We start from the raw sequence: 112,909 nt of genomic DNA, 5'->3' as shown, positions 1-112,909 counted from the left end.
GCACCGCGGGCTATCGTGTCGTTCGCTTGAGCTATACATTGCTGAAAAATGCCGACCTGTTCATCGAACGCTGGATTCATGAGGCCCAGAACGACTGGGAAGATGCCGGAAGCAGCGACGAACTGGTGCTGTGGTGCCGTGCCGGCCGTGTCGAGCTTGACCGCCAGGGCGACCAGCTGAAGGTGCAGGTCGGCAACCAGGCCTACCTGATCACACCCGCCCACAGCCAGCAGCGCCTCACCGTGCAATGCACTTCGCCCTCGGCGGATTACCGCATCGCTGCAACCTTTGACTGGCCATTACGCATCGACGTGGGCGCGAGCAGCCGCAAGAGTACCCTCGACACCAGGATCCAGGGCCTGCGCATCCATGGCACCCCACAGTTTCAGAGGCGCGTGATGGACCAGCTGCAATCACTGGGTCATCAACCCGCCTTGAAGCAATTACTCGAAGACGTTCGCCTGGTATTACAGCGGGACAAAGCCAAACTGACCCTGATGCAACAGTACGTCGGCACGACCCCGTTCTTCGACTCCTGGGGATTTGGCAAGGACCGGCAAGAGGCCCTGAGGTCCGGGATGATCCTGCTCTACAACCCGTACGACAACCCGAGTGACAGCGTTGCCGAGCTGTTCACGGCATTGCAGCACGTCTATGGCTTATTGACCGGCACGGTGATACCCGCCGGTTGAGATCGGCGTTTCAGACCAGGTGATCCGCCGAAGTCGGCACAATCAGAATCCCTGCCCGCAAGCCATTCTTGACTTTCGGGTTAGGGAAGATGATGCGGGCACCCTCCTCCTCGACGACCCAGCGCGACTCGGCCAGGTCTTCGGCCAGCAGGAAGCCCTTGGACAACTCGGAGAAGTTTTCGATATCGGCCGGCAGGTGCAGGCGGAAGCTGTCGCTGTGCTTGATGATCTCGCGGGCGACGCTGAACAGTTGCAGCCCGTCCAGGCCAGAGGGTTCTTCCGGCTCGTTGCCTTCGATGATCTGTTTCAGGCGGGTTTCCAGGCGATCCAGGTTGACCTGTGCGTTCTGCCCGAAAGGCCGCGCCTTGCCCAGCTCCAGGGTGAAGGCCTCGGCATCGAGCTGCTCGTAGGTGAAGGCGGTGAAGGTGATCGACACCTTGCTTTGCAGCAACACCGCTTCCATGCCGGCGGCTTGCAGGCGTACCAGTTCACGACGCGAGTGCTGGCGACCTTCCTTGAACGGGTAGAGTGCAAACTGCTCGATCTTCGAACCACGAATAGCGGTGTGCAGGTCATAGTGCAGACGGTTGCGCCCCGGCTTGCTGAAGAAGGTCCGGGCGAACTGCTCCAGCTGGCCGGCTCGCAGGGCTTCGCTGCCGCTGGAGAGCTCATGCCTGCCGTTGAACAGCCGGTTGACGTCCTGCTCGATGTAACGCTCGCCCTTGCGAATCGCCTCGGGGTTGCCGAACAGGAACAGAATACGGGCGCGCGGCTTGATTTCACCGCGGGCAATGCCATGCAAGAGCTCGTCGAGCAATTCGATCGGCGCGGTTTCATTGCCATGGATACCCGCCGAAAGCAGCAGGTCCATGCCATTGTCACGCGCCTCTGGAGGGCTTACTTCCAGTGCGCCCTCGCCGTGCCAGCGCATGCGCACGCCTTCGACAGTCAGCTGGGTCTTCTCTGCCGGTTCACGACCGGCCAGGGTCAGGTCAAGCAGTTTGCCGAGGGCGAGCATGGGCTATTCCTTAGTGATGGTGGCCGCAATCGGGACCATGAACGTGATCATCATCGTCGCCGGCATCGGCCGGTTCCATTTCCAGCTGCAGGCTGACCAGGTTGGTGGCCAGCGGGCGCAGCAGCAGGTTGGCGTACTCGGTGTCGTCTTCTTCGACATCGACGCCGATCAGCAGCTGACCACGGCCATCCTGCTGGATCCACACCTCCTTGCCTTGCCAGACCACCGCAAAGCGGGTGCAGGAAGTTTCCAGCTGGGTGCCATCGTCATCTTCAAGGATCAGCTGCAGGGCGTCGGACATAGTCGAGTTCTCTTTCAAGGTTGGAGTTGGAACGGATAGACCGAGCCCAGTTTGAGGATCTGGGTCAGTTCATCCAGTGCCGTACGACATTCCACCAGCAATTGCGGATCGGCCAGGTCGGTTTCGCTCAGGCGATCGCGGTAATGCTTGTCGACCCATTGGGTCAGGGTGTCGTACAGCGGCGCCGTCATGATAACCCCTGGATTGACCGCTGCCAGTTCCGTTTCGTTGAGTGCCACGCGCAAACGCAGGCACGCCGGCCCGCCGCCGTTCTGCATGCTCTGCTTGAGGTCGAAGACCTTGACTTCGGTGACCGGGCCGCCCGAGGCGGTCAGGGACGACAGGTAGGTCCAGACCCGCTCGTTGTTGCGGCATTCTTCCGGCACGATCAGCAGCATCGAACCATCGGCGCGGGACAGCAACTGGCTGTTGAACAGGTAGGAACGCACTGCGTCCTCCACGGCAACAGCCGAGCGCGGTACGCAGATCGCCTTGAAATTGCCACCCCGTTTAGCCAGTTTAGCCTGCAGTTGGCCAAGCATCGCTTCGGTCTCGAGGAAGGCGTCTTCGTGGTAGAACAGCACTTCGCCGTTACCCACCGCGATCACGTCGTTGTGGAACACCCCCTGGTCGATCACTGCCGGGTTCTGCTGGGCGTAGACCACGCCCTCCTCGCTCAGGCCATGCAGGCGGGCGACGGCCTGGGAGGCTTCGAGGGTCTGGCGCGCCGGGTATTTCTGCGGCGCCGGGTAGCGGTTGTCGAAGGCGCTGCGGCCATAGACGAAGAACTCCACGCCCGCCTCGCCATAGCTGCGGCAGAAGCGGGTGTGGTTGGCCGCACCTTCGTCACCGAACTGGGCCACCGCCGGCAGTGCGGCGTGATGGGCAAAGTGCTTGCTGTCGGCGAACATCGCACCGAGCACGCGGCTGGTGGTCGGGTGCTCGATGCTGCGGTGGTATTTGCAGTTGAGGTTGGCGGCGGTGAAATGCACGCGGCCGTCCGCGGTGTCGGCGCTCGGGCTGACCGTGGCGGCGTTGGCTACCCACATGCTCGACGCCGAGCAGCTGGCGACCAGCAGCGGCATGGCATCCTTGGCGGCCTGCTGGATCACTTGCGCGTCCGTGCCAGAAAAGCCCAGGCGACGCAGCGCAGCCACGTCCGGACGTTCCTGCGGGGCCAACACGCCCTGCTGGAAGCCCATTTCCATCAGCGCCTTCATCTTCGCCAGGCCCTGACGCGCGGCTTCGCGCGGGTTGGAGGCCTGCTGGCTGTTGCTTTGCGAGGCAACGTTGCCGTAGGACAGACCGCCGTAGTTGTGCGTCGGTCCCACCAGTCCATCAAAGTTCACTTCAAACGATTTCATCGGCAAGGCTCCGTGGACCTTTTGTTATAGGGAGACGCCCGGCGTCAGGGTGGCAGGCAGGGTCAGGCTGGCGGTCTCCAGCGAGGCCACCGGGTAGGCGCAGTAGTCGGCCGCGTAGTAGGCACTGGCGCGGTGGTTGCCGCTGGCGCCAACGCCACCGAACGGTGCGCTGCTGGCGGCGCCGGTCAGTTGCTTGTTCCAGTTGACGATGCCGGCGCGGCTGTTGAGCCAGAAGTACTGGTAGCGTGCGCGGGAATCGGACAGCAGGCCGGCCGCCAGGCCGTACTGGGTGTTGTTGGCTTCGGCGATGGCTGCATCGAAATCGTTGTAGCGGATCACCTGCAGCAGCGGGCCGAAGAACTCTTCATCCACACGCTCGGCAACTGCGCTGACATCGACGATGCCCGGGGTCAGCAAGGCGGCGGTGGCATTCGGCTGGGTCATTGCCAACAGCGACACGCCACCGTTGGCGAGCAGGTGCGCCTGGGCATCGAGCAGCGCCTTGGCCGCGCCCAGGGAAATCACCGAGCCCATGAACGGTGCCGGCTGCTGGTCGAAGGCGCCGACCGAAATGTTGCTGCACACCTCGACCAGGCGCTTGAGCAGTGCATCGCCCCAGGCACCTTGCGGCACCAGCAGGCGACGGGCACAGGTGCAGCGCTGGCCGGCGGAAATGAAGGCAGACTGGATGATGGTGTAGACCGCAGCGTCCAGGTCCTTGACCTCGTCGACCACCAGCGGGTTGTTACCGCCCATCTCCAGGGCCAGGATCTTGTCCGGGCGACCGGCGAACTGCTGGTGCAACAGGTTACCGGTACGGCTGGAACCGGTGAAGAACAGACCATCGATGCCCGGATTGGCCGCCAGGGCCACGCCGGTTTCACGGGCGCCCTGGACCAGGTTCAGCACGCCTGCCGGCAGGCCGGCCTCGATCCAACATTTCACAGTGAGCTCAGCGACCTTCGGAGTCAGCTCGCTGGGTTTGAACACCACGGTGTTACCCGCCAGCAAGGCCGGAACGATGTGACCGTTTGGCAGGTGCCCGGGGAAGTTGTAAGGACCGAACACGGCCACGACACCGTGGGGCTTGTGCCGCAGCACCGCCGTGGCGTCGGCCAGCGGGCCGCTCTTTTCACCGGTACGCTCGCGGTAGCTCTGCACCGAGATGGCCACCTTGTTGACCATGCTGGTCACTTCGGTAGCGGCTTCCCACAGCGGCTTGCCGGTCTCTTCACCGATGCAGTGGGCCAGCGCGTCGGCATTGGCCTTGAGCGCGGCGGCGAAGGCTTCGAGCACACTGATGCGCGCCTCCAGCGACTGCACGGCCCAGCCGGCGAACGCCTGGCGCGCGGCCTTGACGGCGCTGTCGACCTGTTCGGCGCTAGCGCCCTGGCCTTGCCAGACAACCTTCTGGCTGACCGGGTCCAGCGATTGCAGTGCCTCGCCCTGCCCTGCCTGCCACACGCCTGCGATAAAGTGAGTCGTCATTACTTGGCCTCCCGGGCAGCGGACAGTGTTACGGCACGCACCTGGTCACCGGCGCTCAGGCGCAGGCGTTTGGCGGTCAGCGGATCGACCACCAGGGTGCCAGCCGCAAGGCGTGCAGGTGCGGCGGTGATGCGGCAGTCCTCGCGCTTGCGGTTGTGGATGATGAACGGTGTGGCGTCGTCGCCCGGCGTGCCGATGGCCAGCACCAGCGCCTGGCTATCCTGCACCGCGCGGATCTTGGCGGTTTCGCACTCCACGGCGGGGCCGGCGTCGAAAATGTCGACATAGCCCTGGTAGCTGAAGCCTTCGCTCTTGAGCATGGCCAGTGCCGGCTCGGTGTCGGTGTGCACCTTGCCGATCACACCGCGCGCGGCTTCGGACAGAAAGCACGTGTAGAGCGGGAACTTGGGCATCAACTCGGCGATGAAGGCCTTGTTGCCCACACCGGTGAGGTAGTCGGCCTGGCTGAATTCCATCTTGAAGAAGTGCCGACCCAGGCTTTCCCAGAATGGCGAACGGCCCTGCTCGTCGGACATGCCGCGCATTTCGGCAATGATCTTGTTGCCGAACAGCTCCGGGAACTCGGCGATGAACAGCATCCGTGCCTTGGCCAGCAGGCGACCGTTGAGGCCGTTACGGTGGTCGGCGCGCAGGAACAGCGAGCACAGCTCGGAGTTGCCGGTCAGGTCGTTAGCCAGGAACAACGTCGGGATTTCCCGGTAGATGTTCAGTTCCTGGGAGGCACTGACGGTCAGGCCCACCCGGTAGTTGTACCAGGGCTCGCGCAGGCCGACGGCACCGGCGATGGCGGAAATGCCGACCACCACGCCTTCGTCGTTCTCCAGCACGAACAGGTAATCGGCATCGCCCCGTTCGGCGGTGCCGTGGAAGGTTTTCTCGGCCCAGCCGACGCGGTGCGCCAGGCGCTCTTCATTGGCCGGCAAGGTGGTCAGGCCGGTGCCGGTACTGCGCGCCAGCTCGATCAGCGCGGGTAAATCGCTGCTGCGTACGGGACGAACGATCATGCTATCTCCTCGGGCGGCGGCCTGGGGCCTGCCGCAAAACTCGACCTGGGGTGCGCGGTTATCGAACCGCAGGGATCAAACCGCGACCAGGCGCACGCTGGCGCCTTCACCGACGCCCAGGGCTTCGGCGGCTTCAAGACTCAGGGTGACCGGCTTGCCAGGCACCCAGTCCAGTTCCAGCAGTACGGCGCGGTAGTCCTGCAACTGGCCGTTGCACACCAGGTACGGACGTCCGCCCTTGACCACGGTGCTGTCCAGCTTGACCGGCACCACGCGGCTCTGGGCAATCGAACGGATGCTCGAAACCCGCGCATGCAGGGTCGGGCCGCCGTCGAAAATGTCGATGTAGTGATCGGTCTCGAAGCCTTCGCGCATCAGGATGTCGAAGGTGATCTGCGCCCGCGGATGGACCTGGCCCATGGCCTCCTGCGCAGCGTCCGGCAGCAGTGGCACATAGATCGGGTAATGGGGCATCAGCTCGGCCAGGAAGGTCCGGCTCTTGAGGCCGCACAGGCGCTCGGCCTCGGCGTAGTTGAGGTCGAAGAAGTTGCGCCCGATGGCATCCCAGAACGGCGAATCGCCGCTCTCGTCGCTGTAGCCGACGATCTCGGTCACCACCGAGTCGGCGAAGCGCTCGGGGTGGGCGGCCATGAACAGCAGGCGACCACGGGAATTGAGCTCCGACCAGCCGGTACCGACCAGTTCCGGCAGCACGTAGAAGCTGGTCAGCAGGCTGTTGCCGGTCAGGTCGTGGCACTGCGAAAGCACATGGATCTTGTTGTGGATCTTCAGCTCGCGCGAGGCATGTACGAAGGTTTCGTTGCGGAAGCTGTAGAACGGCTCGGAATAGCCGGCCGAGGCGACAATCGCCGAGCAGCCGACCAGCTTGCCGGTGTCGCTGTCTTCGAGCACGAAGAAATAGCTCTCTTCGCCGTTGAAGCTGACCTCGGCCGCGAAGGAGGTTTCCGAGGCGGTGATCTTGTCGCTCAGACGACCGGCATCATCCGGCAAGGACGTGACACCAATGGGGCTGTCCGCTGCCAGACGCTGTACTTCGTCCAGATCAGCCATTTGCGCGGGGCGCATCACCAGCATGGTGTCACTCCTTTTGGGGAAACAGGCCGATCACTTCGGCGCAGGAAAAAAACAGCAGATGCCCGCAGGCACCTGCGATGGAATTCGGATTCGCCAGCCCCGCAGGGCCGGCGAAAGGACCTTGGCGCGAATCAGGCCTTGGTCAGTGCAGCGGCGGCGCGTTCGAAACGGTCCAGGCCTTCGTCGATATCGGCATCCTCGACCACCAGGCTCGGGGCAAAGCGCACAACATCGGGACCGGCCTGGAGCACCATCAGGCCTTCTTTCTCGGCGGCGTTGAACACGTCCTTGGCCTTGCCTTTCCAGGCTTCGGTCAGCACGCAGCCGATCAGCAGGCCGACACCGCGAACCTGGCTGAACAGGCCGTACTGCTGGCCAATCTTCTCCAGACGCGCCTTGAAGCGCTCGTGCTTGGCCTTGACGCCGGCCAGCACTTCAGGGGTGTTGACCACATCCAGCACGGCATTGGCCACGGCGCAGGCCAGCGGGTTGCCACCGTAGGTGGTGCCGTGGGTGCCGACGGCCAGGTGCTTGGCCAGGGCTTCGGTGGTCAGCATGGCGCCGATCGGGAAGCCGCCGCCCAGGCTCTTGGCGCTGGAAAGGATGTCCGGGGTCACGCCGTAGTGCTGGTAGGCAAACAACGAGCCGGTACGGCCAACGCCGGTCTGGACTTCGTCGAAGATCAGCAGAGCGTTGTGCTTGTCGCACAGCTCGCGGGCGCCTTGCAGGTAGGCCTTGTCGGCCGGTACCACGCCGCTCTCGCCCTGGATCGGCTCGATCACCACGGCGCAGGTCTTGTCGGAAATCTGCGCCTTGAGCGCTTCCAGGTCGTTGTACGGCACGTGGCTGATGCCGGTGATCTTGGGACCGAAGCCATCGGAGTACTTCGGCTGGCCACCGACGCTCACGGTGAACAGGGTACGGCCGTGGAAGCTGTTGACGGTGGCGATGATCTCGTGTTTTTCCGGGCCGAAACGGTCATGGGCCACGCGACGGGCCAGCTTGAAGGCGGCCTCGTTGGCTTCGGCGCCGGAGTTGCAGAAGAACGCCCGCTCGGCGAAGGTCGCGTCCACCAGTTTATGGGCCAGGCGCAGGGCCGGCTCGTTGGTGAACACGTTGGACACGTGCCACAGCTTGTTGGCCTGCTCGGTCAGGGCGCCGACCAGCGCCGGATGAGCATGCCCCAGAACGTTCACGGCAATCCCGCCCGCGAAGTCGATCAGCTCGCGGCCCGACTGATCCCAGACGCGGGAGCCCGCACCACGAACGGGGATAAAGGCCGCCGGTGCGTAATTAGGGACCATTACCTGGTCGAAATCGGCGCGTTGCACCGGTGCTTTCGGAGCGGACATCGGAGTCTCCTGAAGAGGAACGCCTGCCTGGAACTGGCGAGCGATGGGGGGATTGTAAGGACAGATCGGCGCCTGACATTGCCGCCAAGCGACAACTTCTTATAGCGCCAAACCCTGTTTTACCAAGGCTTTCGGCAATGCGACAAATAGGGTCGCAAAGGCGCAGTTTAAACGGTGCGCAGGTGCGGTGGGGAGATTCTGTACGAGCGGGGAATGGTGGCAAATTCATCGCAGGTAGCCGCTGCCGAGGTACGAGGCTGCGATCGAGCGCGAAGCGGTCGCCATCCGGCCACCGCGGCAAGTCTGATGCATGAGGGTTTGCAGGTTTTACGGCCGCGTTGCGGCCGATCGCAGCCTGGCGGCAGCGGCTACATGCGACGCGCCGGAATCAACCGCGCTCGGCAGGTACCGACGACAGTTCGAACGGGCTGCTGCTGCGTCGCTGGTTGCGATCTTCGCGCGGCGTGGCGCCGAAAAAGTTGCGGTAGGCACTGGAGAAGTGAGGCCCCGAGGAGAAGCCGCAGGACAGGCCGATCTGGATGATCGACTTGCTGGTCTGCATCAGCATCTGCCGCGCCTTGTTCAGGCGCAGTTCCAGGTAATACTGGCTGGGGACGCGATTGAGGTACTGCTTGAAGATTCGCTCCAGTTGACGCCGCGACACGCACACATGCTGGGCGATTTCGTCGGTGGTCAACGGCTCTTCGATATTCGCTTCCATCAGCAGCACAGCCTGGGTCAGCTTCGGATGACTCGAACCCAGGCGATTCTGCAGTGGAATACGCTGGCGCTCGCCGCCTTCACGGATGCGCTCGACCACCAGCTCCTCGGAGACCGCACCGGCAAGCTCCGCTCCATGGTCACGCGCCAGCACCGCCAGCAACAGGTCGATCACCGACATACCCCCGCACGCGGTCAGGCGGTCGCGATCCCAGTCGAACAGGTGGCTGGTGGCAATCGCCTTGGGGAAGCGCTCGGCAAAATCATCCTGCCAGCGCCAGTGCACCGCCGCCCGGTAGCCATCGAGCAAGCCCAGTTGCGCCAGGGGATAGACCCCGGCCGACAGGCCGCCGATCACACAACCGGCACGCGCCAGTTGCTTGAGCGCGCTGCCCAGTGCCGAGGCCACGGCCTGCGGTGGCTCATCGGCCAGCAGGAACAGCTTCTGGCAACCTTCGAGGCGCCCGGCCCAGGGCTCGCCCGGCAGGCGCCAGGCCCCTTCGGCAGCAGGCTCGGCCTGCAGGAAAGACAGCTCGTAGACCACCTCCGGATGCACCCGCTGGGCAACCCGCAGAACCTCTTCGGCCAGCGCCAGGGTCAGGGCCTTGGTGCTGGGCCAGATGAGAAAACCGATACGCTGGGTGGTCATGGAGTGCGGTTCCGAAACCTGAGAAAGGCCAAGACGTTAAGCCAGGTCATACTGCGCCGTGCAGCATGACCCATTTTGGTGCAAGACGGCAAACTTACTTCAAGCTGCCCGAGAGGAATTGCTGCAGACGCTCCGATTGCGGGTTGACCAGCACTTCGCGCGGGTTGCCGCTTTCTTCCACCAGGCCCTTGTGCAGGAACACCAGCTGGTTGGACACCTCACGGGCAAAGCCCATTTCGTGGGTGACCACCACCATGGTCCGGCCTTCCTGGGCCAGCGACTGCATCACCTTGAGCACGTCGCCCACCAGCTCCGGGTCGAGTGCCGAGGTCGGCTCGTCGAACAGCATCACCTCCGGCTCCATGGCCAGCGCCCGGGCGATGGCCACGCGCTGCTGCTCACCACCGGACATATGCCCAGGATAGGCGTCCTTGCGATGGGAAACACCGACCTTGGCCAGGTAATGCTCGGCTTTTTCCAGGGCTTCTTTCTTCGACATGCCCAGCACATGCACCGGGGCCTCGATGATGTTTTCCAGCGCGGTCATGTGCGACCACAGATTGAAGTGCTGGAACACCATCGACAGGCGCGAACGCATGCGTTGCAGCTGCTTGGGATCGGCGGCCTTGAGCGCGCCGTCCTTGTTCGCCACCAGCTTGAGCTCTTCGTTGTTGAGCAGGATCTTGCCCGCGTGCGGCTGCTCGAGCAGGTTGATGCAGCGCAGGAAGGTACTCTTGCCCGAACCACTGGAGCCGATGATGCTGATCACGTCGCCCGCCTTGGCGGCCAGGGACACGCCCTTGAGCACTTCGTGACTGCCGTAGCGTTTATGCAGATCTTGGATTTCGAGTTTGTACATGCTGTCGATTCTCACAAAGCAGTCAGTCTTGAGCTAACGCCCAGGGCAAAAAAGTTACCGCAGGCCTCAGTGCTTGCGCGGCGCCAGGTAGCCGAGCCAGCGGCGCTCGGCCAGTTTGAACAGGCGCACCAGAATGAACGTCAGGCACAGGTAGAACACGCCGGCGGTGATGTAGGCCTCGAACGGCAGGTAGAACTGGGCGTTGACCGTGCGCGCCGCGCCGGTGATGTCGATCAGGGTCACGATCGACGCCAGGCTGGTGGTCTGCAGCATCATGATCACCTCGTTGCTGTACTGCGGCAGGGCCCGGCGCAGGGCCGACGGCAGCAGGATGCGGCGGTACATCTTGATCCGCGACATGCCCACGGCCTTGGCCGCCTCGATCTCGCCATGGGGCGTGGCCTTGAGGCTGCCGGCGATGATCTCTGCAGTGTAGGCGCTGGTGTTGATGGCAAAGGCCAGGCAGGCACAGAAGGTCGCGCTCGACAGCCACGGCCAGAATATGCTTTCGCGCACCGCTTCGAACTGGGCCAGGCCGTAGTAGATCAGGAACAGCTGCACCAGCATCGGCGTGCCGCGGATCACGTAGGTGTAGAGCCAGGCGATGAGGTTGACCACAGGTTGCTTGGACACCCGCATCAGACCCAGCGGGATGGCCGTCAGCAAGCCGAAGAACAGCGACAGCGCCAGTAGCTTCAGGGTGGTCACCAGACCACCGAGGTACAGCGGCAGTGCTTCCCAGATGACGTTGTAGTCGAAAATCATAGTTCAGCCGCCTTTACGCCAACCGAGTAGCGCTTCTCGAGGTAACGCAGGGCCAGCAGCGAGACACTGGTGATCACCAGGTACAGGGCCGCGACCGCCAGGAAGAAGGTGAAAGGCTCGCGGGTGGCATCGGCCGCCTGCTTGGCCTTGAACATCATGTCCTGCAGGCCGACCACCGAAATCAGTGCCGTGGCCTTGGTCAGGACCAGCCAGTTGTTGGTGAAGCCGGGAATCGCCAGGCGAATCATCTGCGGCACCATGACCCGGAAGAAAATCTGCACGCTGCTCATGCCGTAGGCCATGCCGGCCTCGGCCTGGCCCTTGGGGATGGCCATGAAGGCGCCGCGGAAGGTTTCCGACAGATAGGCACCGAAAATGAAGCCCAGGGTGCCGATGCCCGCCATCAGCGGATTGAGGTCGATGTAATCGTCGTGCCCCAGCAGCGGCGCGATGCGGTTGAGCAGGTCCTGGCCGCCGTAGAAGATCAGCAGGATCAGTACCAGATCGGGAATCCCGCGGATCACCGTGGCATACAGGTCGCCCAGCCAGGCCAACCAGCGCACCGGCGACAGGCGCAGGGCCACGCCAATCAGGCCGAGCACAATGGCCAGGGCCATGGACGACAAGGCGAGCTGCAGCGTCAGCCACACGCCATCGAGGATGACTGCCCCGTAGCCTTTCAACATGATGAGGTCCTCGACCTTAGGGATGAAAAAATGGTGCAAACCTCAGAAGCTCTGCTGCTTGCACCATTACACAGGTGAAACGTCGACGATTTACTTGGCTTCAGGGCCGTAGATGTCGAAGTTGAAGTACTTGTCCTGGATCGCCTTGTACTTGCCATTGGCGCGGATGGCCGCGATGGCAGCGTTGAGACGGTCGAGGTTGGCCTTGTCGCCCTTGCGCACGGCAATGCCGATGCCGTCGCCGAAGTACTTGGCGTCGGTGAAGGATGGACCAACGAAGGCGAAGCCCTTGCCGGCATCAGTCTTCAGGAAACCGTCTTCGAGCAGGGTGGCATCGGCCACGGTGCCGTCCAGGCGACCGGCAGCGACGTCCAGGTAGATTTCGTTCTGGGTGCCGTAAGGAACAATGGTGGCGCCTTGTGGAGCCAGCACTTCCTTGGCGAAGCGGTCGTGGATCGAGCCACGCTGCACACCGATTTTCTTGCCCTTGAGTTCAACCAGGCTGTCGCTGACGGCAGTGCCTTCCTTCATCACCAGGCGCGCCGGGGTCAGGTAGTACTTGCCGGTGAAGTCCACGGACTTCTTGCGGTCTTCGGTGATCGACATGGACGAGAGGATGGCGTCGATCTTGCGCACTTTCAGCGCCGGGATCAGGCCGTCGAACTCTTGCTCGACCCAGGTGCACTTGACCTTCATCTCTTCGCACAGGGCGTTGCCGATGTCGTAGTCGAAGCCGACGATGCTGCCATCCGGTGCTTTCGAGGCGAACGGTGGGTAAGCGGCCTCGATACCGATTTTCAGCGGTTTCTCATCAGCCAGCGATGCCAGGGAAAACACAGACAGCGCCAAGGCGCCAAGCAGTGCGAGTTTCTTCATCTGGAACTCCATCGGTAAAGGGCAATACAAGGCAGAGCGTAGACTGCCCGATATGCGAATGGGTACAACGCGAGCTGCGCGGGGTCGACGAATCGCCTGACACGCCACGAGCGGATGATCGGCATTTTAACTACAGCTCCGGAGCCGATATTTCTTCAATGCGACAACTAGTTACAGAAGCGCAGGAACGCGGGGGTGGCGATATTGACAGCTTTCGCAGAATATGCAAAAGCAAAAAGACAAATAACCAATCAACGAAGCAATAACCGGGCCTATTATTGGCAAAGCCTTCTAATCCGGCAAGCGCAGCGTTTCACGGCTTTTCGCAGAACTGCAAAAACGCCCCGAAACGACACAGTGGCGTTTCGCTTTGCCCCGCTTGCGAGCCAAACCGGTGACAGATTGGTTACCGATGATTGTCGAAGTAACAGAATGCACAAAGCCCCGCTGGCGAGCCAGACGGGGCTTTTTTGTGGAGTGTGCGGACCTCATCGCCGGCTTCGCCAGCTCCCACAATGGGTCCGGTGCAGACCTGTGGGAGCCGGCGCAGCCGGCGATGGGTTTCAGGCCGAAGCCAGGTTCATGGCCTTGTGGGTATCGATCAGGTGCTGCACCACGCTCGGGTCGGCCAGGGTCGAGATGTCGCCCAGGGCGTCATACTCGGCGGTGGCAATCTTGCGCAGGATACGGCGCATGATCTTGCCCGAACGGGTCTTGGGCAGGCCTGGTGCCCACTGGATCACATCCGGCGAGGCGATCGGGCCGATCTCCTTGCGCACCCAGCTCTTCAACTCCAGGCGCAGCGCTTCGCTGGTTTCTTCGCCGCCATTGAGGGTGACGTAGACATAGATGCCCTGCCCCTTGATGTCGTGCGGCACACCAACCACTGCCGCTTCGGCGACTTTCGGATGGGCGACCATGGCGCTTTCGATCTCGGCGGTACCCATGCGGTGACCGGACACGTTGAGTACGTCGTCGACCCGGCCAGTGATCCAGTAGTAGCCGTCTTCGTCGCGACGGGCGCCGTCACCGGTGAAGTACATGCCACGGAAGGTCTTGAAGTAGGTGTCGACGAAACGGTCGTGATCGCCGAACAGCGAACGCGACTGACCCGGCCAGGAGTCGAGGATCACCAGGTTGCCTTCGGCCGCACCCTCGATCAGGTTGCCCAGGTTGTCCACCAGCGCCGGCACCACGCCGAAGAACGGACGGGTCGCCGAGCCTGGCTTGAGGGCGGTGGCGCCTGGCAGCGGGCTGATCAGCACACCACCGGTTTCGGTCTGCCACCAGGTATCGACGATCGGGCAACGCTCCTTGCCCACGGTTTGGTAGTACCAGTTCCAGGCCTCCGGGTTGATCGGCTCGCCCACCGAGCCGAGCAGGCGCAGGCTGGAGCCATCGGCGCCGGCCACGGCGGCCTGCCCTTCGGCCATCATCGCGCGGATGGCGGTCGGGGCGGTGTAGAGGATGTTGACCTTGTGCTTGTCGATGATCTTCGACACACGGGTGATGTCCGGGTAGTTCGGTACACCTTCGAACAACACGGTGGTCGCACCGTTGGCCAGCGGGCCATAGACGATGTAACTGTGGCCGGTGACCCAGCCGACGTCGGCGGTGCACCAGTAGACTTCGCCCGGACGGTAGTCGAACACCCGCTCGTGGGTCAGTGCGGCGTAGACCAGGTAACCGCCGGTGGTGTGCAGCACGCCCTTCGGCTTGCCGGTGGAACCGGAGGTGTAGAGGATGAACAGCGCCTCCTCGGCGCCCATTTCTTTCGGTGCGCAGTGGCTGGACGCGACCTTCATCAGGTCTTCGTACCAGATGTCGCGGTGCTGGTGCCAGGCGATGTCGCCACCGGTGCGCTTGCACACGATGATTTTCTGGACGCTGCTGGTTTCCGGGTTGGTCAGGGCCAGGTCGACGTTGGCTTTCAGCGCGGTGCGGCGACCGCCACGCAGGCCTTCGTCGGCGGTGATGACGACTTTGGACTTACAGTCGATGATGCGTCCGGCCAGCGCTTCGGGCGAGAAGCCGCCGAACACCACCGAGTGGATCGCGCCGATGCGGGCACACGCCAGCATGGCGACCACGGCTTCGGGAATCATTGGCATGTAGATGGTGACCACGTCACCGCGGTGTACATCCTGGCCACGCAGGGCGTTGGCGAACTTGCACACCTGCTCGTGCAGCTCGCGGTAGGTGATGTTGCGGTGCTCGGAAGGATCGTCGCCTTCCCAGATGATGGCGAGCTGGTCGCCACGTTCGGCCAGATGGCGGTCCAGGCAGTTGTAGGAGACGTTCAGAGTGCCGTCGGCAAACCATTTGATATCGACATGGTGATCGTCGAACGAAGTCTGCTTGACCTTGGTGAAGGGCTTGATCCAGTCCAGGCGCTGCGCCTGCTCACGCCAGAAGCCGTCCGGGTTGATCACCGACTGCTGATACATGGCCTTGTAGGTTGCCTCGTCGGTCAACGTGGTGGCCGCTACCTCGGGACGAACGGGGTACAGGGAAGCCGCACTCATCTTTATCTACCTCGGTGTAATAGTTGTTTTTGTATGACCTCGTTGTAACTGTACCAGACCGCGTGGGCCATTCGACGTTGGTAGTAACGCCCTCCCCCTTTTGCGCCCATGCACTTGACCGCAGGCTCAAGACCGGGGTCCGGCCCCGGAAAAAAATTCACCATGGCACGCTGAAGAGGATTGTTACAGTTTTTGCCAACAGTGTTTATCAAAACGTCATCTGTTTAAGGCACGCGCCCGCCCCTAGAATTCGCCTCGCCAGCAACGGCACCGAGATTAACTTCTAGTTACAGCCCCCACGAAGGCCGTTAATCCCGCGTTAACTGTGATAGTTGAACTTCAGTTGCACACGCGGCGCCACAAGCGCTGCGTGCCCCCTCTCGACCTTAGACAGGTAAAATGAAAATGAAAGCGTTACTGGTATTGGTACTTGGCAGTGTTTGCAGCGCGGCGATGGCCGGCGAAGTTGCAAATGGCGACGCCGAGCAGATTCCGGTTGAACAGTACAGTTACTCGCAGCACCTGGACATCGCCAAAGTCATCTCCATGACCGAAGTCCCGAACGTCTGCGAAGTGGTCCCGCAGCGCATGACCTATGAAGACTCGCAAGGCAAGCGGCATGTCCTCGAATACCGTGTGATGGGCAACGGTTGCTCCAACGGATAATCGCTCGATCATCGCTCGCCGCGCCCCGCCTCCCCCAACCCGGGGCGCGCGATTAAAATCAAACTTTCCACTTCGCTGTTTCGCTGTTATCGACTACGCCCGCTGACAGGCATGTTATTTAACTCCGATCATTCCGCTGTCTTGCCAACACCATGTTCACGCAACTTGTTGGCAATTGTCGTATGTGAAACACCCAGCCGCTTACCCAATGCCCGGCTACTGGGGAACTCACTCATCAATTGTTCCAGCACGGCCTTTTCGAACCGACCGACAATCTCCCCCAGGTCACCTTCCAGCGAAAATTCACCGAGTGGCTGGCGCGCGCCATAGTCCGGCAAACGAATATGTTCGCTCTTGACCACCCCGCCATCGCACAATGAGACCGCCTGGAACAACACATTCTCCAATTGGCGCACATTACCCGGCCAGTGGTATTGGCTCAGGCGCTCCATGGCCGCTGGCGCCAGGCGTGGCAACGGGCAGCCGATCTGCCGGCTGGCCTGGTCAAGAAAATGCTCGACCAGTGGCTGCAAGCCATCCAGACATTCGCGCAGCGGCGGGATGTGCAACGACAGCACATTCAAGCGGTGGTACAAGTCCTGGCGGAACTCGCCCCGGGCGCAGAGCTCGGACAGATCGACCTGGGTCGCGCAGATCACCCGCACATCCAGGTAGACCTCTTCATCGCTGCCCACCCGGCGGAAGCAGCCGTCCTGCAGGAAGCGCAACAGCTTCACCTGCAAGCGCGGACTCATCTCGCCCACGCCATCGAGGAACAGCGTACCGCCCGCCGTCAGCTCCAGCAGCCCGAGCTTGCCTTCGGCACGCGCCCCCTCGAATGCCCCTGGGCCATAGCCGAACAGCTCGGTCTCGGCCATCGACTCCGGCAGGCCGGCGCAGTTGAGCGCCATCAGCGGTGCCTGGCCGCGCGGGCTGGCCAGGTGACAGGCGCGCGCCAGCAGTTCCTTGCCGGTGCCGGTCTCGCCTTCGATCAACAAGGGCGCATCCAGCGGCGCCATGCGCCGCGCCTCACGCACAACGGCGGCCATCACCTTCGAGCTCTGGAAGATACTGTCGAAGCCGCGCAACTCCTGTTTGCGTACGTTATAGATGCGCTCGCCGATGCGATCGGCGCGGTGCAAGGTCAGCACCGCACCAGCCAGCGCTTCGCTGTCGTCATGCTCCGATTGCAGCGGCGCGATATCGGCGAGGAACACATCGCCCTTGACCTTGACCCGCAAGCCATTGATCCGCGACTTGTTGGCCCGCACCAGCTCCGGCAGGTCGAAATCCTCGGCGTAGCGCGACAGCGGGATACCCGGCACTTCATCCACCCGCACCCCGAGCAACTGCGCCGCTGCCCGGTTGGCCGCGACGATGGAGCCGCCCATGTCGATCGACAGCACCGGAAAGTCCAGGGCACCGAGCAAGGCGTTGAGCTCCATGTGTCGGCGCTCGCTGGGCATCAGCCCCACGCGCTTGACCCCGAACACCCCGGCGATCGACTCGAATTTGGGGCGCAGGGCCTGGAACTGCAAATTGATCAGGTTGGGGCAATGCAGGTAGATCGCGTTGCCGTGCTCGCCCCCCACCTCGCCGCGGGCGACGTTGATGCCGTACTCCACCAGCAGGTTGAGGATGTCCCGCAAAATACCGATGCGGTTCTGGCAATGCACTTTGATACGCATGAAATGTCCTACGAAGAGGTCTACGACGAGCGTTGGCGCCTGAATTATTTTGCAGCCACCTGGAATTGTCGTAAAGAATACGTGACAAAAAGCCGAGTACTCAACGGTAAAAACGCCCGATATTTCGGCTTCCGGTCATTTCCGTAAAATTATCGTTACACAATTGAAGCCCTCAATCACCTTCAGAGTGCCTCAGGCCGATGCAAAGTCCTGCATAGCGGGTTATCACTTAAGTAACGGCTTGATCACATAACAAAAAAGGCCCTCAGCAGGAGAGCAGCATGAAACAGACGCAATACGTGGCTCGCGAGCCCGATGCGCAAGGGTTTATCCACTACTCGCAAGAAGAACATGCGGTATGGAACACCCTGATCACCCGCCAGTTGAAAGTGATCGAGGGCCGCGCCTGCCAGGAATACCTGGACGGTATCGAGCAGCTGGGCCTGCCCCACGACCGCATTCCGCAACTGGGCGAAATCAACAAGGTGCTGGGCGCCACCACCGGCTGGCAAGTTGCCCGCGTGCCTGCGCTGATCCCCTTCCAGACCTTTTTCGAACTGCTCGCCAGCAAGCGCTTCCCGGTCGCGACCTTCATTCGCACTGTAGAAGAGCTCGATTACCTGCAGGAACCGGACATTTTCCACGAGATCTTCGGCCACTGCCCGCTGCTGACCAACCCCTGGTTTGCCGAATTCACCCACACCTACGGCAAGCTTGGCCTGAAGGCCACCAAGGAAGAGCGCGTGTACCTGGCGCGCCTGTACTGGATGACCATCGAGTTCGGCCTGGTCGACACCCCGCAAGGTCGCAAGATCTATGGCGGCGGTATCCTGTCCTCGCCCAAAGAGACGGTCTACAGCCTGTCCGGTGAACCCGAGCACCAGGCCTTCGACCCGCTCGAAGCCATGCGCACGCCCTATCGCATCGACATCCTGCAACCGCTGTACTTCGCCCTGCCGAACCTCAAGCGCCTGTTCGACCTGGCCCACGAAGACATCATGGGCATGGTCCACGCAGCGATGAAGATGGGCCTGCACGCGCCGAAATTCCCACCCAAGGTCGCCGCCTAAGCGACCTTGCAAACCAATAACAATCCACTTGCGGAAAACCTTATGAACGCCTTGAACCAAGCCCATTGCGAAGCCTGCCGTGCCGATGCCCCACAGGTCAGCGACGAAGAACTGCCAGTACTGATCAAGCAGATCCCGGACTGGAACATCGAAGTCCGTGACGGCATCATGCAGCTGGAAAAAGTCTTCCTGTTCAAGAATTTCAAACACGCCCTGGCGTTCACCAACGCCGTGGGCGAGATCTCCGAAGCCGAAGGCCATCACCCAGGCCTGCTGACCGAGTGGGGCAAGGTCACCGTGACCTGGTGGAGCCACTCGATCAAGGGCCTGCACCGTAACGACTTCATCATGGCCGCGCGTACCGACGAGGTCGCCAAAACCGCCGAAGGCCGCAAGTAATGCACTTCGGCGCGATCACGCGCGTACCGGGTGACCCGATCCTCGGGCTGATGGAGGCTTACGCCAAAGACAGCAACCCGAACAAGTTCGACCTCGGCGTCGGCGTGTTCAAGGACGCCCAGGGCCTGACGCCCATTCCGGCAGCCGTCAAGCAGGCCGAACAGCGCCTGCTCGACCGTCAGCTGAGCAAAAGCTATATCGGTGGCCATGGCGATGCCGACTTCGGTCGCCTGATCAGCGAGCTGGTGCTGGGCAGCGGTTCGGCACTGCTGGCCAGCCAGCGTGCTGGCGCCACCCAGACACCTGGCGGCACGGGCGCCCTGCGCCTGGCGGCGGAGTTCATCGAACACTGCCTGCCTGGGCGCGGTATCTGGCTGAGCGATCCGACCTGGCCGATCCACGAGACCATCTTCGCCGGCGCCGGCCTCAAGGTCAGCCACTACCCCTACGTGGGCGCAGACAACCGCCTCGATGTCGGCGGCATGCTGGCAGCCCTCGAAGCGGCGCCCAAGGGCGACGTGGTGCTGCTGCACGCCTGCTGCCACAACCCGACCGGTTTCGACCTGTCCCGGGATGACTGGCGGGCGGTGCTGGAGGTGGTGCGTCGCCGCGAGCTGCTGCCACTGATCGACTTCGCCTACCAGGGCTTTGGCGACGGGCTGGAAGAGGACGCCTGGGCGGTACGGCTGTTTGCGGCAGAATTGCCCGAGTTGCTGATTACCAGCTCCTGTTCGAAGAACTTCGGCCTCTATCGCGATCGCACCGGCGCCTTGCTGGTGTGCAGCCATGATGCCGACAAGCTCGTGGATGTGCGCAGCCAGCTGGCCTGGCTGGCTCGCAACCTGTGGTCGACACCGCCGGATCACGGTGCTGCGGTGGTCGCCCAGATCCTCGGTGATCCGGCCCTCAAGCGCCTGTGGATCGAAGAGGTCGAGGCCATGCGTCAACGCATCGCCCAGCTGCGGATCGGACTGGTCGAGGCACTCGCACCGCACGGCTTGAAAGCACGTTTTGCGCATATCGCCGAGCAACGCGGCATGTTCTCCTACACCGGCCTGTCGCCGGAGCAGGTCAAGCAACTGCGTGAGCGGCACAGTGTGTACATGGTCGGCACCGGTCGGGCAAACATCGCCGGCGCCGATGCAGCACGCCTGGAGGCACTGGCTGCGGCTATCGCCGACGTCTGTCGCTGAAAACCTATCGCGGGGCAAGTCGAGTCGGGGGGGGGGGGGGGGGGCGCGGGGGGGGGGGGGGGGGGTGTGGGGGGGTTAAAAATTTTTTCGCCCCGCCCCGCCCCCCCCCCCCCGGCCCCCCCCCCCCCCCCCCCCGGGGGGGGGGGGGGGCCCCCCCCCCCCCCCCCGACTCGACTAGCCCCGCGATTGCGTTCCAATGCCTACCATCAGGCAGGAAAACTCAAAATGTCATCCAGACTCCTGTATCCTGCCCAGGCTTTTTCGAAAGCCACGTGCGCCTTGCGCAGCCTTTCCACACACTTGCGAGGAACGACGAGATGCATGAAATCCCGAATCTTCCCTTCCCAAGCCTGAACCCAGAAGAGCAGACACCTGCCACTCACAGCGCCGAGCCAGCCCAGACTGACTACGACGGCGACGAAACCTCCAGCGCCGACCAGGAATAATCGCGCACCGATCAGACTGTGTGAAAACGGCCGATGCAGGAACCCTTTCCTCAACACGTTTTCACACTGTCAAGAACTCCCCCCCGATAAAAGTCTCCCCATGCCTGACTCACCGCGCCCCCTTGCGGTCACCCTGCAAGTTGTCTCCATCGTCCTGTTCACCTTCATCGGTTACTTGAATATCGGCATTCCGCTGGCGGTACTGCCTGGCTATGTCCATGACGACCTGGGCTTTGGTGCCGTGGTGGCGGGGCTTGTGATCAGCGTGCAGTACCTTGCCACCCTGCTCAGCCGCCCGACCGCCAGCCGCATCATCGACAACCTGGGCAGCAAGCGTGCCGTGATGTACGGTCTGGCCGGATGCGGCCTGAGCGGCGTGTTCATGCTGCTGTCCGCCAGCTTGCAGTCCGCGCCCTGGGCGAGCCTGGCCAGCCTGCTGGTCGGTCGCCTGGTGCTGGGCAGTGCCGAGAGCCTGGTGGGGTCGGGGTCCATTGGCTGGGGGATCGGGCGGGTGGGCGCCCAGCACACTGCCAAGGTGATTTCCTGGAACGGTATCGCCAGCTATGGCGCACTGGCCATCGGCGCGCCACTGGGCGTGCTGCTGGTACAACGGTTCGGTTTATGGAGCATGGGCGCCAGCATTGTGGTGCTGTGCCTGCTGGGCTTGCTGCTGGCCTGGCCGAAGACGGCCGCGCCCGTGGTGACCGGTGAGCGCCTGCCGTTTATGCATGTCCTGGGCCGGGTGTTCGGCCATGGCTCCGCGCTGGCCCTGGGCTCGATCGGTTTTGGCACCATCGCCACCTTCATCACCCTCTACTACGCCAGCCACGCCTGGAACAACGCGGCACTGTGCCTGAGCCTGTTCGGTGCCTGCTTCATCGGTGCACGCCTGTTGTTCGGCAACCTGATCAACCGCATCGGCGGTTACCGGGTAACCATCGCCTGCCTGACGGTGGAAGCCCTGGGCCTGCTGATGCTCTGGCAGGCCCCCAGCGCCGAACTGGCCCTGGCCGGCGCGGCCCTGAGCGGCTTCGGTTTCTCGCTGGTGTTTCCGGCACTGGGCGTTGAAGCGGTCAATCTGGTGCCTGCCGCCAACCGCGGCGCGGCCGTGGGTGCCTACTCACTGTTCATCGACCTGTCACTGGGGATCACCGGACCGCTGGCAGGCGCAGTCGCCGCCGGGTTCGGCTTTGCGTCGATCTTCGTCTTCGCTGCCGGCGCCGCCCTCTGTGGCTTGCTGCTGAGCCTCTACCTGTACCGCCAGGACCGCAGGTAGTCACCGCACCTCAGTAGTCGACCTTGCCGCGACCGGCCTTGATCGCGCCGCGCTTGCTCTTGGTCTCCAGCCGCCGGGTTTTCGAACCCAGGGTCGGCCGGGTCGGACGACGTGCCTTCTCGACCTTGACCGCCGCCAGGATCAATTCGCGCAGACGCTCCAGCGCATCGGCACGGTTCTGTTCCTGCGTGCGGTACTGCTGCGCCTTGATGATGATCACCCCGTCGCGGGTAATGCGACTGTCGCGCAGTGCCAACAGGCGTTCCTTGTAGAACGGCGGCAAGGACGAGGCCTGGCTGTCGAAGCGCAAGTGCACGGCACTGGAGACCTTGTTGACGTTCTGGCCCCCGGCGCCCTGGGCGCGGATCGCCGTCAGCTCGATCTCGTCGTCCGATATCTGTACGGCATTCGATAGTTGCAACATCACACACCCTTCGGGGAAAACAAGCTGGATACCCCCCAGGATACCCCGCTCGACGGCTCGGGCACCCTGGAGATCCTCCACCTGTAAATGAAAACGCCCCGAGGACCGGGGCGTTTTTTACAACCGTTGCACTCAGCGCTTGAGCGAAGCCGCTGGGTTGGCTGCAGCGGCTTTGCCGCGATTGCTCTTGAGGCTGTAGCACACGCCCATCACCAGCAGCCAGACCGGAATGGCATAGACCGACAACTGGATGCCCGGGATCTGCAGCATGATGCCCAGGATCAGCACCACGAAGGCCAGGCAGATGTAGTTGCCGTAGGGGTACCACAGTGCCTTGAACAGCGGCTTCTGGCCGGTCTTGTTCATGTACTGGCGGAACTTGAGGTGCGAGTAGCTGATCATCGCCCAGTTGATCACCAGGGCAGCCACCACCAGCGACATCAGCAGCTCCAGGGCGTGCTGCGGCACGAAGTAGTTGAGCAGCACCGCCACCAGGGTCACGGCAGCCGAGGCCAGGATCGAGCGTACCGGCACACCGCGCTTGTCGATCTTCGCCAGGCCCGCCGGGGCATCGCCCTGCTCGGCCATGCCGTAGAGCATGCGGGCGTTGCAGTAGGTGCCGCTGTTGTAGACCGACAGCGCCGCGGTCAGGACCACGAAGTTGAGGATATGCGCAGCCACATCGCTACCCAGCAGCGAGAACACCTGGACGAACGGGCTGGCGCCGTAGGTACCGCCGGCAGCGTCCAGGCTGGTCACCAGGCTGTCCCATGGGGTCAGCGACAGCAGGACCACCAGGGCACCGATGTAGAAAATCAGGATGCGGTAGATGACCTGGTTGATCGCCTTGGGGATCACGGTTTTCGGCTTGTCGGCCTCGGCTGCGGTGAAACCGAGCATTTCCAGGCCGCCGAAGGAGAACATGATGATCGCCAGGGCCATGACCAGGCCACTCACGCCATTGGGGAAGAAGCCGCCGTGTTCCCACAGGTTGCTGACCGAAGCCTGCGGGCCGCCGCTGCCGCTGACCAGCAGGTAGCTGCCCAGGGCGATCATGCCGACGATGGCCAGGACCTTGATGATCGCGAACCAGAACTCGGCCTCGCCGAATACCTTGACGTTGGCCAGGTTGATCGCGTTGATCAGGATGAAGAAGGCTGCTGCCGAGGCCCAGGTCGGGATCTCCGGCCACCAGTAGTGAACGTACTTACCGACTGCGGTCAGCTCCGACATGCCGACCAGGATGTACAGCACCCAGCAGTTCCAGCCCGACAGGAAGCCGGCGAAACCGCCCCAGTATTTGTGGGCAAAGTGACTGAAGGAACCGGCCACCGGCTCTTCGACGATCATCTCGCCGAGCTGGCGCATGATCATGAAAGCGATGAAGCCGCAGATCGCGTAGCCGAGAATCATCGACGGACCCGCCGATTTCATCACCCCGGCCGACCCCAGGAACAACCCGGTACCAATTGCGCCGCCCAGGGCGATCAACTGGATATGGCGATTTTTCAGGCCGCGTTTCAGCTCGCCTGAATGTGTGTTTTGTCCACTCATGAACGAAGTCACCTGCTTGTTTTTATCTGTGACGGAATCGGACCCACCACGCTCGTGGCGCGGCGGAATTAACAAGGTGGTTACCTTGAGGGTCTTGACCAACTGCTACCCGTCCAGGGCAGTAGCCGTGGGCGAATCAGCCGGGTGTCAGCAAGAGTGCGCGGTACGCATTGGGGTCACAGGTAAAACGCGGCGCATTGTATACCCCTGAAGACGCGCAGGGGTCAACACGTTGCGTGACTGTCTGACGACAAAACGCACCGGTCCTGAGGAAGGGATCTAGCCTGGGGGGGTAATCGGCGTACATGGCGCCTCCATTTGTTCTTATTGAATGCCCGGCTCTCCGGCCCTGGCTTTGCACACGGCAATGGCGCACATCTCACCGCTCCAGCGGCCTGCGGGCAAGCACTTGACGTGTACGGAAACAGCCCTGGCCCGGGCATTGCGGAAAGATTTGTTTACAGTCACAGCGATTGACGGAAGGCACCGGGCATCCGGGGAGCACTTGTAACGTTTTATTTACGAGGCGGTGCAAAAACCTGCCAATGCTTCCTTGGGCTCGCGTAAGGCCCGGTTTTTAAAGGTAAAAAAAAGCCAACCCGAAGGCTGGCTTTTTGTTTTACCTGCTCCCCAGGAGCGGGCTATTACGAACGAGGCTTGCCCGGACGCTTGGGTGCCGGCTTGCCACGCTTGTTCATCTCGCTTGGACGTTCAGCCACGGTACTGCGACCCCGACCGGCATCCTTGCGCGGCGCTTCGCCACGCGGCTGACGTGCGGGACGCTCGGCCTCGCCACGCGGCTGGCGGGCAGGCGCCTCGGCGGTGCCGGCGTCCTTGGCCGGACGCAGCGTGCGTACGCGCTCGCCACGGCCCAGCGGACGGGTGGACTTGCGCTGCAGGCGCTCCAGCTTGTCCTTGGACTTGTGGTTGAGCACCGGCATGGCCACCGGGGTCAGGCCCACTTCGGCCGCCAGGATGTCCACTTCCTGCTGGCTCATTTCGCGCCAGCGGCCCATTGGCAGGTCGGAGTTGAGGAACACCGGACCGAAACGCACGCGCTTCAGGCGGCTGACCACCAGGCCCTGGGATTCCCACAGACGACGTACTTCACGGTTGCGGCCTTCCATCACCACGCAGTGGTACCAGTGGTTGAAGCCTTCACCGCCCGGCGCTTCCTGAATGTCGGTGAAACGCGCAGGGCCGTCTTCGAGCACGACACCGGCCTTGAGGCGGGCGATCATGTCTTCGTCGACTTCGCCGCGCACGCGCACGGCGTACTCGCGGTCCATCTCGTAGGACGGGTGCATCAGACGGTTGGCCAGCTCACCATCGGTGGTGAACATCAGCAGGCCAGTGGTGTTGATGTCCAGGCGACCGATATTGATCCAGCGGCCTTCTTTCGGCCGTGGCAGGCGATCGAACACGGTCGGACGGCCTTCCGGGTCGTCACGGGTGCAGATCTCGCCGTCGGGCTTGTTGTACATGATCACCCGGCGCACGGTCTCGGCGGACTCTTCACGCTTGATCAGGCGACCGTCGACGGAAATCGCGTCATGCAGGTCGACACGCTGGCCGAGGGTGGCATCGACGCCATTGACCTTGATCCGGCCCTGGCTGATCCAGGCCTCGACATCGCGGCGCGAGCCCACGCCGATACGCGCGAGCACTTTTTGCAGCTTCTCGCCTGATGGCGGCAGTGGCTGGGTTTCTTGCAGGTCTTTATCACTCATCTGGGCACCTCCCGGTGTAGGAATGGAAAACTGGCTTGGCGCACACGCGCCAAAAGGGTCGCGAATCATACGCCGATCGCGACCGGAGCGCACCTGAGACTAGTCGATCTCGTCAAAATTGCCGGCACTTTCCGCCCGAAGGCCGGCGCTATTGCCGGGGTGTCTCGGGTTCGACTTCCAGCGGCTCGCTGGCGTCCTCGGCCGCAGGCTCGTCGAGCAGGTCGTCAAAATCGGTCTTGAGTCCCTCTTCCATGGCATCCAGCTCGGTCAACAGGGTGCGGAAGCTGGTTTCCTCCGGCGCGGGCTCAGGTTCGGCGCTGGCGTCGGCCAGGGCCTGCAGGTGGGCGGGTACCGGGGCATCGTCCAGGTCCAGCAGCGGTGCAGGCTCGGGCTCCATCTCACGCAACTCGGCCAGCGGTGGCAGTTCGTCGAGGTTCTTCAGGTTGAAATGGTCGAGGAACGCCTTGGTCGTGGCGAACATCGCCGGCTTGCCCGGCACTTCCCGGTAACCGACGATTCGAATCCACTCGCGTTCGAGCAGGGTCTTGATGATGTTGCTGTTGACCGCAACGCCGCGCACGTCTTCGATCTCGCCACGGGTGATGGGCTGGCGGTAGGCGATCAACGCCATGGTTTCCAGCAGGGCGCGGGAGTAACGCTGCGGGCGTTCTTCCCACAAGCGCCCGACCCAGGGCGCGTAGTCCTCGCGGATCTGCAAGCGATAGCCGGACGCCACCTCCTTGAGTTCGAAGGCGCGGCCGCTGCAGGACTTGCGCAGCACCTCCAGGGCCTTCTTGAACACCGCAGGCTCCGGGCGTTCGGCTTCCTCGAACAGTTCGAAGAGGCGTTCCAGGGACTGCGGTTTACCCGAAGCCAGCAGAAAGGCTTCGAGCAGGGGCGCCAGGTCGCGCGGGTCATTCAGGTTCATGGCGTTACTTGCTTACTCGACGCGGGCGCGGACGTGGATCGGCGCAAAGGGTTCATTTTGCACCAGTTCGATCAGGGATTCCTTCACCAGTTCGAGAATGGCCATGAAGGTCACCACGACGCCGAGCTTGCCTTCCTCGGCAGTGAACAGTTCGACGAAAGGCACGAAACCACCGCCCTTGAGGCGTTCGAGCACTTCGCTCATGCGCTCGCGGGTCGACAGTGCCTCGCGGCTGACCTGGTGGCTTTCGAACAGGTCGCCACGGCGCAGCACCTCGGCCATGGACACCAGCAGCTCTTCCAGGCAGACCTGCGGCAACAGCTTGCGCACCTTGGCCTGCGGTGCATCCAGGCGTGGCACCACGACCTCACGGCCGACCCGGCTCAGGCCATCAATGCCTTCGGCTGCGGCCTTGAAGCGTTCATATTCCTGCAGGCGGCGGATCAGCTCGGCGCGCGGGTCGCCCTCTTCTTCCTCGACCTCAGCCGAACGCGGCAGGAGCATGCGCGACTTGATCTCGGCCAGCATCGCGGCCATCACCAGGTACTCGGCGGCCAGTTCCAGGCGCACGGTTTTCATCAGCTCGACATAGCCCATGTACTGGCGGGTGATTTCCGCCACGGGGATGTCGAGAATGTCGACGTTCTGCTTGCGGATCAGGTACAGCAGCAGGTCCAGCGGGCCTTCGAAGGCCTCCAGGAACACTTCCAGGGCATCCGGCGGGATGTACAGGTCCACCGGCATCTCGGTCAGGGCCTGGCCGTAGACCAGCACCAGCGGCAGCTCCTGCTGGGCGCCTGCTTGCGGGTCGATGACCGGTTCGCTGGTCGGTGCCTGGCTCACGCTTCGACCATGAAGGGTGCAGGGTCGCCACAGCCGACGCGGATCACTTCCGGCTCGTCGCCGGTCAGGTCGATCACGGTGGACGCCTTGAGGTCGCCGAAGCCGCCATCGATGATCAGGTCGACGTGGTGTTCGAGGCGCTGGCGGATCTCATAGGGATCGGTCATCGGTTCCTCGTCCCCCGGCAGGATCAGGCTGACGCTCATCAAGGGTTCGCCGAGTTCCTCCAACAGCGCCAGCAGGATGGGGTTCTGCGGCACGCGCAGGCCGATGGTGCGGCGTTTCTCGTGCAGCAGCAGCCGCGGTACTTCGCGGGTGCCGTTGAGGATGAAGGTGTAAGGTCCCGGCACATGGGCCTTGAGCAGGCGGAACGTGGAGGTATCGATCTTGGCGAACAGTCCCATTTGCGACAGGTCGCAGCAGATCAGCGTGAAGTTGTGGCTCTTGTCCAGCTGGCGCAGGCGGCGAACCCGTTCCACCGCATTCTTGTCACCGATCTGGCAGCCCAGGGCGTAGGCCGAGTCGGTGGGATACACCACCACCCCACCCTTGCGGATGATCTCGACGGCCTGTTTGATCAGGCGCAGTTGCGGGTTCTCCGCATGAATCTGGAAAAATTGACTCACATTCTCTTCCTGGTCAGACGGCCGCGATAGGCTGCTCATGTTTGAATCGACGCCACAGCGGTGGCAGGTCCTCCGGCAATGGCCGGTAGGCACCGATCTCGCCCCAGGTGCCTGGGCCATGGAAATCACTGCCGGCGCTGGCCAGCAGACCGAACTCACGGGTGAGGATGGACATGGTCCCCACCTGCTCGGCCGGCATCATCCCGTTGACCACTTCCAGTGCCTGGCCGCCTGCTTGAATATAGTCGGCAATCAGCCGGCGGCGCTTGCTGCGTGTTAATTCATAGTGCATCGGATGGGCCAGACTGACCCAGGCATCGGCATTGCGCAGGGTCTGCACGGTGTCGTCCAGGCTCGGCCAGTGCAATTTGACATCGCCCAGCTTGCCGGCACCCAGCCACTTGCGAAACGCCTCGGCGCGGTCTCGGACGTGGCCTGCACGCACCAGGTACTCGGCGAAATGCGGGCGCGCCGGGGCATTGCCGCTGTCGCCCAGCTCCTGCTGGATGGCCCGGGCACCGTCCAGCGCGCCGGGCATGCCCTTGAGGCCCAACCGTCGGTCGATTTCTTCGGCGCGCAACCAGCGGCCACGGTGCAACGACTCGATCGCTTCCAGCAACGGGGCGGCGTCGAGGGCGAAGTTGTAGCCCAGCACATGGATGGTCGCGCCCCCCCAGGTGCACGACAACTCCACCCCGCTGACCCACTGCATGCCCAGCGCCTGGGTGGCGGCGCGGGCCTCGAGCTGGCCGTCGAGGGTGTCGTGGTCGGTCAGCGAGAGCATCCGCACGCCGTGCTCATGGGCCCGGGCGACCAGTGCCGTTGGCGTCAGGGCGCCGTCGGAGGCCGTACTGTGGCAGTGCAGGTCAACATTCATAGGTGGCGCTTTCGCTGTCTTTGATGTTTGTTATTATGCCGTCACATCCTGCTTCTGGCTGCCACTGTGAAACAATTCATCGATTTCATCCCGCTGCTCCTGTTCTTCATCGTCTACAAGCTTGAGCCCCGTGCCGTCGAATTCGCCGGCCACAGTTTCGAACTGGGCGGCATCTACAGCGCCACGGCCATGCTGATCCTCAGCTCCCTGGTGGTCTACGGCGCCCTGTTCATCCGCCAGCGCAAGCTGGAAAAGGGCCAATGGCTGACCCTGGTCGCCTGCCTGGTGTTCGGTGGCCTGACCCTGGCCTTCCACAGCGAAACCTTCCTCAAGTGGAAGGCACCGGTGGTCAACTGGTTGTTCGCCCTGGCCTTTGCCGGCAGCCATTTCGTCGGCGACCGGGTGCTGATCAAGCGCATCATGGGGCATGCCGTCAGCCTGCCCGAGATCGTCTGGAGCCGCCTGAACCTGGCCTGGATCGGCTTTTTCCTGTTCTGCGGCGCGGCCAACCTGTTCGTTGCCTTCACCTTCCAGGACATCTGGGTCGACTTCAAGGTGTTCGGCAGCCTGGGCATGACCGTACTGTTCCTGGTGGCCCAGGGCGTTTACCTGTCGCGCCACCTGCACGACACCGACGCCACCACGCCGCCCTCAACCCCGAAGCAAGAGGACTGACATGCTCTACGCCATCATCGCCAGCGACGTTGCCAACTCCCTGGAAAAACGCCTGGCCGCCCGTCCGGCGCACATCGAACGCCTGCAACAGCTCAAGGCCGAAGGTCGCGTAGTGCTGGCCGGCCCGCACCCGGCCATCGACAGCAACGACCCGGGTGAAGCCGGCTTCAGCGGCAGCCTGATCGTCGCCGAGTTCGACTCCCTGGCCGCTGCGCAGGACTGGGCCGATGCCGATCCGTACATTGCCGCCGGTGTCTACGACAAGGTCGTGGTCAAGCCGTTCAAGCAAGTCCTGCCCTGATCCGCTGCACGCGGTGCGCCACCGGGCGCACCGTTCCCGCCCTTTACCTTCGCAGTTGCTCATTATTCTCGTCTGCCAGCCGACAACCTGCTGAATCGACAAGAATCAGGAGTTCCCATGCGTCAAGGTCCGTTGTCCCTGTTGCTGTGCCTGTTGCTGCTGAGCCCACTTGCCCAGGCTGAGGAACCGACCGCCAGTACCCCACTGTCGCTCAGTGCCGGCAGCCAGATCACCGACTTGCAACAACGCCTGAAGGAAAGCGAGCGCCTGCGCGAAGCGCTGACCCAGCAATTGCACAACACCGACAGCGAACGCGAAAGCGCCCAGCTGACCCGCCTGCGCCAGGAGAACCAGCGCCTGAAGCTGGCCATCAAGGAACTGCAGGCCAGCGCCCCGACCCGACTGATCACCGACCAGCAGCAATGGTTCCTGATTGGCGGCGCAGTTGCCCTGTTGGCCGCACTCTGCGGTATCTTTGCCAGCGGCGGACACAGAAAGCGTCGGCAATGGTTGAATTGAGTGAGTCATGAGCGAGCTGTTACTGATTGATGATGACGAGGAACTCTGCGAGCTGCTGGGCAGCTGGCTGACCCAGGAAGGATTCGTGGTGCGTGCCTGTCACGATGGCCAGAGCGCGCGCAAGGCCCTGGCCACGCAGGCACCGGCCGCCGTGGTACTGGACGTGATGTTGCCCGATGGCAGCGGCCTGGAGCTGCTCAAGCAACTGCGTAGCGAGCATGCCGACCTGCCGGTGCTGATGCTCTCGGCCCGTGGCGAGCCTCTGGACCGTATCCTCGGCCTGGAACTGGGCGCCGATGATTACCTGGCCAAACCTTGCGATCCGCGCGAGCTTACCGCCCGCCTGCGCGCCGTGCTGCGCCGCAGCCACCCCAGCACCCCGCCCAGCCAGCTGGAAATCGGCGACCTGTGCTTCAGCCCGGCACGTGGCGTGGTCAGCATCGACCAGCACGAGCTGACCCTGACCCTCTCCGAAAGCCGCATCCTCGAAGCCCTGCTGCGCCAGCCGGGCGAACCACTGGACAAACAGGAACTGGCACAGCTCGCCCTGGGCCGCAAGCTGACCCTGTACGACCGCAGCCTGGACATGCACGTCAGCAACCTGCGCAAGAAAATCGGCCCGCACCCCGATGGCCGTCCGCGCATCGTCGCCCTGCGCAGCCGCGGCTATTACTACAGCCTGTAATGTCAGTAATGCGAGTAGGCATCTTTACCCAAGCTTTACGCTTGCCTGACCGCCGTTGACCTTGATCTCCCTAGACTGGGCACATCCGGTAATCACCGGCCCCTGAAAGGAGAGACACCATGCGCAAGACCCTTATCGCCCTGATGTTCGCTGCCGCACTGCCGACCGTCGCCATGGCCATGCCAGAAGACGGCTCGCGCCATGGCGATCACCACCGCGGTGGAGCGCCTTTCGCCCAGCTGGACCTGAGCCGTGAACAGCGCCAGCAGATCGGCAAGCTGATGGGCGAGCAGATGAAGAGCCGTCAGGAAATCACCCAGCGCTACCTGGAAAAACTCCCGGCAGCCGATCAGAAAGCCCTGAAGGACGAACTGCAGGCCAAGAAGGACAAGACCCAGGCCGACATCCGTGCCCTGCTCAAGCCCGACCAGCAGAAGAAGTTCGACGAACTGAAGAAAGAACAGGATGCCCGCAGCGCCGAATGGAACGAGTTCAAGGCCTGGAAAGCTGAAAAAGCCACCAAGGCCCAGTAAGCTGTCAGCCACCCGCCCGACCTGCCCCCCGGCAGGCCGGGCTTTTGCCGTTGAAGGAGCCTCCCTTGCGTTCATTGTTCTGGCGCATCCTGGCCAGTTTCTGGCTGGCCATTGCCCTGGTCGCCGGCCTGTCGATCCTGCTCGCGCACATGCTCAACCAGGATGCCTGGATCCTCAGTCGCCACCCGGGCCTCAATACCCTGGCGCAGAAGTGGACCCAGCGATACGAACAGGAAGGACCGGACGCGGCGCAGCACTTTCTTGAACGGCGCAAACGCCACTACAACATCGATGTGCAGGTGCTCAACGACAGCGGCGACGCCGTGGTCCCCGGCACCTTCCCGCGGCGCGCGGCCGTCTTCGAGGCGCGCCGCAACAACGACGAGCGTCGCCTGCCCTGGCGGCGGCTGACCGAGGAATACACCAGCCCCGAGAGCGGTGAAACCTACCTGCTGATTTATCGCATTCCGCACCCGGAGCTGGACGCCTGGCACCGCGACAGCCTGCTCTGGCCGCTGAGTGCCCTGGGGATTGCCCTGGTGGTGCTGACCCTGTTCAGCCTGATGGTGACCCTCTCCATCACCCGCCCGCTGAGCCGCCTGCGCGGCGCGGTGCACGACCTGGGCCAGACCAGTTACCAGCAGAACAGCCTGGCGCGCCTGGCCAACCGCCGCGATGAGTTTGGCGTGCTGGCCAATGACTTCAACCGCATGGGCGCACGACTGCAGAGCCTGATCGGCAGCCAGCGTCAGCTGTTGCGCGACGTGTCCCATGAATTGCGCTCGCCCCTGGCGCGCCTGCGCATTGCCCTGGCCCTGGCCGAGCGGGCCGAGCCTGAACAACGTCAGGCGTTGTGGCCACGCCTGACCCGTGAGTGCGACCGGCTCGAAGCGCTGATCAGCGAGATCCTGGTGCTGGCCCGGGTCGATGCCGAGCAGGCGCGGGCCGAGCCAGTGGACCTGGATGCCGTGCTGCAGAGCGTGCACAAGGATGCCCAGCTCAGTGCGCCGGAACAGGATATCCAGTTGCGCCACGACAGCGGCCTGAGCCTGCAGGGCTGGCCGACGCTGGTCGAGCGGGCGCTGGACAACCTGCTGCGCAACGCCCTGCGCTTCAACCCGCCAGGGCAGCCGATTGAAATCAGCGGTGTACGCGATAACGACCGTATCGTGCTCAGCGTGCGTGACCATGGCCCCGGGGTGGCCGATGAACACCTGGCCCAGCTGGGCGAACCTTTCTTCCGCGCCCCCGGCCAGAGCGCCGCGGGCCATGGCCTGGGCCTGGCGATTGCGCGCAAGGCGGCGGAGCGGCATGGGGGGAATTTGAGCCTGGCCAATCACCCTGAGGGGGGATTCGTGGCACGTCTGGAGCTGCCATTGGCCGGGCCGGGCAGTGCCTGATTTAGATGCGGGGAGCCTCTATCGCTGGCTTTGCCAGCTCCCACAAGGGCCAATGCCGGCCACCGATCTGTGGGAGCCGGCGATGAGGCCGGCACAGCCGCTACAAAACCTTACTCGCCCCAGGCACTGACAAAGTCGGCGGTCGCCAGCACCGGTGCGGTGCGTGGCTCGCTGTGCGGGGTACCGAGATAGAGGAAACCAATGATCTCTTCACCTTCGGCCAGTCCCAGCCCCTTGGCCACATGAGGGTTGTAGGCCAGGTCACCGGTACGCCACATCGCCCCCACACCCTGGGCATAGGCCGCCAGCAGGATGCCGTGGGCAGAACAGGCTGCCGCCAGGCGCTGCTCGGACTGGGGAATCTTGAAGTGATCCTGCAAGCGGGCGATCACCACCACCAGCAGCGGCGCCCGCAGCGGCATGGCCCGGGCCTTGTCCAGCGCCGCGTCACTGGTTTCGCCTTTGGCCTTCACCGCCTCGGCGAACAGTTCTCCGAGTTTTTCCCGCGCTGCCCCCTCGATCGTCAGGAACCGCCAGGGCCGCAACTGGCCATGGTCCGGGGCGCGCAAGGCGGCCTGGAACAAGGCCTCACGCTGCGCGGCATTGGGTGCAGGCTCCACCAGGCGTGGTACGGAAACACGGTTGAGCAATGCGTCGAGAGCCTCCATCGGCTACCCCCTGAATAGAAATGTGCAGCTATTCTAGCGTTTACTTAAAAAGGTCCATAGGTAGAATGGCGCCCTTCCGAACCGAGTCAGAGCAGATCACATGGCGTTGCCGACTTTAAGGACTATTGGTTTCATCATCGGCATCTTCCTGATCACCCTTGCGATCAGCATGGTCGTGCCCATGGCCACCCTGGTGATCTTCGATCGCACCGGCGACCTGCCGTCGTTCCTCTGGTCGAGCATGATCACCTTCATCGCAGGCCTTGCCCTGGTGCTCCAGGGCAAACCCGAGCACGTGCACCTGCGCCCGCGTGACATGTACCTGCTGACGGTCAGCAGCTGGCTGGTGGTGTGCGTCTTCGCAGCCCTGCCGTTCCTGCTGACCCAGCACATCAGCTACACCGACGCCTTCTTCGAAAGCATGTCCGGGATCACCGCCACCGGCGCCACGGTGCTCAGCGGCCTGGACACCATGTCGCCGGGCATCCTGATGTGGCGCTCGTTGCTGCACTGGCTGGGCGGTATCGGTTTTATCGCCATGGCCGTGGCGATCCTGCCGTTGCTGCGCATCGGTGGCATGCGCCTGTTCCAGACCGAGTCCTCGGACCGCTCGGAAAAAGTCATGCCCCGCTCGCACATGGTCGCCAAGTCGATCGTGGCGGTATACATCGGCATCACCGCCGTGGGCAGCCTGGCCTTCTGGTGGGCGGGTATGAACACCTTCGACGCCATCAACCACGCCATGTCGGCGATTTCCACCGGTGGTTTCTCCACCTCCGACCAGTCCCTGGCCAAGTGGCAGCAACCGGCGGTGCACTGGGTCGCGGTGGTGGTGATGATCCTCGGCAGTCTGCCCTTCGCCCTCTATGTCTCCACCGTGCGCGGCAACCGCAAGGCGCTGATCAAGGACCAGCAGGTTCAGGGCCTGCTGGCCATGCTGCTGGTGACCTGGCTGGTGCTGGGCACCTGGTACTGGGCCACCACCCAGCTGCACTGGCTCGACGCCCTGCGCCACGTGGCGCTGAACGTGACCTCGGTGGTCACTACCACGGGCTTTGCCCTGGGTGACTACAGCCTGTGGGGCAACTTCTCGTTGATGCTGTTCTTCTACCTGGGCTTCGTCGGTGGCTGCTCCGGCTCGACCGCCGGCGGCATCAAGACCTTCCGCTTCCAGGTCGCCTACATCCTGCTCAAGGCCAACCTCAATCAGCTGATCCACCCGCGTGCGGTGATCAAGCAGAAGTACAACGGTCACCGTCTGGACGAAGAGATTGTCCGCTCGATCCTGACGTTCTCGTTCTTCTTCGCCATCACCATCTGCGTGATCGCCCTGCTGCTGTCCCTGCTGGGGGTCGACTGGATGACCGCCCTGACCGGCGCCGCCAGCACCGTGTCGGGTGTTGGCCCGGGCCTGGGTGAAACCATCGGCCCGGCCGGCAACTTCGCCAGCCTGCCGGATGCGGCCAAGTGGATCCTGGCCGCCGGCATGCTGCTCGGCCGCCTGGAGATCATTACCGTGCTGGTCCTGTTCATGCCGGCATTCTGGCGTCACTGACCGGCAATCACGCCCTGTGACTGGGGTGCCTGGGCGGCGACACCTGCGCCCAGGCGCAACCGGTACTCCCCAGGGGTGACATCGAACCAGCGGCGAAACGCCCGGAAAAAATTGCTCGGGTCGGCAAACCCAAGCAGGTAGGCGGTTTCCAGCAAGGTCATGTTCGGTTGCGCCAGGTACTGCTCGGCCAGTTCCCGGCGGGTATCGTCGAGCAAGGTCTGGAAACTGGTGCCCTCTTCCTGCAGGCGCCGCTGCAAGGTGCGCTGGGACAGGTGCAGGGACTGGGCCACGGTCTCGCGCTTGGGCTCGCCCTGGGGCAGTATCCGGCACAGCACCTGGCGGGCACGGTGGGTCACCCGGCTTTCGGAAAACCGCGCCAGGTATTCACCGGCAAAACGGTCATGCAACGTGGCCATGGCCTCGTTGGCCGTGGGCAGCGGCGCTTCCATGTCGGCGCGCTCGAACACCAGCGCATCATAGGGCGCACCGAACACCAGCGGCGCGTGGAAGGCGGTCTTGTAGGGCGCAAGGTCCGCCGGCTGTGCCCCCTGGATCAGCACCCGCCGGGGCTGGATCACCCGCCCGCTGAGCCAGCTGCACAATGACAACGCACACGCCAGCGAGGCTTCGGCGCTGTGCCGGGTCGGTGGCAGGTGGTCGCCATGAACGGTCAGGATCAGGGCATAGCCGTCCGGCTCCAGGCGAAAACTCAAGTCCGAGCTTTCGGCGATGATGCGCTGGTAACGCACCAGACGCTCGAAGCCTTCGGCCAGGGTACGGCTCGACATCAAGGCATAGCCGACCACATGGAAGGACGCCGGGCGCACCACCCGCGCCATGTTCAGGCCGATGGCCTGGTTGCCGGACAGATCGACCGCCAGTTGCCACAGGCGGGTCATCGAATCCTGGGTAAAGCGGGCGTCGGGGTCGTCCAGCGCGGCGAAATCAAGGCCGAGCTGTTTGAACATGGCACGGCAGTCCAGCCCTTCCAGCTCGAGTGCCTTGACGATCCCTGATGCCCAGCTTGCTGACGTGGTTCTCTCGCTCATGGCTGGCTTCTTATGTTCGAACTGTCCGCTCCTGCGGCGAACTCAAAGGATAGTCAATTGGCGCCTATTGTCACTGCCCTGTCGTGTCACTCACTCTAGACTCGGATCAGGCTCCACGCCGTGTATCTTCGTCAGCATCGACAGACACAGGAGCAGCGTCGTGAACAGTCCTCAGCAATTTCGCAGTTTTGCCGAGTTCTATCCCTTCTACCTGGAAGAACATCGCAACCCCACCTGCCGTCGCCTGCACTTCGTCGGTACCAGCCTGGTCATCGCCCTGCTCGCCTATACCTTGGCCAGTGGCCAGTGGGCCCTGCTGCTGGCAGTGCCTGTCGCCGGCTACGGCTTTGCCTGGATCGGCCACTTCTTTTTCGAGAAGAACCGCCCGGCCACCTTCAAACATCCGCTCTACAGCCTGATCGGCGACTTCGCCATGTACCGCGACATGCTGCGCGGCAAAGTGTCCTTCTGATTTCGGCCTGCAAGGTCAGCAAGCCGTCCTCGGCAGCCACTGTTCCGACAGGCGGTCACGCTACAGTGGTTTTGCCTACCGCAACCCTGGAGCGCCGATGAACCAGCAGGCCCGTTTCACCCACATGCAGGATGGCACCCAGCAGGACTGGGCGATCATCGCCAGTGACTTCAGGACCTATGCCAGCCAGCTGGCCGAGCGCATCCTGACCCACCTGCGCCTGCTCGACGGTGATTTTGGCGGCTTTCCCATCGACCGCCTGAGCCACTCGCTGCAAACCGCCACCCGCGCCTGGCACGACGGGCGCGACGAGGAATATGTAATTTGCGCGCTGCTGCATGACATCGGCGACACCCTGGGCAGCTATAACCACCCGGACATCGCCGCCGCCATCCTCAAGCCCTTCGTCAGTCCGGAAAACCTGTGGATGGTGGAGAAGCACGGCATCTTCCAGGGCTATTACTTCTTTCACCACCTGGGCATGGATCGGCATTTGCGCGAGCAGTTCCAGGACCATCCGCAGTACCAGCAGACCATCGAATTCTGCGCGCGCTACGACGCCGCCGCCTTCGACCCGGCCTACGACAACCTGCCCCTGAGCTTTTTCGAGCCCATGCTCAAGCGCCTGTTCGCCCAGCCGCGCCAGTCGATCTACAAGGCCGCCCTGCAGTCAATGACCGACAACGCCTGAGTCAACCCGGTCCGGCCAGCTCCAGTCCCGCCAGCTGCCGGGCCTGGCGCGCCTGGTCATCGGCCAGGCGGTAGAGTTCGATGGTGCCGTCCCAGTGTTCGATCAGCGCCGTGCAAGACTCGACCCAGTCACCACAGTTGAGGTAGTCCACTTCACCGACCTTGCGGATTTCGGCGTGGTGAATGTGCCCGCAGACCACACCATGAAAGCCGCGTTTGACGCACTCATGGGCGATCGCCTCCTCGAAGTCGCTGATGAAGCTGACCGCCGACTTGACCTTGTGCTTGAGGTAGGCCGACAGCGACCAGTAACCATAGCCATAACGGGCGCGCCAATGATTGAGCCAGCGATTGAGGGTCAGGGTGAACTCATAGGCCGAGTCGCCCAGGAACGCCAGCCAGCGGTGGTAACGGGTGATGACATCGAACTGGTCGCCATGGATGACCAGCAGGCGCCGACCGTCCGCAGTCAGGTGCTCGGCTTGATCGACCAACTGGATATTGCCCAGCACCAGCTTCGAATAGCGCCGCAGGAACTCGTCGTGATTACCGGTGACGTAGATCACCTCGGTACCGCGCTTGCTCATGGTCAGCAGGCGGCGGATCACGTTGCTGTGCGCCTGCGGCCAGTACATGCCGCTGCGCAGCTTCCAGCCATCGATGATGTCGCCGACCAGGTAGATGCGGTCGGTGTGGTAACCCTTGAGGAACTGCGACAGGTGCTCGGCCTGGCAGTCCCGGGTACCCAGGTGCACATCGGAAATCCACACGGTGCGCACGCGCTGCTTGCGCGACGGTTTGACAAGCTCGGCATGGCTCATGGGCAGGCTCCGGGGTGGTTTTTTCGAGCGTGCCAGCGGGCAATGAAGCGCAGGTGACCAAATAGCGTCCATCCGATGACATGCCGGCGGCCTGCCTCACCCTGTACACTGCCGGCACTGCCTGGAGGATTCGGCAATGAGCAGCGCCTCGATACTTTCCCTGCGCCACTACCGTCACGACCTGATTGCCCACAGCCACGAGCACCCACAGTTGGTGTTCGGCCTGCGTGGGCAGCTGGAGTTCGAGGTCGACGGTCGGGGCGGCCAGGTCGATCGCCAGGGCCTGATGGTGGTGCCCGCTGGCGCTCACCATAGCTGCGGCAGTCCCGGCGGCAGCCATTGCCTGGTGCTCGATGTGCCAGGCGACACCTGGCTGGCCCACAGCCTGGGCGCCCATGCTGCGGCCAGCCAACGCCTGCTCGAACAACCCGGACCGCTGAACCTGGACAGCCGCCAGCAACAACTGGTCGACTGGCTGGCGGCAAGCCCGGTGGCCGACCCGTTGATCGCCCAGCAAGGCGCCGTGCTGCTGCTGGCCAGCCTGAGCCAGGCAAGCCCGGCCGCGGTGGTGCACAAGGTGCTGCCCTATACGGCCTTCGACGCGCATATCGACCAGTATGCGGCCTACCCCTTGCAGGTCGCGGACCTTGCGCGCCTGGCCGGCCTGTCCAGCGCCCGCCTGCACGCACGCTTCATCAGCGAAGCCGGTGTCACGCCCATGGACTACATCCGCCAGCGTCGCTTGCTGCAGGGGCGCAGGCTGCTGGTGGAGACGGACCTGGCCATCGGCGAAATCGCCAGCCGGGTCGGCTACAGCTCACAGAGTGCCTTTTCCGCCGCCATGCTCAAGGCCTTCGGCTGCTCGCCCCGGGCCCTGCGGCGCGAGTCTGGCGACAACTGACGCGAGGAACGCGACAGACAGCCACGGCCACCGCTTCGTACACTGGCCGGGCTGCCCTGCCTCTATCAAGGATCACCATGAACCACCGTACCGCTCTCGGTGCCCTGCACATCGGCGCACTGTTCTTCGGCCTGACCGGCGTCTTCGGCAAGCTGGCCCAGGCCGCCCCTTCGCTCATCGTCTTCGGTCGCGCCGCCTTTGCCGTGCTGGCCTTGGGGATTTTCGCCCGCTGCGCCGGCAAAGGCTGGCAGGCACTGCAGGGCCAGGACTGGCGCCGTTTGGTGCTGGGCGGCGTGCTGCTGGCCGGGCACTGGGTGAGTTTTTTCATTGCGGTAAAGGTCGCCGGCGTGGCCATCGCCACCCTGGGCTTTGCCAGCTTCCCGGCCTTCACCGTGATTCTTGAAGGCCTGCTGTTTCGCGAGCGCATTCGCAGCAACGAGATCATCCTGGTACTGCTGGTGAGCATCGGCCTGGTGCTGGTCACCCCAGACTTCGACCTGGCCAGCCAGGCCACCGGCGGCCTGCTCTGGTCCCTGTTGTCGGGCCTGTTGTTCTCGCTGCTGTCGCTGACCAACCGGGCTTCGTCCGGGCGCATACCGGCGGTGCAGGCCGCCTTGTGCCAGAACGCGGTGGTCGCCCTGTGCCTGTTGCCCGCCGCAGCGCCGGCACTGGGTGAAGTGGCGCCCATGGACTGGTTGTGGATCGGCCTGCTCGGGGTGTTCTGCACGGGCGTGGCCCACAGCCTGTTCGTCGCCAGCCTGGCGGTGATCAAGGCGCGCACCGCAGCGGTGGTGTTCGCCCTGGAGCCGGTCTACGGCATCGCCATGGCCTGGTTGATCTTTGCCGAGACGCCTACCCCGCGGATGTTGCTGGGCGGTGTGTTGATCATTTTCGCGATCGTCATCTCCAGCCGCCTGGCGGCCGGCAATGCCGACAAGAGCGTCGCCGCCACCGGCTGAAGATCAGGGCCGGTCGCTGTGCCCCAGGTCGCGCTGCGGGTCGATCTGGTCGCGAACCCGCTGCTTGAGCACCTTGGCTTCCGGGAAGCCACCATCGGCCTTGCGCTCCCAGATCTGCACGCCGTCACAGGTAATCCGGAAAGTGCCACCGGTGGCGGGTTCCAGGGCGACCCGGGCCAGATCGTCGCTGAAGGTACTGAGCAGTTCCTGGGCCAGCCAGGCAGCGCGCAGCAACCACTGGCACTGGGTGCAATAGGTAATGACGATTTCGGCTTTGGGCGTATTCATGGGGTAACAGGTTCCTGACAGGCGGTCGTGCCTATACTAGCGGTCTTTAGCCTTAGCTCCGAGAGTCCTGATGCACCGCCTGCTGTTGAGTCTGTTGCTGCTCGTCGTTTCCTTCCCGCTGCTGGCCGCCGAGCCGCCCCGACCGAAAGTCGGCCTGGTGCTATCCGGTGGCGCCGCCCGTGGCCTGGCCCACATCGGCGTGCTCAAGGCCCTGGAAGAACAAGGCATCAAGATCGACGCCATCGCCGGTACCAGCATGGGCGCGGTGGTCGGTGGCCTGTATGCCTCCGGTTACAAGGTCGATGAGCTGGAAAAACTGGCCCTGGGCATCGACTGGCAACAAGCCTTGTCCGACGCGCCACCGCGCAAGGACGTGCCGTTCCGGCGCAAGCAGGATGACCGCGACTTCCTGGTCAAGCAGAAGCTGAGCTTTCGTGACGACGGCAGCCTTGGCCTGCCCCTGGGGGTGATCCAGGGGCAGAACCTGGCGCTGATGCTGGAAAGTATGCTCGCCCATGTCAGCGACACCCGCGACTTCGACAAGCTGCCGATCCCCTTCCGTGCCGTGGCCACCGACATCGCCAGCGGCGAAAAAGTGGTGTTCAGCCGCGGCCACCTGCCCCGAGTGATACGCGCCAGCATGTCGATCCCGGCGGTGTTCGCCCCGGTCGAACTGGACGGCCGGTTGCTGGTCGATGGCGGCATGGTCGACAACATCCCGCTGGATGTGGCGCGCGAGATGGGTGTGGACGTGGCCATCGTCGTCGATATCGGTACGCCGTTGCGCAGCCGCGACCAATTGACCTCCGTGGTCGATGTACTCAACCAGTCGATCACCCTGATGACCCGGCGCAACTCCGAAGAACAACTGGCCGCCTTGCACCGCGACGACATTCTGGTCCAGCCGTCACTGGCCAGCTTCGGCGTTACCGACTTCGGCCGCGCCCAGGAAATGATCGACGCCGGCTACCGCGCCGCCCGCGCCCTGGACCCGCGCCTGGCGGCGCTCAAGCAGCCTGATGACAGCGATGAAGAACTCAGCGCCGCGCGCTCGCCCAGCCAGCGCACGCCGGTGATCACCGCCATCCGCATCGAAAACGACTCCAAGGTCAGCGACGACGTGATCCGTTTCTATATTCGCCAACCCATCGGCGAACCCCTGGAGCTGGGCCGCCTGCAGACCGACATGGGTACCCTGTACGGCCTCGACTACTTCGACCGGGTGCAGTACCGGGTGGTGCACAAGGGCAAGGACAACACCCTGGTGATCAATGCCCTCGGCCGTCGCGGCGGCACCGACTACCTGCGCCTGGGCCTGAACCTGTCCGATGACATGCAGGGTGACAGCGCCTTCAACATTGGCGCCAGCTACCGCATCAACGGCATCAACCAGCTGGGCGCCGAGTGGTTGACCCGGGCGCAGATCGGCGATCAGCAAGAGCTGTACAGCGAGTTCTACCAGCCGCTGGATGCCGGCTCGCGTTACTTCGTCGCGCCTTACCTGGCCCTCGGCTCGCAGAACATCGAAGCGACACTGGACGACGACCCGATCGCCGAATACCGCCTGGAGCGCTATGGCTTCGGCCTGAACCTGGGGCGCCAGATCGGCAACAGCGGCGAGGTGCGCTTCGGCGTCGGCCAGGCCTGGGGCAATGCCCAAGTGCGCATCGGCGACCAGGACCTGCCCAGGTTCAACTTCAGTGAAGGCTTCTACGAGCTCAGGTACTCCTTCGATACCCTGGACAACGTCTACTTCCCCCACAGCGGCGAAGACATCAGCCTGGGCCTGCGCCAGTTCGAACCGGACCTGGGCTCGGACCAGCGTTACCGGCAGTGGGAGTTCAAGCTGGACAAGGCCCTGAGCAGCGGCCCCAATACCTGGGTACTCGGCGCCCAATACGGACGAACCCTGGATGACGCCGAGGTGGTCACCTCAAGCTTTGTCCTGGGCGGCGCCCGGCAGTTGTCGGGCTTTCGCCAGGACTCGGTGTCCGGACAGAACATGAGCCTGATGCGCATGGTCTACTACCGCAGGCTGACGCCACGGGCCTATCTGCCGCTGGACTTCCCGCTGTACCTGGGCGGGTCGCTGGAGCGTGGCCGGGCCTGGAACAATGACAACGACTTCGACAGTGGCTACATCAATGCAGCCAGTGTCTTCATCGGCTTCGAGACCCCCCTGGGGCCGCTGAACTTCAGCTATGGGGCCAACAGCGAGAATCAGAAGGCGTTGTACCTGAACCTGGGCCACACCTTCTGAGGCGGGGTCAGTTTTTTTCCAGGTTGGCCAGGATGCGTGCATGCACCCGCATGCACAGGTCCAGCTCTTCTTCGTCGATGCCGGTGAACAGCTCGACGCGCAAGGCATTGGCAATGGTTTCGATCTGCTCGATCAGTGGTTTGGCCGGAGGGCACAGGAGGATCTTCTTGGCCCGCCGGTCTTCGAGCACTGCCTGACGGCGCACCAGCCCCTGGGACTCAAGGCTGTCGAGCAGGCGCGCCAGGGTCGGGCCCTCGACGCCGACGCTCTGGGCCAGTTCGCGCTGGGTGGGGGCTTCATCGAAACGGGCCAGGTGCAGCAGCACCAGCCAGCGCGCCTGGGACAGGTTCAGCCCGGCCAGGCGGCGATCCAGCTCGGCGCGCCAGCCCCGGGACATCTGGGCCAGCTGCATTCCGAAACGGTGGTGGTCGGTCAACGGCATAGAAAACTCATCATCAGAACTAATTATTAGTCAGCTAACCATGTCCCTGCACAACAGGCAAGGTTCTATCGGGCTAACAATCGTTATAAATGATGACAAAACAGCCTTACATCTCGAATTCAGCTGCCAACGCCGCCCGGACACAGTAGAGGACACCCTCGGGCACCCGCGCACCGAACAGCTCGGCCACTGCCGAGACCGGCGGCAGTTCGCCTTCGCCGTCCAGGAAGGCATCCTGGATTTCGGCCAGCAGGTCTTCGGGTAGGTCCAGGGCCTGCTCCAGCGACAGTTGCTGGCGGCCAATGGCTTCGGCCAGCAGGCTGTAGACGTTCTTCTCGCTGCAATTGAGCTGGCCGGCGATCTGCGCCGGGGTCATGCCAGCGCGGGCCAGGGTAGTCAGCTCGTGACGCAGGTCGGCCACCACCGGTGGCGTCTCGGCCGCACCGCCCAGCACTTCGAGGAAGGCTTCGCCGTAGCGCTCCAGCTTGCGCGCGCCGACACCACTGACCCGGGCCATTTCGCTGAGGCTGGTGGGCTGGCTGCGCAGCATCTCCAGCAGGGTCGAGTCGGGGAAGATGACGTATGGCGGCACACCGTGCTCCTCGGCCAACTTGCGCCGCAAGGCACGCAGGGCGTCCCACTGTTCGCGCTCCTCGCCACGCACCAGCTGGCTGGCCGGACTGCCGCCACTGCTGCTCTTGCTGCTGGTCTGCGGCTTGAGGTCACGACGCAGTTCCAGGCTGACCTCGCCGCGCAACAGCGGCCGGCAGCTGTCGGACAGGCGCAGGCCGCCATAACCTTCCAGGTCGATATCGGCCAGGCCACGGGCCACCAGTTGGCGGAACAGCGAACGCCATTCGCCTTCGGAGCGCGCCTTGCCAACGCCATAGACGGCGAGTTTTTCATGGCCGAAGTTACGGATCTTCTCGTTGTCGCGGCCCAGCAGTACATCCACCAGGTGGCCGACACCGTAGCGCTGGCCGGTACGGTACACCGCCGACAGGGCCTGGCGTGCAGGTTCGGTGGCGTCCCAGGTCTGCACGCCGTCGATGCAGTTGTCACAGTGCCCGCAGGGTTGGGGCAGTTCTTCGTCGAAATAGTTGAGCAGGGTCTGGCGCCGGCAGCGGGTCTCTTCGCAGAGGGCGAGCATGGCGTCGAGCTTGTGTTGTTCGATGCGCTTGTGGCGCTCATCGCCTTCGGAGTTCTGCAGCATCTGCTTGAGCATCACCATGTCCTGCAGGCCGTAGGCCATCCAGGCATCGGCCGGCAGGCCGTCACGGCCGGCCCGGCCGGTTTCCTGGTAGTAGGCTTCCAGCGACTTGGGCAGGTCGAGGTGGGCGACGAAACGCACGTTGGGCTTGTCGATGCCCATGCCGAAGGCAATGGTGGCGACCATGATCAGGCCTTCCTCATTGAGGAAGCGGCGCTGGTTGGCGGCACGGGTCTCGGCGGGCAGGCCGGCGTGATACGGCAACGCCGGAAAGCCTTGCTCGCACAGGAAGGCCGCGACCTCGTCGACCTTCTTGCGCGACAGGCAGTAGACGATCCCGGCGTTGCCGCGCCGCTCGGTGAGGAAGGCCAGCAACTGCTTGCGTGGCTGTTCCTTGGGCACGATGCGGTAGAAGATGTTCGGCCGGTCGAAGCTCGACAGGAAGCGCTCGGCATTGTGCAGGTGCAGACGGCTGACGATCTCTTCGCGTGTACGCATGTCCGCCGTCGCGGTCAGGGCGATGCGCGGCACCTGGGGAAACAGCTCGGCCAGTTGCCCCAGTTGCAGGTACTCGGGACGGAAATCGTGGCCCCATTGCGATACGCAGTGGGCTTCGTCGATGGCGAACAGGGCGATATCCAGGCCGCGCAGGAAGTCCAGCATACGCGGCTGCACCAGGCGCTCCGGCGCCAGGTAGAGCATCTTCACTTCGCCCCGGCGAATGCGTCCGGCGAGGTCGCGTTGTTGCTCGGAACTCAACGTGGAGTTGAGCGACGCAGCAGCCACGCCCAACTCGTCAAGCGTCGCCACCTGGTCTTCCATCAGCGCGATCAGGGGCGAGACCACCACCGCCAGGCCCGGACGCAGTAACGCCGGCACCTGGAAGCACAGGGACTTGCCGCCCCCGGTGGGCATCAGCACCAGCGCATCGCCACCCTTGGCCACGCATTCGATGATCGCCCCCTGACGCCCCCGAAAACTGTCGTAGCCGAAGATGTCCTTGAGGACGCGCTGAGCCTGTTCGAGCATAAAAACTCCAAAAATCGCAGAACCATCCTGGGCACAGGCTGGACGAAAAACCCGCTTGCCACATCCGAAAATGCGTAAGCAGCTTTTACCCCGGCCGCGTGATACGGGCACCCCGGGGCAAAAGCCGGGCATTATACCCGAGCGCCCGCCTTCACAGGATGCTCTGCGATAGACGTCTTCCTTTGCCTTGTCGGCGCCGCAAGGTGCTAGAATTCAGTCATCGTTTATTCCCAAGGTAGCCCCGTAATGTCCTTCGCCGAGCAATTGACCCGCCTGCAAGCCTTCCTCGACGCCGACGAGCTGCACGAGGAGGCGCTGGACTACGTTGCCGCCCACGGCTACCTGACCGCCCTGTCGATCGGTACCGAGGCCGTTCCCGAGCGTGAATGGATCGAGGCCTTGTTCGCCGAAGAGCCGCACTACAAGGACGACGCCCAGCGTGAAGAGATCGAAGCCACGCTGATCCAGCTCAAGGCCCACATCGCCCGCCAGCTGGCCAGCGACGAGGAATTCGAGCTGCCTTGCGACCTGGACCTGGGCCAGGAGCCGGACGATTCCGACCTGCGCGGCTGGTGCATCGGCTTCATGGAAGGCGTGTTCATGCGTGAAGAGGCCTGGTTCGAGACCGCCGAAGAAGAAGTCAGCGAAATGCTGCTGCCGATCATGGTCGGTTCGGGCCTGTTCGACGAGCAGCCCGAGTTCGCCGACATCGCCAGCGATGCCAACCTGCAGGACGACATGATCGTACAGATTCCAGAGGCCCTGACCGCGCTGTACCTGCTGCAGCATGCGCCGGATGAAAAGCCTGCACCTGCGCTGCTCAAGCCACGCCACCACTGAGTTGTCGTCAATGCGCTACCTGCTGCTGGCCACCGGCTGGCTCAGCGTCGCGCTGGGGGTGATCGGGATTTTCCTGCCGGTATTGCCGACCACCCCTTTCCTGCTCCTGGCGGCGGCCTGTTTTGCCCGCAGCTCGCCGCGCTTTCACCATTGGCTGATCAATCACCCGCGGCTCGGGCCGTGGATTCGTGACTACCTCAGCGGCGAAGGCATTCCGCTCAAGGGCAAGATCTATGCGATTGGCCTGATGTGGCTGAGCATCGGGCTGTCCTGCTACCTGGTGCCGCTGCCCTGGGCGCGCGCCTTCATGCTGACCAGCGCGGTGCTGGTCAGCCTCTACATCCTGCGCCAGAAGACCCTGCGACGGCCTTCCTGACCGCTCATCCCCTGTGGGAGCCTGCGATCGACTGCGCAGCAGTCACGGCGGTGGCAGGTTTTGCGGTCGCTTCGCGCCCGATCGCAGCCTGGCGGCAGCTCCCACAGGTGTGTGCTATTGAACCTGTGGGAGCCGATCGCAGCCTAGCGGCAGCGGCTACACCGTATCCACCTTCAACGAATGATCATTGAGCATGCCGTTGATGATGGTCGCGGTATCCTGCCCCGCGGCAATCACCCCGCCCGCCCCCGCCGTCACGCCGTAATGCTGGGCCAGGTTGACCCCCGCAAGATCAATGATCTGGGTCGGTGCCGCCCCCGCCACCGCACTCACCTCGATGGTCGACACCACACCGGCACCACTACCGGTGACCTTGAAGTGCAGGTAATCATCCAGTGACGCCGAGGTGGCGTTCTCGCCCTGAAGCAGTTGCGACAGGTCGAGGCGGTCGGTGCCCGGGGTGAAGTCGGTCACCACATCGTGGCCGCTGTTGCCTTGTTGCCAGAGGAAGGTATCGCTGCCGGCGCCCCCGCTCAGGGTGTTGTTCCCCGGCCCGCCGATCAGCACATCGTTGCCCCCGCCCCCGTTGAGCGTGTCGTTGCCCAGCCCGCCACTGAGCAGGTTGGCAGTGCCATCGCCGGTGAGGTTGTCGTTATAGTCCGAACCGATCAGGTTCTCGATCCCGCCCAGGGTGTCGGTTCCGGCCCCGAACGTGTTCTGCGCCGTGTTGGTCGCCAGGCTGACCGTCACCGCTGAACCGGCTCCTGCATAGCTGGCCGTGTCGATACCGTCACCGCCATTGAGCACATCATTGCCATCGCCGCCGATCAGCAGGTCGTTGCCATCGCCCCCGTTGAGGGTGTCATTGCCGGCGCCACCGATCAGGACGTCATTGCCGGCACCGGCATTGAGGGTGTCATCGCCCGATCCGGCCAGCAGGGTGTCATGGCCCCCGGTACCGGTCAGGGTGCTGCCTGCCTGATAGGAAATATCCACGTTGCCGGTGCCCGTGCCACCGTGTCCGTCACTGACCGTGTAGGTGCCGTAGTAGGTGTCGGGCTGCGTGTTGGCGTAATCGACCGTCATGGTCAGTGCGTAATTCTCATGGGCGGTGGGGTTGCTGCCGCTGGGATTGGACTGGTTGATCACATGGATGCTGTAGACGCCGTCATGACTGGCCGTGAAGCTCGCGCCGTCGGCGATGGTCTGGTAGACGCCGTTCTCATCCTTCCACTCCATCAGGATGTTGCCGGTCGGCCGGTCGTGATCAAGCTTGAGCGACTCGCCTTTTTTCAAACTGATGGTCAAGACGTCTTCGGCATTGGCGCCACTCGACAGCGCACCCAGGTAGCCATTGACGATCAGCGCTGCGGTGGTGGCATTCGAGGCGCCGCGGAACGAACTGCGTTCCAGGGCCTTGAACTGGGTGCCCAGGTTGTTGGCGTTGCTCGAGAAGTTCAGCGACGGTGTGCCATTGCCCACCGAGAAGCCCGCACCTTTGGCCGCCCAGTTGGTATTGAACGTGATGGGCGAGGCGCTGAGCGGATCGCCGTTGGCATCGCTGTCGTTGGCCAGCAGCGCCTCGCCTGGCACGGTAAGGGAGCCGGAGAGGATGTTGGTGATGATATGGTCGGCCCCTGCCACGGGCGCCGTGTTGGCGTAGACATTGACCACCAGGTTGGCGCTGCTCAGGTCGCCATCGTTGTCACTGGCAGTGAAGCCGATGTTCTCGGTCACGGCGCCGCCGGCGTCCTTCGGCGGAGTGTAGGTGTACTCGCCGGTATCCATGTCGACCAGCAGGGTACCGCCAAGCACCGTCTTGATGTTGAAGGTGTTGGTGGCCGTGTCGAAGCTGCCACGATCGGTGCCCGTGGCGGTGTAGCTACCCTGCCCGCCATTGGCCTTGGGATCGTAGGTGTAGGTCGTGCCGTCGACCAGCAACGCTTTGATGAAGCCGCCGTCGGCCCCGAAGGTGCCACCGCTCATCAGGCTGCCGCTGATCGGCGCGCCCTGCACGGTGCCCGACAGCACCTGGTCCAGGGCATTGAGGTCGGTGACCACCACGGCGTTGGTGTCGGTGTGCGAGTTACCGTCATGGGCCAGAGGATCGAGGTTGTTGGCGTTGACACCGGTGCCCAGGCCAATGGCATAGGACTTGATCCCGTTGTTGTCGAGGAAGGTCTTCCAGGCAGCCTCGTCAGCCGTGCCGATCGCCTGTCCGTTCGTGGGGTTGCCGTCCGAGAAGAAGTAACCGATGTTCTGCGCACCGGTCAGTTTGCCCGCCGTGCTGAAGGCTGACTGCGCCGCGGCCACCGCAGCGTCATAGTTGGTGCCGCCACCGGAATTGAGGCCACTGACCAGGACCTTGGCCTGGGCAACCGTCACCCACGACGTCGACAGGACAGTGGCCCCGCTGCTGAAGGTGACGATCTGGACCTTGACGTCACCCATCTCGTCGTACTTGTCGAGCAAGGCATTGATGGCGTCCTTGGCCAGTTCCAGGCGGGTCTTGCCGGGGACCCCGGAATAGTTGTTCATACTGCCGGAGACGTCGATGGTCAGCAGCAGGTTGGAATCGACCTGCCCCGGCATCACTGAACGCTCTGCCCCCACGACCGCTCCCAGGTCGTCGACGATGGTCACATCCAGGGTCGCGTTGGCCGTGCTGCCATCACGATCGGTCGCCGTGACGTCGATGGCCTCGTTGAGGTTGTTGATGCCATTGGCATCCGGGTGGTTTTCGCTGTCAAGCAAGGTGTAGGTGTAGCTGACCACGCCGGTAGCCGGATTGTAGCCAGTGATGGTCAGCGAGTTGCCCAACGGTGTGGTGCCGGTTTGCGGGAAGCCTGCGACCACCCCGCCACTGACCACGGCGATACCGCCCACGGTCAGGGTCTGCAGGCCGTCCGGCGCGGTCACCGTAAAGCTGCCCGTGCGGGTCAGGGCCGGGGTGTCGGGGCTTGTACCGTCACTGAGGTTTTTCTCAAAGACCGTCAGTTCGCCGCCGTTGACGTTCAGGCCATCGAGGGTGACCGGGTTGTCCAGGTTGCTGACATTGAGCTTGAGGGTGGCGGTGCTGGTGTCGCCGTCCGCATCCTTGAGGGTATAGGTAAAGGTCTCGGTGCCGGTGGCGCCACCCTTGAGGTTGATGAAGTCCGGATCACTGCTGTTCAACGTGTAGGTGTAGGTGCCGTCGGCCGCCAGTACCAGGGTGCCGTAGGTGCCGGTGATGGTTTGTGGCGTGATCGGGCCGCCCGGGATGCGGTCGGCACCCTGGACGTCATTGCTCAGCACGTTGCCGGTCAGGATCAGCTGGGTTTCCGTGGCCGTGGTTGTGTTGGTGTCGTTCATGGCCTTGGGCGCATCGTCGACGATATTCACATCGAGTGTGCCGTGGGCACTGCTGCCGTCCTTGTCGGTGGCGACGATCACGAAGCCTTCGGTCAGGAAAGTGCCGTTGCCGGTGGTGTGCGCTTCGTTGTCCACCAGGGTGTAGCTATAGGTCACCACACCCGTGGCGGGGTTGTAACCGGTGATGGTCAAGGTGTTGCCCAGCGGGGTGGTCCCCGACTGCGGGAAGCTGCCGACGCCGTTGCTGATCACGGTGACGCCCGCGACGACCAGGGTCTGCAGGCCATCCGGGGCAGTGATGGTGAAGCTGCCCGACTGGGTCAGGGCTGCACCGTTCGGGCTGCTGCCGTCACCGAGGTGCTTTTCGTAGACCGTCAGTTCGCCACACTCGATATCCAGCCCCTTGATCGTCACCGGATCGTTCAGGTTGCTGACATTGAGTCTGAGCGTGGCCGTCGAGGTGTCGCCATCGGCGTCCTTGAGGGTGTAGGTGAAGGTCTCGATGGCATTGCCGGCGCCATGGGCGATGAAGTCCGGGTCGCTGGTATCGAGCGTATAGGTGTAGGAACCGTCGGCCGCCAGCACCAGGGTGCCGTAGGTGCCGGTGATGGTTTGCGGCGTAATCGGGCCGCCCGCAATGCGGTCCGCACCCTGGATATCGTTGCTCAGCACGTTGCCGCTCAGGGTCAGCTGGGCTTCGCTGGCCGTCAGGGCGTTGGTGTCGTCGAATGCCTTGGGTGCATCGTCGACGATATTCACATCGAGTGTGCCGTGGGCGGTACTGCCATCGGTATCGGTGGCGACGATCACGAAGCCTTCGGTCAGGAAGGTGCCATTGCCGGTGTTGTGTGCTTCGTTGTCCACCAGGGTGTAGGTGTAGGTCACCACGCCCGTGGCGGGGTTGTAACCGGTGATGGTCAAGGTGTTGCCCAGCGGGGTGGTTCCCGACTGCGGGAAGCTGCCGACGCCGTTGCTGATCACGGTGACGCCCGCGACGACCAGGGTCTGCAGGCCATCCGGGGCAGTGATGGTGAAACTGCCCGACTGGGTCAGGGCCGCACCGTTCGGGCTGCTGCCGTCACCGAGGTGCTTCTCGTAGACCGTCAGTTCGCCACACGCGATATCCAGGCCCTTGATCGTCACCGGATCATTCAGGTTGCGGACATCCAGTTTCAGCGTGGCCGTCGAGGTATCGCCGTCGGCATCCTTGAGGGTGTAGGTGAAGGTCTCGGTACCGGCACCGCCACCTTTGAGGTTGATGAAGTCCGGATCACTGGTGTTCAGGGTGTAGGTGTAGGTGCCATCGGCCGCCAGCACCAGGGTGCCGTAGGTGCCGGTGATGGTTTGCGCGGTGATCGGCCCGCCCGGGATGCGGTCCGCCCCCTGAACATCGTTGCTCAGCACATTGCCGGACAGGATCAACTGGTTCTCGGTGGCCGTAACGGCATTAGTGTCGTTAACGGCCGTCGGCAGGTCATCGACGATATTCACATCGATGTTGCCGCTGGCACTGCTGCCATCGGCATCGGTGGCGGTGACCACGAAGCTTTCGCTCAGGCCGTTGGCATCATTGGCGGTGGCGTGGGCTTCGTTGTCCACCAGCGTGTAAGTGTAGCTGACCACGCCGGTGGCGGCATTGTAGCCAGTGATGGTCAGGGTGTTACCCAGCCCCGTGGTGGTCGATTGCGGAAAGCCCACCACAACCCCACCACTGACCACGGTGATGCCGCCGACGGTCAGGGTCTGCAGGCCGTCCGGCGCACTGACGGTGAAGCTGCCAGCCTGGGTCAGGGCACTAGCGTCTGGCGCACTGCCGTCGCCAAGATGCTTCTCGAAGACGGTCAGCTCACCGCCCTCGACATTCAGGCCGCCAAGGGTGACCGGATCGTTGAGGTTGCTGACATTGAGCACCAACTTGGCGGTGCTGCTGTCACCATCGGAGTCGGTGATGGTGTAGGTAAAGGTCTCGATTCCGTTACCGCCGCCATGCAGGTTCAAGAAGTCCGGGGCGGAGGTGTTCAAGGTATAGGTGTAGGAGCCGTCGGCTGCCAGCACCAGGGTGCCGTAGGTACCGGTGATGGTCTGTGGCGTCACCGGGCCTGTGGGCACACGGTCTGCACCCTGCACATCGTTGCTCAGCACATTGCCGGTCAGGGTCAACTGGAGCTCGGTGGCGGTTACGGCGTTACTGTCATTAGCCGCCGTCGGCACATCGTCGAAAATGGTGACGTCAATATTCAGGCTGGCGCTGCTGCCATCGGTGTCGGTGGCAACCACCGTGAAGCTTTCGCTGCCACTGGGACTTGCCTGGGCGCCATTGCCTTGCAGGGTGTAGCTGTAGGTCACTTCACCCGTGGCCGGGTTATACCCGGTGATGCTCAGGGTATTGCCCAACCCCGTGGTCGTCGATTGCGGGAAGGCATTGACCACCCCGCCACTGATGACCGTGATGCCCCCGACCGTCAACGTTTGCAAGCCATCGGCCGCCGTCACCGTGAAGGTGCCACTGCGGGTCAGCGCCGCCGCATCGGGGCTACTGCCGGTGTCCAGGTTCTTCTCGAACAGGACCAGCTCGCCGCCACTGATGTTCAGCCCGTTGAGCTCAACCGGGTCGTTGAGGTTGCTGACATTGAGCACCAGGTTGGCGGTACTGGTATCGCCGTCGGCATCGGTCAGGGTGTAGGTGAAGGTCTCGATCCCGTTGCCACCGCCCTTGAGGTTGATGAAGTCCGGGTCGTTGGTGTTGAGCGTGTAGGTATAGGAGCCGTCGGCAGCCAGTACCAGGGTGCCGTAGGTACCCGTGTAGGTGCCGGGGATGATGGGGCCGGTCGGCACGCGGTCAGCGCCCTGCACGTCATTGGTCAGCACATTGCCGGTCAGCACCAGCTGGTTTTCCGACGCCGTCAACGCATGGCTATCGTCCACCGCGCGGGGCACGTCGTCGATCACAACAACGTCCAGCGAACCGCTGGCGACATCGCCATTGCTGTCGCTGACCAGCACCGTGATGCTCTCTCCCAGCCCGTTACTGTCGTTACCGCCAGGATGGGTCTGGGCACCGGTCAGGGTGTAGCTGTAGGTGACCACGCCGGTGGCCGCATCGTACCCGGTAATGGTCAGGGTATTGCCCAGCCCGGTGGTGATGGACTGGCCAACACCGGTCAGCACCCCACCGGTCACGACATTGATGCCGCCGACATTGAGGTTGAACACACCGTCCGCAGCCACCACGGTGAAGCTGCCCACCCGGGTCAGCGCCGCCGGATCGCTGGCCGACCCCTGGGCCAGGCTGGCCTCGTTCAAGGACAGCTCTCCACCGTCCACGGCAAGCCCCACGAGGCTGACCGGATTGTTCACCACAGGCAGCAACGGTGGGGCGTCATTGTTGTTGAACGCGCCGACCTCCAGATCAGCCAGTTCAGGAAAACCGTTGAATCCGGCCGTAGGAAAACCGATGACCGGATCGACCCGTGCGCCCACTTCATCGAGTATTACAAACGAGTGGCCGCCCCCCAGGGCCCCAGGTGCGCCGCCGCTGCCAGGGCCGGCGGCGGTGGGATCGGCTTCCTGACTGGGGTCGGCACCGGCGGCGATGGCTTGCTGGAGTTTTTCCACATCGGTGAGCTGGGCCTGGCTTGGCGCCAGGGTGTCCGGCGTATCCACATGGGGTGCATGACTGGCCAGCAATTGCGGCGTCAGCTCCAGGCTACTGCCCCGCCCCAGGGTGAGTTCGGCGCCGTTTTGCAGTCGAACGGCTACCGCGCCGGCAGCTCCGGTCTCCAGTTGTTCGCCAGCAAACAGCCGGTCACCTTCAAGCAGCGCCCGGCGGCTACCGTCGTTGGCCACTGCGAAGACTTCACCGACTACCTTGCTGACAACCCCAATTAACTTGGCCATTGAGCGCTCTCCTCCGCTGCGGAACGGTTTTTCGCAGAAAAGCACTCTGATTCTCGCGTGGTCGACCCACTAAGCCAGTCGCGGGCCAATACCCAGAAAGTGCTGAAAGCGCAGGTGGATCTCAATGGAATCAACACCTTCGCCTGACAGACACCCCGTGAACGTGGAAAGCGGTATGGCCACTTGGCACCTGCCAAAAATTTGTCGCCAAACCAGCACTTCCTCCATCCCCTCCGCTACATCCGTGCCCTTTGCCGCAAAAAAGAATTGAACTTTTTCTGACGCCCGAAAAATGCCAGCTAGCGCAGCATCGACGGGGCGCCTGATATGAACAATGTCGTGGATTCCTTAGACCGCATAAGTTTTTTTTCGCATAACTCTTATGAAAAAATCTTCTTAGCTCTCCTTATAAATGTTCTTAGCTCTGTTGTTACAAGCCAGAAACGGTTAGCACGATAAAACCGTCAAAAATATGGCGACAGCAATACCTCATTAGGAATTCAGGGAGAAGTACCCCATGCGCGTTTTGACCCCCATCACCAGTGCAATTCTGTTGGCCATGGCATGCGCCAATGCTCAGGCGATGTCGATTACGGAAGCTGTGCAAAGCGCCGTGGACCAACATCCGGAGATCGGTGCCAGCCGCAACAGTCGACTGTCTGCCGATGAAGACGTGAAAGTGGCCAAAGGCGGTTACTATCCTCGCGTCGACCTGATCGCAGGTTATGGCCGGCAGCGTTCGGACAACACCAACACGCGCGGTTTCAATGCCGACAACACCCGCAACCACAACACCGAAACCCTGAACTACACCCAGTCGGACCTGCGCCTGCGGCAGATGCTGTTCGACGGGTTCAACACACCGAACGAAGTCGGACGCACGGAAGCGGTGGTCAACTCTCGCGCCTACTACACCCAGGCCACCGCCGAGACCGTCGCCCTGCGCGCCATCGAGGTCTACCTGGAAGTGCTAAAGCGTCGCGAACTGGTGACCCTGGCCAAGAACAACCTGCAGGCGCACCTGCGGGTCGACGACCAGATCGGCCTGCGCAGTGAGCGTGGCGTGGGCAGTAACGCCGATCGCGATCAATCCACCGCCCGTCGCGCCCTGGCGGAAAACAACCTGTACACCGCCGAAGTCGACCTGGCCGATGCCGAAGCCAACTTCTACAGTGTCATCGGGCGCCTGCCTGACGAGCTGGAAACCCCGGTCACCATCAAGGGTGAAATGCCTGCCACCCTGCCGGACGCGCGCCAGGGCATGCTGGAAAACAACCCCTACCTGAAGTCGGCGCAAGCCGATGTGCAAGCCGCCGAGCAGCAGTACGAAGTGGCCAAGTCGCCGTTCTACCCGCGCCTGGATGCCGTGCTGGCCACCGGGGCGAACAACAACACCGCAGGGCAGGTCGGCCACGACAACAACGACTGGCAAGCCGGCGTCGAGATGAGCTACAACCTGTTCCGCGGCGGCAGCGACAAGGCCCGCCTGCAGTCGGATGCGCACAAGATCAACCAGGCCATGGACATCCGCAACAACGCCCTGCGCACCCTCAACGAAAACCTGGCGCTGGCCTGGAACGCCATGACCAACGCCCGCCTGCAAACCCCGACCGCCCGCGAATACGCTGACACCTCCACGCGGGTGCGTGCGGCCTACCAGGATCAGTTCGGTCTCGGCCAACGCACCCTGCTCGACCTGCTCGACAGTGAAAACGAGCTGTACAACGCCAATCGCCGCTACACCGAAGTGCGCTACACCGAAGAGTTCTCCATGTACCGGGTACTGGCCAACATGGGTGAACTGCTGAGCAAGCAGCGCATCTCGTTGCCGCCCGAAGCCATTGCCAAGAGTGAAGTGAGGAACGAAGCCCGGTTGCCCGACATGCGCTAATCACCGATTTGCTGCAGGAGTAGGCCATTGTGACCAGCATGCAACCTGCGAGCTCGGCGGCGGATCCGCGCCAGAGTTTCGATGACCCGCTACTCGATGGATTGCTGATTCTCTGCAAGTTGCATGGTTGTACCGTCAGTCGCGCAGGCCTGAGTGCCGGCCTTCCGCTGGCGCAGCAGCGCCTGGACCTCGGCCTGTTGCCCCGGGCTGCCGCCCGGGCCGGGTTGCAGGCCCGGGTGCTGCGTCGCCCGCTCAGCGCCATTTCAGCGCTGAACCTGCCGGTGCTGTTGCTGCTCAAGGAAGGCCGCTGCGCCGTGCTGCGGCGCTGGGGCGACGATGGCCGGGCGCTGATCCTGCCCAGCGAGGCCGAAGGCGGCGAGCAATGGGTCAGCCGCGAGGAACTGGAACAGGCCTACGCGGGCGAGGCCCTGTTCGCCCGCCCCCGGCACGAACTCGAAGACCTGCGCGCGCCCTTGATGCCACGGGTCGACGCCTGGTTCCGCGACACCCTCAAGCTGTCACGCTGGCTCTACAGCGATGCGGTGCTGGCCAGCCTGCTGATCAACCTGCTGGGCCTGATGGTGCCGCTGTTCGTCATGCAGACCTACGACCGGGTCGTACCCAACCAGGCGACTTCCACGCTGTGGGTGCTGGCGGTCGGCCTGTTGATCGGCACCCTGTTCGAATTGATCCTGCGCGTGGTGCGCGCCCATTTGCTTGACCAGGCCGGCAAAAAAACCGACCTGATCCTCTCGGCGACCCTGTTCGAGCGTATCACCGGCATGTCGATGAAGGCCCGCCCGGCCACGGTCGGCGGCTTTGCCCAGAGCATCCACGACTTCCAGGGGCTGCGTGAGTTTCTCACCGCCGTGACCCTGACCAGTGTCATCGACCTGCCCTTCGTGGTGCTGATGCTGCTGGTGATCGGCCTGCTCGGCGGCTGGCTGGTGGTGATCCCGCTGATCGCCTTCCCGCTGACCATTATCTTTGCCCTGTTCATCCAGGTGCGCCTGCGCGACACCGTGCAGAAGAGCCTGGCCCTGGGCGCGGTGCGCCAGGCGCTGTTGATCGAGACCCTCGGCGGCCTGGAAACCCTCAAGGCCTGCAGCGCCGAAAGCGAACGCCAGTATCAGTGGGAAAGCACCCACGGCGCCCTGACCCGCCTCGACGCCCATGCCCGCAACCTGTCGGCCCTGGCCACCAACGGCACGCTGTTCATCCAGCAGTTCTGCGGCATGGCGACCATCGTCGCCGGGGTCTACAGCATCATCGCCGGCAACCTCAGTGTCGGCGCCCTGGTGGCCAGCTACATGCTCGGCAGCCGGGTGCTGGCGCCCCTGGGGCAGATCGCCGGACTGATCACCCGCTACCAGCAGGCGCAACTGACCATGCGCAGCACCGACGCGCTGATGGCCCTGCCCCAGGAGCGCCAGGTGGGCCAGCAACCGCTGGAGCGCACGCAGCTGCGGGGCGGGCTTGAAGTCAGCCACGTCACCTTCCGCTATACCGGCCAGAACGCCGCGGCCCTCAATGGCGTCAGCTTCAGCGTCAAACCGGGCGAACGCATCGGCATCATCGGCCGCAGCGGTTCGGGCAAAAGCACCCTGGCCCGGTTGATGATGGGGTTCTATGCCCCGGATGAAGGGCAGATCCTGCTCGACAACCTCGACCTGCGCCAGCTCGACATCGCCGACCTGCGCCACCAGATCGGCTACGTCGCCCATGACCTGCCGCTGCTGGCCGGCAGCCTGCGCGACAACCTCACCCTCGGCGCACGCTACGTGAGCGACGCGCGCATGCTGGAAGTGGCCGAGCTGACCGGCGTCAGCGAACTGGCCCGCCAGCACCCGCAAGGCTTCGACCGTCCGGTGGGCGAACGCGGCCAACTGCTCTCCGGCGGCCAGCGCCAGTCTGTGCTGCTGGCCCGGGCCATGCTGCTGGAGCCGCCGATCATGATCCTCGACGAGCCCACCAGCCACATGGACAACGCCAGCGAAGACCAACTGCGCCAGCGCCTGCACGGCTGGGTGCAGGGCAAGACCCTGCTGCTGGTCACCCACCGGACCTCGATGCTCAGCCTGGTCGACCGCCTGCTGGTGCTGGACAACGGCAAGGTGGTGGCCGACGGGCCGAAGGACGCGGTCATCGACGCACTGCGCAAAGGCCGGGTCGGTACGGCCATCTAGGGGGTCCACTCATGTCCATCAGCCAAGGCCTGCGCAGCTACTTCCAAAGCTTCGGCAAGACCGCCGAACGCGACTACATGCCGGACGTGGCCGGTGCCACCCTGCAGGATTCACCACGCCTGTCGCGCATTACCGTATGGCTGGCCGCCGCCCTGCTGCTGGTTGCCCTGGTCTGGGCCTGGTTCGCAGTGCTCGACGAAGTCACCATGGGCGAAGGCAAGGCGATTCCGTCGAGCAAGGTGCAGGTCATCCAGAACCTGGAAGGCGGCATCGTCACCGAGATATTCGTGCGCGAAGGGCAGATGGTGAACAAGGGCGATACCCTGCTGCGCCTGGATGACACACGCTTTCTGTCCAACAAGGGTGAGAGCGAGGCGGATCGCTACGCCCTCAGCGCCCAGGTCGAGCGCCTGTCGGCCGAAGCCGAGGGCCGCCCCTTCCAGGTTTCCGACGAAGTACGCAACAAGGCACCGCAAGTGGCCGAAGACGAACTGTCGCTGTACCAGTCCCGGCAGCGTCGCCTGACCAGCGAGAAACAGACCCTCAACGAACAGCTGCGGCAGAAAACCCAGGAGCTTGCCGAGTTCCGCTCCAAGGCCGAACAGTACCGCTCTGCCCTGGCCCTGCTGCAACAGGAACTGAACATGTCGACGCCACTGGTGGGCACCGGGGCGATTTCACCGGTGGAGATCCTGCGCCTCAAACGCAGCACCGTGGAAGCCCGAGGTTCGCTGAACGCCACCACCCTGGCGATCCCCCGGGCCGAAGCTGCGGTCGCGGAAATCAAGAGCAAGATCGAAGAGGCCGATGCCGGCTTTCGCTCGGAAGCGGCCAAGGAGCTCAACGAGAAGCGCACCGAGCTGTCGAAGATCACCGCCTCCAGCATCGCCATCGATGACCGCGTCACCCGCACCACGGTGGTCTCGCCGGTACGCGGTATCATCAAGCTGCTCAAGGTCAACACCATTGGCGGCGTGGTCCAGCCGGGCAGCGACCTGGTGGAGATCGTGCCGCTGGAAGACAACCTGTTGATCGAGGCCAAGGTACGCCCCCAGGACGTGGCGTTCCTGCACCCCGGGCAGTCGGCGATGGTCAAGTTCAGCGCCTATGACTACACCATCTACGGTGGCCTGAAGGCGAAACTGGAGCTGATCAGCGCCGACACCGTGACCGATGACAAGGGCAATGCCTTCTACCTGATCCAGGTGCGCACCGACAAGAACCACCTGGGCGGCGACAACAAACCCTTGCTGATCATCCCCGGCATGACCGCCACGGTGGACATCATCACCGGGCAAAAGAGCGTGCTCGACTACCTGCTCAAGCCGGTGCTCAAGGCCCGCACCGAAGCGCTGCGCGAACGCTGACTTGTAGGAGCGGGCTTGCCCCGCGATGGCGTTCTGCCCATCACATCGCATCGCGGGGCACCCCCGCTCCTACAGGCAGTGCTCAACGCAGGTGATTGCGCTCGAACGTCTCGCGCCCCATTGCCGCGATCTGCCCTTCGATCAAGGCGTCAAACGGCTTGAGCAGCTCATCGAAACACCGGGGAGCCTCCAGCACATTCAGTGCCTGCACCACCGCCTCCAGGGTCGACAGCGCCCCCGGCGCCGGCGCCTTGCGCAGGCGATAACGCGAAGGCAGCACCTGGGCCAGGGTCACCCGTGGCAAGGCCGCCAGCAGCGGGTTCAGGTGCAGCAGTTTGCTCGCCTTGCGCCAGGTGCCATCAGGCACCACCAGCAGCCAGGGACGATCATCGGTATCGGTTGCGTAACCGGTCAGTGGTTGTGCGTCCTCGCCGGGAAACAGCAATGCACTGCGATACCCAGGCGTGGCGATCAGCCCGGCCAGGTCCTCGAACACCTCCCCCACCACCAGCTGCGCATTGCGCAGCCCCAGGGCGGCCAGTTTGGCGGTGTTGAGCGCATGGCGCACTTCGCTGGGGTGCTGCAGCAGCAACACGCGGGTGCGACTGTCCAGCGACGGGATCAGCGGGCAAAGGCAATGGGCTTGTGGACGCAGGCAGCGTTCGCACTGGATTCTGGACATCGGGTTCTCCTGGGCCGGCAAATTGTGCCACAGCAGTCCCGAAAAAAAGCCCACTTCCCTGTGGGAGAGACGAAGGGAGGTCAGCGGTTGAAGCGTTCGGCCAGGCCGTACAGGGAGTCGGCCATGCGCTCCAGCTCCTGGCTGATTTCAGCGCCTTGCTTGGCTTGTCCGGCACTGTGATCGCAGAGCTGGGCGATGCGGGTGATCTGCTGGTTGATGTCCTCGGCCACATGGCTCTGCTGCTCGGATGCCGTGGCCATCTGTTGACTCATGCCGGTGATGCGGCTGACGGCCTGGGTGATCCCCACCAGCGCCGATTGCACCGCTTCCACACGTTGCACGCTGTCGCGGGAAATCTGCTCGCCCTTGCTCGCGGTCGACACCGCCCGCTGCGCCCCGTCACGCAGGGAGGCGATGATCTGGTGGATCTCTTCGGTGGAAGTGCGGGTGCGCTGGGCCAGCGAACGCACCTCATCGGCCACCACGGCAAACCCCCGGCCCTGCTCGCCGGCCCGCGCCGCCTCGATCGCGGCATTGAGCGCCAGCAGGTTGGTCTGTTCGGCGATCGAGGTGATCACATCCACCACGCTGCCGATCGACTGGGTCTGCTCGGCCAGGGCATTGACCGCCTGGCCAATGTCATTGACCGCCTCGTTCATGCTGCTCATGGCCTGCAGGCTCTGGCGGGCCAGGTCGCTGCCCTGCTGGGCCAGTTGATCGGCATCGGCGGCGGCCGTGGCCGTGCTCTGCACGTTGTGGGTGACTTCCTGGATGGTCGCCGCCATCTGCGCAATGGCAGTGGCCGACTGATCGGTTTCACTGCGCTGGCGATCCAGCATCTGGGCCTGGGCACCGGACAGGTCGGACGATTGCGCAGCACGGGACTTCACCCCCACCCCGGCGTCCACCAGCCGGGTCAGGGCGGTCTGCAAGCGTGCCTCTTCACTGAGGATCGCCAGGTCCAGCTGCCCTTGCAGGCCTTTGTTATCGCTATAGGTCAGCGCCACCAGCGGGCTGGTGAAGGCCTTGGGGTGCTCGGCCAGGGTCCGCCTGATCACCCGCTGCTGACGCGACTCGGTCAGGTACCAGGCGCTGAGCAGGCTGGCCATCAGCACGCCGAGCGCGGCGTATTGCGCCAGCCACAGGTAAGCGCCAGCCGACAGCACGCCGGCGCCGATCAATGGCCAGCCCTGCGCGAGCGCACCCATGGCGCGCGCCGCCCAGGGCACCGCCGCCCGGCCCTGGCGCAAGCGCGCGTACAGCGCCGTGGCCCGGCGAATCTGGTCGCGGGTCGGCACTGAGCGCACCGACTCGTAACCGCTGATCCGGCCGTTTTCATAGATGGCCGTTACATAAGCGCTGACCCAGTAGTAATCACCGTTCTTGGCGCGATTCTTCACCACGCCCATCCAGGGCTTGCCCTGCTTGATGGTCTCCCACATATGGCCGAACACCGCTGGCGGCATATCAGGATGGCGTACCAGGTTATGGGGCTGTCCGAGCAGTTCTTCGTAGGTAAAACCGCTGATGGCGACGAAGGCATCGTTGCAATAGGTGATGCGGCTGTTCAGGTCGGTGGTGGAAATCAGGCGTTGGTCGTGGGGGAAGGTTCTTTCATGCTCAGTGACAGGCAAATTCATGCGCATCTGGGCAGGTCCTTGCTTGGAATAATTATGGGGAAGCACATCAAAGCAAGTACAGGTTTAGCAGAGGATTTGTCGCTAAATCGTTAATATCCCGAAACAATCTCTAGTCTGTTTTGAGTTTTCCAGGCGACATTTTGGTCAAGCCGGCGTGAGCTGCGCCTTGAGCAAATCGCGGAATGTCTGGATCAGGGGTTCACGACTGCGCCCCCGGCGAATGATCATGGAAAACGGCGCCTGGTAGCCGAAGGTGGCCGGTGACAGCACACGCAAATCGCCCTTGTCGACCCAGGCCTGGGCATAGTGTTCCGGCAGGTAGCCGATGTAGGCGCCGGAGAGCACCAGAATCAGCTGCGCTTCCATGCTTTCCACCGTTGCCGCACTGTGCTTGAAGCCGTGGCGGGCCAGTTCTGCCTGGCTCCAGTAGCCACGACCGACCATGCGCTGCTGGGTGATGACCTGCTCGGGAATGCGCCGTTCATGGAACAGCGGATGGCGGTTGCTGCAGTACAGCCAGTGCTGCTCGCGGTACAGCGGCTGGTACACCAGCCCGCTCATGCGCGTGGAGAAGGCACCGATGGCCAGGTCCAGGCGGTTGTCCTGCACACCAAGCTGCAACTCGTAGGGGCTGGAGACCGACAGGTGCAGGTGCACCGCCGGGTGCTCCTGGCTGTAGGCGCCGATGGCTTCGGCCAGGGGCAAGGCGCGGTCGCCAACGGTCGAGTCGATCACCCCCAGGTTCAGCGTACCGCGCAGCTCGCCCTTGAGGGCGGCGGCATACTGCTCGAAGCCGTCCATCTCCGCCAGTAGGCGCAGGGTCTCCTGGTGGAACAGCTCGCCCTTGCTGGTCAGGCTGAAACCGCCACGGCCACGGTGACAGAGGACGATGCCCAGGGCCGCTTCCAGCTGGCTCATGTAGGTACTGATGGCCGAGGTCGACAGGTTGAGCTCGCGCTGGGCGTTGGCGAAACCCTGATGGCGCACGACGCTGACGAAAATGCGTAGAAGTTTCAGGTCAGGCAGTGCGGAGGCCATGGAAATCGGAGTCCAGAATAGACGGCAATGTAGAAAGTCTAACCAGATTTTCAGGATTAGTTTAGAAAAACCTGAACTAAGTATTTGCCTGTAGCGATTCTCTTCGGCCACTACCTTTTGCAGACTCTGCCGCAATGCACCTGCTGGCCCGCGTAAATAGGGTTTACCCAGCCCGCCAGACAGGTTCCAACAACTAGAACAATCGAATCGATGAGGCCCGACCGTGGACAAGATTCTTCACCAACCACTGGGCGGCAACGAAATGCCGCGTTTCGGCGGTATCGCCACCATGCTCCGCCTTCCTCATCTGCCGAGCGCCAAGGGCCTGGATGCGGCCTTTGTCGGTGTTCCCCTGGACATCGGTACCTCGCTGCGCTCGGGCACCCGCTTCGGTCCACGGCAGATCCGCGCCGAATCGGTGATGATCCGTCCCTACAACATGGCGACCGGCGCCGCGCCGTTCGACTCGCTGTCGGTGGCCGACATCGGTGACGTGGCGATCAACACCTTCAACCTGCAAGAAGCCGTGCGCATCATCGAAGAAGCCTACGACGAGATCCTTGAGCACAACGTCATCCCCATGACCCTGGGTGGCGACCACACCATCACCCTGCCGATCCTGCGGGCGATCCACAAGAAGCATGGCAAGGTAGGCCTGGTGCACATCGATGCCCACGCCGACGTCAACGATCACATGTTCGGCGAGAAAATCGCCCACGGCACCACCTTCCGCCGCGCCGTGGAAGAAGGCCTGCTGGACTGCGACCGCGTGGTGCAGATCGGACTGCGCGCCCAGGGCTACACCGCCGAAGACTTCAACTGGAGCCGCAAGCAGGGCTTCCGTGTCGTCCAGGCCGAAGAGTGCTGGCACAAATCCCTGGCACCGCTGATGGCCGAAGTACGCGAGAAAGTCGGCGGCGGCCCGGTTTACCTGAGCTTCGACATCGACGGCATCGACCCGGCCTGGGCACCAGGCACAGGCACCCCTGAAATCGGCGGCCTGACCACCATCCAGGCCATGGAAATCATTCGCGGCTGCCAGGGCCTGGACCTGATCGGCTGCGACCTGGTAGAAGTCTCGCCCCCTTACGACACCACCGGCAACACCTCGTTGCTGGGTGCCAACCTGCTGTACGAAATGCTCTGTGTTCTGCCCGGCGTAGCACGTCGCTAAGGCCACCGGCAAGGAGCTGCACCCCGGCAGGAGCCATGACGGCGGTCCGCGTAAGACGGGCCGCACTACGAAGAAATGACCTGCGCCGGTTTTCCGTGCGCAGGCTCGATCTCACATAAAAAAGATAATCGGAGACACCCATGGCCTTGGACATACTCGTTGTATTGATCTATGCCGCCGGCATGCTCGCATTGGGCTGGTACGGCATGCGCCGGGCAAAAACCCACGAAGACTACCTGGTCGCCGGACGCAACCTGGGCCCCAGCCTGTACATGGGCACCATGGCCGCCACGGTACTGGGCGGCGCGTCCACCGTCGGCACCGTGAGACTGGGGTATGTGCACGGTATTTCCGGCTTCTGGCTGTGCGCGGCACTGGGTCTTGGCATCATCGCCCTGAACCTGTTCCTCGCCAAACCGCTGCTGCGCCTGAAGATCTTCACCGTGACCCAGGTCCTGGAGCGTCGCTATAACCCGATGGCGCGCCAGGCCAGTGCAGTGATCATGCTCGCCTACGCCCTGATGATCGGCGTCACCTCGACCCTGGCCATCGGTACCGTGCTGCAAGTGCTGTTCGAACTGCCGTTCTGGGCCGCGATCCTGCTCGGTGGCGGCGTGGTGGTGGTGTACTCGACCATCGGCGGCATGTGGTCGCTGACCCTGACCGACATCGTCCAGTTCGTGATCAAGACCGTCGGCCTGATGTTCATCCTGCTGCCGATCTGCCTGTACCGCGTGGGCGGCTGGGACCAACTGGTCGCCAAGCTGCCGGCCGCCAGCTTCAACCTGACCACCATCGGTTGGGACACCATCATCACCTACTTCCTGATCTACTTCTTCGGCATCCTGATCGGTCAGGACATCTGGCAGCGTGTGTTCACTGCCCGTGACGAAAAAGTCGCCCAGCGTGCCGGCACCACTGCCGGTATCTACTGCGTGATCTACGGTCTGGTGTGTGCGGTGATCGGTATGGCAGCCCACGTGCTGCTGCCAGACCTGGGCAACGCCAACAACGCCTTTGCCGCCATCGTCAAATCCGCCCTGCCTGACGGCATCCGCGGCCTGGTGATCGCTGCAGCACTGGCGGCGATGATGTCCACGGCCAGTGCCGGCCTGCTGGCTGCTTCGACCGTCCTCACCGAAGACCTGCTGCCCAAGCTGCGCGGCGGCAAGGAATCGAGCCTGGCGATCAACCGTCTGTTCACCCTGCTGACCGGTATTGCCGTGCTGGGTATCGCCCTGGTGGTCGAAGACGTGATCAGCGCCCTGACCCTGGCCTACAACCTGTTGGTGGGTGGCATGCTGGTGCCGCTGATCGGTGCGATCTACTGGAAGCGTGCCACCACTGCGGCGGCGATCACCAGTATGTCCCTGGGCTTCGTCACCGCCCTGGTGTTCATGCTCAAGGATGGTATGGATGCCAACACGCCGATCTACTACAGCCTGGCGATCGGTCTGGTCAGCTTTGTGGTCGTAAGCCTGATGTCCCGTCGTCCGGCGGGTGCGGTAAACCTGGCCTGATACCGGCCAGCGGTAGCCGTCGCATCAGCCCTGATGCGGCGGCACGAGCCAGGCGCTAGCGACGAGGCTGGCGCTTGCGCTGCTCCTCATCGGTTGGAATCGGCACCGGCTGCAACGGCGGTGGAATCAAGCCCAGGGCCGCAGCCAGGTCATGAAGCCAGTTGAACAGATTATTTCTCATAACTCCCCCTTACGGGTCAGCCTGCACGGTGATTCAATCCTGCGATGCTTCATACAGATCATAGTCCGATGTCTTGCATCGCGCATGGTCTTGCTACATGAGTTGGGGACAAGTTTGATTTCGATCAAGCCCCCAGCGCCACTTCCGTTCCCTGCGTAACTGTTTCCCCTTGTTGCAAATCGATCCAGGCACTCAGGTTCGCGCCACGCATCCCCTTGCGCCACATGAGCCAGGTGACGGCCTGATCGAACGGCGCCTGCAACCGATGCGCCGCCACCCGCTCGCGGCCGGGCAGGCTGTCGAGCATCGACTCGGCCATCAGGGCCACGCCGGCGCCCGCGATCACACAGGCCAGCATGCTCGGATAGGATTCGATCTCCATGACCCGGCCCATGGCTGCATGATCGTGGGCATACCAGGCCTCCAGGCGCATGCGATAGGAACAGCCCTGGCGAAAGGTGAACACCGCCCTCCCCGCCACATCCCGGGCACTGCGCACCGGCGGATGGTCCGGCTCGGTGATCAGTACCAGGGTTTCATCGCATAGCGGCACCCCGTCGAGCCCGGCCAGGGCCAGCGGCCCGTCCACCAGGGCGGCGTCCAGACGGCCGCTGAGCAGGCCTTCGAGCAACTCGCCGCTGGGCGCTGCCTGCACCTGCAGGTTCACCGCCGGATAAGCCTTGTGATAGCGCGCCAGCAAGGCCGGCAGGTGGATCGCCGCCGTGCTGTACATGGTGCCCAGGGCAAAATCCCCCGCCGGCTGCCCGCCCTGCACCGCCGCCACGGCTTCATCGTGCAGCGCCTGCAGGCGGGCGGCGTAATCGAGCAAGACCTTGCCCGCCGGCGACAACTGCAGGCGCTGGCGCTCACGGCGAAACAGCTCGACACCCAGTTGCTCTTCCAGCTGGCGTAGCCGGGTGGACAGGTTCGACGGCACCCGGTGCAGACGTTCAGCGGCCCGGGTTACCGAGCCTTCCTCGGCGACCGCCTGAAAAATCCGTAGCTGGCTGAACTCCACGAGATTTTCTCCATAACAGAACAAGTTCCTCATCATTATTCAATTTTTCTGAAAGTCAATCGACAGTAGCCTGACGGTCATCGCCATTGCTTCAGGAACCTGGACATGTCCCCCTTCATTCGTCTATTCGCCAGCGCCATCGCCCTGATGATGGCCATGGGCATCGGTCGCTTCGCCCTCACCCCGCAACTGCCGCACCTGATCGGCGAGGGCCAGATCAGCCTGACCGCCGCCGGCCTGATCGCCGCTGCCAACTACCTGGGCTACTTGCTCGGTGCCCTGGACGCCATGTTCGCCCGCCGTCCGGGCCAGGTCAGCGCGCGCCTGCACGGCGGCCTGTGGCTGTGCGTGCTGCTCACCCTGGCGTCGTTCTGGGCCAGCGGCTTCTGGAGTCATTTGCTGCTGCGCTTGGGTACTGGCGTGGCCAGTGCCTGGGTACTGGTGATGCTCACCAGCCTCACCCAGCAGCTCGCCGCTGCCAGCAACCGACCGCGCACGGGCACGCTGGTGTTCGCCGGCCCCGGGCTTGGCATCATGCTGACGGGCTTGCTGGCGCTGCTCTCCAACCTGTACGGCCTGGGCTCGGCGCCCCTGTGGCTGATCTATGCCGGTGCGGCGCTGGCGATGTTGTTGGCGGTGCTACCGTTCCTGCCACGCCCGCAGCAGGCTCCGACGCCGGTTGGCCCGGCAGTGGCGGTGCCGGCGCCCACCCGGGGGATTGCCCGCCTCGGCCTGGTCTATGGGCTCTACGGTATCGGTTACATCATCCCGGCCACCTTCATGTCGCAGATGGCCAATGCACGCTTCCAGGGACACTGGCTGGCCGATCTGTTCTGGCCGGGTTTCGGCCTGGCGGCCGCAGTGGGCGTGGGTGTGGCCAGCCTGCGTCGCCCGGCCGACGGCAGCACGTCGCGCTGGTTGATGACCACCTTGTGGCTGCAAGCGGCCGGCGTGTTCGCCTGCCTGCTGGGCAATGGACCGGGGCTGGCCCTGGGGGTGATTCTCTGCGGAGGGCCGTTCCTGGCCTGCATGCAACTGGTGATGCAACGCTCCCGGGAGCTGGCGCCCCAGGCCACCCAGCGCAATGCCGGTCTGCTGACCGCCTGCTTCGCTGTCGGCCAGCTCAGCGGCCCGTTGCTGGCCGCCCTGAGCAATCAGTTCGCCAACAGCCTGCAACCGGCGCTGATCGTCGCCGGGAGCGGCCTGTTGCTGGCCGGTGCGCTGCTGTGGCGCCCGCAGGTCAGCCCAGCAGGCTGCGCAAGCGTCGGCGCACCCATTGCTCGGCGCTGACCAGGGTAACGCCGAGCAGGACCATGATGGCCCCGAGCACGAAGTTCACGCTCAGGGGCTCACCGAGCAACAGCACGCCAAAGGTCACCCCGAACAACGGGGTGATGAAGGAAAACACCGCCAGGTTCGAAGCCAGGTAGCGCCGTAGCAGCCAGAACCAGGTCAGGTAACTGAAGAACGACACGATCAGCCCCTGGAACAGCAGGCTGCCAATGGAGACAGGGGTGAAGCTGACCTGGGTGACCTGGCCGCTGACAGCCGCAATCAGCAGCAACCCGACGAAACCGACCGCCAGTTGGTAGAACAGCGTCAGGGTCGCCGGGGCTTCCGACAGCCGTGAGCCGCGCACCACGACGGTGGTCGCACCCCAGGCCAGGCCGGCCAGCACGCCGAAGGCATCGCCCAGCAGCATGCGGCTGTCCATCTGCTCCAGCGACATCCCGCCGGCGAAAGCGAAGGCAATGCCGCCGAACGACAGCAGGATACCCAGCCATTGCAATGGCCGCAGGCGCTCGCTGGGCAGCATCCAGTGCAGGCCCAGGGCCGTGAACACGGGTGCGGTGTAGAGGAACACCGACATATGCGCCGCCGAGGTCAGTTTCAGCCCTTCGGCGATGAACAGAAACTCCAGGCCGAACAGGGCTCCGGCCAGCACCCCACCGCGCCAGGTGTGCGCCACCTGGTCCCAGCCGCCACGCCAGCAGATCAGCAACCCCACCAGCACTGCCGCCATGCCCGAACGCAGGGCCTGCTGCATCACCGGGGCGATGTCCGGTGCTGCCCATTTGATCATCACCTGCTGGATGCCCCAGATCAGGCACAGCACCAGCATCACTTGCAGGGCAAAGGCATCGGTATTGCGGCGGGCGGCGCTCATTGCAGGCACCCTGTTATCACGTGTGACATGGCAGATTCTCGGCAACTGTGGATCCAGCGCCGATTATCGGGGGCCTCAGGGCTGCATTGCCAGCCTTGTCTTCGGGCATCTGGTGGGGTTCGACTGAACTTTGCGCGCCGGCGTGCGCTCAACCGCACAACCATGTGAAGGGAGCTGCGCCATGAAGATCCTGTTGAACATCGCTGCCGCCACCAGCCTGCTGCTGGCCTTGCCCACCTGGGCCTGCACGCTGGAAGAAGCCACGGAGAAACGCGAGGAGCTGGCCAAGGAGGTGTCCCGGCTGACGGAGCAGAACCCGAAGAAGGCCAAGGAAATCAATGACGAGTTGCGAGGGATGAAGCTCGACACTGCCAGCAAGGACCTGCCGGATAAATGTCAGCTGATCGATCGGCGTTTGCAGGAATTGCGTACCGCCGAGAAACAGGTTTGAAGCCTTCGCGGGGCAAATCGAATCGTCGCACCACCGCTCCTGCAATGGGAGCGGCGGTGCAACGATTCGACTTGCCCTGCGACCAAGACTTTACTCGGCAGCCGCCTCAGGCTTGCGACGCTTGAGCGGTGCCAGGCCATCAGCGCTGGCCAGCGGGGCGTTGCGCTTTGGCTTGGCCGTCGGCTTGCGCTTTGCGGCTGCCGTTGTCTTCTTGTCACCTTTCTTGTCGGTCTTTTTCTTCTTCACCCCGGCCGCCTTGCCCGAGGCCTTGACCTTCTTCGGTCCGCCGTAGGTACCTTTGACTTCCTTGATGACCCGGCGCTCGAAGCTCTGCTTGAGGTAGCGCTCGATGCTCGACATCAGGTTCCAGTCGTTGTGGCAGATCAACGATACCGCCAGACCTTCGTTACCGGCGCGTCCGGTACGGCCGATACGGTGCACGTACTCATCGCCGCTGCGCGGCATGTCGAAGTTGATCACCAGGTCCAGGCCGTCGACGTCCAGGCCGCGAGCGGCGACATCGGTGGCGACCAGGACCTTCGCCCCGCCCTGCTTCAGGCGCTCGATGGCCAGCTTGCGGTCTTTCTGGTCCTTGTCACCGTGCAGGACGAACGCCTTGTAGTCCTTGGCCACCAGATGACCGTAGATGCGGTCGGCCATGACCCGGGTGTTGGTGAAGATGATCGCCTTGTCGTAGGTCTCGTTCGCCAGCAGCCACTGGACGATCTGTTCCTTGTGCTGGTTGTGGTCGGCAGTGATGATCTGCTGGCGGGTGCCTTCGGCCAGCTGGCTGACGCTGTTGAGCATCAGGTGTTCAGGGTCCTTGAGCACCTTGCCGATCATTTCGCGCAGGCTGGCGCCGCCCGTGGTGGCCGAGAACAGCATGGTCTGCTCGCGGTTCGGGCACTCGTTGCACAGGCGCTCGACGTCTTCGGCAAAGCCCATGTCGAGCATGCGGTCGGCCTCGTCGAGGACGATGACCTGGACATGTTCCAGCTTCAGGTTGCCGGCATTGAGCTGTTCGAGCAGGCGGCCCGGGGTGCCGATCAGCACGTCAGGCACCTTGCGCAGCATGGCGGCCTGTTCCTTGAAGTCTTCGCCACCGGTTACCAGGCCCGCCTTGATGAAGGTGAACTGGGAGAAGCGCTGGACTTCCTTGAGGGTCTGCTGGGCCAGCTCGCGGGTCGGCAGCAGCACCAGGGCACGGATTTCGACGCGCTTTTGCTGCAGGTCGACCAGGCGATTGAGCATTGGCAGGACGAAGGCTGCCGTCTTGCCGCTACCGGTTTGCGCCGTCACCCGCAGGTCCCGCCCTTGCAGCGCCAGGGGAATGGCCGCTGCCTGCACCGGCGTCGGCTCGACAAAGTTCAGCTCGGCCACGGCTTTGAGCAGGCGTTCGTGCAGGGCGAATTGGGAAAACACGGGTGTACCTCGGGCATGGGCAAAAAATTCAGTTGCATAGGGTAACGTTTTCCGGCGTCGACGCCGAATTTCTTTTGCCACCCGCCCGTCGATCCGCGCTCTAATAGCCCTGTTTTTCGAAATGCGGATGAATCTGACAGCGTTATGGACATTCAACAAATGTGGCAAAACACCCTGGACCTCTGGGGCACCCTCGATCAACACCCGCTGCTGCACGCCGGCCTTGGCCTGACGGTACTGCTGGTGATCGCCCTGGTGCTGGGCCGGGTGGCGCGTTTTCTGATCCTGCACGCCGCCCGCCTGCTGGGTCGCCAGCCGGCCCTGCACTGGCTCAATGACCTGCGCCAGAACAAGGTCTTCCACCGCCTGGCCCAGACCACGCCGTCGCTGCTGGTGCAGTTCGGCCTCAAGCTGGTGCCGGAACTGAACGCCACCAGCCAGCACTTCCTCGGCAATGTGGCCCTGGCCTTTACCATCCTGTTCCTGACGCTGGCCCTCTCGGCCCTGCTCGATGCCCTGCTGGACATCTATGCCCGCACCGAACACGCGCGCACCCGCTCGATCAAGGGCTATGTGCAACTGGCCAAGATGGTGCTGTTCGTGTTCGCCGCGATCGTCATCGTCGCCACCCTGATCGACCGCTCGCCACTGTTGCTGCTGTCGGGCCTGGGTGCCATGTCGGCGGTCATCCTGCTGGTATACAAGGACACCCTGCTGTCATTCGTGGCCAGCGTGCAGCTGACCAGCAACGACATGCTGCGGGTCGGCGACTGGATCGAGATGCCCCAGGTCGGTGCCGATGGCGATGTGGTGGATATCACCCTGCATACGGTCAAGGTACAGAACTTCGACAAGACCATCGTCTCCATCCCCACCTGGCGGCTGATGTCCGAGTCGTTCAAGAACTGGCGCGGCATGCAGCAGGCCGGCGGGCGGCGGATCAAACGCAGCCTGTTCATCGACGCCGGCGGCGTGCGCTTCCTGCGCCCCGACGAGGAACAGCGCCTGGGTGAAGTGCGCCTTCTGAGCGACTACATCGCCCGCAAGCGCAACGAACTCAAAAGCTGGAACGAGGCCCAGGGCAACGTCGCCGAGCTTTCCGCCAACCGCCGGAGGATGACCAACATCGGCACCTTCCGCGCCTATGCCCTGGCCTATTTGAAGAGCCATCCGGACATCCAGCCGAACATGACCTGCATGGTCCGCCAGATGCAGACCACCGCCCAAGGCGTGCCGCTGGAGATCTACTGCTTCACCCGCACCACCGTGTGGGCCGACTACGAGCGCATCCAGGGCGACATCTTCGACTACCTGCTGGCGGTGATGCCGGAGTTCGGCCTGAGCCTGTACCAGCAACCCAGCGGCAACGACCTGCGGGCCGGCCTGCTACCCGCGACCTTGCCCAGCCAGCAACGCACGCTCAGTGCCGAGACGGCCGAGCCATAGCGAGGCGAGGATCACCGCGCCGCCGATGAACAGCCTGCCCAGGGGCTCGTGCTGGTTCCAGATCAGCAGGTTGAGCAGCAGCCCCACCGGCACATGCAGGTTGTTCATCACCGCCAGGGTGGCACCGTTCACCAGGCAGGCGCCCTTGTTCCACCAGTACAGCCCCAGCGCCGTCGGGCACAGGCCCAGGAACAACAGCACCAGCCATTGCACGTCGGTGCTCGGCAGGTGCTGGCGGTTGCCGAATGCCAGGAAGGCCGGCAACACCACCAGCAAGGCGCCCAGGTAGAAGTAGCCGAAACGCCGGTAGTGCGGCAGGTCGCTGGGGTTGCGGGCGATCAGGTGACGGTACAGCACCTGGCCGGCGGCGTAGGTGAAGTTGGCCAGTTGCAGCAGCAGGAAGCCCATGAAGAAGTCCGGGCTGATGCTGTCGAAGCGGATCACCGCCGCCCCCGCCACCGCCACCAGCGCAGCCAGCAGGGCCCAGGGGTTGAAGCGCCGGTTCAGGGCGTCTTCGATCAGGGTCACATGCAGGGGCGTAAGAATGGTGAACAACAGCACTTCCGGCACCGTCAGCACCCTGAAGCTCAGGTACAGGCAGACATAGGTGATGCCGTATTGCAGCGCGCCGATCAGCAACATCGAACGCATGAAGCGCGGCTCGACCTGGCGCCAGCGGGTCAGCGGCAGAAAGACCAGCCCGGCCAGCAGCACCCGCGCCAGCACGGCGAAGTAGCTGTCGACCTGCCCGGCCAGGTACTCGCCGATCAGGCTGAAGGAAAACGCCTGGATCAGCGCAACGATCAATAAATAGCCCATGGTTGCCCCTTGCTGTGGAGGCGGCGACCTTAGCTTTTCGTGGGGGTGGGGGCAACTGCTGAAGGATGCGACCGCTGTGCGGCCAATCGCAGGCTTCGCCAGCTCCCACAAAGGCCAGTGCTGGCCAAGAATCCTTGTGGGAGCAGGCGAAGCCTGCGATGGCCCCGACCTGCAGCACAAAAAAGCCCGGTCAATGACCGGGCAGGTACACCCAAAGGAGCAACAGGTGTCAGGCGGGAAAGATCACGTGCGACTCAAGCCACCGCAGCCAGCTGGGCCTTGGCCTGGTTCAGGCCTTTCTCGTGGAAGTCGCCGCCCATGTTCAGGCCTTCGGCGTGAATGAAGGTCACGTCATGGATGCCGATGAAGGCCATCACCTGGCGCAGGTAGGGTTCCTGGTGGTCGCTGGTTGCACCGGCATGGATGCCGCCACGCGCGGTGAGGATGTAGGCACGCTTGCCGGTCAGCAGCCCCTGTGGCCCGGTTTCGGTGTACTTGAAGGTGACGCCGGCGCGCAGCACATGGTCCAGCCAGGCTTTCAGGGTGCTGGGGATGGTGAAGTTGTACATGGGCGCGGCCAGTACCAGCACATCGGCGGCCAGCACTTCATCGGTCAGTTCGTTGGAGCGGGCCAGGGCCTTGAGCTCTTCGTCACTGCGTTGTTCTGCAGGCTTCATCCAGCCACCGAGCAAGTTGGCGTCCAGGTGGGGGACCGGGTTGACGGCCAGGTCACGCTGGGTGATGACGTCTGCCGGGTGAGCCGCCTGCCACTGGCTGACGAAATCACGGGTCAGTTGCCGGGAGATCGAATCCTGCTGGCGGGCGCTGCTTTCGATAACGAGTACACGGGACATGGTTGCCTCCATCGGCGAATGTGGTCAGTCGATGGAGGCAAGATTAATCAGTGACCGATCGATTAAAAAGCGTAAAATCTGGGTGCAATCTATCAGTAAATTTGTTTTATTTGCCCGGTGCTCTACCCTCAAGGGCAGGTTATCCCCCTGTTTATTGCGGTTTGCAGTCCAGGGCGATGCGCAGCTTGATGATTTCGCGGTTGAACTTGGCGGTCGCATCGACGCTTTTCTTCGCCGGCACCTGCACGCGACGCACCCGGGGGGCTTCCGGCCCGTTGCGGAAGGTCACCTTGCACTGGGCGGCGACGTCGCCATAGTTGTTCACGGTGATCGAACCCATGTCGCGGTCGGTGTCGTAGGTGACGTAGTCGATCTTGACGCCCTCGATGTGCTTTTCCACATCGATGGGGTATGCCAGGGCTGTGAGCGGAAGCAGGGCCAGCAGTACAGCACAACATTTCTTCATACGACGCTCTCCATGAAAGAGCGCCAGCTTAGGACAACAGGAGCCGAAGATGAAAGCGCCGCGCGTTACCCTGGATCAGTGGCGGACCCTCCAGGCTGTGGTCGACCACGGAGGCTTTGCCCAGGCGGCCGAAGCGCTGCACCGCTCGCAATCCTCGGTCAGCTACACCGTGGCGCGCATGCAGGACCAACTGGGGGTGCCGTTGCTGCGCATCGACGGGCGCAAGGCGGTGCTGACCGAGGCTGGCAACGTACTGCTGCGCCGCTCCCGGCAACTGGTCAAGCAGGCCAGCCAGCTGGAAGACCTGGCCCACCATATGGAACAGGGCTGGGAAGCTGAAGTGCGTCTGGTGGTCGATGCCGCCTACCCCAACGCCCGCCTGGTCCGCGCCTTGAGCGCGTTCATGCCGCAAAGCCGCGGCTGCCGTGTGCGCCTGCGCGAAGAGGTGCTGTCCGGGGTCGAGGAAGTGCTGCATGAAGGCATCGCCGACCTTGCCATCAGCGGTTTCAATATTTCCGGTTACCTGGGCACCGAACTCAGTTCGGTCGAGTTCGTCGCCGTCGCCCACCCGGAACACAGCCTGCATCGCCTGGGTCGCGAGCTGAGCTTCCAGGACCTGGAGAGCCAGCTGCAGGTGGTGATCCGCGACTCGGGCCGCGCGCAACCCCGCGACGTCGGCTGGCTCGGTGCCGAACAGCGCTGGACCGTGGGCAGCCTGGCCACCGCGGCCACCTTCGTCAGCAGCGGCCTGGGCTTTGCCTGGCTGCCGCGCCACCTGATCGAGCGGGAACTGCGCGAAGGCCTGCTCAAGCCCCTGCCGCTGGATCAGGGTGGCAGTCGTCATCCACTGTTCTACCTTTACTCGAACAAGGACAAACCCCTGGGTCCGGCCACGCAGATCCTCATCGAGCTGCTGCGCAACTTCGACACCGCGCCGCTGGACGTACCCTTCGCCGCCCCCGCCCAAGCCTGACAGGAATCACGCATGGCCTATTTCGAACATGAAGGTTGCTCGCTGCACTACGAGGAATACGGCCAGGGCGACCCGCTGGTGCTGCTGCATGGCCTGGGTTCGAGCTGCAAGGACTGGGAAATGCAGGTGCCGGAACTGGCCCGGCATTACCGGGTGATCCTGATGGATATCCGCGGCCATGGCCGCTCCGACAAACCCCGCGAGCGCTACAGCATCGCCGCGTTCAGCGCCGACCTGCTGGCCCTGCTCGAACAGTTGCAGACAGGCCCGGTGCACCTGGTCGGTTTGTCCATGGGCGGCATGGTGGGGTTCCAGTTCGCCGTCGATCACCCCCAATGGCTGCGCAGCCTGTGCATCGTCAACAGCGCCCCGGAGGTCAAGCGTCGCACCCGCAGCGACTGGATCTGGTGGGCCAAACGCTGGGCCATGGCCCGCCTGCTGAGCCTGGAAGCCATCGGCAAGGGCCTGGCCGCACGCCTGTTTCCCAAGCCGGAACAGGCCGAACTGCGGCGCAAGATGGCCCAGCGCTGGGCAACCAACGACAAGCGCGCCTACCTCGCCAGTTTCGATGCCATCGTCGGCTGGGGTGTCAGCGAACGCCTGGGGCAGATCCGCTGTCCTACCCTGGTCATCACCGCCGACCAGGATTACACCCCGATACAACTCAAGGAACGCTATGTCCGCCTGATTCCCCAGGCGCGACTGGCGGTGATCGAGGATTCGCGGCACGCTACGCCCCTGGACCAACCTCAGGTTTTCAACCAGACGCTGCTGCATTTCCTGGCAACGTCCACCACTTCTCAAGGAACATTGAGCCCATGCTGAAAAAACTCCTGCTCGCCACCTGCTCGGTCGTCTTCGCCACCAGCCTGATGGCAGCCGACAAAGCGCCTCACGTACTGCTGGACACCAGCTTCGGCCAGATCGAAGTCGAACTCGATCCGGTCAAGGCGCCGATCAGCAGCAAGAACTTCCTCGAATACGTGGACAGCGGCTTCTACAACAACACCATTTTCCACCGGGTGATCCCGGGCTTCATGGCCCAGGGCGGCGGCTTTACTGCGCAAATGGTGCAGAAGCCAACCCGCGACCCGATCAAGAACGAAGCCAGCAACGGCCTGCACAACACCCGTGGCACGCTGTCGATGGCGCGGACTTCCAACCCCAACTCGGCGACCAGCCAGTTCTTCATCAACGTGGCCGACAACGCTTTCCTCGACCCGGGCCGTGACGCGGGTTACGCGGTATTCGCCAAGGTGGTCAAGGGCATGGACGTGGTCGACCAGATCGTCAATTCGCCGACCACCGTACAAAAAGGCATGCGCGATGTACCGGTCGACCCGGTCTACATCAAGTCGGCCAAACGCATCGACTGACACTCCGGGGGCTCACAGGGACGTGACCCCAGGCCTTAAGGTCGAACCAGACAGGAGTTACCCTTTTCATGCTGTTCCGCCGTTTCGAAAAGCTGATCGACATCTTCCGTGAAGCGCCCACGGCGGCGCCGCCCAGCACGGTCTGGCCGTTCTACCTGTACTACCTGCGCCAGGTCTGGCCGAGTTTTGCCGCATTGCTGGTGATCGGTTTTATCGGTGCACTGATCGAAGTGGCGCTGTTCAGTTACCTGAGCCGGATCATCGACCTGGCCCAGGGCACGCCCTCCAGCAGTTTTTTCAGTGACCACGCCGGCGAGCTGCTGTGGATGCTGGTGGTGGCGCTGATCCTGCGCCCGGTATTCCTCGCCCTGCATGACCTGCTGGTGCACCAGACCATCAGCCCGGGCATGACCAGCATGATCCGCTGGCAGAACCACACCTTCGTGCTCAAGCAGAGCCTGAACTTCTTCCAGAGCGACTTTGCCGGGCGCATCGCCCAGCGCATCATGCAGACCGGCAACTCGCTGCGCGACTCGGCGGTCCAGGCCGTGGATGCCCTGTGGCATGTGCTGATCTACGCCATCAGCTCACTGGTTCTGTTCTTCGAAGCCGACTGGCGCCTGATGCTGCCGCTGATCAGCTGGATCGCCTGCTACATCGGCGCACTCTACTACTTCGTGCCACGGGTGAAGGAACGCTCGGTGATCTCCTCCGACGCCCGCTCCAAGCTCATGGGACGAATCGTCGACGGCTACACCAACATCGCCACCCTCAAGCTGTTCGCCCATACCGAGCACGAACAACAGTACGCCCGCGATGCCATCAGCGAGCAGACCGAAAAGACCCAGCTCGCCGCCCGGGTCGTCACCAGCATGGATGTGGTCATCACCAGCCTCAACGGCCTGCTGATCGTCACCACCACGGGCCTGGCCCTGTGGCTGTGGACCCAGTCGCTGATCACCGTCGGCGCCATCGCCCTGGCCACGGGCCTTGTGATCCGCATCGTGAACATGTCCGGTTGGATCATGTGGGTGGTCAACGGCATCTTCGAGAACATCGGCATGGTCCAGGATGGCCTGCAGACCATCGCCCAGCCGGTCACCGTCACCGATGTGCCGAACGCCCCGGCGCTCAAGGTCGAGCGCGGCGCGGTCAAGTTCGAGAGTGTCGGTTTCCACTACGGCAAGGGCAGCCGGATCATTGACGGCCTGAACCTGGACATTCGTCCGGGTGAAAAGATCGGCCTGATCGGCCCCTCAGGTGCTGGTAAATCGACCCTGGTCAACCTGCTGCTACGCCTGTACGACCTCGAAAGCGGCCGCATCCTGATCGATGGCCAGGATATCGCCCGGGTCACCCAGGCCAGCCTGCGGGCACAGATCGGCATGATCACCCAGGACACCTCGCTGCTGCACCGCTCGATCCGCGACAACCTGTTGTACGGACGCCCGGATGCCAGCGAGGCGGCGTTGTGGGAGGCGGTGCGCCGGGCGCGCGCCGATGAGTTCATTCCACAGCTGTCCGACGCCCAGGGCCGGACCGGCTTCGACGCCCATGTCGGTGAGCGCGGGGTCAAGCTGTCCGGCGGCCAGCGCCAGCGCATCGCCATTGCCCGGGTGCTGCTGAAAAACGCGCCGATCCTGATCATGGACGAGGCGACCTCGGCGCTGGACTCGGAGGTCGAGGCCGCCATCCAGGAAAGCCTGGGAACCCTGATGCAGGGCAAAACCGTGATCGCCATCGCCCACCGCCTGTCGACCATCGCCCGCATGGACCGTCTGGTGGTCCTGGAAAAAGGGCGGATCGTCGAGATGGGCAGCCACGCCGAACTGCTCGCTCACCAAGGGCTGTATGCCCGCTTGTGGCATCACCAGACCGGCGGGTTTGTCGGCATCGATTGAAGTCGCCGGCAGCGGGCCCTCAAACCTGGCGATACGGCAACGCCATCCTGGCCTCTTCGGCGTACCCCATCACCCCTGCCCGCTCCTGCTCGAGGAACTCCACCACCGCGCGGCGCAATCCCGGGTGCAGCAGGTAGTGCCAGGACCGGGTAATCACAGGCTCGAAGCCCCGGATCAGCTTGTGCTCGCCCTGCGCCCCGGCATCGAAGCGCTGCAGGCCTTCGGCGATGGCCAAATCCATGCCCTGGTAGAAGCAGGTCTCGAAATGCAGCCGGTCGAACTCATCCACACAGCCCCAGTAGCGGCCATACAGGCTGTCGCCACCCACCAGACTGAAGGCCATGGCCACATCGCGCCCGGCCTGGCGAGCCATGACCACCCGGATTACCTGGGGCATGCGTTCGGCCAGCAGGCTGAAGAACGAGCGCGTCAGGTAGGGCGCACGACGGCGCACGGCGTAGGTATTGGCATAGCAGGCAAAGACGAAGTCCCACTGCGCCTCGCTCAGCTCATCGCCGCGGTACCAGCGAAATTCGATCCCCTGCCCCGCCACCTGCTCGCGCTCCTTGCGCATCTGTTTGCGCTTGCGCGAGCTGAGGTTGTCGAGGAAATCCTGGAAATCCCGATAGCCCTGGTTGCGCCAATGAAACTGGCACCCAAGGCGTTCCATCCAGCCCTCACGCCCGCGCATCACGGTATCAGCGTGCGCGTCGGTGAAGTTGATATGAGCGCCTGACAGCCCCTGCTCGAACAGTTGCGCAGTCAGCCGGTCGACAAGCTCCCCAGCCGCCTCGGCGTCGCCCAACAGCCGCGCGCCGGTCACCGGGGAAAACGGCACGGCGCAGAGCAGTTTCGGGTAATAGGCAATCCCCGCCCGCTCGCAGGCATCGGCCCAGCCATGGTCGAAGACGTACTCGCCATAGGAATGGGTCTTCACATACGCCGGCAGAGCGGCCAGCAACTGGCCCGCCGAATCGGTCAGCAGCCGATGGGCCGGGGTCCAGCCGGTGCGCGAAGAAACGCTGCCACTGTCTTCCAGGCTGCTGAGAAAGGCATGGCGCAAAAAGGGTTGCTCCCCCGGCACCAGGGCATCCCAGTGCTGTGGTGCAAGTTCGGCGAGGTGAGACAAGGTCTGGGTAGGCATGGACGCAGTCTGCCTCTTCATGCGCACGAAAAGAAGCTCTTCACGAAGTATTGGGGATGTAACCTTGGAGCTTGGAGCTTGGAGCTTGGGCTGTTAGTGGGCGAGCTTATCCATTTGATGCAGCGACGCTGCCGGCCCCTTCCGCCTTTACGGCGGGTTCCTTTTGTCTTGGCAAAAGGAACCAAAACCGCTCGCTCCTGCATACGGCCCTCCGCTGCGCTTCGGGTACCCTCGCTGCGGCACCTTCCGGGGCCACGCGGCACTACGACTTGCTGCGCAAGTCTACGGCTCGCGTTCTTCGGCTACGCCGAAGGTGCTACGCACCGGCCCCTACAGGTGCCTCCACTCGGCCTTCTGAAGTCGCAGTTTGCAGCGTCTGTACCTACGCGTATGAAGAGCAAAAGCAAAAGCAAAAGCAAGAGCGACTGCAAGTCGTATGTTCGCTTCGCGTGCGAAGCTTGTTTTGCGGTGGCGAATATCCACTGCACGATCGGCTTTCGAAGATAAAGCCAGTTCAGGCGCCGCCCGTAACTTTGCGACTTCAGGAGGCTGAGTGGAGGTGTCTGTAGGGGCCGGTGCGTAGCACCTTCGGCGTAGCCGAAGAGCGCGAGCCGTAGACTTGGCGAAGCAAGTCGTAGGCCGCGTGGCCCCGGAAGACGCCGGAGCGAAGGGACCCGAAGCGCAGCGTAGGGCCGTATGTAGGAGCAGGCGGTTTTGCCTACTTTTTCCAAGAAAAAAGTAGGCCGCCGTAAGGGCGGAAGGGGCCGGCAGCCTCGCTGCATCAACTGGATAAGCTCGCAGCCTCGACAGCCCAACCCTGCCCCTCTTCCCCAACAATCCGTGAAGAACCGAAAAAAAGCCCCGCGGGTGCGGGGCTGAAGATCTAACGGATGAGGAGCGGTGATGCTTAGAACACGTACTGCGCGCGCATGACGAAACCGTCGCCGCTGTCGTCGCCGGCAGCGTTTTCGGCATTGTCGACCTTGGTCTTGACGTATACACCGCTGAGCTTGATCGACTCGTTGGCGTACCAGTTCACACCCACGTTGTGCACCTTGGCTTCGACATCGTCGATGTTGGCGAAGGCGCCGTTGTCATCGTCGGTGCTCAGGTGATCGTAGCGGTAGAACAGTTCCCAGGCGCCGATCTGCTTGTTCGACGGCTTGATGGCGTCGAACTTGCCGAGTTTGTAGCCACGGGCTTCACCGGTGAGGGTGTAGGCCAGTTGACCGTAATAGCCTTCGGACTTGATGTCGGAGAAGCTATCGCTGTCAGCCTCGGTGTCACGCTTGATGTATTCGCCCTGTACCGAGAACGGCCCCATGGCCCAGGCGGCTTCCAGGTTCCAGGCCATGTCGGTGTCGTAGGCACCGACCGGGGTGTTGTTCTGGCCGCCGAGCACCAGGCGGTTGCCGTTGCTGCCGGCATCCTGACCACCGTCGGTGCTCACGCCACGCATGCCCAGGCGGCTGCGGATACGGCCGTCGAATGCGGTGTCGGAAAGATCGCGCTGGGCGTAGTTGATACCGAAGTGCAGGACGTTGCCGGCTTCGTGCATCGGGGCGAAGACGCCGCGCAGGTTGAACTGCTTGGTGCTGTCACCATCCTTGTCCTGGTTGGTGGCGTCCTTGGCGAACACACCGGCCGAACCATACAGCGAGTCACCGGCGTTACCCGATACCTGCAAGCCCATGCCACCGTTGTGGGCGTTGGTCCAGTCCACCAGGTCGTAGGCGGCGGTACGCTCCTGGGCAGTCACCCACTTGGAGCTGGTGGCCTTTTCCAGACCGAATTCCGGGTCGAAACGGCCCACCTTGATCTGGACCGGCTTGAAGCCGTTGTAGGCCAGCGAGGCTTCGTCGAAGTAACCGTCTTCGCTGCGGTTGTCACCGCCGGAGTTGTGCGAGAAGTCGTAGGCGATCTGGTAGGCCCAGTCGGTGTACATCACACCGCCCAGTTCCAGGTAGGCACGGCGGAAGTAGCCGGCGTCGGCGGTGTTGCCGTTGTTGGTGTAGAAACCGTCGAAGCGGCTGTAGTCGGCCTGGACACGACCGCCCAGCTTGAAGCTGAATTCCTTGTCGGTAGTAGCGACCTCGAGGCCACCTTTGGTCTTGACTACGATATCGGCGCCGTCGGTGGTTACGGTACCCGCGAAAGCCTGGGCGGTTACGGCCATGGCCAAGGCGCTGGCTGCGAAACCTGCGAAGTGCTTACGGATCATCGAAGTAGCTCCCCTACTATATGGTCTTGAAAATGCTGGAAAAACACGCGGCCAGGGCCACTTGTGCTGGGGAGGAATCTTGGCGGGGGGTTATGTCAGATCAGTGGCTTTTATATAAATGTTTTATGACAAGGGAACTTTTTTTACTTCCAAAAGAAATAAGCTGGAAAACACCGTTGCAGTGCCTTCCAGGGATGGTTCAGGGCTTGTTTGCGCCTTGTCGCTCACGGGCCAGGCGCTCGGCCAGTGCCTCGCTGCCGGCCTCCGGTACCTGCGGCATGGCCCGCACGGTGGCCTGGGCCAGTTGCATCTGCTTGATGAAGCGCCGGCAGTTACGGCAGAACAGCAAGTGCTGACGCACCATCAGGCGCTCGCCCAGGCTCAGTTGCTCATCGATGAAGTCGCTGGAGCGGGCGACAAGTTCCTTGCAGGTCAGCATTGGCCGGTTTCCTCGAAGTGTTCCAGGGTCGCGAAGACCTTCAGCCGTGCCCGATGCAGCAGCACGCGGACATTGGAGAGCGAAATGTCGAGAAGGTTACAGATCTGTTCCAGCTCCAGCCCCTGACGCTCGCGCAGCACCAGGACGCTGCTTTGCAGCTCCGACAGGCTGAGCAGGGTGTGCTCCAGGCATTCGCGTAACTCGTCCTGGCTGAGCAAGGCTTCGGGGCTGTCCTCATGCCAGGCTGAAGGCGCCAGCAACCAGTGCCCGTCGGTGGCAAATCGCTCGTCACCGATGCTGCCGTGCGGTGCGGGCAGATCGTCAAGCAGCACTTCCCGGCGGTTCTGCTTGTAACGGGTCTTGGCCGCATTGGCGGTAATGGTCAGCAGCCAGGTCTTGAGGCTGGAACGCTGCTGGAAACCACCCAGGTTGCGTACCACCGCCAGCCAGGCGTCCTGCACCACTTCATCGGCATTGCGGCTGCCGACGATGGCATAGGCCACTGCGCGCATGGCCCCTTGGTAAGTATCGACCAGTTCCTTGAAAGCCTGTGGCTCGCCCTTGAGCAGCCGCTCGAGCAAGCGGCCTTGTTCTTCACCTGTCATCGCCATCCATCCGTCGTTGTGCCGGTAGAGTCCGATTAAGAGGTTTTATTACAGGCAAGGCTATCAGCAAAGGGAACATTCACCGAGGAGCCTTTCCCTTTACCATCAGGTAGAACCGCCTCACCACTGTGCGACGGTTCACAGGTGGATCAGCGTTTGCGCAGGATCACGCTACCGATGGAGTAACCCGCACCGAAGGAGCTGAGCACGCCCAGGGCGCCTTTGGCCAGGTCGTCCTGGTGCTTGTGCAGGGCGATCACGGAACCTGCCGAGCTGGTGTTGGCGTAGCTGTCGAGGATCACCGGTGCCTCTTCTTCCAGGGCATCACGGCCCAGCAGCTTCTTGACGATCAGGTGGTTCATGCTCAGGTTGGCCTGGTGCAACCAGAAGCGCTTGACGTCACTGACGTTGAGGTTGTTCTCGGCCAGGTGCTGGCCAATCAGCTCGGCAACCATCGGGCAGACTTCGCGGAACACCTTGCGGCCTTCCTGGACGAAGAGTTTGTCCGGGGCACCGATGCCTTCTTCGGCGGCGCGGTTGAGGAAGCCGAAGTTGTTGCGAATGTTGTTGGAGAACTGGGTCAGCAGCTTGGTGCTGACGATCTCGAACTGATGGGCGGAGGTCGCGAGGTCTGCACGCTCGACCAGCACGGCGGTGGCCGCGTCACCGAAGATGAAGTGGCTGTCACGGTCACGGAAGTTCAGGTGGCCGGTGCAGATTTCCGGGCTGACCACCAGCACCGCGCGGGCCTGGCCCAATTGCACGCTGTTGCAGGCGGTCTGGATGCCGAAGGTGGCCGAGGAGCAGGCGACGTTCATGTCGAAGCCGAAGCCGTTGATGCCCAGGGCCTGCTGCACTTCGATGGCAATGGCCGGATACGGGCGCTGCAGGTTGGAGCAGGCGACGATTACCGCATCGACATCGGCAGCCGTGCGCCCGGCCCGTTGCAGGGCCTGCTCGGCAGCAGCCACGGCCATCTGGCAGAGGATCGACGGCTCGTCGTTGGAACGCTCCGGCAAGCGTGGCTTCATGCGCTGCGGATCGAGGATGCCGTCCTTGTCCATGACGAAACGGCTCTTGATCCCCGAGGCCTTTTCGATGAAGGCGGCACTGGACTCGGCCAGGGCCTGGACTTCACCCTGCTCGATGGCCTGGGCGTTGTCAGCATTGAACTGCTGCACGTAGGCGTTGAAGGAATCCACCAGCTCTTCGTTGGAGATGCTGTTGGCCGGGGTGTACAGGCCGGTGCCGCTGATGACGACGTTATGCACGGTCGTTCCTCTGTTCAGGGGCCGATGCCGGGCGGGCAGCGGCCTGTTCGATTCGTAAAGCTGGCACGATCGTGCCAGTTTGTGCACGCAATAACCCCCGGGCGGGAAAGCCGCAGGGCGCCTCGTTCGTTCAACACCGCTGCCGGGCAGGCAGCGGTTATATATCGGCCAAGTGTGCCACAAATAAAGGCGTCTAGGCTTCTACCTGACTCCACTGCTTGCTCAATCGCTTGTCGGAAACCGGCACCTTGGTGCCCAACTGCTGGGCGAACAACGACACCCGGTACTCTTCCAGCCACCAGCGGTAAAGCGTCAGTTGCGCATCGCGCTTGCCTTCCTGGGCGTGCTTGTCGGCGCGGGTCTTGTACTGCGTCCAGAGGTTGCCCAACTCGCCGCTCCACACCCGGTCCTTCTGGACCTGGCTGCCCAGCTTTTCCAGGCGCAGTTCGACGGCCTTGAGGTAGCGCGGCAACTCCTTGAGCCACAGCCCCGGGGTCTCGCGGACAAAGCCCGGGTAGACCAGGTTGCCCAGTTGCTGCTTGATGTCGTTGAGCGCAACGGCCTGGGCCAGGTCGATCTTGCCCTTGAAACGCTTCTGCAGGCCATGCCAGAGCTTGAGGATCTCCAGGGTCAGGCGCGCCAGGCGTTCGGCGTGTTCGGTCCAGCTACCGCGCTTGCGCTCGGCCAGCGAGGCCAGGCCGGCACCATCGCGTGGCAGGTTGCTTTCACCGTCGAGGATGCAGCTGTCCAGGCTGGCCAGGAGGATATCCTCCACCAGCGCCTCGATGCGCCCAAGCTCGCGGTACAGCAGGCCCAGCTCGGTGAGGCCTGGCAACTTGCCGCGCAGGAACTTCGCCGGCTCGGCCAACTGTTGCAGCAGCAATCGCTGCAAGGCGCGACGGTGCTGGAACTCGGCTTCGGCCTGGGTCGAGAAACGCCCTTCCTTGACCGTACCGTTCTCCTCCACCAAGGCCGGATAGACCGTCATCGACAGCCCGGCAATCTTCTGCTGGGCGGTTTCGGCCACCTGGGCGAAGGCCTTGGCCTGCACCGGCTGCTGGCTCTTTTCGGTCTGCGGCACGGCCAGCGCGGCTTGGCTCGCGGCGGCAAAGCGCGCAGTCAGTTCCGCCAGGTCGCGGCCTTCGCCAAGGAACTTGCCCCGGCCGTCGACCACTTCCAGGTTCATCTTCAGGTGGTTGTCGACTTGCCCGGCAGCTTCGGCCCAGGCTTCGTCGCTGACCCGCGCGCCGGTCATGCGCAGCAGTTCGCGGCCCAGGGCCTGGGGCAAGGAGCCCTCGGCAAAGGTCATGCGCTGCAGGGCGGCCTTGACGAAGTCCGGCACCGGCACGAAGTTCTTGCGCAGGGCCTTGGGCAGGTTGCGCACCAGGGCAATGCACTTGGCTTCGAGCAGGCCCGGCACCAGCCACTCCAGGCGCTCGCCCGGCAGGCTCGGCAGCAACGGCGCCGGTACCCGTACCGTGACACCGTCACGCGGATGATTGGGCTCGAAGTGATAACTCAAAGCCAGGCTCAGGTCGCCCAGGCGCAGGGTATCGGGGTACTGCGCCGCCGTGACCTCACTGGCCTCGCGGGCCAGCACGTCTTCCTCGCGCATGATCAGCAGCTGTGGATCTTTCTGGCTGTTGACCCGGTACCAGCTGTCGAAGGTCGCGGTCTGGTGGATCTCGGCCGGCAAGCGCGCTTCGTAGAAACCGTAGAGGGTTTCGTCGTCGGCGAGGATGTCGCGACGCCGGGCCTTGGCTTCCAGCTCGTCGAGCTGTTCGAGCAGGTTGCGGTTGGCGCTCAGGCACGTGGCCCGGGACTGGATTTCACCGCCCACCAGTGCCTCGCGGATAAACAGCTCGCGGGACATCACCGGGTCGATCGGGCCGAAATGCACCGGGCGACGACCGACCACGATCAGGCCGTAGAGGGTAACCTGCTCGTAGGCCACCACCTGGCCGCGCTTCTTCTCCCAGTGCGGCTCGAAATGGTTCTTCTTGACCAGGTGGCCAGCCAGTGGCTCGATCCAGTCCGGCTCGATCTTGGCCACCATGCGCGCGTAGAGCTTGGTGGTTTCGACCAGTTCGGCGGTCATGATCCACTGCGGACGCTTCTTGCCCAGGCCCGAAGACGGATGCACCCAGAAGCGCCGCTGGCGGGCACCGAGGTAATCGCCGTCTTCGGTTTTCTGGCCGACCTGGCTGAGCAGCCCGGAGAGGATCGCCTTGTGCAGTTTCGGGTAATCGGCCGGGTCCTTGTTGATGTTCAACTGCAAGTCGCGACAGATCAGGCTCAACTGCCGATGGGCATCGCGCCATTCGCGCAAGCGCAGGTAATTGAGGAAGTTCTTCCGGCACCAGTTGCGCAGCGGGCTGGCGGTCAGGGCCAGGCGTTGTTCTTCGAAGCCGCGCCACAGGTTGACCAGGGCGGCGAAGTCGGAGTCCACATCTTTCCACTGCGCATGGGCCTGGTCAGCGGCCTGTTGACGCTCGGGCGGACGCTCGCGCGGGTCCTGTACCGACAGGGCGCTGGCGACGATCAATACTTCGTTGAGGCTGCCCTGCTTGGCACCTTCTAGCAGCATGCGACCCAGACGTGGGTCGACCGGCAGGCGCGCCAGTTGCCGGCCCAGTGGCGTCAGCTGGTTCTCGCGATTGACCGCCGACAGCTCCTGCAACAGGTTGAAACCGTCGCTGATGGCCTTGCCATCCGGCGGCTCGATGAAGGGGAAGGCGTCGATCTCACCCAGGCGCAGGTGCAGCATCTGCAGGATCACCGCCGCGAGGTTAGTGCGCAGGATCTCCGGATCGGTGAATGCCGGCCGTGCGTTGAAATCTTCTTCGCTGTAAAGGCGCACGCAGATGCCCGGCTCGACCCGGCCGCAACGTCCCTTGCGCTGGTTGGCACTGGCCTGGGACACCGCCTCGATCGGCAGGCGCTGGACCTTGGCGCGGTAGCTGTAGCGGCTGATCCGCGCGGTGCCGCTGTCGATCACATAACGAATGCCCGGCACCGTCAGCGAGGTTTCGGCGACGTTGGTCGCCAGCACCACCCGACGCCCCGGATGGGACTGGAAGATCTTCTGCTGCTCGGCCGGCGACAGGCGCGCATACAGCGGCAGGATCTCGGTGTGGCGCAGTTGGGCCTTGCGCAGCATTTCGGCCGCGTCGCGAATTTCGCGCTCGCCGGGCAGGAACACCAGCACGTCACCCGGCCCCTTGCCCTGGCCGCGCTCATGGGCGGCGATTTCGTCGAGGGTGGCGAGGATCGCCTGGTCCACGGTCAGGTCGTCTTCGACCCGGTTACCCTCCTCGTCCTGCTCACTGGTCAAGGGTCGGTACCAGGTTTCCACCGGGTAAGTACGGCCGGAAACCTCGATGATCGGCGCATCGTTGAAGTGTTTGGAGAAGCGCTCCAGGTCGATGGTCGCCGAGGTGATGATCACCTTCAGGTCCGGACGCCGGGGCAGCAGGGTCTTGAGGTAGCCGAGCAGGAAGTCGATGTTCAGGCTGCGTTCGTGGGCTTCGTCGACGATGATGGTGTCGTAACGTTCGAGAAAGCGGTCGTGCTGGGTTTCGGCCAGCAGGATGCCGTCGGTCATCAGCTTGACCAGGGTATTGGCGTCACTCTGGTCTTCGAATCGTACCTGGTAGCCGACCAGCGCCCCCAGCGGCGTACCCAGCTCTTCAGCGACCCGGGTGGCAACGCTGCGTGCAGCGATCCGCCGGGGCTGGGTATGTGCGATCAGGCCATGCTGGCCGCGGCCCAGCTCCAGGCAGATCTTCGGCAACTGGGTGGTTTTGCCCGAGCCGGTTTCACCGGCGATGATCAGCACCTGATGCTCGGCCAGCACCTTCTTGATCTCGTCACGCTTGGCCGCAATCGGCAGGCTGTCGTCGTAACGGATGCTCGGCACACTGGCCTTGCGCGCCGTGACCTGGGCGCAGGATGCCTGGACCTTGTCGACCCACTGCGCAAGCCTGGCCTCGTCCGGGCGCTTGCGCAGTTCATGCAGTTGCCGGCGCAGGCGATGGCGCTCGGCAATCATGGCGTGGTCGAGGTTTTTCAGCAGTTGATCGATAGCGTGGTCAGTCATGGGGGCTTTTTAGTCGTGCAGGTGAGCCTGCTTTTACATGATCGGCATAGGAAGGGCTGGGATTGTCGCAGATTTGCCCCGCCTCGGCACGGTCGTGGCGGGGAGATCTTTGTTTAGCCGAGATTGATCTGAAGGTATACAAAGGCTGATTTAATGAACCTTCGCCGGCATGGGAGTATCCAGGCATGACTTCGCCCCTGCGCTTGCCCCGCCCGTTGTTGCGCCCTTCGTTCCCGAAGGTACGGGCTCGCTCTGGCGAAAACCCGCTGGTGCACATCATTCTTGCCTTCTGGGCCTTGTGGCACTGCCGCCATGCCCGCCCACCGGACGCCCTCCTCGCTTCGCACTGAACCGTACGGCCAACCGTTGGCCGACTTTCCTTGTCGATGACTGCCGCCATACTGGTGAAGACAGTCCTGTGCGCCTGACGGCGCGAGCGAGAGCATCATGCAATTTGCCCCCATCGAACAGGCCCGAACGTTCCTGGCCGACAACCCCGATATCGAGATGATCGAGCTGTTCATCCTCGACGCCAACGGCGTGCCGCGCGGCAAGCTGTTGCACCGTGAAGAGTTGCTGGCGGTGTATGAGAGCGGACGGCCATTGCCCAGCACCATCCTGGGCCTGACCCTGAACGGTGACGATGTGGAGAACTCCGGGCTGGTGTGGGATGTCGGCGATATCGACTGCCGCGCCTATCCCCTGGAGAACAGCCTGGTGCGCCTGCCCTGGCGGCAGATCCCGACCGCTGCGGTACAGGTCAGTATGCACCCCAGCGAAGGCATGCCGGCCAGCATCGCCGACCCGCGCCACCTGCTGGTCAAGGTCATCGATGCACTCAAGGCCGATGGCTACCACCCGGTGATGGCCTGCGAGCTGGAGTTCTACCTGCTCGATCAGAAGCGCGACCACCAGGGCCGGCCACAAGCGGCGCTGGACAGCGACGGCGGCCGCCCACGCGGCACCCAGGTCTATGGCCTGCGGGAACTGGAACAGATCGAACCGTTCCTCGCCGACCTCTATGCCGCCTGCAAGGCGCAAGGCATCCCGGCGCGCACGGCGATTTCCGAGTATGCCCCAGGCCAGGTCGAGATCACCCTGGAGCATGGCGATGCGCTGTTGGCCATGGACCAGGCCGTGCGCTACAAGCGCCTGGTCAAAGGTGTGGCCAACAAGCACGGTATGCAGGCCTGCTTCATGGCCAAGCCGTTCGATCACCTGGCCGGCACCGGCATGCATATGCATGTGAGCCTGGCCGACGCCCAGGGCAATAACCTCTACGCCAGCGAAGACAAGGCCGGTACACCGCTGCTGCGCCAGTCGGTGGCGGGCATGCTCAAGCACCTGCTCGATTCCCTGCTGTTGTTCTGCCCCAACGCCAACTCCTACCGCCGCTTCCAGGCCAACAGCTATGCACCGCTGGCGCCGACCTGGGGCGTCGACAACCGTACCGTGAGCCTGCGTGTACCGGGTGGCCCGGCCAACAGCCGCCACATCGAGCACCGCATCTGTGGCGCCGACGCCAACCCGTACCTGGCCGCCGCCGCGATCCTCGCCAGCCTGCACCAGGGTATTCGCCAGCAACTCGACCCGGGCGCCCCGGTCGAAGGCAACGGCTATGCCCAGGCCAAGCAACTGCTGCCCACCGACTGGCTGACCTCGCTCAAGGCCCTGGAGGCTTCGGACTGGGCACGTGAAGCCTTTGGCGAGGCCTTCCTGGGTGTCTACCTGGCGGTCAAGCGTGCCGAGTACCGCCAGTTCATGGCCGAGGTCGGCGAACAGGACTGGCGCTGGTACCTGACCCAGGCCTGATCCTTTTATTTCTGCACCCAGGATTTTTTATGAACGCAGCCCTGAATACCGGCACTGCCCAACGCAGTGCCTCCTACTACACCGCCAGCCTCAACGACAGCACCCAGTACCCGACCCTCAAGGGCACGGTGAAGGTCGATGTGGCCATCATCGGTGGCGGATTTACCGGTGTGGCCAGCGCCGTCGAACTGGCCGAACGCGGCCTGAAGGTGGCCATCGTCGAAACCAACCGCATCGGCTGGGGCGCCAGCGGGCGCAATGGCGGCCAGGTCACTGGCAGCCTGTCCGGCGATGAAGCCATGCGCAAGCAGATGCGCGACAAGCTCGGTGATGACGTCGATGACTTCATCTGGCACCTGCGCTGGCGCGGGCACCAGATCATCGAACAGCGGGTGCAACGCTACGGCATCGCCTGCGATCTCAAGCGCGGCCACCTGCACGCGGCGATGAAACCCTCGCACATGAACGAACTACGCGCGTTCGAAGCCGAGGCCCAACGCCGCGGCATGGGTGATCAGGTGCAGCTGCTCGACCGCCAGGCCATGGCTTCACACCTGCAAAGCCCGCTGTACCTGGGCGCGCTGAAAAACCGCCGCAACCTGCACCTGCACCCGCTCAACCTGTGCCTGGGCGAAGCCCGGGCGGCCCACAGCCTGGGCGCGCTGATCTTCGAGAATTCCGAAGTACTGGACATCGTCCACGGTCCGCAACCTGCCGTGGTTACCGCCCAGGGGCGGGTCGAGGCCAAGCAGATCCTGCTGGCCGGCGACGTCTACCACAAACTGGAAAAGCGCCAGCTCAAGGGCAAGATCTTCCCGGCCATGGGCGGCATCGTCACCACCGCGCCGCTGGGCGAACTGGCGGCACAGATCAACCCCCAGGACCTGGCGGTGTACGACTGCCGTTTCGTCCTCGACTACTACCGCCTGACGGCCGATGGCCGCCTGCTGTTCGGCGGCGGCGCCAACTACTCGGGACGTGACTCGCGGGATATCGCCGGCGAATTGCGGCCGTGCATCGAGCGCACCTTTCCGGCGCTCAAGGGCGTGCCGATCGAGTTCCAGTGGAGCTGCGCCATGGGCATCGTGGTCAACCGCATTCCGCAGCTGGGCAAGCTTTCAGACAATGTCTGGTATTGCCAGGGCTACTCCGGGCATGGCATCGCCACCAGCCACATCATGGGCGAAATCATGGCCGAGGCGCTGACCGGGACGCTGGAGAAATTCGATACCTTTGCAGGCTGCAAACACATCAAGGTGCCCATGGGCGAAGTGCTGGGCAACCCGTTGCTGGCGGCGGGGATGTGGTACTACCAGATGCTGGAGAAATTGCGCTGAGGCCATCGCCGGTGGGAACAACTGTCTTGGGTGGGAGCGGGCTTGCCCCGCGATAGCGGTGTGTCAGACACATCGCTTCGCGGGGCAAGCCCGCTCCCACGGGCCCTCAGTGACCTCAGGCGATCTTTTTCAGGCCCAGCTTTTTCAGCTCTTCATCACGCAGCTCACGGCGCAGGATCTTGCCGACGTTAGTGGTCGGCAGCACCTCGCGGAACTCGACGTAACGCGGCACCTTGTAGCCGGTGACATTGGCGCGCATGTGCTCCATCACCTGCTCCTTGGTCAGGGTCACCCCCGGCTTGGCGACGATGAAGATCTTGATCACTTCACCGGACTTCTCGTCAGGTACACCGATAGCCGCGCACTGCAACACGCCCGGCAGTGCTGCCAGCACATCCTCGAGCTCGTTCGGATAGACGTTGAAACCGGAGACCAGGATCATGTCTTTCTTGCGGTCGACGATGCGCATGTAGCCGTCTGGCTGGATCAGGGCGATGTCACCGGTCTTCAACCAGCCTTCGCTGTCGAGGATCTCGTTGGTGGCGTCCTGGCGCTGCCAGTAACCCTTCATCACCTGCGGACCTTTCACGCACAGCTCACCGACTTCACCCAGCGGCAATTCGACACCGGCGTCGTCAATGACCTTGCACAGGGTCGAGGGCACCGGAATGCCGATGGTGCCGACCTGGTTCTGCTCGGCCGGGTTGACCGCCGCCACCGGGCTGGTTTCGGTCATGCCGTAACCTTCGCAGATGGCGCAACCGGTGACCGCCTTCCAGCGCTCGGCCACGCTCATCTGCAGGGCCATGCCGCCCGACAGGGTGATCTTCAGGCCGGAGAAATCCAGCTTGCGGAAGGTTTCGTTGTTGCACAGGGCAACGAACAAGGTGTTCAGGCCGACAAAGCCGCTGAACTTCCACTTCGACAGCTCCTTGACCATCGCCGGCAGGTCGCGCGGGTTGCTGATCAGGATGTTGTGGTTGCCGATCAGCATCATCGCCATGCAATGGAAGGTGAAGGCATAGATGTGGTACAGCGGCAGTGGCGTGATGAGGATCTCGCAACCTTCATTGAGGTTCGAGCCCATCAGCGCTCGGCATTGCAGCATGTTGGCCACCAGGTTGCGGTGGGTCAGCATCGCGCCCTTGGCCACCCCGGTGGTACCGCCGGTGTACTGCAATACGGCAACATCGTTGCTGTCCGGGCTGGCTTCCTTGACCGGCCGGCCCGCGCCCTTGCTCAATACTTCATTGAACTTGATCGCCTTGGGCAGGTGGTAGGCCGGCACCATTTTCTTCACGTACTTGATCACGCTGTTGATCAACAGGCGTTTTACCGGTGGCAGCATATCGGCCACTTCGGTGACAATAACGTGCTTGATCTGGGTCTTGGGCACCACCTTCTCGGCCAGGTGCGCCATGTTGGCCAGACACACCAGTGCCTTGGCGCCGGCATCGTTGAACTGGTGCTCCATTTCCCGCGCGGTATACAACGGGTTGGTGTTGACCACGATCAGGCCGGCACGCAAAGCGCCGAACACGGCGACCGGATACTGCAGGACGTTGGGCAACTGCACGGCGATACGATCGCCAGGTTGCAGGTCGGTGTGCTGCTGCAGGTAGGCGGCAAACGCCCCCGACAGCTCGTACAGCTCGCCGTAGGTAATGGTTTTGCCCAGGTTGCTAAAGGCTGGTTTATCAGCAAAGCGTTGGCAGGACTGTTTCAGCACTGCCTGGATGTTCGGGTACTCGTCAGGATTGATTTGCGCCGCAATCCCGGCTGGGTACTTATCCTTCCAAAAATTTTCGATCATGGAAGCCCACTCCTTCAGCAACAGCGAATTCTTCACCGCAGTCGATGCGATTATTATTGATATGAGATTACGGTTTATTGCAAACCTGATAATCGAAAGCGGGCCGAGAGTAGCAGCTTTGCCAGGGGTCGCCTAGAGCTAAAGCAGCCCAAACAGTCACAAAAATGACTCTTGATTATACCGTAGTCATTTTTAGAGTAAAAAACCTAAACAGCCGATTTCCAGCCGCCCTGTAGCCGCTGCCGCCAGGCTGCGATCGGCCGCGAAGCGGTCGTAAAACCTGACCACCTCGCGGCGTCGGCCCTAACCGAAGCGCCAGGGTTGCGACTGCGTTGCAGTCGATCGCAGCCTGGCGGCAGCGGCTACGGTCAGGCGATGTCGCGCAGCTCGCGCCGCAGGATCTTGCCCACCGCCGTCATCGGCAACGAATCACGCACTACGATGTGCTTGGGCACCTTGTAACCCGTGAAGTTGGCCTTGCAATAGGACTTGAGCTCTTCAAGGCTGACCCCGCCCTCCCTCGGCACCACGAAGAGTTTCACCGCCTCGCCGGAACGCTCGTCGGGGATTCCGATCACTGCACAGTTGGCCACTTGCGGATGGCCCATGACCACTTCTTCGATCTCGTTGGGGTACACGTTGAAACCCGAGACGATGATCATGTCCTTCTTGCGATCGACAATCCGGGTAAAACCATCGGGGTCGATCACCGCGATATCGCCGGTCTTGAACCAGCCTTCGCTGTCCAGCGCCTCAGCCGTGGCCTCGGGATGCTGCCAGTAACCCTTCATCACCTGCGGGCCCTTGATGCACAACTCGCCGCGCTCGCCGAACGGTTGTTCATTGCCCTCATCGTCAATCACCTTGAACGCGGTGCCCGGCACCGGAATACCGACTGTGCCCAGGCGCGCCAGTTGGCCGTAAGGGTTGGTACTGGCCACCGGCGACGTTTCGGTCAGGCCATAGCCCTCGACAATGCGGCAACCGGTCAGGGCTTCCCAACGCTCGGCCGTGGCCGTGACCAGCGCGGTGCCGCCGGAGTTGGTGACCTTCAGCGCCGAGAAGTCCAGTTCCTTGAACTTTGGATGATTCATCAGCGCGACGAACAGGGTGTTGAGCCCCAGCAGCGCCGAAAACCGCCACTTCTTCAGCTCTTTGACAAAACCGGGAATGTCCCGCGGGTTGGTGATCAGCACGTTGTGGTTGCCTGTCACCATCATGCACATGCAATTCGCGGTGAAGGCATAGATATGGTAGAGCGGCAGCGGCGCGATCATCACTTCCTGGCCTTCCTTGATCAGCCGCTGGCCATCCGGTCCGTGCTGGGAAAAACAGGCCAGCACCTGGAGCATGTTGGCCACCAGGTTGCCGTGGGTCAGCATCGCGCCCTTGGCCAGCCCCGTGGTGCCGCCGGTGTATTGCAGCACGGCGACGTTATCGAGGCTCTGCGCCACCGGCCGCAGTGACTGGCCGCGCCCCTGTTCCAGGGCGGTCTTGAACGGCACCGCCTGGGGCAGGTGGTAGGCCGGCACCATTTTCTTGACCTTGGCGACCAGGGTGTTGACCAGCCAGCCCTTGGCCGCCGGCAACATATCGCCCATCCTCGCCTCGATGAGAAATTCGATGTTGGTGTCGGGCAACACCTCCTGCACCAGCTTGCCGAACATGTTCAGGTACACCAGCGCACGAACCCCGGAATCCTTGAACTGGTGACGCATCTCGCGCGCGGTGTACAGCGGGTTGGTGTTGACCACGATCAGCCCGGCACGCATGGCGCCGAATACAGCGATGGGGTACTGCAGCACGTTGGGCATCTGCACCGCAATGCGGTCGCCCGGCACCAGATCGGTGTGCTGCTGCAGGTAGGCGGCAAAGGCCGCAGAATGGCGTTCCAGCTCAGCGTAGCTCAGGGTTACCCCCAGGTTGCTGAACGCCGGGCGGTCAGCGAACTTCTTGCAGGAGCGTTCGAACACTTCGACCACAGACTTGTAAGCATTCATGTCAATGAGCGAAGGAACGCCTGCAGGGCGCTTGTCATTCCAGAAATCAGCTTGCATTTATTCTTGTCCTCATACCTGAGCCGTTCCGGGCCCCCTTACCTGCTTGGCGAAGAGGGTACTGTGCCGACGTTAGCAGGTATGCCGCGGGTGGCAAATACGCCAAGGGCTGTCATTAACATTGTGAATCTTGTTTGTGGCCGCCTTTCGATTGCATGCTTGGGTTATACACTGTGCTCACTCACCGACCCGCGTGCACAAGGACCCGCCATGCACCACGATGCGTTCTGGCTAGCGACCTGCGATCACAGCAACCTGTATGTCTACCAGTGGCTGCCGGACACGCCGATCAAGGCGGTGGTGCTGCTGGTCCACGGCATGGCCGAGCACGCAGGTCGCTACCAGCGCCTGGGTGAAGCCTTGTGCGCAGCCGGGTTTGCCCTGATCGCCCACGACCAGCGCGGCCATGGCCGTACCGCCGAACTCGGCACCCTGGGCCTGTTCGCCCGGCACGACGGCTGGAGTACGGTCATCAACGACCTGGGTCTGCTCAGCCAGCATATCGGCCTGCAGTACCCGGGCACTCCGGTATTCCTGTTCGGTCACAGCATGGGCAGCTACATTGCCCAGGCCTACCTCATGCACCACGGCGCCAGCCTGCAGGGGGCGGTGCTCAGCGGCTCGAACTTCCAGCCACCGGCGCTGTACCGTACCGCCTGCGTGATCGCCCGATTCGAGTCCTGGCGCCAGGGTCCGCTGGGCCACAGCGCACTGATCGACTGGTTGTCATTCGGCTCGTTCAACAAGGCCTTCACGCCCAATCGTACGCCGTTCGACTGGCTTAGCCGCGACAGCACCGAGGTCGACCGCTACGTGGCCGACCCGCTGTGCGGCTTTCGCTGCAGCAACCGCCTGTGGATCGACCTGCTCATGGGCCTGGAACAGATCAGCCGGCCAGCCAACCTCAAACAGATCGATCCGAACCTGCCGATCCTGGTCATGGGCGGCGAATGTGATCCGGTCAGTGCCGGCAAGCGTCTCAAGGATCTGGCCGGTGCCTTGCGCCTGGCCGGCAACCAGCATGTGCAGTTGCAGTTGTACCCGCAAGCACGGCATGAACTGCTCAATGAAACCAACCGTGACGAGGTCACGGCCGCGATCATCGACTGGCTGGAACAGGCCCTGGCCCTTGGCCGCCCTGCCCGCAGCGAATGACGGCCGCCCCCGCACCTACAGGAACCGAATCGATGACCCAGGTCACCAACACGCCCTACGAAGCCCTTGAAGTCGGCCAGACCGCCAGTTTCAGCAAGACCGTCGAAGAACGCGACATCCAGCTGTTCGCGGCGATGTCCGGTGACCACAACCCGGTGCACCTGGATGCCGAGTTCGCTGCCAAGAGCATGTTCAAGGAGCGTATCGCCCACGGCATGTTCAGTGGTGCCCTGATCAGCGCCGCGGTGGCCTGCGAGCTGCCTGGCCCGGGCACCATCTACCTGGGTCAGAAGATGAGCTTCCAGAAGCCGGTGAAGATCGGCGATACCCTGACCGTGCGCCTGGAAATCCTGGAAAAGCTGCCCAAGTTCAAAGTGCGCATCGCCACCAATGTGTACAACCAGAGAGACGAACTGGTGGTCGAAGGTGAAGCCGAGATTCTCGCACCACGCAAGCAGCAGGTCGTCGACCTGGTCAGCCCGCCACCGATCAGCATCGGCTGAGGTTTACAGCTCGCGCAGGCGGCGCTCGATAAAGCGCCGCTCGGCGCCCTGGGCGGTCAGGCCCAGCGCAGTCTCGTAGGCTGCCCGCGCCTGCTCCGGCCGTCCCAGTTGCCGACAGAGCTCGGCACGGGCGGCGTGGGCCAGGTGGTATTCCTGCAACTGGCCACGGGCCAGAATCACGTCTATTGCATCCAGGCCTGCCTGGGGACCATCGCGGCGTGCCAGGGCGGCGGCGCGATTGAGTTCCACCACCGGTGACGGCCAGCCCTGCAACAGCACGTCGTACAAACCCACGATTTCTTCCCAGTCGGTCTGCTCGGCACTGGCGGCTTGCGCATGCACGGCGGCGATGGCCGCCTGCAGGCTGTACACACCGAACTGCCGGCTGCGCAGCGCCTGTTGCACCAGTTGGCAGCCCTCGGCGATCAGCTCGCGGCTCCACAGGCTGCGATCCTGTTCGTCGAGCAGGATCAACTCGCCGTTTTCATCGCTGCGTGCCTGTTGTCGCGAGGCTTGCAACAGCATCAACGCCAGCAGGCCGAGGACTTCAGGGTCGGGCAGCAGTTGTTGCAACAAACGCCCCAGGCGAATGGCCTCGTCGCTCAGGTCGTTGCGCATCAGGCTATCACCCGAAGACGCCGAATAGCCTTCGTTGAACACCAGGTAGATGACCCGCAGCACGCTGTCCAGCCGCTCGGGCAGCTCGGCCAGCGAAGGCACCTGATAGGGGATCTGCGCATCGCGGATCTTGGCCTTGGCACGCACGATACGCTGGGCGATGGTGGCCGGGCTCTGCAGGAAGGCCCGGGCGATTTCCTCGGTGGTCAGGTCACAGACCTCACGCAAGGTCAGTGGCACCTGGGCGTCGGCAGCCAGTGCCGGGTGGCAACAGGTGAAGATCAGGCGCAGGCGATCGTCCTCAAGCTCTTCATGCTCCACCTCATCCTCCTCCAGCGCCTCGAGGGCCATCATCAACTTCGCCTGGGAGCGGTCGAAACGGGCACGTCGGCGTAACCCATCAATGGCTTTGAAACGCCCGGTGGACACCAGCCAGGCCCGAGGATTGGCAGGAATGCCATCGCGTTGCCAACGCTCCACGGCCACGAAGAAGGCCTCGTGCATGGCTTCTTCGGCCAGGTCGAAGTCACCCAGCAGACGGATCAGCGTCGCCAGGATGCGACGCGACTCCCGCTGATAGACCGACTCGACCTCGGCCCGCGCCTGCGCCAGCGTCGTCATCAGCCCGGCATCTTGTGGATCACCAGGTCCACCAGCCGGTCGAGGCTTTCGCCCCAACCGCGATGAAAGCCCATTTCCTCGTGGGCCAGGCAATCGGCGGCATTCCAGTGCCAGGCGCGTGCGGTGTAGCGGGTCTTGCCCTGGACATCCTCGAAGGTCACCACCGCGGTCATGAATGCCTGGCTCGACGGCACCCAGCCCGGTCCGAAGGCATCGGTGAAGACAATCCGCTCGGGCTCGACAATCTCCAGGAACACGCCCTGGTTCGGGTATTCGGTGCCGTCTGGTGCCTGCATCACGGTGCGAAACAGCCCACCCACCCACAACTGCATTTCGCACACTGGTGTTGACATGCCGTTGGGGCCCCACCATTGCGCCAGCAGCTCAGGTTCGGTCCAGGCCCGGAACACCTTGCTGCGCGGCGCATCGATCAGGCGGGTGAGGGACAGCTCGTATTGCGCCGCCCCGGGTGAATAAAGGCTCATCGTGATGCTCTCCCTCGGTTCAGGGTTGCAGTTCGCGGACCGGCCTCACTTCGACGCTGCCGACCCGGGCGGCAGGTATGCCCTTGGCGATGTTCAGCGCCTCGTTGAGGTCGCGTGCATCGACCAGGTAGAAACCGGCCAGTTGCTCCTTGGTTTCGGCGAAAGGGCCGTCTGTCAGGCTCATGTGCCCACCGCGCACGCGCACTGTGGTCGCGGTCTGTACGGGCTTGAGCGCTTCGGCGGCCAGCATGCGTCCGCTGCCCTGGATCGATTCGGCATAGGCCATGCATTCGGCGTCGGCAGGACTGTCGGGCAGGCTGTGCAGCAGCCCTTCTTCACAGTAGACCAGGCACAGGTATTTCATCGTCATCTCCACAGCGGAAAGTGCACTATGACGGTAGATCACACCATCAGGGAAAGCGCGATTTGGCGTAAGACCGGCCGTTTTCAGCTCAAGGTTTTAGCGAGAACAGGGCCGCACCGGACTCCATGTCGAAAGGCGCCGACCAGTGTTCGTGGATGACTTGCCATTGCCCGCCAATACGCTGGTAGCCGACGGTGACGCGCATGTAGCAGCTTTGGTCCTCACCGCCTTGCGGGGTGGCCGGGCCGCAGCGGTTGAGCCAATGGGCAATGGCCAGTTCCGGCGTGGCCTGCACCTGCAACTGCTCCACCTCGAAGACCATCTCGCCGGGGCAATGCTCCATGCAGGCCTGCCAGTGGGCGCGGTAGGCGGCCTTGCCCTGGAACTGCAGGGCCTTGACCGCATCGAAGGCGCGGATGTTCTCGGCATAAGGGGCAGTGATGGCGTCAATGTTCCGGCTGCGAACGGCCGGGATCCACTGCTCGATCAGTTGACGGATTTCACGTTCGGCTGTGCTGCTCATGGTCGTGTCCTCTGTGCGTCGACAGGTGCGGGGCGCCGATCGGTTCGGCGCGTTCACAGATGGTCGAATGACGGTGCGAGGAATCGACAGCAGCGCTGAAAATAGTTACCGGCCCGAGCCTAGCGTGGCTCGAGCGGCAACCAGATCTCCATGACGCTGCGGCTGTCGAACGGATCGAAATCCTTGCCATAGCGCTCGAACTCCGGCGCCTGCGCGGCCTGCTCGCCGGAGGCCGGCAGCCAGTCGTGCCAGATGGCCTGGAAGGTATCCTTGAGGTGGTCGAGGTTGCCATGGTGCTCGAAGACCGCATAGCGCTGGGGCTTGAGTTTGACGTGTTGAAACTTGTCCGACAGCATCTTGATGTTCGCCACTTCGACGCCGGCGATGTAGTCGAAATTGCCTTTGCCGTCGCCGTTGAAGCACACGCCATAGGTGAAGTCAGAGACCTGCCCGGGCACCCGACCGATATAAGGTTCGAAACGCTGCCAAAGTGCTGGAATATCGCTGACCGTGGACTGCTTGAAGTGCTCGCGCAAACCAGCGATGACCAACGTGGCGGCTTCCTCGAAGCGTACGGGTCGGACTGCGGGTTGAATCGGATCGGACATTTCCTTTGCCTTAATCAAACAAGAGCCCCTCTCGGGGCTCCTGGTCGTTGTCATGGAAGGAAACCACTGGCTGCCGCACGTTTTGCACGTTTGGCGGCGCGTTTTTCATCAGCGGTTTTCAGGGGTTTTTTCTTGGCCATTTTTTTTGCATCAAGACCTTTCATCGCAAAGATCCTCCGGCCTGACGGCACCTGCGCGCGGGTGCCCCGACTGATTATAGACCCGCTGTGGCAGTCGGCACGGCAAGGATGAATTCCCGATAACCGGAGACAATCACGTAGACCGCGAAGTAGCAGAAAATCGCCGCCGAGAGCAGGTAGGACCAGGTCAGCAGCCGGTCACCCAGCAACCGCCCGCCGTGACTGGCGATCAGGCACAGCGACAGGCACCAGAGCAGCCCGGCGGCAAAAAAGCCGGACAGGAACAACCCGGCTTCCATCAGGCTGCCACCGCCCGAACGGGAGATCAGCACCCCGCCCACCGCAGCAAACCAGAGGATGGCGCTGGGTGACGATATCGCCAGCACGATCCCGCGGACAAACTCGCGCCAGGACGATTCCACCACCACCTCGCCCGGTTGCAGATGCCCCTCACCGCGCCAGGCGGCCAGCAGCATCTTCAGCGCAAACCAGATCAGCATCATCGACCCGCCCACCCACAACACCCAGCGCACGGCCTCGAACTGCAGCAGCACGGTCATCCCGGCCAGGGCCGCCAGCGCATAGATCAGATCGCCCACACAGGTGCCCAGCCCCAGCCAGAGCCCTTGGAGAAAACCACGCTGCATGGCCAGGGTAATCATGGCGATATTGGCGATGCCGATATCCAGGCACAGGGAAAGACTGAGGAGAAATCCATTGGAGAACGGCATGGGGCATTCCATAGACAGCGTTGAAGGCAGGCGCTATTAAAGCGGGAAACGCCGTGGCTGTATTGGAAGAAATTGCTTTTTGCCTACCCCATCAACACCTGCGCATACCGCTCCCGATCGACATTGGCACCACTGAGAATCACCGCCACCTTGCGCCCCCGTTGCCGCTCGCGCTCCTGGATCAGTGCCGCCAGGCCTGCAGCACCCGCACCTTCCGCCGTGTTGTGGGTATCCTCGTGATAAATACGCATGGCCCGGGCGATTTCATCATCACTGACCCGCACGATACGCGCCGCATGCTCGCGGATGATTTCGAAAGCCTCGGGCATCGGTATGCGACAGGCCATGCCGTCGGCAAAAGTGTCGGCGGTGGCGGTGGTGACGATCCGGCCTTGCTCGACACTCAAGGCAAAGGCATCCGCCGCCGTGGACACCACGCCGACGATCTCGGTGCGCAGCCCCAGCAGGTTACGGGCCTGGATCAGGCCACAGATGCCCGAGCCCATGCCGATTGGGACATACACGCAATCGAGGTCCTGCACGGCCTCAAGCAACTCCAGGGCATAGGTCGCCACCCCGCGTACCAGTTGCGGATGAAAGGACGGCACCATTTCATAACCGTGCTGTTGCGCCTGGCGCGCAGCCTCCTCGCGGGACTGGTCGAAGTCGACGCCATGCTCGATCAACTCCGCACCGAGGGCGCGCATCGCCGCATTCTTTTCCCGTGAATTACCCTGGGGCACGACGATGATGATCGGCAGCCCGGCATTGCGCGCCGCCAGCGCCATGCTCTGGCCATGGTTGCCCCGGGTGGCGGTGACCAGTCCCCGCACCTGCGGCCGCTCGGCCTGCAACCATTGCACATAGAGCAAGCCACCCCGGACCTTGAAGGCGCCGGTCGGGGCATGGTTCTCGTGCTTGACCCAGACCTCGCACCCCAGGCGCTCGGCCAGCCGCGGCCAGGCATATTGGGGAGTGGCAGGCACATGGGCATTCACCAGGCGGGCAGCATCACGCAAGGCAGGCAGGTCGAACATGGAACACCTCGGCAGCAGTGGATTTGACCTGATCCTAGCGCCGGGGCATTGTATGGGTAAAAGCTTATATTGCATGGCCAACAATAAATGTGGACCCCTACCCTCCCCGACAATGACCAACCACGCTACCTGGCTCTGGTCGATGCCATTGCCGCAGCCATCGAGGGCGGCGAGCTGAAAGTCGGTGAGCGCCTGCCGCCGCAGCGACGCCTGGCCTGGAACCTGGGGCTCAACCCCAGCACCACGCAGCAGGCCTACCGGGAGGCCGCCGTGCGTCACCTGGTCAGCGGTGAAGTCGGCCGCGGCACCTATGTGCTGGCCGGCAGCAAGGAGGCCACGCTGTTCCACCTCAAGCAACAGGACGTGCAGCCCGACCTGATCGACCTGTCGACCAACGTGCCGGCAATCGACCCTGACAACCACGACATCGAGCGCACCCTGCAGAGCCTGCTGAGCAGTGGCGATACCCGTAGCCTGGAGCATTACCTGAGTGCCGAGGCGCTGTTGCTCGCCCGGGTGCAAGGCGCCGCCTGGCTGGCCAATCGCGGCCTGCAACTGACTGCGAGCCAAGTGTTGCTGTGCGGGGGTGCCCAGCAGGGCCTGTTCAGCCTGTTGCTGTCGCTGTGCCAGGCCGGCGAGCCGGTGCTGGTCGAAGCCCTGACCGCGCCTGGCATCAAGGCCGCCTGTCGGCAGTTGCGTCTGCCCTTGCATGGCATTGCCCAGGACCTGTACGGCATCATCCCGCACGACCTGGACCGCGTCGCAAGGGCCACCGGTGCACGGGTGGTGGTGCTTACACCCAGCCTGCAGAACCCCACCGCCACCTGCATGAGCGTTGAGCGCCAGCAGGCCGTGGCCGACGTGGTGCACCGCCACGGCTTGCTGGTGATCGAGGATGATGTCTACGGCGCGCTGGTCGAGCCGCCCGCCTTATGGCCGCTACTCGGCCAGCAGGGCATTCTGGTCAGCAGTCTGTCCAAGACCGTCGGCGCAGGCTTGCGCCTGGGCTGGATCGTCGCGGATCCGCAGTGGCTGGCCAAGGTCGACCCCCATGCCCAGGCCACCCACTGGCAGGTTTCACCGCTGAACCTGCAGATCGCCTGTCGCTGGATCGCCGACGGCACCGCCGCCCGGCGCCTGGCCTGGCAGCGCGAAGAAGTCGCCTGGCGCTGGCGTCTGGCACGCCGGATCCTGGGCAGTGACCGGCTCTACGGCCAGCATCCCTCCCCGCACATCTGGTTGCACTGCACGCAACCGGCACACGTCCTGGTGCAACGCTGCCGGGCCAATGCCGTGGAGGTGGTCCCCGCCGATGTCTTTGCGGTAAAACAGAGCGACCTGCCGGCCGTTCGCATCAGCCTGTCCGCCGCCAGCAGCCGTGCCGAACTGAAACAGGCACTGGAGCGGGTGGCACAGGCCCTGGAGACACCATGAGCGAATTCTATCGCCAGGCCGAGGGTTTCCTGGCTTCCCTGGACCCACAGTGGGCCGCGCATATCCAGGCCATCGGTCCTTGCCAGCATCAGCCGCGCCCCCATCGCGACCCGTACCAGGCGCTGGTACGGGCAATCGCCTATCAGCAACTGCACGTCAAGGCCGGCGATGCGATCCTCGGACGTTTCCTGGCGCTCTATCCAGGCTGCGACTTCCCCAGCCCCGCGCAGGTGCTGGCGACCACGCCGGATCAGCTGCGCGCCTGTGGCTTTTCCGCCAGCAAACTGGCGACCATCCAGGGCATTGCCCGTGCCCGCGAAGAGGGGCTGGTACCGGATCATGACCAGGCCCTGGCGCTGGACGACAAGCAACTGATCGAGCGCCTGGTCAGCCTGCGGGGTGTCGGCCGCTGGACGGTGGAGATGCTGCTGATCTATACCCTTGAGCGCATGGATATCCTGCCGGCCGATGACTTTGGCGTGCGCGAGGGCTACCGTCGCCTGCAGGGGCTGCAAACCCAGCCCAAGCGTCGACAGATGATCGAGCTCGGACAAGCCTGGAGCCCTTATCGAACCGTCGCCGCCTGGTACCTGTGGCGGGTGCCGAACCTGCGAGTTTGAACGCAAGACCCGGAGTTACTTGCGCCGTTGCCTGCGCCACTCTGGAGCCGTTGACACTCAGCGAGAGCACATTGAAATGAGCCAGGGCAAACCCCGCATCAGCGAAACCGACCCACGCTGGCAAGCCATGCTCGCCCGCGACCCGGCAGCCGACCGGGCCTTCGTCTATGCCGTGCGCACCACCGGGGTGTACTGCCGCCCCAGCAGCACCTCGCGCCTGCCACGGATCGAAAATGTCGAATTCTTCGACACCGCCGAGCAAGCCGAAGCCGCAGGCTACCGCCCCAGCAGGCGCCGGGCAGCGGATCAGACGCACCGGGCCGAACAGCATCGGGCCCAGGTTACCCATGCCTGCCAATTGATCGAGACGGCCGAATCGGCGCCCAGCCTCAACCAATTGGCCGAACAACTCGGCATGAGCCCCTTCCACTTTCACCGAGTGTTCAAGGCCATTACCGGCGTCACGCCCAAGGCCTACGCCTCGGCTCACCGGGCACGCAAGGTGCGCACCCGGTTGCAGCAGTCGAGCAGCATCACCGAGGCCCTGTATGACGCCGGGTTCAACTCCAACAGCCGCTTCTACGAGTCCAGCAACGCGCGCCTGGGCATGACCCCCGGGGCTTACCGCGATGGGGGGGCCAATACCGAAATCCGTTTTGCCATCGGCCAATGCTCATTGGGTTCGATCCTGGTGGCGCAGAGTGAGCGGGGCATCTGCGCGATCCTGCTCGGTGATGACCCACAGCAATTGCTACACGACCTGCAGGACAAATTCCCAAAGGCAGAACTACTGGGCGGGGATAGCGGATTCGAAACCCTGGTCGCCAGGGTAGTAGGCCTGATCGAAGCCCCGGGGATCGGCCTCGACCTGCCGCTTGACCTGCGCGGCACTGCCTTCCAGGAAAGGGTCTGGCAAGCCCTGCGAACGATCCCGGCCGGTACCACAGCCAGCTATGCCGAGATTGCCCGCAAGATCGGCGCCCCCAGGGCGGTGCGCGCTGTGGCCCAGGCGTGTGCGGCCAATGCCCTGGCGGTAGCCATTCCCTGCCACCGGGTGGTGCGCAGCGATGGCAACCTTTCGGGGTATCGCTGGGGCGTTGAGCGCAAGCGTCAGCTACTTGAGCGCGAAGGCCCCATGCCTGGAACGACCGAGTAACAGGATTGCGGACAGTTTTGACAATAAAACGTTGTCAGTTACAACTGACGGGTAATGTAACGAGCGCGAACGATCAACCGTTGCTGCAACCATTACCCATGGCGCGGTATTCAATGGTGTGGCGTTGACCCTGATGATCTTCGTAGACCATGGTTGCAGGCACAACTTCGCAAACATTGGGCAGGGTCGACAAACTGATGACTTTGGCGATATCCAGGTTCTGGCTATAGTCGTATTGTTCAACGGCAGGCTGTGCCGATGCAGTCGTTACTTCATCTGCCAAGGCGAACGAAGACAGACCAGCCAGTGCAAGTACCAGTAAACTTTTCATGATAATAAGCCTGCAAAGCAATCAAACGAATCGATTGACTTCATTGGCCAACAGGGGCGCGGAGAAGTTGCTATATCAACTAACGGACATAACACGAAGTACCGGTCCCACTGTTTGTATTCTTGTGGGACAGGGATAGTTTACAACTTGGCCTGTAAGCTTTAAGCCCTGCCCCGGACATTCACTGTTACGCGTTTTGCAACAATGCCCTTCATCCGCCCCCTCGACAACCTGCCAATGTCGGTGTAAAAGCCCGGGCCAGAGCCTCTGCAGGATGATTCCCGTGACCGACCTACGCTTCTGCTCGCTGAGCGGGCTCGAACAGCCACTACTGAACAAATTCTACAAAAGCCAGGGTTCACCCATGCGTGCAGCAGCCAATGGCCAGTGCTGGGTTGCCCGTGACCCGGGCATTGTCGCGGCCTTGTGCCTGAGCCCGGTAGCCGAGGGTCACTGGCTGACCGGGTTGTGGGTCGCGCACGCCTCAAGGAAGCAGCGGATTGCCGGACGGCTGATCGATGAGGCCATCCGTTCGATCGCGGGGCCGGTCTGGTTGTTCTGTCATCCGGACTTGCAAGCCTTCTACGAACGCCAGGGATTTGTCCTGTGCCTCGACCTGCCTGCCCCGCTGGCCGAGCGCCTGAGCCGATACCAGCGCAGCAAGCCGTTGCTGGCGATGATCCGTCCTCAGTCGTCGCTGGCCGGATCCAGCCCGGGGAACAGCACCTCGGTATAACCGAACTTGCTGAAGTCGTGGATGCGCGAGGGGTACAAGCGTCCGATCAGGTGATCGCACTCATGCTGCACCACCCGGGCATGGAAGCCTTCGGCGATCCGGTCGACCGGCTGCCCCTGCGGGTCGATGCCCTCGTAGCGAATGCGTTGAAAACGCGGCACCACGCCGCGCAGGCCCGGCACCGACAGGCAACCTTCCCAGCCATCCTCCACCTCGGTGCCCAGCGGGGTGATCACCGGGTTGAGCAGAATGGTCTGTGGCACGGGTTCGGCGTCCGGATAACGCTCGCTGCGCTCGAAACCGAAAATAACCAGTTGCAGGTCGACGCCAATCTGCGGCGCGGCCAGGCCGACACCGCCGACATGGCGCATGGTCTCGAACATATCGGCAATCAGTTGCTCAAGTTCAGGACTGCCGAGCAGTTGCGAGGGCACGGGCGGCGCAATGCGCAGCAAGCGCTCGTCGCCCATTTTCAGAATGTCACGAATCATGGGAAGTTCGACTCAAGGGTTCGCCTTCGTGGGCATCCGAGTGGTCATGGGAGTGATCGCGGCCCAGCCCGGAAACATGTTTTTTCTCATGTTCATGGACCTCGCCGCCCGCTCCCGTGTTATCGGGGCTCTTGCCTTCGGCCGACATGTAGTCGATCACGGCATTCATTTCCGCGCCCAGCAACAGTACCGCCGCAGAAATGTAGAAATACAACAGCAGGACAATGATCGCACCAATACTGCCGTACATGGCGTTGTAGTCGGCGAATGCCTTGACGTAGTAACCGAACGCCAGGGAGGCGACGATCCACACCACGACCGCCAGTACCGAGCCTGGCGTGATCAGCCGGAACTCCTGCTTCACATCCGGCATCACGTAGTAGATCAGCGCCACCGCCATCATCATCAGGAGGATGATCGCCGGCCAGCGCAACACGGTCCACAGGATGACAATGAACTCCTGCATGCCGATCTGGGCGGCGATCCACTCCATGACCTGCGGCCCCAGCACCATCAGCGCGGCGGCGGCCAACAGCATGCCGGCGATGCCCACGGTATAGATCACCGACAAAGGCAGACGCTTCCAGACAGGCCGTCCTTCGACCACATCATAGGCCGCGTTCATTGCGCTCATCATCAACCGCACACCGGCCGAGGCCGTCCACAGGGCGATGACGATACCCACCGACAGCAGGCCGCCCTTGGACTGCTGCAACTGGTCGATCACCGGATTGACCTGTTCCAGGGCCTGGGGCGGCAAGACCAGTTCCGATTGCAGACGCAACCAGGAAAAGAAGTCGGGAAGGTGCAGAAAACCAATCAGGGCGATCAGGAACAGCAGGAAGGGAAACAGCGAGAACAGCATCTGGTAGGCCAGCGCCGAGGCATAGGTGGACATCTCGTCATCGAGAAACTCCTTGACGGTGCGCACCAGCACGCGATGCAACGGCAAGCCGCGCAGGTCGGGGAAAATCATAGCGTCTCCTTTCGCCGTTCGAGGGTCATGGCCAGGTCTCCTCATTCAGGTCTGCATTGAAGTCTAAACGACGTTCGCCCCAGAGTTGCGATTGATTGGCGCAGATAGCACAACGGCCACCCGAAGATGGCCGTTGCGCACTCACGACTGCGTCAATCAAGGCTTTTTCACCGCATCCTTGACCTTGCCGACCACCTGCTGGGCTTCGCCCTTGCGCTCCTGCAACTCGCCCTCGGCGCGCAGTCGCTCATTATCGGTGGCTTTGCCAATGCCCTGCTTGGCGTTGCCAATTGCTTCGTTGGCCATGCCTTTGATTTTATCTTTGGTTCCACTCATGGGGATTCTCCTGAAGGGAAATACCGACTGTCGTCGGCGGCAGTCAGTGGACCTGCGACCCAAATCAGGAGTTTCAATTAATTGCAGGCGTCGACCCAAGCGCGCCGCCGCTTTATGTTTCGCTGCATTGCCAGCACAATAGTCGACCTTTCAAGCGTCACCCGTAGGAACCTGCATGAAACTCGACAAACCCGCCGCCATCGCCCGTCGCAACCTGGAGCTGGAAAAACCCGTGCTCGCCAGCGACAACACCCTGTTTGCCGTGCTCGACACCAAGCGCAGCCTGTGGTGGTTCGATGTGCCGGTGAAACTGGTACTGCGCAAAGGAGCGGCCGACTGGGTCAATCTGCTGCTGCACACGCCCGAAACCGACGAGTTGCAGCACTTGAAGGTGCCGGTGAACTTCCTCAAGGCCCATCTGGAAAAAATGGAAGTGCGTCACCCCGGCAAGCGACGCTCGACCATCAGCCTGGCGCTGAGCGCTGACCGCGACTCGCTGCTCCAGGACCTGCGCCCGGGCGGCGAAAACCTGAACTTTGCAGGTTTCCGCCAGGTGTGATCAGGCCAGTTCGATGCGGTCGGCGTGGATGACGATGCGGCCATCCTTGTACAAGGCACCGATGGCCTTCTTGAAGTTGCCCTTGCTGACCCCGAACAGATCGCTGATCAACTGCGGATCGCTCTTGTCGCTGACCTGCAGCACGCCGTTGGCCTCCTTGAGCTTGCCCAGGATCTTGTCCTGCAGGCTATTGGCCAGGTCCTGGCCGACGGGTTGCAGGCTCAGGGCGATCTTGCCGTCGCTGCGCATCTCCTTGATGTAACCCTTCTCCTGCTTGCCCGAACGCAGGTACTTGAACACTTCGTTCTTGTGGATCAGGCCCCAGTGCTTGTTGTTGATGATCGCCTTGAAGCCCATCGGGGTTTCTTCGACCACCAGCAGGTCGACTTCCTGGCCGGTCGTGTAGGTGGCCGGCACCTTGTCCAGGTAGCGGTCCAGGCGCGCGGTGGCGGTGATCCGGCGGGTACGCTTGTCCAGGTAGGCATGCACCACGCAGTACTCACCCTGGCGCATCTGGCGCTTTTCTTCGGAGTACGGCATCAACAGGTCCTTGGGCAGCCCCCAGTCGAGGAAGATGCCGATGCTGTTGATTTCCTTGACCTTGAGGCTGGCGAACTCGCCGACCTGCAGCTTGGTCTTTTCGGTGGTCGCGATCAGCTTGTCTTCGCTGTCCAGATAGACGAACACGTTGAGCCAGTCTTCGACTTCAGTGGGCGTGTCCTTGGGAATGTAACGATTGGGCAGGAGGATTTCGCCATCCACGCCGCCGTCCAGGTAAAGGCCGAAGTCCGTGTGTTTCACGATTTGCAAACTGTTGTAACGCCCAACTAGAGCCATTTCCGAAAATCCTCAAAGCAAGACCGGCATTCTACACCGGAACCTGCCAAAGGAACCGCAATGGGCCAAGCTGATCTATAAAGACAAGCAAGCCACCGCAAGGATTCGCTCATGTACGCCAGCCTGTACAAGCACCTGCGCAGCCTCCTGTTTCTGGTCATGGCAGCCCTGCTGGTGCTGGCCTGCAACCGTATCGACCTGGCCTACCGCAACCTCGACGTGCTGGTGCCCTGGTCGTTGAACGATTACCTGAACATGAACCGCCAGCAGAAGACCTGGTTCGACCAGCGGCTCAAGCAGCACCTGGCCTGGCATTGCCGCACCCAGTTGCCGGGCTACCTGAACTGGATCGACGAAGTCCGACAGATGGTCGCCAACAACCAGGTGACCGACCAGCAACTGCAATTGCGTACCCAGGAAGCCAAGCAGGCCATTGCCAGGGTAGCGGGCCAGATCACCCCCTCCGCCGCCCAGTTGTTGCGGGCGATGGACGATGAGCAGGTGCGCGAGATGCGCCAGGCGTTCAGCGAGGACATCAGCGAACGCCAGGCCCGTTATGTGAAAACGCCCCTGGCCCGGCAGATCGAGGCGCGCGCCGAACGCATGGAGAAACGCCTTTCCCCCTGGTTCGGTGAGCTGAGCCCGCAGCAGCGGGTGCGCATCATGGCCTGGTCACAAAGCCTGGGAGAGCAGAATCGCCAATCGATCGCCAACCGGGCGAACTGGCAGGCACACTTCAGTGCGGCCCTGGACCTACGCAAAAGCGCCAGCTTCGAGCCGCGTCTTGACCAACTGTTGAGACACCGCGAAAGCCTGTGGACCCCGGAGTACCGCCAGTTCTACCAGCGCTCCGAGCAGGCGACGCGGCACCTGTTGGTCGACCTGATGGCCCAGATCAGTGATCGGCAACGCCAGCACCTGGAGCAGAAGCTGGACCAGATGCGCAAGGACTTCAGTGAGATGAAGTGCATGAAAAGCTGAAGATCGAATACCTGCGCAAGCCGGCGAGGGTCACCGTCATTCTGTGTAGCCGCTGCCGAGGAACGAGGCTGCGATCGACTGCCTGTAGGAGCGGGCTGGCCCCGCGATGCGTTGCAGCGCTAAATCGCGGGGCAAGCCCGCCAATCGCAGCCTGGCGGCAGCGGCTACACCATCAGGCAATCAAGACAATTGCTCCCACAAGGTTGGGTGGCTTTTCAGCACTCCCGGGCCTTGCGCCGATACGGGAACACATCGATCACCTTGCCGGCCCGAATCGCTTCCTGCAGCCCTTTCCAGTAGTTGGCATCGTACAGTTCGCCATGTAACTGGCTGAACAACCGCCGCTGGCCACTGTCGGCGAACAGGAACGGCGGGAATTCTTCCGGGAACACATCCAGCGGTCCGATCGAGTACCAGGGCTCGGACGACATCTCGTCTTCCGGAAAGCGCGGCGGCGGGATATAGCGGAAGTTGACCTCGGTCAGAAAGCAGATTTCGTCGTAGTCGTAGAACACCACCCGGCCATGACGGGTTACGCCAAAATTCTTCAGCAGCATGTCGCCGGGAAAAATATTCGCCGCCGCCAGTTGCTTGATTGCCAGGCCGTAGTCTTCCAGGGCTTCGCGCACCTGGGCATCGTTGGCGTTCTCCAGGTACAGGTTGAGCGGCGTCATGCGCCGCTCGGTCCAGCAATGGCGCACCAGTACGGTGTCACCTTGCACCTCGACGGTCGAGGGCGCCACTTCGAGCAGTTCGGCCAGGCACTCGGGGTCGAACTTGCTCAAGGGGAAGCGAAAGTCGGCGAACTCCTGGGTGTCGGCCATGCGCCCGACCCGGTCGACGCTCTTTACCAGGCGGTACTTCTCGATCACCGTGGCGCGGTCGACACTCTTGGACGGCGAAAAGCGGTCCTTGATGATCTTGAACACGGTGTTGAAGCCCGGCAGGGTGAACACGCTCATGACCATGCCGCGCACACCCGGGGCCATGATGAAGCGATCGTCGGTGCTGGCCAGGTGATTGATCAGGGCCCGATAGAACTCCGACTTGCCGTGTTTGTAGAAGCCGATGGAGGTGTACAGCTCGGCAATGTGCTTGCCCGGCAGGATGCGCCGCAAAAAGCCGACGAACTCGGCCGGCACCGGCACATCGACCATGAAATAGGAACGGGTGAAGGAGAAGATGATCGACACCTCGGCCTCATCGGTGATCAGCGCGTCGATCTCGATGCCATGGCCTTCGCGGTGCAGCAGTGGGATCACCAGCGGCCACTGCTCGTCCTGGGTGTAGAGTCGCCCCACCAGGTATGCCCCTTTGTTGCGGTACAGCACCGGCGAGAACAGTTCCACCGCCAGGGCCGGGTCCTTGCAGACCCAGTCCGGCAGGTTCTCGCGCAACTGCCCTTCCAACCGGTGCAAATCGCCCTGCAGGTCGCCGTAGGGTGCATCGAAGCTGTAGTCGGCAAAGATCTGCGCCAACAGGCTGCCCAGGCTGCCCTGGGGCCGGTAGGTGCGGGTTTGCGCCGCCCGCTCATGGCTGCGCAGCGACGGCCGGGTGGTATGGATGAACATGCAGCCGTCGCTGATCAGGTCGTGGCGGAACAGGCTGCAGAAGATCGAGTTGTACCAGGTCTCCGACAGTTCATCGTCCAGGCGCGGGTCGATCAGGTCGATGTAGGCGCTCTTGACCAGTGGCCAGAGCGCCACGTCCAGCAGCTCCTGGGCGTCGAACGCCTCACGCAGCCCGCCACTGACTTCGCTGACCTTTTCCTCGTAGAGATTGATCCGTGCCGCCGACGCACTCTGGGTCTGCGGCCACTGGGCCTGCTCGAAGCGGGCGCGGGCGCCGACGGTGATCTGGCGAAAATGCTCCCGGTAGTTGTCGAAACCATCAAGAATCATCCGGGCGATATCGGCGGCCGGCCATTGCTGGGGCATACGTCAGACCTCTGCGGGCATGTCAAAGCCTGAGCTTAGCCAGTCGTCGTAAGCAACGAAAGCCCATTGGCCCGGGTGTATCGGCCAAATTCGCAACCAGCGGAATTTGAGCGCAAGAATGGGAGAGAGCCCGGACCGGCATATGGCGTAAACTCGCGCCCTGCACCAAGGACCCGGAGACCCCATGAGCCCCATCGCCCTCACCCGCCTGTTGATGCTTGCCGCTGTCTGGGGCGCGAGCTTTCTGTTCATGCGGATCATCGCGCCCGTGCTGGGCACCCTGCCAACGGCCTTTTTCCGGGTA

103 protein-coding genes and 2 pseudogenes (1 of these 105 only partly in view) are annotated in these 112,909 nt (G+C 63.1%); 45 read left to right on the top strand and 60 right to left on the bottom strand.

Annotated features, from left to right (window positions below):
• Window positions 1–26 precede the first annotated feature (26 nt).
• Window positions 27–692 (top strand): hypothetical protein, encoded by a 666-nt coding sequence (locus ACIQUS_RS16540; RefSeq protein ID WP_403048439.1) that lies wholly within the window; start codon window positions 27–29, stop codon window positions 690–692.
• 10 nt (window positions 693–702) lie between these two features.
• Here the strand turns inward: ACIQUS_RS16540 and astE are convergent, their stop codons facing one another.
• The 13 genes from astE to acs all read right to left on the bottom strand — a co-directional run bounded on the left by astE (window position 703) and on the right by acs (window position 15,415).
• The gene (astE, locus tag ACIQUS_RS16535) at window positions 703–1,710 is read right to left on the bottom strand and encodes a succinylglutamate desuccinylase (protein ID WP_403048437.1); all 1,008 of its coding nucleotides are present in this window, start codon (window positions 1,708–1,710) and stop codon (window positions 703–705) included.
• Between the two features lie 10 nt (window positions 1,711–1,720).
• Entirely contained in the window at window positions 1,721–2,011 is a 291-nt protein-coding gene (locus ACIQUS_RS16530; protein WP_010226660.1) for a topoisomerase II, read from the bottom strand.
• A 14-nt stretch (window positions 2,012–2,025) separates the two neighbouring features.
• Window positions 2,026–3,375 (bottom strand): N-succinylarginine dihydrolase, encoded by a 1,350-nt coding sequence (gene astB / locus ACIQUS_RS16525; RefSeq protein WP_403048435.1) that lies wholly within the window; start codon window positions 3,373–3,375, stop codon window positions 2,026–2,028.
• 24 nt (window positions 3,376–3,399) lie between these two features.
• Window positions 3,400–4,863, bottom strand: a complete 1,464-nt coding sequence (gene astD / locus ACIQUS_RS16520; RefSeq protein WP_403048433.1) for a succinylglutamate-semialdehyde dehydrogenase — start codon at window positions 4,861–4,863, stop codon at window positions 3,400–3,402.
• Window positions 4,863–5,888 (bottom strand): arginine N-succinyltransferase, encoded by a 1,026-nt coding sequence (gene astA / locus ACIQUS_RS16515; RefSeq protein WP_403048431.1) that lies wholly within the window; start codon window positions 5,886–5,888, stop codon window positions 4,863–4,865. The genes astD and astA overlap by 1 nt, the downstream gene beginning before the upstream one ends.
• Window positions 5,889–5,963: 75 nt before the next feature.
• On the bottom strand, window positions 5,964–6,983 hold the full coding sequence (gene aruF, locus ACIQUS_RS16510; protein ID WP_403048429.1) for an arginine/ornithine succinyltransferase subunit alpha: 1,020 nt from the start codon (window positions 6,981–6,983) through the stop codon (window positions 5,964–5,966).
• Window positions 6,984–7,114: 131 nt separating this feature from the next.
• Window positions 7,115–8,335 carry an aspartate aminotransferase family protein gene (locus ACIQUS_RS16505; RefSeq protein ID WP_403048426.1) on the bottom strand — a complete coding sequence of 407 codons (1,221 nt, stop codon included), beginning with the start codon at window positions 8,333–8,335 and terminating at the stop codon, window positions 7,115–7,117.
• Between the two features lie 388 nt (window positions 8,336–8,723).
• On the bottom strand, window positions 8,724–9,704 hold the full coding sequence (gene argR / locus ACIQUS_RS16500) for a transcriptional regulator ArgR (protein ID WP_403048424.1): 981 nt from the start codon (window positions 9,702–9,704) through the stop codon (window positions 8,724–8,726).
• Between the two features lie 94 nt (window positions 9,705–9,798).
• Window positions 9,799–10,563 (bottom strand): ABC transporter ATP-binding protein, encoded by a 765-nt coding sequence (locus tag ACIQUS_RS16495; RefSeq protein WP_403048422.1) that lies wholly within the window; start codon window positions 10,561–10,563, stop codon window positions 9,799–9,801.
• A 66-nt stretch (window positions 10,564–10,629) separates the two neighbouring features.
• A complete protein-coding gene (locus ACIQUS_RS16490; protein WP_403048420.1) occupies window positions 10,630–11,328 on the bottom strand; it encodes an ABC transporter permease in 699 nt (232 codons plus the stop codon).
• On the bottom strand, window positions 11,325–12,014 hold the full coding sequence (locus tag ACIQUS_RS16485) for an ABC transporter permease (protein WP_403048418.1): 690 nt from the start codon (window positions 12,012–12,014) through the stop codon (window positions 11,325–11,327). Before ACIQUS_RS16485 ends, ACIQUS_RS16490 begins: the two co-directional genes overlap by 4 nt.
• A 90-nt stretch (window positions 12,015–12,104) precedes the next feature.
• On the bottom strand, window positions 12,105–12,890 hold the full coding sequence (locus ACIQUS_RS16480; RefSeq protein ID WP_403048416.1) for an ABC transporter substrate-binding protein: 786 nt from the start codon (window positions 12,888–12,890) through the stop codon (window positions 12,105–12,107).
• A gap of 563 nt (window positions 12,891–13,453) precedes the next feature.
• Complete coding sequence (gene acs / locus ACIQUS_RS16475) at window positions 13,454–15,415, bottom strand: acetate--CoA ligase (RefSeq protein WP_403048414.1); 1,962 nt, start codon at window positions 15,413–15,415, stop codon at window positions 13,454–13,456.
• Window positions 15,416–15,820: 405 nt separating this feature from the next.
• Between acs and ACIQUS_RS16470 the strand changes: the two genes are divergently transcribed.
• A complete protein-coding gene (locus ACIQUS_RS16470; protein ID WP_403048412.1) occupies window positions 15,821–16,081 on the top strand; it encodes a DUF2790 domain-containing protein in 261 nt (86 codons plus the stop codon).
• A 128-nt stretch (window positions 16,082–16,209) separates the two neighbouring features.
• Here ACIQUS_RS16470 and ACIQUS_RS16465 read toward each other — a convergent pair whose 3' ends face one another.
• Complete coding sequence (locus tag ACIQUS_RS16465; RefSeq protein WP_403048410.1) at window positions 16,210–17,769, bottom strand: sigma-54-dependent transcriptional regulator; 1,560 nt, start codon at window positions 17,767–17,769, stop codon at window positions 16,210–16,212.
• Between the two features lie 281 nt (window positions 17,770–18,050).
• Between ACIQUS_RS16465 and phhA the strand changes: the two genes are divergently transcribed.
• The 5 genes from phhA to ACIQUS_RS16440 all read left to right on the top strand — a co-directional run bounded on the left by phhA (window position 18,051) and on the right by ACIQUS_RS16440 (window position 22,153).
• Window positions 18,051–18,839, top strand: coding sequence for a phenylalanine 4-monooxygenase (gene phhA / locus ACIQUS_RS16460; protein WP_403048408.1), 789 nt, complete (start codon window positions 18,051–18,053; stop codon window positions 18,837–18,839).
• Window positions 18,840–18,881: 42 nt separating this feature from the next.
• Entirely contained in the window at window positions 18,882–19,238 is a 357-nt protein-coding gene (locus ACIQUS_RS16455; RefSeq protein WP_038613492.1) for a 4a-hydroxytetrahydrobiopterin dehydratase, read from the top strand.
• Window positions 19,238–20,431: an amino acid aminotransferase gene (locus ACIQUS_RS16450; RefSeq protein ID WP_403048406.1), complete on the top strand. Its 1,194-nt coding sequence runs from the start codon at window positions 19,238–19,240 to the stop codon at window positions 20,429–20,431. Before ACIQUS_RS16455 ends, ACIQUS_RS16450 begins: the two co-directional genes overlap by 1 nt.
• Window positions 20,432–20,748: 317 nt before the next feature.
• Window positions 20,749–20,877, top strand: coding sequence for a hypothetical protein (locus ACIQUS_RS16445; protein WP_403048404.1), 129 nt, complete (start codon window positions 20,749–20,751; stop codon window positions 20,875–20,877).
• Between the two features lie 100 nt (window positions 20,878–20,977).
• Window positions 20,978–22,153, top strand: a complete 1,176-nt coding sequence (locus ACIQUS_RS16440; protein WP_403048402.1) for an MFS transporter — start codon at window positions 20,978–20,980, stop codon at window positions 22,151–22,153.
• A gap of 10 nt (window positions 22,154–22,163) precedes the next feature.
• On the opposite strand, the gene arfB is transcribed toward ACIQUS_RS16440, so the two are convergent.
• The 7 genes and pseudogenes from arfB to ACIQUS_RS16405 form a co-directional block, all read right to left on the bottom strand.
• Entirely contained in the window at window positions 22,164–22,577 is a 414-nt protein-coding gene (gene arfB / locus ACIQUS_RS16435; RefSeq protein WP_403048400.1) for an alternative ribosome rescue aminoacyl-tRNA hydrolase ArfB, read from the bottom strand.
• Window positions 22,578–22,709: 132 nt separating this feature from the next.
• Window positions 22,710–24,131 (bottom strand): amino acid permease, encoded by a 1,422-nt coding sequence (locus ACIQUS_RS16430; protein WP_403048398.1) that lies wholly within the window; start codon window positions 24,129–24,131, stop codon window positions 22,710–22,712.
• Window positions 24,132–24,775: 644 nt separating this feature from the next.
• Window positions 24,776–25,861, bottom strand: a complete 1,086-nt coding sequence (rluB, locus tag ACIQUS_RS16425; protein WP_403048396.1) for a 23S rRNA pseudouridine(2605) synthase RluB — start codon at window positions 25,859–25,861, stop codon at window positions 24,776–24,778.
• 163 nt (window positions 25,862–26,024) lie between these two features.
• A pseudogene (gene scpB, locus ACIQUS_RS16420) lies at window positions 26,025–26,789 on the bottom strand (SMC-Scp complex subunit ScpB); the annotation flags it as partial.
• Window positions 26,790–26,801: 12 nt separating this feature from the next.
• Window positions 26,802–27,500 (bottom strand): segregation and condensation protein A, encoded by a 699-nt coding sequence (locus tag ACIQUS_RS16415; RefSeq protein ID WP_403048515.1) that lies wholly within the window; start codon window positions 27,498–27,500, stop codon window positions 26,802–26,804.
• A 128-nt stretch (window positions 27,501–27,628) separates the two neighbouring features.
• On the bottom strand, window positions 27,629–28,258 hold the full coding sequence (locus tag ACIQUS_RS16410; RefSeq protein WP_403048394.1) for an L-threonylcarbamoyladenylate synthase: 630 nt from the start codon (window positions 28,256–28,258) through the stop codon (window positions 27,629–27,631).
• A 13-nt stretch (window positions 28,259–28,271) separates the two neighbouring features.
• Complete coding sequence (locus tag ACIQUS_RS16405) at window positions 28,272–29,135, bottom strand: PHP domain-containing protein (RefSeq protein WP_403048392.1); 864 nt, start codon at window positions 29,133–29,135, stop codon at window positions 28,272–28,274.
• 66 nt (window positions 29,136–29,201) lie between these two features.
• Between ACIQUS_RS16405 and ACIQUS_RS16400 the strand changes: the two genes are divergently transcribed.
• From ACIQUS_RS16400 to ACIQUS_RS16375, 6 genes are all read left to right on the top strand, one after another.
• Window positions 29,202–29,810 (top strand): septation protein A, encoded by a 609-nt coding sequence (locus tag ACIQUS_RS16400; protein ID WP_403048390.1) that lies wholly within the window; start codon window positions 29,202–29,204, stop codon window positions 29,808–29,810.
• A gap of 1 nt (window position 29,811) precedes the next feature.
• Window positions 29,812–30,111: a YciI family protein gene (locus ACIQUS_RS16395; RefSeq protein WP_403048388.1), complete on the top strand. Its 300-nt coding sequence runs from the start codon at window positions 29,812–29,814 to the stop codon at window positions 30,109–30,111.
• Between the two features lie 117 nt (window positions 30,112–30,228).
• Complete coding sequence (locus ACIQUS_RS16390; RefSeq protein WP_403048386.1) at window positions 30,229–30,630, top strand: translation initiation factor 2; 402 nt, start codon at window positions 30,229–30,231, stop codon at window positions 30,628–30,630.
• A 7-nt stretch (window positions 30,631–30,637) separates the two neighbouring features.
• Entirely contained in the window at window positions 30,638–31,315 is a 678-nt protein-coding gene (locus tag ACIQUS_RS16385) for a response regulator transcription factor (RefSeq protein ID WP_403048385.1), read from the top strand.
• A gap of 119 nt (window positions 31,316–31,434) precedes the next feature.
• Window positions 31,435–31,848 (top strand): LTXXQ domain protein, encoded by a 414-nt coding sequence (locus tag ACIQUS_RS16380; RefSeq protein WP_403048383.1) that lies wholly within the window; start codon window positions 31,435–31,437, stop codon window positions 31,846–31,848.
• Window positions 31,849–31,913: 65 nt separating this feature from the next.
• On the top strand, window positions 31,914–33,248 hold the full coding sequence (locus ACIQUS_RS16375) for an ATP-binding protein (RefSeq protein ID WP_403048381.1): 1,335 nt from the start codon (window positions 31,914–31,916) through the stop codon (window positions 33,246–33,248).
• A 110-nt stretch (window positions 33,249–33,358) separates the two neighbouring features.
• Here the strand turns inward: ACIQUS_RS16375 and ACIQUS_RS16370 are convergent, their stop codons facing one another.
• A complete protein-coding gene (locus tag ACIQUS_RS16370) occupies window positions 33,359–33,916 on the bottom strand; it encodes a nitroreductase family protein (protein ID WP_403048379.1) in 558 nt (185 codons plus the stop codon).
• Window positions 33,917–34,016: 100 nt separating this feature from the next.
• Here ACIQUS_RS16370 and ACIQUS_RS16365 point away from each other — a divergent pair, with 100 nt between their 5' ends.
• On the top strand, window positions 34,017–35,471 hold the full coding sequence (locus tag ACIQUS_RS16365) for a TrkH family potassium uptake protein (RefSeq protein WP_403048377.1): 1,455 nt from the start codon (window positions 34,017–34,019) through the stop codon (window positions 35,469–35,471).
• Here ACIQUS_RS16365 and ACIQUS_RS16360 read toward each other — a convergent pair.
• The gene (locus tag ACIQUS_RS16360) at window positions 35,465–36,520 is read right to left on the bottom strand and encodes an AraC family transcriptional regulator (RefSeq protein ID WP_403048375.1); all 1,056 of its coding nucleotides are present in this window, start codon (window positions 36,518–36,520) and stop codon (window positions 35,465–35,467) included. The genes ACIQUS_RS16365 and ACIQUS_RS16360 overlap by 7 nt on opposite strands.
• A gap of 160 nt (window positions 36,521–36,680) precedes the next feature.
• Here ACIQUS_RS16360 and ACIQUS_RS16355 point away from each other — a divergent pair, with 160 nt between their 5' ends.
• Both ACIQUS_RS16355 and ACIQUS_RS16350 read left to right on the top strand, forming a co-directional pair.
• The gene (locus ACIQUS_RS16355; RefSeq protein ID WP_403048373.1) at window positions 36,681–36,992 is read left to right on the top strand and encodes an Mpo1-like protein; all 312 of its coding nucleotides are present in this window, start codon (window positions 36,681–36,683) and stop codon (window positions 36,990–36,992) included.
• 97 nt (window positions 36,993–37,089) lie between these two features.
• Window positions 37,090–37,683 (top strand): HD domain-containing protein, encoded by a 594-nt coding sequence (locus ACIQUS_RS16350; RefSeq protein ID WP_403048371.1) that lies wholly within the window; start codon window positions 37,090–37,092, stop codon window positions 37,681–37,683.
• Window position 37,684: 1 nt separating this feature from the next.
• Here the strand turns inward: ACIQUS_RS16350 and ACIQUS_RS16345 are convergent, their stop codons facing one another.
• Entirely contained in the window at window positions 37,685–38,503 is an 819-nt protein-coding gene (locus tag ACIQUS_RS16345) for a UDP-2,3-diacylglucosamine diphosphatase (protein ID WP_403048370.1), read from the bottom strand.
• A gap of 136 nt (window positions 38,504–38,639) precedes the next feature.
• Between ACIQUS_RS16345 and ACIQUS_RS16340 the strand changes: the two genes are divergently transcribed.
• Complete coding sequence (locus tag ACIQUS_RS16340) at window positions 38,640–39,404, top strand: AraC family transcriptional regulator (protein WP_403048368.1); 765 nt, start codon at window positions 38,640–38,642, stop codon at window positions 39,402–39,404.
• Between the two features lie 77 nt (window positions 39,405–39,481).
• Window positions 39,482–40,363: a DMT family transporter gene (locus ACIQUS_RS16335; RefSeq protein WP_403048366.1), complete on the top strand. Its 882-nt coding sequence runs from the start codon at window positions 39,482–39,484 to the stop codon at window positions 40,361–40,363.
• A gap of 3 nt (window positions 40,364–40,366) precedes the next feature.
• Here the strand turns inward: ACIQUS_RS16335 and ACIQUS_RS16330 are convergent, their stop codons facing one another.
• Window positions 40,367–40,651, bottom strand: coding sequence for a SelT/SelW/SelH family protein (locus ACIQUS_RS16330; protein ID WP_403048363.1), 285 nt, complete (start codon window positions 40,649–40,651; stop codon window positions 40,367–40,369).
• A 70-nt stretch (window positions 40,652–40,721) separates the two neighbouring features.
• On the opposite strand from ACIQUS_RS16330, the gene ACIQUS_RS16325 reads away from it, so the two are divergent.
• Window positions 40,722–42,911: a patatin-like phospholipase family protein gene (locus tag ACIQUS_RS16325; protein WP_403048362.1), complete on the top strand. Its 2,190-nt coding sequence runs from the start codon at window positions 40,722–40,724 to the stop codon at window positions 42,909–42,911.
• Window positions 42,912–42,918: 7 nt separating this feature from the next.
• On the opposite strand, the gene ACIQUS_RS16320 is transcribed toward ACIQUS_RS16325, so the two are convergent.
• Window positions 42,919–43,353 carry a MarR family transcriptional regulator gene (locus tag ACIQUS_RS16320; protein WP_285863754.1) on the bottom strand — a complete coding sequence of 145 codons (435 nt, stop codon included), beginning with the start codon at window positions 43,351–43,353 and terminating at the stop codon, window positions 42,919–42,921.
• A gap of 106 nt (window positions 43,354–43,459) precedes the next feature.
• A complete protein-coding gene (recQ, locus tag ACIQUS_RS16315) occupies window positions 43,460–45,592 on the bottom strand; it encodes a DNA helicase RecQ (RefSeq protein WP_403048361.1) in 2,133 nt (710 codons plus the stop codon).
• Window positions 45,593–45,838: 246 nt separating this feature from the next.
• On the opposite strand from recQ, the gene ACIQUS_RS16310 reads away from it, so the two are divergent.
• Together ACIQUS_RS16310 and ACIQUS_RS16305 are read left to right on the top strand one after the other, a co-directional pair.
• Window positions 45,839–46,432: a UPF0149 family protein gene (locus tag ACIQUS_RS16310; protein ID WP_403048360.1), complete on the top strand. Its 594-nt coding sequence runs from the start codon at window positions 45,839–45,841 to the stop codon at window positions 46,430–46,432.
• Between the two features lie 10 nt (window positions 46,433–46,442).
• On the top strand, window positions 46,443–46,808 hold the full coding sequence (locus ACIQUS_RS16305) for a YbaN family protein (RefSeq protein WP_403048359.1): 366 nt from the start codon (window positions 46,443–46,445) through the stop codon (window positions 46,806–46,808).
• Window positions 46,809–46,964: 156 nt separating this feature from the next.
• Here ACIQUS_RS16305 and ACIQUS_RS16300 read toward each other — a convergent pair whose 3' ends face one another.
• Window positions 46,965–54,056, bottom strand: coding sequence for a retention module-containing protein (locus ACIQUS_RS16300; protein WP_403048358.1), 7,092 nt, complete (start codon window positions 54,054–54,056; stop codon window positions 46,965–46,967).
• Window positions 54,057–54,573: 517 nt separating this feature from the next.
• Here ACIQUS_RS16300 and ACIQUS_RS16295 point away from each other — a divergent pair.
• From ACIQUS_RS16295 to ACIQUS_RS16285, 3 genes are read left to right on the top strand one after another with little or no spacing between them, the layout of a single operon-like run.
• Entirely contained in the window at window positions 54,574–55,947 is a 1,374-nt protein-coding gene (locus tag ACIQUS_RS16295) for a TolC family outer membrane protein (protein ID WP_403048357.1), read from the top strand.
• A gap of 38 nt (window positions 55,948–55,985) precedes the next feature.
• Complete coding sequence (locus ACIQUS_RS16290) at window positions 55,986–58,133, top strand: type I secretion system permease/ATPase (RefSeq protein ID WP_403048356.1); 2,148 nt, start codon at window positions 55,986–55,988, stop codon at window positions 58,131–58,133.
• Between the two features lie 11 nt (window positions 58,134–58,144).
• Window positions 58,145–59,500: an HlyD family type I secretion periplasmic adaptor subunit gene (locus ACIQUS_RS16285; protein ID WP_403048355.1), complete on the top strand. Its 1,356-nt coding sequence runs from the start codon at window positions 58,145–58,147 to the stop codon at window positions 59,498–59,500.
• A gap of 82 nt (window positions 59,501–59,582) precedes the next feature.
• Here ACIQUS_RS16285 and ACIQUS_RS16280 read toward each other — a convergent pair whose 3' ends face one another.
• From ACIQUS_RS16280 to ACIQUS_RS16265, 4 genes and pseudogenes are all read right to left on the bottom strand, one after another.
• Window positions 59,583–60,182 carry a tRNA-uridine aminocarboxypropyltransferase gene (locus ACIQUS_RS16280; RefSeq protein WP_403048354.1) on the bottom strand — a complete coding sequence of 200 codons (600 nt, stop codon included), beginning with the start codon at window positions 60,180–60,182 and terminating at the stop codon, window positions 59,583–59,585.
• Between the two features lie 80 nt (window positions 60,183–60,262).
• The gene (locus ACIQUS_RS16275) at window positions 60,263–61,390 is read right to left on the bottom strand and encodes a methyl-accepting chemotaxis protein (protein ID WP_403048513.1); all 1,128 of its coding nucleotides are present in this window, start codon (window positions 61,388–61,390) and stop codon (window positions 60,263–60,265) included.
• A gap of 156 nt (window positions 61,391–61,546) precedes the next feature.
• A pseudogene (locus ACIQUS_RS16270) lies at window positions 61,547–61,822 on the bottom strand (PAS domain-containing protein); the annotation flags it as partial.
• Window positions 61,823–61,966: 144 nt separating this feature from the next.
• Entirely contained in the window at window positions 61,967–62,860 is an 894-nt protein-coding gene (locus ACIQUS_RS16265) for a LysR family transcriptional regulator (RefSeq protein WP_403048353.1), read from the bottom strand.
• 223 nt (window positions 62,861–63,083) lie between these two features.
• On the opposite strand from ACIQUS_RS16265, the gene speB reads away from it, so the two are divergent.
• Complete coding sequence (gene speB / locus ACIQUS_RS16260) at window positions 63,084–64,034, top strand: agmatinase (protein WP_403048352.1); 951 nt, start codon at window positions 63,084–63,086, stop codon at window positions 64,032–64,034.
• A gap of 140 nt (window positions 64,035–64,174) precedes the next feature.
• Window positions 64,175–65,554 carry a sodium:solute symporter gene (locus tag ACIQUS_RS16255; protein ID WP_403048351.1) on the top strand — a complete coding sequence of 460 codons (1,380 nt, stop codon included), beginning with the start codon at window positions 64,175–64,177 and terminating at the stop codon, window positions 65,552–65,554.
• A 55-nt stretch (window positions 65,555–65,609) separates the two neighbouring features.
• Here the strand turns inward: ACIQUS_RS16255 and ACIQUS_RS16250 are convergent, their stop codons facing one another.
• Window positions 65,610–65,735: a PA1414 family protein gene (locus tag ACIQUS_RS16250; RefSeq protein ID WP_256205393.1), complete on the bottom strand. Its 126-nt coding sequence runs from the start codon at window positions 65,733–65,735 to the stop codon at window positions 65,610–65,612.
• A 124-nt stretch (window positions 65,736–65,859) separates the two neighbouring features.
• Window positions 65,860–66,753, bottom strand: coding sequence for a LysR substrate-binding domain-containing protein (locus ACIQUS_RS16245; protein ID WP_403048350.1), 894 nt, complete (start codon window positions 66,751–66,753; stop codon window positions 65,860–65,862).
• 105 nt (window positions 66,754–66,858) lie between these two features.
• Here ACIQUS_RS16245 and ACIQUS_RS16240 point away from each other — a divergent pair, with 105 nt between their 5' ends.
• Window positions 66,859–68,043, top strand: coding sequence for an MFS transporter (locus tag ACIQUS_RS16240; RefSeq protein WP_403048349.1), 1,185 nt, complete (start codon window positions 66,859–66,861; stop codon window positions 68,041–68,043).
• On the opposite strand, the gene ACIQUS_RS16235 is transcribed toward ACIQUS_RS16240, so the two are convergent.
• The gene (locus ACIQUS_RS16235) at window positions 67,994–68,920 is read right to left on the bottom strand and encodes a DMT family transporter (protein WP_403048348.1); all 927 of its coding nucleotides are present in this window, start codon (window positions 68,918–68,920) and stop codon (window positions 67,994–67,996) included. The two genes, ACIQUS_RS16240 and ACIQUS_RS16235, sit on opposite strands and share 50 nt — an antisense overlap.
• A gap of 181 nt (window positions 68,921–69,101) precedes the next feature.
• Here ACIQUS_RS16235 and ACIQUS_RS16230 point away from each other — a divergent pair, with 181 nt between their 5' ends.
• A complete protein-coding gene (locus ACIQUS_RS16230; protein WP_403048347.1) occupies window positions 69,102–69,371 on the top strand; it encodes a hypothetical protein in 270 nt (89 codons plus the stop codon).
• A 90-nt stretch (window positions 69,372–69,461) separates the two neighbouring features.
• Here ACIQUS_RS16230 and ACIQUS_RS16225 read toward each other — a convergent pair whose 3' ends face one another.
• Window positions 69,462–70,793, bottom strand: a complete 1,332-nt coding sequence (locus tag ACIQUS_RS16225; RefSeq protein WP_403048346.1) for a DEAD/DEAH box helicase — start codon at window positions 70,791–70,793, stop codon at window positions 69,462–69,464.
• Between the two features lie 144 nt (window positions 70,794–70,937).
• Here ACIQUS_RS16225 and ACIQUS_RS16220 point away from each other — a divergent pair, with 144 nt between their 5' ends.
• On the top strand, window positions 70,938–72,239 hold the full coding sequence (locus tag ACIQUS_RS16220) for a mechanosensitive ion channel family protein (protein WP_403048345.1): 1,302 nt from the start codon (window positions 70,938–70,940) through the stop codon (window positions 72,237–72,239).
• Here the strand turns inward: ACIQUS_RS16220 and ACIQUS_RS16215 are convergent.
• From ACIQUS_RS16215 to ACIQUS_RS16205, 3 genes are all read right to left on the bottom strand, one after another.
• A complete protein-coding gene (locus ACIQUS_RS16215; RefSeq protein ID WP_403048344.1) occupies window positions 72,180–73,058 on the bottom strand; it encodes a carboxylate/amino acid/amine transporter in 879 nt (292 codons plus the stop codon). The two genes, ACIQUS_RS16220 and ACIQUS_RS16215, sit on opposite strands and share 60 nt — an antisense overlap.
• A gap of 254 nt (window positions 73,059–73,312) precedes the next feature.
• Window positions 73,313–73,912: an FMN-dependent NADH-azoreductase gene (locus ACIQUS_RS16210; protein ID WP_403048343.1), complete on the bottom strand. Its 600-nt coding sequence runs from the start codon at window positions 73,910–73,912 to the stop codon at window positions 73,313–73,315.
• A 151-nt stretch (window positions 73,913–74,063) separates the two neighbouring features.
• On the bottom strand, window positions 74,064–74,378 hold the full coding sequence (locus tag ACIQUS_RS16205; protein WP_403048342.1) for a 3-phosphoglycerate kinase: 315 nt from the start codon (window positions 74,376–74,378) through the stop codon (window positions 74,064–74,066).
• Between the two features lie 49 nt (window positions 74,379–74,427).
• On the opposite strand from ACIQUS_RS16205, the gene ACIQUS_RS16200 reads away from it, so the two are divergent.
• The 4 genes from ACIQUS_RS16200 to ACIQUS_RS16185 all read left to right on the top strand — a co-directional run bounded on the left by ACIQUS_RS16200 (window position 74,428) and on the right by ACIQUS_RS16185 (window position 78,628).
• Window positions 74,428–75,351: a LysR family transcriptional regulator gene (locus tag ACIQUS_RS16200; protein ID WP_285863734.1), complete on the top strand. Its 924-nt coding sequence runs from the start codon at window positions 74,428–74,430 to the stop codon at window positions 75,349–75,351.
• 12 nt (window positions 75,352–75,363) lie between these two features.
• A complete protein-coding gene (locus tag ACIQUS_RS16195; RefSeq protein WP_403048341.1) occupies window positions 75,364–76,176 on the top strand; it encodes an alpha/beta fold hydrolase in 813 nt (270 codons plus the stop codon).
• A complete protein-coding gene (locus tag ACIQUS_RS16190) occupies window positions 76,170–76,727 on the top strand; it encodes a peptidylprolyl isomerase (RefSeq protein WP_403048340.1) in 558 nt (185 codons plus the stop codon). Before ACIQUS_RS16195 ends, ACIQUS_RS16190 begins: the two co-directional genes overlap by 7 nt.
• A 68-nt stretch (window positions 76,728–76,795) precedes the next feature.
• Window positions 76,796–78,628, top strand: a complete 1,833-nt coding sequence (locus ACIQUS_RS16185) for an ABC transporter ATP-binding protein (RefSeq protein ID WP_403048339.1) — start codon at window positions 76,796–76,798, stop codon at window positions 78,626–78,628.
• A gap of 19 nt (window positions 78,629–78,647) precedes the next feature.
• Here the strand turns inward: ACIQUS_RS16185 and ACIQUS_RS16180 are convergent, their stop codons facing one another.
• The 6 genes from ACIQUS_RS16180 to hrpA form a co-directional block, all read right to left on the bottom strand.
• Window positions 78,648–79,772, bottom strand: a complete 1,125-nt coding sequence (locus ACIQUS_RS16180) for a GNAT family N-acetyltransferase (RefSeq protein WP_403048338.1) — start codon at window positions 79,770–79,772, stop codon at window positions 78,648–78,650.
• 907 nt (window positions 79,773–80,679) lie between these two features.
• Entirely contained in the window at window positions 80,680–81,993 is a 1,314-nt protein-coding gene (locus tag ACIQUS_RS16175) for an OprO/OprP family phosphate-selective porin (protein WP_403048337.1), read from the bottom strand.
• Window positions 81,994–82,192: 199 nt separating this feature from the next.
• On the bottom strand, window positions 82,193–82,432 hold the full coding sequence (locus tag ACIQUS_RS16170) for an anti-sigma factor family protein (protein ID WP_403048336.1): 240 nt from the start codon (window positions 82,430–82,432) through the stop codon (window positions 82,193–82,195).
• Window positions 82,426–83,037 (bottom strand): RNA polymerase sigma factor, encoded by a 612-nt coding sequence (locus tag ACIQUS_RS16165; RefSeq protein WP_403048335.1) that lies wholly within the window; start codon window positions 83,035–83,037, stop codon window positions 82,426–82,428. The genes ACIQUS_RS16170 and ACIQUS_RS16165 overlap by 7 nt, the downstream gene beginning before the upstream one ends.
• Window positions 83,038–83,186: 149 nt before the next feature.
• Window positions 83,187–84,308 carry a beta-ketoacyl-ACP synthase III gene (locus tag ACIQUS_RS16160; RefSeq protein WP_403048334.1) on the bottom strand — a complete coding sequence of 374 codons (1,122 nt, stop codon included), beginning with the start codon at window positions 84,306–84,308 and terminating at the stop codon, window positions 83,187–83,189.
• Window positions 84,309–84,501: 193 nt separating this feature from the next.
• Window positions 84,502–88,407: an ATP-dependent RNA helicase HrpA gene (gene hrpA, locus ACIQUS_RS16155; RefSeq protein ID WP_403048333.1), complete on the bottom strand. Its 3,906-nt coding sequence runs from the start codon at window positions 88,405–88,407 to the stop codon at window positions 84,502–84,504.
• Window positions 88,408–88,592: 185 nt separating this feature from the next.
• Here hrpA and ACIQUS_RS16150 point away from each other — a divergent pair, with 185 nt between their 5' ends.
• From ACIQUS_RS16150 to ACIQUS_RS16140, 3 genes are all read left to right on the top strand, one after another.
• A complete protein-coding gene (locus tag ACIQUS_RS16150; RefSeq protein WP_285863722.1) occupies window positions 88,593–88,757 on the top strand; it encodes a hypothetical protein in 165 nt (54 codons plus the stop codon).
• A 97-nt stretch (window positions 88,758–88,854) separates the two neighbouring features.
• Window positions 88,855–90,219 carry a glutamine synthetase family protein gene (locus ACIQUS_RS16145; RefSeq protein ID WP_403048332.1) on the top strand — a complete coding sequence of 455 codons (1,365 nt, stop codon included), beginning with the start codon at window positions 88,855–88,857 and terminating at the stop codon, window positions 90,217–90,219.
• A 29-nt stretch (window positions 90,220–90,248) separates the two neighbouring features.
• Window positions 90,249–91,556 carry an NAD(P)/FAD-dependent oxidoreductase gene (locus ACIQUS_RS16140; protein ID WP_403048331.1) on the top strand — a complete coding sequence of 436 codons (1,308 nt, stop codon included), beginning with the start codon at window positions 90,249–90,251 and terminating at the stop codon, window positions 91,554–91,556.
• 115 nt (window positions 91,557–91,671) lie between these two features.
• Here the strand turns inward: ACIQUS_RS16140 and fadD1 are convergent, their stop codons facing one another.
• Together fadD1 and fadD2 are read right to left on the bottom strand one after the other, a co-directional pair.
• Window positions 91,672–93,369 carry a long-chain-fatty-acid--CoA ligase FadD1 gene (fadD1, locus tag ACIQUS_RS16135; protein WP_403048330.1) on the bottom strand — a complete coding sequence of 566 codons (1,698 nt, stop codon included), beginning with the start codon at window positions 93,367–93,369 and terminating at the stop codon, window positions 91,672–91,674.
• Window positions 93,370–93,737: 368 nt separating this feature from the next.
• Window positions 93,738–95,426, bottom strand: a complete 1,689-nt coding sequence (gene fadD2, locus ACIQUS_RS16130) for a long-chain-fatty-acid--CoA ligase FadD2 (RefSeq protein WP_403048329.1) — start codon at window positions 95,424–95,426, stop codon at window positions 93,738–93,740.
• Window positions 95,427–95,636: 210 nt separating this feature from the next.
• On the opposite strand from fadD2, the gene ACIQUS_RS16125 reads away from it, so the two are divergent.
• Window positions 95,637–96,581 carry a lysophospholipase gene (locus ACIQUS_RS16125; RefSeq protein ID WP_403048328.1) on the top strand — a complete coding sequence of 315 codons (945 nt, stop codon included), beginning with the start codon at window positions 95,637–95,639 and terminating at the stop codon, window positions 96,579–96,581.
• Between the two features lie 32 nt (window positions 96,582–96,613).
• The gene (locus ACIQUS_RS16120) at window positions 96,614–97,084 is read left to right on the top strand and encodes a MaoC family dehydratase (protein WP_403048327.1); all 471 of its coding nucleotides are present in this window, start codon (window positions 96,614–96,616) and stop codon (window positions 97,082–97,084) included.
• A 3-nt stretch (window positions 97,085–97,087) separates the two neighbouring features.
• Here ACIQUS_RS16120 and ACIQUS_RS16115 read toward each other — a convergent pair whose 3' ends face one another.
• From ACIQUS_RS16115 to ACIQUS_RS16085, 7 genes are all read right to left on the bottom strand, one after another.
• Entirely contained in the window at window positions 97,088–98,323 is a 1,236-nt protein-coding gene (locus ACIQUS_RS16115; RefSeq protein WP_403048326.1) for an RNA polymerase sigma factor, read from the bottom strand.
• The gene (locus ACIQUS_RS16110; RefSeq protein ID WP_403048325.1) at window positions 98,323–98,808 is read right to left on the bottom strand and encodes an SRPBCC family protein; all 486 of its coding nucleotides are present in this window, start codon (window positions 98,806–98,808) and stop codon (window positions 98,323–98,325) included. Before ACIQUS_RS16110 ends, ACIQUS_RS16115 begins: the two co-directional genes overlap by 1 nt.
• A gap of 19 nt (window positions 98,809–98,827) precedes the next feature.
• A complete protein-coding gene (locus ACIQUS_RS16105; RefSeq protein ID WP_285863713.1) occupies window positions 98,828–99,172 on the bottom strand; it encodes a YciI family protein in 345 nt (114 codons plus the stop codon).
• Window positions 99,173–99,260: 88 nt separating this feature from the next.
• On the bottom strand, window positions 99,261–99,695 hold the full coding sequence (locus ACIQUS_RS16100) for a YybH family protein (RefSeq protein WP_403048324.1): 435 nt from the start codon (window positions 99,693–99,695) through the stop codon (window positions 99,261–99,263).
• A 119-nt stretch (window positions 99,696–99,814) separates the two neighbouring features.
• The gene (locus tag ACIQUS_RS16095; protein ID WP_403048323.1) at window positions 99,815–100,303 is read right to left on the bottom strand and encodes a GyrI-like domain-containing protein; all 489 of its coding nucleotides are present in this window, start codon (window positions 100,301–100,303) and stop codon (window positions 99,815–99,817) included.
• A gap of 214 nt (window positions 100,304–100,517) precedes the next feature.
• On the bottom strand, window positions 100,518–101,174 hold the full coding sequence (locus tag ACIQUS_RS16090) for a LysE family translocator (protein WP_403048322.1): 657 nt from the start codon (window positions 101,172–101,174) through the stop codon (window positions 100,518–100,520).
• Between the two features lie 83 nt (window positions 101,175–101,257).
• Complete coding sequence (locus tag ACIQUS_RS16085) at window positions 101,258–102,211, bottom strand: threonine dehydratase (protein ID WP_403048321.1); 954 nt, start codon at window positions 102,209–102,211, stop codon at window positions 101,258–101,260.
• An 87-nt stretch (window positions 102,212–102,298) separates the two neighbouring features.
• On the opposite strand from ACIQUS_RS16085, the gene ACIQUS_RS16080 reads away from it, so the two are divergent.
• The 3 genes from ACIQUS_RS16080 (at window position 102,299) to ada (ending at window position 105,421) form a co-directional block, all read left to right on the top strand.
• Window positions 102,299–103,645 carry a PLP-dependent aminotransferase family protein gene (locus ACIQUS_RS16080; RefSeq protein WP_403048320.1) on the top strand — a complete coding sequence of 449 codons (1,347 nt, stop codon included), beginning with the start codon at window positions 102,299–102,301 and terminating at the stop codon, window positions 103,643–103,645.
• Entirely contained in the window at window positions 103,642–104,265 is a 624-nt protein-coding gene (locus ACIQUS_RS16075) for a DNA-3-methyladenine glycosylase family protein (RefSeq protein ID WP_403048319.1), read from the top strand. Before ACIQUS_RS16080 ends, ACIQUS_RS16075 begins: the two co-directional genes overlap by 4 nt.
• Window positions 104,266–104,341: 76 nt before the next feature.
• On the top strand, window positions 104,342–105,421 hold the full coding sequence (ada, locus tag ACIQUS_RS16070; RefSeq protein WP_403048318.1) for a bifunctional DNA-binding transcriptional regulator/O6-methylguanine-DNA methyltransferase Ada: 1,080 nt from the start codon (window positions 104,342–104,344) through the stop codon (window positions 105,419–105,421).
• Between the two features lie 73 nt (window positions 105,422–105,494).
• Here the strand turns inward: ada and ACIQUS_RS16065 are convergent, their stop codons facing one another.
• The gene (locus ACIQUS_RS16065) at window positions 105,495–105,752 is read right to left on the bottom strand and encodes a DUF2790 domain-containing protein (RefSeq protein WP_285863702.1); all 258 of its coding nucleotides are present in this window, start codon (window positions 105,750–105,752) and stop codon (window positions 105,495–105,497) included.
• A 274-nt stretch (window positions 105,753–106,026) separates the two neighbouring features.
• Here ACIQUS_RS16065 and ACIQUS_RS16060 point away from each other — a divergent pair, with 274 nt between their 5' ends.
• Window positions 106,027–106,488: a GNAT family N-acetyltransferase gene (locus ACIQUS_RS16060; protein ID WP_403048317.1), complete on the top strand. Its 462-nt coding sequence runs from the start codon at window positions 106,027–106,029 to the stop codon at window positions 106,486–106,488.
• Here ACIQUS_RS16060 and def read toward each other — a convergent pair.
• From def to ACIQUS_RS16045, 3 genes are all read right to left on the bottom strand, one after another.
• Window positions 106,440–106,979, bottom strand: a complete 540-nt coding sequence (gene def, locus ACIQUS_RS16055; RefSeq protein ID WP_285863700.1) for a peptide deformylase — start codon at window positions 106,977–106,979, stop codon at window positions 106,440–106,442. The two genes, ACIQUS_RS16060 and def, sit on opposite strands and share 49 nt — an antisense overlap.
• On the bottom strand, window positions 106,969–107,955 hold the full coding sequence (locus ACIQUS_RS16050; protein WP_403048316.1) for a YihY/virulence factor BrkB family protein: 987 nt from the start codon (window positions 107,953–107,955) through the stop codon (window positions 106,969–106,971). Before ACIQUS_RS16050 ends, def begins: the two co-directional genes overlap by 11 nt.
• Window positions 107,956–108,111: 156 nt before the next feature.
• A complete protein-coding gene (locus ACIQUS_RS16045; RefSeq protein ID WP_403048315.1) occupies window positions 108,112–108,291 on the bottom strand; it encodes a CsbD family protein in 180 nt (59 codons plus the stop codon).
• 175 nt (window positions 108,292–108,466) lie between these two features.
• On the opposite strand from ACIQUS_RS16045, the gene ACIQUS_RS16040 reads away from it, so the two are divergent.
• Complete coding sequence (locus tag ACIQUS_RS16040) at window positions 108,467–108,850, top strand: hypothetical protein (protein WP_403048314.1); 384 nt, start codon at window positions 108,467–108,469, stop codon at window positions 108,848–108,850.
• On the opposite strand, the gene ACIQUS_RS16035 is transcribed toward ACIQUS_RS16040, so the two are convergent.
• Window positions 108,851–109,687, bottom strand: coding sequence for a S1 RNA-binding domain-containing protein (locus tag ACIQUS_RS16035; protein WP_403048313.1), 837 nt, complete (start codon window positions 109,685–109,687; stop codon window positions 108,851–108,853).
• Between the two features lie 111 nt (window positions 109,688–109,798).
• Between ACIQUS_RS16035 and ACIQUS_RS16030 the strand changes: the two genes are divergently transcribed.
• Window positions 109,799–110,668 (top strand): DUF6279 family lipoprotein, encoded by an 870-nt coding sequence (locus tag ACIQUS_RS16030; protein WP_403048312.1) that lies wholly within the window; start codon window positions 109,799–109,801, stop codon window positions 110,666–110,668.
• A gap of 215 nt (window positions 110,669–110,883) precedes the next feature.
• Here ACIQUS_RS16030 and aceK read toward each other — a convergent pair whose 3' ends face one another.
• Window positions 110,884–112,605 (bottom strand): bifunctional isocitrate dehydrogenase kinase/phosphatase, encoded by a 1,722-nt coding sequence (gene aceK / locus ACIQUS_RS16025; protein WP_403048311.1) that lies wholly within the window; start codon window positions 112,603–112,605, stop codon window positions 110,884–110,886.
• A 184-nt stretch (window positions 112,606–112,789) separates the two neighbouring features.
• Between aceK and ACIQUS_RS16020 the strand changes: the two genes are divergently transcribed.
• Window positions 112,790–112,909, top strand: partial view of a DMT family transporter gene (locus tag ACIQUS_RS16020; RefSeq protein ID WP_403048310.1) — the 5' portion only. Its footprint extends 783 nt past the window's final position; 120 of the gene's 903 nt are visible here — the first part of the coding sequence; its start codon is at window positions 112,790–112,792; the stop codon falls past the right edge of the window.

This window comes from Pseudomonas sp. NPDC090755 (genome assembly GCF_044769005.1).
In the GTDB taxonomy this organism is placed as follows: domain Bacteria; phylum Pseudomonadota; class Gammaproteobacteria; order Pseudomonadales; family Pseudomonadaceae; genus Aquipseudomonas.
The sequence above is the reverse complement of the archived record's forward strand: the minus strand, read 5'-3'. Positions and strand labels throughout refer to the sequence as shown.

Excerpts from the sequence above, each read along its gene's own strand:
- astE (WP_403048437.1), bottom strand. The coding sequence starts at position 1,710 with ATGCTCGCCCTCGGCAAACTGCTTGACCTGACCCTGGCCGGTCGTGAA.
- ACIQUS_RS16530 (WP_010226660.1), bottom strand. The coding sequence starts at position 2,011 with ATGTCCGACGCCCTGCAGCTGATCCTTGAAGATGACGATGGCACCCAG.
- astB (WP_403048435.1), bottom strand. The coding sequence starts at position 3,375 with ATGAAATCGTTTGAAGTGAACTTTGATGGACTGGTGGGACCGACGCAC.
- astD (WP_403048433.1), bottom strand. The coding sequence starts at position 4,863 with ATGACGACTCACTTTATCGCAGGCGTGTGGCAGGCAGGGCAGGGCGAG.
- astA (WP_403048431.1), bottom strand. The coding sequence starts at position 5,888 with ATGATCGTTCGTCCCGTACGCAGCAGCGATTTACCCGCGCTGATCGAG.
- aruF (WP_403048429.1), bottom strand. The coding sequence starts at position 6,983 with ATGCTGGTGATGCGCCCCGCGCAAATGGCTGATCTGGACGAAGTACAG.
- ACIQUS_RS16505 (WP_403048426.1), bottom strand. The coding sequence starts at position 8,335 with ATGTCCGCTCCGAAAGCACCGGTGCAACGCGCCGATTTCGACCAGGTA.
- argR (WP_403048424.1), bottom strand. The coding sequence starts at position 9,704 with ATGACCACCCAGCGTATCGGTTTTCTCATCTGGCCCAGCACCAAGGCC.
- ACIQUS_RS16495 (WP_403048422.1), bottom strand. The coding sequence starts at position 10,563 with ATGTACAAACTCGAAATCCAAGATCTGCATAAACGCTACGGCAGTCAC.
- ACIQUS_RS16490 (WP_403048420.1), bottom strand. The coding sequence starts at position 11,328 with ATGATTTTCGACTACAACGTCATCTGGGAAGCACTGCCGCTGTACCTC.
- ACIQUS_RS16485 (WP_403048418.1), bottom strand. The coding sequence starts at position 12,014 with ATGTTGAAAGGCTACGGGGCAGTCATCCTCGATGGCGTGTGGCTGACG.
- ACIQUS_RS16480 (WP_403048416.1), bottom strand. The coding sequence starts at position 12,890 with ATGAAGAAACTCGCACTGCTTGGCGCCTTGGCGCTGTCTGTGTTTTCC.
- acs (WP_403048414.1), bottom strand. The coding sequence starts at position 15,415 with ATGAGTGCGGCTTCCCTGTACCCCGTTCGTCCCGAGGTAGCGGCCACC.
- ACIQUS_RS16470 (WP_403048412.1), top strand. The coding sequence starts at position 15,821 with ATGAAAGCGTTACTGGTATTGGTACTTGGCAGTGTTTGCAGCGCGGCG.
- ACIQUS_RS16465 (WP_403048410.1), bottom strand. The coding sequence starts at position 17,769 with ATGCGTATCAAAGTGCATTGCCAGAACCGCATCGGTATTTTGCGGGAC.
- phhA (WP_403048408.1), top strand. The coding sequence starts at position 18,051 with ATGAAACAGACGCAATACGTGGCTCGCGAGCCCGATGCGCAAGGGTTT.
- ACIQUS_RS16455 (WP_038613492.1), top strand. The coding sequence starts at position 18,882 with ATGAACGCCTTGAACCAAGCCCATTGCGAAGCCTGCCGTGCCGATGCC.
- ACIQUS_RS16450 (WP_403048406.1), top strand. The coding sequence starts at position 19,238 with ATGCACTTCGGCGCGATCACGCGCGTACCGGGTGACCCGATCCTCGGG.
- ACIQUS_RS16445 (WP_403048404.1), top strand. The coding sequence starts at position 20,749 with ATGCATGAAATCCCGAATCTTCCCTTCCCAAGCCTGAACCCAGAAGAG.
- ACIQUS_RS16440 (WP_403048402.1), top strand. The coding sequence starts at position 20,978 with ATGCCTGACTCACCGCGCCCCCTTGCGGTCACCCTGCAAGTTGTCTCC.
- arfB (WP_403048400.1), bottom strand. The coding sequence starts at position 22,577 with ATGTTGCAACTATCGAATGCCGTACAGATATCGGACGACGAGATCGAG.
- ACIQUS_RS16430 (WP_403048398.1), bottom strand. The coding sequence starts at position 24,131 with ATGAGTGGACAAAACACACATTCAGGCGAGCTGAAACGCGGCCTGAAA.
- rluB (WP_403048396.1), bottom strand. The coding sequence starts at position 25,861 with ATGAGTGATAAAGACCTGCAAGAAACCCAGCCACTGCCGCCATCAGGC.
- ACIQUS_RS16405 (WP_403048392.1), bottom strand. The coding sequence starts at position 29,135 with ATGAATGTTGACCTGCACTGCCACAGTACGGCCTCCGACGGCGCCCTG.
- ACIQUS_RS16395 (WP_403048388.1), top strand. The coding sequence starts at position 29,812 with ATGCTCTACGCCATCATCGCCAGCGACGTTGCCAACTCCCTGGAAAAA.
- ACIQUS_RS16390 (WP_403048386.1), top strand. The coding sequence starts at position 30,229 with ATGCGTCAAGGTCCGTTGTCCCTGTTGCTGTGCCTGTTGCTGCTGAGC.
- ACIQUS_RS16385 (WP_403048385.1), top strand. The coding sequence starts at position 30,638 with ATGAGCGAGCTGTTACTGATTGATGATGACGAGGAACTCTGCGAGCTG.
- ACIQUS_RS16380 (WP_403048383.1), top strand. The coding sequence starts at position 31,435 with ATGCGCAAGACCCTTATCGCCCTGATGTTCGCTGCCGCACTGCCGACC.
- ACIQUS_RS16370 (WP_403048379.1), bottom strand. The coding sequence starts at position 33,916 with ATGGAGGCTCTCGACGCATTGCTCAACCGTGTTTCCGTACCACGCCTG.
- ACIQUS_RS16365 (WP_403048377.1), top strand. The coding sequence starts at position 34,017 with ATGGCGTTGCCGACTTTAAGGACTATTGGTTTCATCATCGGCATCTTC.
- ACIQUS_RS16360 (WP_403048375.1), bottom strand. The coding sequence starts at position 36,520 with ATGAGCGAGAGAACCACGTCAGCAAGCTGGGCATCAGGGATCGTCAAG.
- ACIQUS_RS16350 (WP_403048371.1), top strand. The coding sequence starts at position 37,090 with ATGAACCAGCAGGCCCGTTTCACCCACATGCAGGATGGCACCCAGCAG.
- ACIQUS_RS16345 (WP_403048370.1), bottom strand. The coding sequence starts at position 38,503 with ATGAGCCATGCCGAGCTTGTCAAACCGTCGCGCAAGCAGCGCGTGCGC.
- ACIQUS_RS16340 (WP_403048368.1), top strand. The coding sequence starts at position 38,640 with ATGAGCAGCGCCTCGATACTTTCCCTGCGCCACTACCGTCACGACCTG.
- ACIQUS_RS16335 (WP_403048366.1), top strand. The coding sequence starts at position 39,482 with ATGAACCACCGTACCGCTCTCGGTGCCCTGCACATCGGCGCACTGTTC.
- ACIQUS_RS16330 (WP_403048363.1), bottom strand. The coding sequence starts at position 40,651 with ATGAATACGCCCAAAGCCGAAATCGTCATTACCTATTGCACCCAGTGC.
- ACIQUS_RS16325 (WP_403048362.1), top strand. The coding sequence starts at position 40,722 with ATGCACCGCCTGCTGTTGAGTCTGTTGCTGCTCGTCGTTTCCTTCCCG.
- ACIQUS_RS16320 (WP_285863754.1), bottom strand. The coding sequence starts at position 43,353 with ATGCCGTTGACCGACCACCACCGTTTCGGAATGCAGCTGGCCCAGATG.
- recQ (WP_403048361.1), bottom strand. The coding sequence starts at position 45,592 with ATGCTCGAACAGGCTCAGCGCGTCCTCAAGGACATCTTCGGCTACGAC.
- ACIQUS_RS16310 (WP_403048360.1), top strand. The coding sequence starts at position 45,839 with ATGTCCTTCGCCGAGCAATTGACCCGCCTGCAAGCCTTCCTCGACGCC.
- ACIQUS_RS16305 (WP_403048359.1), top strand. The coding sequence starts at position 46,443 with ATGCGCTACCTGCTGCTGGCCACCGGCTGGCTCAGCGTCGCGCTGGGG.
- ACIQUS_RS16300 (WP_403048358.1), bottom strand. The coding sequence starts at position 54,056 with ATGGCCAAGTTAATTGGGGTTGTCAGCAAGGTAGTCGGTGAAGTCTTC.
- ACIQUS_RS16295 (WP_403048357.1), top strand. The coding sequence starts at position 54,574 with ATGCGCGTTTTGACCCCCATCACCAGTGCAATTCTGTTGGCCATGGCA.
- ACIQUS_RS16290 (WP_403048356.1), top strand. The coding sequence starts at position 55,986 with ATGCAACCTGCGAGCTCGGCGGCGGATCCGCGCCAGAGTTTCGATGAC.
- ACIQUS_RS16285 (WP_403048355.1), top strand. The coding sequence starts at position 58,145 with ATGTCCATCAGCCAAGGCCTGCGCAGCTACTTCCAAAGCTTCGGCAAG.
- ACIQUS_RS16280 (WP_403048354.1), bottom strand. The coding sequence starts at position 60,182 with ATGTCCAGAATCCAGTGCGAACGCTGCCTGCGTCCACAAGCCCATTGC.
- ACIQUS_RS16275 (WP_403048513.1), bottom strand. The coding sequence starts at position 61,390 with ATGGGTGCGCTCGCGCAGGGCTGGCCATTGATCGGCGCCGGCGTGCTG.
- ACIQUS_RS16265 (WP_403048353.1), bottom strand. The coding sequence starts at position 62,860 with ATGGCCTCCGCACTGCCTGACCTGAAACTTCTACGCATTTTCGTCAGC.
- ACIQUS_RS16255 (WP_403048351.1), top strand. The coding sequence starts at position 64,175 with ATGGCCTTGGACATACTCGTTGTATTGATCTATGCCGCCGGCATGCTC.
- ACIQUS_RS16250 (WP_256205393.1), bottom strand. The coding sequence starts at position 65,735 with ATGAGAAATAATCTGTTCAACTGGCTTCATGACCTGGCTGCGGCCCTG.
- ACIQUS_RS16240 (WP_403048349.1), top strand. The coding sequence starts at position 66,859 with ATGTCCCCCTTCATTCGTCTATTCGCCAGCGCCATCGCCCTGATGATG.
- ACIQUS_RS16235 (WP_403048348.1), bottom strand. The coding sequence starts at position 68,920 with ATGAGCGCCGCCCGCCGCAATACCGATGCCTTTGCCCTGCAAGTGATG.
- ACIQUS_RS16230 (WP_403048347.1), top strand. The coding sequence starts at position 69,102 with ATGAAGATCCTGTTGAACATCGCTGCCGCCACCAGCCTGCTGCTGGCC.
- ACIQUS_RS16220 (WP_403048345.1), top strand. The coding sequence starts at position 70,938 with ATGGACATTCAACAAATGTGGCAAAACACCCTGGACCTCTGGGGCACC.
- ACIQUS_RS16215 (WP_403048344.1), bottom strand. The coding sequence starts at position 73,058 with ATGGGCTATTTATTGATCGTTGCGCTGATCCAGGCGTTTTCCTTCAGC.
- ACIQUS_RS16210 (WP_403048343.1), bottom strand. The coding sequence starts at position 73,912 with ATGTCCCGTGTACTCGTTATCGAAAGCAGCGCCCGCCAGCAGGATTCG.
- ACIQUS_RS16205 (WP_403048342.1), bottom strand. The coding sequence starts at position 74,378 with ATGAAGAAATGTTGTGCTGTACTGCTGGCCCTGCTTCCGCTCACAGCC.
- ACIQUS_RS16200 (WP_285863734.1), top strand. The coding sequence starts at position 74,428 with ATGAAAGCGCCGCGCGTTACCCTGGATCAGTGGCGGACCCTCCAGGCT.
- ACIQUS_RS16195 (WP_403048341.1), top strand. The coding sequence starts at position 75,364 with ATGGCCTATTTCGAACATGAAGGTTGCTCGCTGCACTACGAGGAATAC.
- ACIQUS_RS16190 (WP_403048340.1), top strand. The coding sequence starts at position 76,170 with ATGCTGAAAAAACTCCTGCTCGCCACCTGCTCGGTCGTCTTCGCCACC.
- ACIQUS_RS16185 (WP_403048339.1), top strand. The coding sequence starts at position 76,796 with ATGCTGTTCCGCCGTTTCGAAAAGCTGATCGACATCTTCCGTGAAGCG.
- ACIQUS_RS16180 (WP_403048338.1), bottom strand. The coding sequence starts at position 79,772 with ATGCCTACCCAGACCTTGTCTCACCTCGCCGAACTTGCACCACAGCAC.
- ACIQUS_RS16175 (WP_403048337.1), bottom strand. The coding sequence starts at position 81,993 with ATGATCCGTAAGCACTTCGCAGGTTTCGCAGCCAGCGCCTTGGCCATG.
- ACIQUS_RS16170 (WP_403048336.1), bottom strand. The coding sequence starts at position 82,432 with ATGCTGACCTGCAAGGAACTTGTCGCCCGCTCCAGCGACTTCATCGAT.
- ACIQUS_RS16165 (WP_403048335.1), bottom strand. The coding sequence starts at position 83,037 with ATGACAGGTGAAGAACAAGGCCGCTTGCTCGAGCGGCTGCTCAAGGGC.
- hrpA (WP_403048333.1), bottom strand. The coding sequence starts at position 88,407 with ATGACTGACCACGCTATCGATCAACTGCTGAAAAACCTCGACCACGCC.
- ACIQUS_RS16150 (WP_285863722.1), top strand. The coding sequence starts at position 88,593 with ATGACTTCGCCCCTGCGCTTGCCCCGCCCGTTGTTGCGCCCTTCGTTC.
- ACIQUS_RS16145 (WP_403048332.1), top strand. The coding sequence starts at position 88,855 with ATGCAATTTGCCCCCATCGAACAGGCCCGAACGTTCCTGGCCGACAAC.
- ACIQUS_RS16140 (WP_403048331.1), top strand. The coding sequence starts at position 90,249 with ATGAACGCAGCCCTGAATACCGGCACTGCCCAACGCAGTGCCTCCTAC.
- fadD1 (WP_403048330.1), bottom strand. The coding sequence starts at position 93,369 with ATGATCGAAAATTTTTGGAAGGATAAGTACCCAGCCGGGATTGCGGCG.
- fadD2 (WP_403048329.1), bottom strand. The coding sequence starts at position 95,426 with ATGCAAGCTGATTTCTGGAATGACAAGCGCCCTGCAGGCGTTCCTTCG.
- ACIQUS_RS16125 (WP_403048328.1), top strand. The coding sequence starts at position 95,637 with ATGCACCACGATGCGTTCTGGCTAGCGACCTGCGATCACAGCAACCTG.
- ACIQUS_RS16120 (WP_403048327.1), top strand. The coding sequence starts at position 96,614 with ATGACCCAGGTCACCAACACGCCCTACGAAGCCCTTGAAGTCGGCCAG.
- ACIQUS_RS16115 (WP_403048326.1), bottom strand. The coding sequence starts at position 98,323 with ATGACGACGCTGGCGCAGGCGCGGGCCGAGGTCGAGTCGGTCTATCAG.
- ACIQUS_RS16110 (WP_403048325.1), bottom strand. The coding sequence starts at position 98,808 with ATGAGCCTTTATTCACCCGGGGCGGCGCAATACGAGCTGTCCCTCACC.
- ACIQUS_RS16105 (WP_285863713.1), bottom strand. The coding sequence starts at position 99,172 with ATGAAATACCTGTGCCTGGTCTACTGTGAAGAAGGGCTGCTGCACAGC.
- ACIQUS_RS16100 (WP_403048324.1), bottom strand. The coding sequence starts at position 99,695 with ATGAGCAGCACAGCCGAACGTGAAATCCGTCAACTGATCGAGCAGTGG.
- ACIQUS_RS16095 (WP_403048323.1), bottom strand. The coding sequence starts at position 100,303 with ATGTCCGATCCGATTCAACCCGCAGTCCGACCCGTACGCTTCGAGGAA.
- ACIQUS_RS16090 (WP_403048322.1), bottom strand. The coding sequence starts at position 101,174 with ATGCCGTTCTCCAATGGATTTCTCCTCAGTCTTTCCCTGTGCCTGGAT.
- ACIQUS_RS16085 (WP_403048321.1), bottom strand. The coding sequence starts at position 102,211 with ATGTTCGACCTGCCTGCCTTGCGTGATGCTGCCCGCCTGGTGAATGCC.
- ACIQUS_RS16080 (WP_403048320.1), top strand. The coding sequence starts at position 102,299 with ATGTGGACCCCTACCCTCCCCGACAATGACCAACCACGCTACCTGGCT.
- ACIQUS_RS16075 (WP_403048319.1), top strand. The coding sequence starts at position 103,642 with ATGAGCGAATTCTATCGCCAGGCCGAGGGTTTCCTGGCTTCCCTGGAC.
- ada (WP_403048318.1), top strand. The coding sequence starts at position 104,342 with ATGAGCCAGGGCAAACCCCGCATCAGCGAAACCGACCCACGCTGGCAA.
- ACIQUS_RS16065 (WP_285863702.1), bottom strand. The coding sequence starts at position 105,752 with ATGAAAAGTTTACTGGTACTTGCACTGGCTGGTCTGTCTTCGTTCGCC.
- ACIQUS_RS16060 (WP_403048317.1), top strand. The coding sequence starts at position 106,027 with ATGATTCCCGTGACCGACCTACGCTTCTGCTCGCTGAGCGGGCTCGAA.
- def (WP_285863700.1), bottom strand. The coding sequence starts at position 106,979 with ATGATTCGTGACATTCTGAAAATGGGCGACGAGCGCTTGCTGCGCATT.
- ACIQUS_RS16050 (WP_403048316.1), bottom strand. The coding sequence starts at position 107,955 with ATGATTTTCCCCGACCTGCGCGGCTTGCCGTTGCATCGCGTGCTGGTG.
- ACIQUS_RS16045 (WP_403048315.1), bottom strand. The coding sequence starts at position 108,291 with ATGAGTGGAACCAAAGATAAAATCAAAGGCATGGCCAACGAAGCAATT.
- ACIQUS_RS16040 (WP_403048314.1), top strand. The coding sequence starts at position 108,467 with ATGAAACTCGACAAACCCGCCGCCATCGCCCGTCGCAACCTGGAGCTG.
- ACIQUS_RS16035 (WP_403048313.1), bottom strand. The coding sequence starts at position 109,687 with ATGGCTCTAGTTGGGCGTTACAACAGTTTGCAAATCGTGAAACACACG.
- ACIQUS_RS16030 (WP_403048312.1), top strand. The coding sequence starts at position 109,799 with ATGTACGCCAGCCTGTACAAGCACCTGCGCAGCCTCCTGTTTCTGGTC.
- aceK (WP_403048311.1), bottom strand. The coding sequence starts at position 112,605 with ATGCCCCAGCAATGGCCGGCCGCCGATATCGCCCGGATGATTCTTGAT.